Source organism: Pseudomonas sp. PDM31, from assembly GCF_019218965.1.
Lineage (GTDB): Bacteria > Pseudomonadota > Gammaproteobacteria > Pseudomonadales > Pseudomonadaceae > Aquipseudomonas.
The window spans coordinates 1-115,343 of sequence record NZ_JAHUWS010000017.1 but is presented as its reverse complement, the minus strand read 5'-3'; the positions used below and the strand labels follow the sequence as shown (position 1 = coordinate 115,343).

99 protein-coding genes and 1 pseudogene (1 of these 100 running past the window's edge) are annotated in these 115,343 nt (G+C 58.2%); 60 read left to right on the top strand and 40 right to left on the bottom strand.

Going from position 1 to position 115,343, the window contains the following annotated elements; translation table 11 throughout:
* The 4 genes from KW839_RS25990 to KW839_RS25975 all read left to right on the top strand — a co-directional run.
* Positions 1-355, top strand: the 3' portion of a protein-coding gene (locus KW839_RS25990; protein WP_095060306.1) for an ABC transporter ATP-binding protein. 644 nt of this gene lie to the left of the window's left edge; the window shows 355 of its 999 coding nt (coding positions 645-999); its start codon lies beyond the left edge, outside the window; the stop codon is at positions 353-355.
* Positions 356-357: 2 nt separating this feature from the next.
* Positions 358-1,026 (top strand): ABC transporter permease, encoded by a 669-nt coding sequence (locus KW839_RS25985; RefSeq protein WP_218425874.1) that lies wholly within the window; start codon positions 358-360, stop codon positions 1,024-1,026.
* Positions 1,027-1,080: 54 nt separating this feature from the next.
* Positions 1,081-1,962 (top strand): glycine betaine ABC transporter substrate-binding protein, encoded by an 882-nt coding sequence (locus KW839_RS25980; RefSeq protein WP_256352841.1) that lies wholly within the window; start codon positions 1,081-1,083, stop codon positions 1,960-1,962.
* A 157-nt stretch (positions 1,963-2,119) separates the two neighbouring features.
* On the top strand, positions 2,120-3,664 hold the full coding sequence (locus KW839_RS25975) for an amidase family protein (RefSeq protein WP_218425872.1): 1,545 nt from the start codon (positions 2,120-2,122) through the stop codon (positions 3,662-3,664).
* A gap of 3 nt (positions 3,665-3,667) precedes the next feature.
* On the opposite strand, the gene KW839_RS25970 is transcribed toward KW839_RS25975, so the two are convergent.
* Positions 3,668-4,552: a LysR substrate-binding domain-containing protein gene (locus KW839_RS25970; RefSeq protein ID WP_060541258.1), complete on the bottom strand. Its 885-nt coding sequence runs from the start codon at positions 4,550-4,552 to the stop codon at positions 3,668-3,670.
* A 158-nt stretch (positions 4,553-4,710) separates the two neighbouring features.
* Between KW839_RS25970 and KW839_RS25965 the strand changes: the two genes are divergently transcribed.
* A complete protein-coding gene (locus KW839_RS25965) occupies positions 4,711-7,728 on the top strand; it encodes an FAD-binding and (Fe-S)-binding domain-containing protein (RefSeq protein WP_218425871.1) in 3,018 nt (1,005 codons plus the stop codon).
* Here KW839_RS25965 and KW839_RS28195 read toward each other — a convergent pair.
* Complete coding sequence (locus KW839_RS28195) at positions 7,672-7,899, bottom strand: hypothetical protein (protein ID WP_371318115.1); 228 nt, start codon at positions 7,897-7,899, stop codon at positions 7,672-7,674. The two genes, KW839_RS25965 and KW839_RS28195, sit on opposite strands and share 57 nt — an antisense overlap.
* Before the next feature lie 74 nt (positions 7,900-7,973).
* Between KW839_RS28195 and KW839_RS25960 the strand changes: the two genes are divergently transcribed.
* The 8 genes from KW839_RS25960 to KW839_RS25925 all read left to right on the top strand — a co-directional run bounded on the left by KW839_RS25960 (position 7,974) and on the right by KW839_RS25925 (position 16,327).
* Entirely contained in the window at positions 7,974-8,900 is a 927-nt protein-coding gene (locus tag KW839_RS25960; protein ID WP_060541260.1) for a LysR substrate-binding domain-containing protein, read from the top strand.
* Between the two features lie 55 nt (positions 8,901-8,955).
* Positions 8,956-9,321, top strand: coding sequence for a 5-carboxymethyl-2-hydroxymuconate Delta-isomerase (locus KW839_RS25955; protein WP_218425870.1), 366 nt, complete (start codon positions 8,956-8,958; stop codon positions 9,319-9,321).
* A gap of 462 nt (positions 9,322-9,783) precedes the next feature.
* Complete coding sequence (locus KW839_RS25950) at positions 9,784-11,166, top strand: glutamine synthetase family protein (protein ID WP_218425869.1); 1,383 nt, start codon at positions 9,784-9,786, stop codon at positions 11,164-11,166.
* A gap of 176 nt (positions 11,167-11,342) precedes the next feature.
* A complete protein-coding gene (locus KW839_RS25945; protein ID WP_218425868.1) occupies positions 11,343-12,992 on the top strand; it encodes a phosphoethanolamine transferase in 1,650 nt (549 codons plus the stop codon).
* A 71-nt stretch (positions 12,993-13,063) separates the two neighbouring features.
* Positions 13,064-13,726 (top strand): class I SAM-dependent methyltransferase, encoded by a 663-nt coding sequence (locus tag KW839_RS25940; protein ID WP_218425867.1) that lies wholly within the window; start codon positions 13,064-13,066, stop codon positions 13,724-13,726.
* Between the two features lie 123 nt (positions 13,727-13,849).
* Complete coding sequence (rnd, locus tag KW839_RS25935; protein ID WP_060541265.1) at positions 13,850-14,983, top strand: ribonuclease D; 1,134 nt, start codon at positions 13,850-13,852, stop codon at positions 14,981-14,983.
* On the top strand, positions 14,980-15,273 hold the full coding sequence (locus tag KW839_RS25930) for a YcgL domain-containing protein (protein WP_060541266.1): 294 nt from the start codon (positions 14,980-14,982) through the stop codon (positions 15,271-15,273). Before rnd ends, KW839_RS25930 begins: the two co-directional genes overlap by 4 nt.
* Positions 15,274-15,394: 121 nt before the next feature.
* Positions 15,395-16,327 carry a D-2-hydroxyacid dehydrogenase gene (locus tag KW839_RS25925; protein ID WP_060541267.1) on the top strand — a complete coding sequence of 311 codons (933 nt, stop codon included), beginning with the start codon at positions 15,395-15,397 and terminating at the stop codon, positions 16,325-16,327.
* Between the two features lie 125 nt (positions 16,328-16,452).
* Here the strand turns inward: KW839_RS25925 and KW839_RS25920 are convergent, their stop codons facing one another.
* Positions 16,453-17,046: a nitroreductase family protein gene (locus KW839_RS25920; protein ID WP_218425866.1), complete on the bottom strand. Its 594-nt coding sequence runs from the start codon at positions 17,044-17,046 to the stop codon at positions 16,453-16,455.
* 276 nt (positions 17,047-17,322) lie between these two features.
* Between KW839_RS25920 and KW839_RS25915 the strand changes: the two genes are divergently transcribed.
* Complete coding sequence (locus KW839_RS25915) at positions 17,323-17,772, top strand: YcgN family cysteine cluster protein (protein WP_007944020.1); 450 nt, start codon at positions 17,323-17,325, stop codon at positions 17,770-17,772.
* Between the two features lie 36 nt (positions 17,773-17,808).
* On the top strand, positions 17,809-19,038 hold the full coding sequence (locus KW839_RS25910; RefSeq protein WP_218425865.1) for a hypothetical protein: 1,230 nt from the start codon (positions 17,809-17,811) through the stop codon (positions 19,036-19,038).
* An 85-nt stretch (positions 19,039-19,123) separates the two neighbouring features.
* On the opposite strand, the gene KW839_RS25905 is transcribed toward KW839_RS25910, so the two are convergent.
* The 4 genes from KW839_RS25905 to KW839_RS25890 all read right to left on the bottom strand — a co-directional run bounded on the left by KW839_RS25905 (position 19,124) and on the right by KW839_RS25890 (position 21,383).
* Positions 19,124-19,501: a DUF2892 domain-containing protein gene (locus KW839_RS25905; protein ID WP_060541270.1), complete on the bottom strand. Its 378-nt coding sequence runs from the start codon at positions 19,499-19,501 to the stop codon at positions 19,124-19,126.
* Positions 19,502-19,593: 92 nt separating this feature from the next.
* Positions 19,594-20,064 (bottom strand): RNA methyltransferase, encoded by a 471-nt coding sequence (locus KW839_RS25900; RefSeq protein ID WP_060541271.1) that lies wholly within the window; start codon positions 20,062-20,064, stop codon positions 19,594-19,596.
* A gap of 210 nt (positions 20,065-20,274) precedes the next feature.
* Positions 20,275-20,646, bottom strand: coding sequence for a YajD family HNH nuclease (locus KW839_RS25895; protein ID WP_007944009.1), 372 nt, complete (start codon positions 20,644-20,646; stop codon positions 20,275-20,277).
* A 50-nt stretch (positions 20,647-20,696) separates the two neighbouring features.
* A complete protein-coding gene (locus KW839_RS25890) occupies positions 20,697-21,383 on the bottom strand; it encodes a spermidine synthase (protein WP_095171697.1) in 687 nt (228 codons plus the stop codon).
* Between the two features lie 95 nt (positions 21,384-21,478).
* Here KW839_RS25890 and KW839_RS25885 point away from each other — a divergent pair, with 95 nt between their 5' ends.
* On the top strand, positions 21,479-21,769 hold the full coding sequence (locus tag KW839_RS25885; RefSeq protein ID WP_060541273.1) for a hypothetical protein: 291 nt from the start codon (positions 21,479-21,481) through the stop codon (positions 21,767-21,769).
* On the opposite strand, the gene KW839_RS25880 is transcribed toward KW839_RS25885, so the two are convergent.
* Positions 21,766-22,239, bottom strand: a complete 474-nt coding sequence (locus KW839_RS25880) for a cyclic nucleotide-binding domain-containing protein (protein ID WP_060541274.1) — start codon at positions 22,237-22,239, stop codon at positions 21,766-21,768. The genes KW839_RS25885 and KW839_RS25880 overlap by 4 nt on opposite strands.
* Before the next feature lie 214 nt (positions 22,240-22,453).
* Entirely contained in the window at positions 22,454-24,508 is a 2,055-nt protein-coding gene (locus KW839_RS25875; RefSeq protein ID WP_218425864.1) for a S9 family peptidase, read from the bottom strand.
* Between the two features lie 213 nt (positions 24,509-24,721).
* On the opposite strand from KW839_RS25875, the gene KW839_RS25870 reads away from it, so the two are divergent.
* Genes KW839_RS25870 through KW839_RS25860 form a run of 3 tightly spaced genes read left to right on the top strand, consistent with a single transcriptional unit; the run spans position 24,722 to position 26,578 of the window.
* Positions 24,722-25,219, top strand: a complete 498-nt coding sequence (locus KW839_RS25870; protein ID WP_218425863.1) for an MFS transporter — start codon at positions 24,722-24,724, stop codon at positions 25,217-25,219.
* 30 nt (positions 25,220-25,249) lie between these two features.
* Positions 25,250-26,026 (top strand): class II glutamine amidotransferase, encoded by a 777-nt coding sequence (locus KW839_RS25865; protein WP_060541277.1) that lies wholly within the window; start codon positions 25,250-25,252, stop codon positions 26,024-26,026.
* A gap of 9 nt (positions 26,027-26,035) precedes the next feature.
* Entirely contained in the window at positions 26,036-26,578 is a 543-nt protein-coding gene (locus tag KW839_RS25860; RefSeq protein WP_218425862.1) for a DUF2937 family protein, read from the top strand.
* Between the two features lie 102 nt (positions 26,579-26,680).
* On the opposite strand, the gene KW839_RS25855 is transcribed toward KW839_RS25860, so the two are convergent.
* Positions 26,681-27,607 (bottom strand): LysR family transcriptional regulator, encoded by a 927-nt coding sequence (locus KW839_RS25855; protein ID WP_060541279.1) that lies wholly within the window; start codon positions 27,605-27,607, stop codon positions 26,681-26,683.
* A gap of 159 nt (positions 27,608-27,766) precedes the next feature.
* On the opposite strand from KW839_RS25855, the pseudogene KW839_RS25850 reads away from it, so the two are divergent.
* The 4 genes and pseudogenes from KW839_RS25850 (at position 27,767) to KW839_RS25835 (ending at position 31,493) form a co-directional block, all read left to right on the top strand.
* A pseudogene (locus KW839_RS25850) lies at positions 27,767-29,053 on the top strand (MFS transporter).
* Positions 29,054-29,116: 63 nt separating this feature from the next.
* On the top strand, positions 29,117-29,869 hold the full coding sequence (locus KW839_RS25845) for a 5-oxoprolinase subunit PxpA (RefSeq protein WP_218425861.1): 753 nt from the start codon (positions 29,117-29,119) through the stop codon (positions 29,867-29,869).
* On the top strand, positions 29,866-30,570 hold the full coding sequence (locus KW839_RS25840) for an allophanate hydrolase subunit 1 (protein ID WP_060541282.1): 705 nt from the start codon (positions 29,866-29,868) through the stop codon (positions 30,568-30,570). The genes KW839_RS25845 and KW839_RS25840 overlap by 4 nt, the downstream gene beginning before the upstream one ends.
* A complete protein-coding gene (locus tag KW839_RS25835; protein ID WP_218425860.1) occupies positions 30,567-31,493 on the top strand; it encodes a biotin-dependent carboxyltransferase family protein in 927 nt (308 codons plus the stop codon). The genes KW839_RS25840 and KW839_RS25835 overlap by 4 nt, the downstream gene beginning before the upstream one ends.
* A 118-nt stretch (positions 31,494-31,611) precedes the next feature.
* Here KW839_RS25835 and KW839_RS25830 read toward each other — a convergent pair whose 3' ends face one another.
* The 3 genes from KW839_RS25830 to KW839_RS25820 all read right to left on the bottom strand — a co-directional run bounded on the left by KW839_RS25830 (position 31,612) and on the right by KW839_RS25820 (position 34,874).
* Complete coding sequence (locus KW839_RS25830) at positions 31,612-32,790, bottom strand: VWA domain-containing protein (RefSeq protein WP_060541284.1); 1,179 nt, start codon at positions 32,788-32,790, stop codon at positions 31,612-31,614.
* A gap of 18 nt (positions 32,791-32,808) precedes the next feature.
* Positions 32,809-33,654 carry a MoxR family ATPase gene (locus tag KW839_RS25825; RefSeq protein WP_060541285.1) on the bottom strand — a complete coding sequence of 282 codons (846 nt, stop codon included), beginning with the start codon at positions 33,652-33,654 and terminating at the stop codon, positions 32,809-32,811.
* Positions 33,655-33,797: 143 nt separating this feature from the next.
* The gene (locus KW839_RS25820) at positions 33,798-34,874 is read right to left on the bottom strand and encodes a DUF748 domain-containing protein (protein ID WP_218425859.1); all 1,077 of its coding nucleotides are present in this window, start codon (positions 34,872-34,874) and stop codon (positions 33,798-33,800) included.
* A gap of 128 nt (positions 34,875-35,002) precedes the next feature.
* Here KW839_RS25820 and cysK point away from each other — a divergent pair, with 128 nt between their 5' ends.
* The 12 genes from cysK (at position 35,003) to KW839_RS25760 (ending at position 50,135) form a co-directional block, all read left to right on the top strand.
* Positions 35,003-35,977 carry a cysteine synthase A gene (gene cysK / locus KW839_RS25815; RefSeq protein WP_218425858.1) on the top strand — a complete coding sequence of 325 codons (975 nt, stop codon included), beginning with the start codon at positions 35,003-35,005 and terminating at the stop codon, positions 35,975-35,977.
* Positions 35,978-36,610: 633 nt separating this feature from the next.
* Entirely contained in the window at positions 36,611-38,281 is a 1,671-nt protein-coding gene (hutU, locus tag KW839_RS25810; RefSeq protein ID WP_218425857.1) for a urocanate hydratase, read from the top strand.
* 142 nt (positions 38,282-38,423) lie between these two features.
* A complete protein-coding gene (locus KW839_RS25805; protein WP_218425856.1) occupies positions 38,424-39,215 on the top strand; it encodes an ABC transporter ATP-binding protein in 792 nt (263 codons plus the stop codon).
* A 388-nt stretch (positions 39,216-39,603) separates the two neighbouring features.
* Positions 39,604-41,694 carry a hydantoinase/oxoprolinase family protein gene (locus tag KW839_RS25800; protein ID WP_218425855.1) on the top strand — a complete coding sequence of 697 codons (2,091 nt, stop codon included), beginning with the start codon at positions 39,604-39,606 and terminating at the stop codon, positions 41,692-41,694.
* The gene (locus KW839_RS25795) at positions 41,691-43,370 is read left to right on the top strand and encodes a hydantoinase B/oxoprolinase family protein (protein WP_218425854.1); all 1,680 of its coding nucleotides are present in this window, start codon (positions 41,691-41,693) and stop codon (positions 43,368-43,370) included. The genes KW839_RS25800 and KW839_RS25795 overlap by 4 nt, the downstream gene beginning before the upstream one ends.
* Before the next feature lie 81 nt (positions 43,371-43,451).
* Positions 43,452-44,174, top strand: coding sequence for an ABC transporter permease (locus KW839_RS25790; protein WP_218425853.1), 723 nt, complete (start codon positions 43,452-43,454; stop codon positions 44,172-44,174).
* Positions 44,174-44,899: an ABC transporter permease gene (locus KW839_RS25785; RefSeq protein WP_218425852.1), complete on the top strand. Its 726-nt coding sequence runs from the start codon at positions 44,174-44,176 to the stop codon at positions 44,897-44,899. Before KW839_RS25790 ends, KW839_RS25785 begins: the two co-directional genes overlap by 1 nt.
* Entirely contained in the window at positions 44,896-45,678 is a 783-nt protein-coding gene (locus KW839_RS25780) for an ABC transporter ATP-binding protein (RefSeq protein ID WP_218425851.1), read from the top strand. The genes KW839_RS25785 and KW839_RS25780 overlap by 4 nt, the downstream gene beginning before the upstream one ends.
* A 50-nt stretch (positions 45,679-45,728) precedes the next feature.
* Positions 45,729-46,601 carry a transporter substrate-binding domain-containing protein gene (locus KW839_RS25775; RefSeq protein WP_218425850.1) on the top strand — a complete coding sequence of 291 codons (873 nt, stop codon included), beginning with the start codon at positions 45,729-45,731 and terminating at the stop codon, positions 46,599-46,601.
* 494 nt (positions 46,602-47,095) lie between these two features.
* Positions 47,096-48,589, top strand: a complete 1,494-nt coding sequence (locus KW839_RS25770; RefSeq protein WP_218425849.1) for a formimidoylglutamate deiminase — start codon at positions 47,096-47,098, stop codon at positions 48,587-48,589.
* Entirely contained in the window at positions 48,586-49,389 is an 804-nt protein-coding gene (hutG, locus tag KW839_RS25765; RefSeq protein WP_218425848.1) for an N-formylglutamate deformylase, read from the top strand. The genes KW839_RS25770 and hutG overlap by 4 nt, the downstream gene beginning before the upstream one ends.
* A gap of 173 nt (positions 49,390-49,562) precedes the next feature.
* A complete protein-coding gene (locus KW839_RS25760; protein ID WP_218425847.1) occupies positions 49,563-50,135 on the top strand; it encodes a HutD family protein in 573 nt (190 codons plus the stop codon).
* Positions 50,136-50,456: 321 nt separating this feature from the next.
* Here the strand turns inward: KW839_RS25760 and KW839_RS25755 are convergent, their stop codons facing one another.
* The 3 genes from KW839_RS25755 to KW839_RS25745 all read right to left on the bottom strand — a co-directional run bounded on the left by KW839_RS25755 (position 50,457) and on the right by KW839_RS25745 (position 52,549).
* Positions 50,457-51,365 carry a MurR/RpiR family transcriptional regulator gene (locus KW839_RS25755; protein WP_218425846.1) on the bottom strand — a complete coding sequence of 303 codons (909 nt, stop codon included), beginning with the start codon at positions 51,363-51,365 and terminating at the stop codon, positions 50,457-50,459.
* A 219-nt stretch (positions 51,366-51,584) separates the two neighbouring features.
* A complete protein-coding gene (locus KW839_RS25750; protein WP_218425845.1) occupies positions 51,585-52,130 on the bottom strand; it encodes a hypothetical protein in 546 nt (181 codons plus the stop codon).
* Complete coding sequence (locus tag KW839_RS25745) at positions 52,130-52,549, bottom strand: hypothetical protein (protein WP_218425844.1); 420 nt, start codon at positions 52,547-52,549, stop codon at positions 52,130-52,132. Before KW839_RS25745 ends, KW839_RS25750 begins: the two co-directional genes overlap by 1 nt.
* A 255-nt stretch (positions 52,550-52,804) precedes the next feature.
* On the opposite strand from KW839_RS25745, the gene hutH reads away from it, so the two are divergent.
* The 4 genes from hutH to KW839_RS25725 all read left to right on the top strand — a co-directional run bounded on the left by hutH (position 52,805) and on the right by KW839_RS25725 (position 59,000).
* Positions 52,805-54,328 (top strand): histidine ammonia-lyase, encoded by a 1,524-nt coding sequence (gene hutH / locus KW839_RS25740; RefSeq protein WP_218425843.1) that lies wholly within the window; start codon positions 52,805-52,807, stop codon positions 54,326-54,328.
* 515 nt (positions 54,329-54,843) lie between these two features.
* Positions 54,844-56,091, top strand: coding sequence for an OprD family outer membrane porin (locus KW839_RS25735; RefSeq protein ID WP_256352840.1), 1,248 nt, complete (start codon positions 54,844-54,846; stop codon positions 56,089-56,091).
* Between the two features lie 243 nt (positions 56,092-56,334).
* The gene (locus KW839_RS25730) at positions 56,335-57,978 is read left to right on the top strand and encodes an acetolactate synthase large subunit (RefSeq protein ID WP_218425842.1); all 1,644 of its coding nucleotides are present in this window, start codon (positions 56,335-56,337) and stop codon (positions 57,976-57,978) included.
* Positions 57,979-58,178: 200 nt separating this feature from the next.
* Positions 58,179-59,000 carry a MinD/ParA family protein gene (locus KW839_RS25725; protein ID WP_218425841.1) on the top strand — a complete coding sequence of 274 codons (822 nt, stop codon included), beginning with the start codon at positions 58,179-58,181 and terminating at the stop codon, positions 58,998-59,000.
* Between the two features lie 75 nt (positions 59,001-59,075).
* Here the strand turns inward: KW839_RS25725 and KW839_RS25720 are convergent, their stop codons facing one another.
* The 4 genes from KW839_RS25720 to KW839_RS25705 form a co-directional block, all read right to left on the bottom strand.
* Positions 59,076-60,017 (bottom strand): LysR family transcriptional regulator, encoded by a 942-nt coding sequence (locus KW839_RS25720; protein WP_060541289.1) that lies wholly within the window; start codon positions 60,015-60,017, stop codon positions 59,076-59,078.
* A 69-nt stretch (positions 60,018-60,086) separates the two neighbouring features.
* Positions 60,087-61,616, bottom strand: coding sequence for a tripartite tricarboxylate transporter permease (locus KW839_RS25715; protein WP_218425840.1), 1,530 nt, complete (start codon positions 61,614-61,616; stop codon positions 60,087-60,089).
* The gene (locus KW839_RS25710; RefSeq protein ID WP_060541291.1) at positions 61,613-62,146 is read right to left on the bottom strand and encodes a tripartite tricarboxylate transporter TctB family protein; all 534 of its coding nucleotides are present in this window, start codon (positions 62,144-62,146) and stop codon (positions 61,613-61,615) included. The genes KW839_RS25715 and KW839_RS25710 overlap by 4 nt, the downstream gene beginning before the upstream one ends.
* 53 nt (positions 62,147-62,199) lie before the next feature.
* On the bottom strand, positions 62,200-63,213 hold the full coding sequence (locus KW839_RS25705; RefSeq protein WP_218425839.1) for a tripartite tricarboxylate transporter substrate binding protein: 1,014 nt from the start codon (positions 63,211-63,213) through the stop codon (positions 62,200-62,202).
* A 441-nt stretch (positions 63,214-63,654) separates the two neighbouring features.
* On the opposite strand from KW839_RS25705, the gene KW839_RS25700 reads away from it, so the two are divergent.
* The 6 genes from KW839_RS25700 to KW839_RS25675 all read left to right on the top strand — a co-directional run bounded on the left by KW839_RS25700 (position 63,655) and on the right by KW839_RS25675 (position 71,229).
* On the top strand, positions 63,655-64,995 hold the full coding sequence (locus tag KW839_RS25700; protein WP_218425838.1) for an MFS transporter: 1,341 nt from the start codon (positions 63,655-63,657) through the stop codon (positions 64,993-64,995).
* On the top strand, positions 64,988-65,959 hold the full coding sequence (locus KW839_RS25695) for an amidohydrolase (protein ID WP_218425837.1): 972 nt from the start codon (positions 64,988-64,990) through the stop codon (positions 65,957-65,959). The genes KW839_RS25700 and KW839_RS25695 overlap by 8 nt, the downstream gene beginning before the upstream one ends.
* Positions 65,956-66,960, top strand: coding sequence for a 4-hydroxythreonine-4-phosphate dehydrogenase PdxA (locus KW839_RS25690; protein ID WP_060541295.1), 1,005 nt, complete (start codon positions 65,956-65,958; stop codon positions 66,958-66,960). Before KW839_RS25695 ends, KW839_RS25690 begins: the two co-directional genes overlap by 4 nt.
* A 330-nt stretch (positions 66,961-67,290) precedes the next feature.
* The gene (locus KW839_RS25685) at positions 67,291-68,466 is read left to right on the top strand and encodes an L-rhamnonate dehydratase (RefSeq protein WP_060541296.1); all 1,176 of its coding nucleotides are present in this window, start codon (positions 67,291-67,293) and stop codon (positions 68,464-68,466) included.
* 39 nt (positions 68,467-68,505) lie between these two features.
* Positions 68,506-69,501, top strand: a complete 996-nt coding sequence (gene araD1, locus KW839_RS25680) for an AraD1 family protein (RefSeq protein WP_218425836.1) — start codon at positions 68,506-68,508, stop codon at positions 69,499-69,501.
* A 147-nt stretch (positions 69,502-69,648) separates the two neighbouring features.
* Entirely contained in the window at positions 69,649-71,229 is a 1,581-nt protein-coding gene (locus tag KW839_RS25675) for an aldehyde dehydrogenase (NADP(+)) (RefSeq protein ID WP_218425835.1), read from the top strand.
* A 132-nt stretch (positions 71,230-71,361) separates the two neighbouring features.
* On the opposite strand, the gene KW839_RS25670 is transcribed toward KW839_RS25675, so the two are convergent.
* Positions 71,362-72,270: a DMT family transporter gene (locus tag KW839_RS25670; protein ID WP_218425834.1), complete on the bottom strand. Its 909-nt coding sequence runs from the start codon at positions 72,268-72,270 to the stop codon at positions 71,362-71,364.
* A gap of 181 nt (positions 72,271-72,451) precedes the next feature.
* Between KW839_RS25670 and aceK the strand changes: the two genes are divergently transcribed.
* From aceK to KW839_RS25655, 3 genes are all read left to right on the top strand, one after another.
* Positions 72,452-74,170 carry a bifunctional isocitrate dehydrogenase kinase/phosphatase gene (gene aceK / locus KW839_RS25665; protein WP_060541300.1) on the top strand — a complete coding sequence of 573 codons (1,719 nt, stop codon included), beginning with the start codon at positions 72,452-72,454 and terminating at the stop codon, positions 74,168-74,170.
* A gap of 617 nt (positions 74,171-74,787) precedes the next feature.
* Positions 74,788-78,699: an ATP-dependent RNA helicase HrpA gene (hrpA, locus tag KW839_RS25660; protein ID WP_218425833.1), complete on the top strand. Its 3,912-nt coding sequence runs from the start codon at positions 74,788-74,790 to the stop codon at positions 78,697-78,699.
* Positions 78,700-79,138: 439 nt separating this feature from the next.
* A complete protein-coding gene (locus tag KW839_RS25655; protein ID WP_218425832.1) occupies positions 79,139-80,260 on the top strand; it encodes a beta-ketoacyl-ACP synthase III in 1,122 nt (373 codons plus the stop codon).
* 263 nt (positions 80,261-80,523) lie between these two features.
* Here KW839_RS25655 and KW839_RS25650 read toward each other — a convergent pair whose 3' ends face one another.
* Complete coding sequence (locus tag KW839_RS25650) at positions 80,524-81,855, bottom strand: putative porin (RefSeq protein WP_218425831.1); 1,332 nt, start codon at positions 81,853-81,855, stop codon at positions 80,524-80,526.
* A 277-nt stretch (positions 81,856-82,132) separates the two neighbouring features.
* Between KW839_RS25650 and KW839_RS25645 the strand changes: the two genes are divergently transcribed.
* Positions 82,133-83,257: a GNAT family N-acetyltransferase gene (locus KW839_RS25645; protein ID WP_218425830.1), complete on the top strand. Its 1,125-nt coding sequence runs from the start codon at positions 82,133-82,135 to the stop codon at positions 83,255-83,257.
* An 18-nt stretch (positions 83,258-83,275) separates the two neighbouring features.
* Here KW839_RS25645 and aqpZ read toward each other — a convergent pair whose 3' ends face one another.
* The 5 genes from aqpZ to KW839_RS25620 form a co-directional block, all read right to left on the bottom strand.
* A complete protein-coding gene (gene aqpZ, locus KW839_RS25640) occupies positions 83,276-83,974 on the bottom strand; it encodes an aquaporin Z (protein WP_218425829.1) in 699 nt (232 codons plus the stop codon).
* A 284-nt stretch (positions 83,975-84,258) separates the two neighbouring features.
* The gene (locus KW839_RS25635; RefSeq protein WP_060541306.1) at positions 84,259-86,091 is read right to left on the bottom strand and encodes an ABC transporter ATP-binding protein; all 1,833 of its coding nucleotides are present in this window, start codon (positions 86,089-86,091) and stop codon (positions 84,259-84,261) included.
* Between the two features lie 93 nt (positions 86,092-86,184).
* On the bottom strand, positions 86,185-86,742 hold the full coding sequence (locus KW839_RS25630; protein WP_060541307.1) for a peptidylprolyl isomerase: 558 nt from the start codon (positions 86,740-86,742) through the stop codon (positions 86,185-86,187).
* 3 nt (positions 86,743-86,745) lie between these two features.
* Entirely contained in the window at positions 86,746-87,549 is an 804-nt protein-coding gene (locus tag KW839_RS25625; RefSeq protein WP_218425828.1) for an alpha/beta fold hydrolase, read from the bottom strand.
* 14 nt (positions 87,550-87,563) lie between these two features.
* A complete protein-coding gene (locus tag KW839_RS25620) occupies positions 87,564-88,487 on the bottom strand; it encodes a LysR family transcriptional regulator (RefSeq protein WP_060541309.1) in 924 nt (307 codons plus the stop codon).
* A 49-nt stretch (positions 88,488-88,536) separates the two neighbouring features.
* Here KW839_RS25620 and KW839_RS25615 point away from each other — a divergent pair, with 49 nt between their 5' ends.
* The 3 genes from KW839_RS25615 (at position 88,537) to KW839_RS25605 (ending at position 91,557) form a co-directional block, all read left to right on the top strand.
* Positions 88,537-88,851 carry a 3-phosphoglycerate kinase gene (locus KW839_RS25615; RefSeq protein WP_218425827.1) on the top strand — a complete coding sequence of 105 codons (315 nt, stop codon included), beginning with the start codon at positions 88,537-88,539 and terminating at the stop codon, positions 88,849-88,851.
* A 906-nt stretch (positions 88,852-89,757) separates the two neighbouring features.
* On the top strand, positions 89,758-90,357 hold the full coding sequence (locus KW839_RS25610; RefSeq protein WP_218425826.1) for an FMN-dependent NADH-azoreductase: 600 nt from the start codon (positions 89,758-89,760) through the stop codon (positions 90,355-90,357).
* A 333-nt stretch (positions 90,358-90,690) separates the two neighbouring features.
* Positions 90,691-91,557: a carboxylate/amino acid/amine transporter gene (locus KW839_RS25605; RefSeq protein WP_060541313.1), complete on the top strand. Its 867-nt coding sequence runs from the start codon at positions 90,691-90,693 to the stop codon at positions 91,555-91,557.
* A 115-nt stretch (positions 91,558-91,672) separates the two neighbouring features.
* On the opposite strand, the gene KW839_RS25600 is transcribed toward KW839_RS25605, so the two are convergent.
* On the bottom strand, positions 91,673-92,971 hold the full coding sequence (locus KW839_RS25600; RefSeq protein ID WP_218425825.1) for a mechanosensitive ion channel family protein: 1,299 nt from the start codon (positions 92,969-92,971) through the stop codon (positions 91,673-91,675).
* Positions 92,972-93,163: 192 nt separating this feature from the next.
* Between KW839_RS25600 and KW839_RS25595 the strand changes: the two genes are divergently transcribed.
* Positions 93,164-94,504 carry a DEAD/DEAH box helicase gene (locus KW839_RS25595; RefSeq protein WP_060541315.1) on the top strand — a complete coding sequence of 447 codons (1,341 nt, stop codon included), beginning with the start codon at positions 93,164-93,166 and terminating at the stop codon, positions 94,502-94,504.
* A 104-nt stretch (positions 94,505-94,608) separates the two neighbouring features.
* Here the strand turns inward: KW839_RS25595 and KW839_RS25590 are convergent, their stop codons facing one another.
* Together KW839_RS25590 and KW839_RS25585 are read right to left on the bottom strand one after the other, a co-directional pair.
* The gene (locus KW839_RS25590) at positions 94,609-94,884 is read right to left on the bottom strand and encodes a hypothetical protein (protein ID WP_218425824.1); all 276 of its coding nucleotides are present in this window, start codon (positions 94,882-94,884) and stop codon (positions 94,609-94,611) included.
* A 102-nt stretch (positions 94,885-94,986) separates the two neighbouring features.
* Entirely contained in the window at positions 94,987-95,721 is a 735-nt protein-coding gene (locus KW839_RS25585; RefSeq protein ID WP_060541317.1) for a thioredoxin family protein, read from the bottom strand.
* A gap of 181 nt (positions 95,722-95,902) precedes the next feature.
* Here KW839_RS25585 and KW839_RS25580 point away from each other — a divergent pair, with 181 nt between their 5' ends.
* Positions 95,903-96,295 (top strand): hypothetical protein, encoded by a 393-nt coding sequence (locus KW839_RS25580; protein WP_060541318.1) that lies wholly within the window; start codon positions 95,903-95,905, stop codon positions 96,293-96,295.
* 139 nt (positions 96,296-96,434) lie between these two features.
* On the opposite strand, the gene KW839_RS25575 is transcribed toward KW839_RS25580, so the two are convergent.
* The 3 genes from KW839_RS25575 to KW839_RS25565 all read right to left on the bottom strand — a co-directional run bounded on the left by KW839_RS25575 (position 96,435) and on the right by KW839_RS25565 (position 98,496).
* On the bottom strand, positions 96,435-97,304 hold the full coding sequence (locus tag KW839_RS25575) for a DUF6279 family lipoprotein (RefSeq protein WP_218425823.1): 870 nt from the start codon (positions 97,302-97,304) through the stop codon (positions 96,435-96,437).
* Positions 97,305-97,381: 77 nt separating this feature from the next.
* The gene (locus tag KW839_RS25570; RefSeq protein ID WP_060541320.1) at positions 97,382-98,104 is read right to left on the bottom strand and encodes a TorF family putative porin; all 723 of its coding nucleotides are present in this window, start codon (positions 98,102-98,104) and stop codon (positions 97,382-97,384) included.
* 203 nt (positions 98,105-98,307) lie between these two features.
* Positions 98,308-98,496, bottom strand: a complete 189-nt coding sequence (locus tag KW839_RS25565) for a hypothetical protein (protein ID WP_015096330.1) — start codon at positions 98,494-98,496, stop codon at positions 98,308-98,310.
* 353 nt (positions 98,497-98,849) lie between these two features.
* Between KW839_RS25565 and KW839_RS25560 the strand changes: the two genes are divergently transcribed.
* From KW839_RS25560 to KW839_RS27805, 3 genes are all read left to right on the top strand, one after another.
* Positions 98,850-99,686, top strand: a complete 837-nt coding sequence (locus tag KW839_RS25560) for a S1 RNA-binding domain-containing protein (RefSeq protein ID WP_060541321.1) — start codon at positions 98,850-98,852, stop codon at positions 99,684-99,686.
* A gap of 243 nt (positions 99,687-99,929) precedes the next feature.
* Positions 99,930-100,862 carry a DMT family transporter gene (locus KW839_RS25555; protein WP_218425822.1) on the top strand — a complete coding sequence of 311 codons (933 nt, stop codon included), beginning with the start codon at positions 99,930-99,932 and terminating at the stop codon, positions 100,860-100,862.
* A gap of 215 nt (positions 100,863-101,077) precedes the next feature.
* Positions 101,078-101,206 (top strand): PA1414 family protein, encoded by a 129-nt coding sequence (locus KW839_RS27805; RefSeq protein ID WP_007914492.1) that lies wholly within the window; start codon positions 101,078-101,080, stop codon positions 101,204-101,206.
* A gap of 422 nt (positions 101,207-101,628) precedes the next feature.
* Here the strand turns inward: KW839_RS27805 and KW839_RS25550 are convergent, their stop codons facing one another.
* The 4 genes from KW839_RS25550 to speB all read right to left on the bottom strand — a co-directional run bounded on the left by KW839_RS25550 (position 101,629) and on the right by speB (position 105,193).
* Positions 101,629-101,880: a hypothetical protein gene (locus KW839_RS25550; protein ID WP_060541323.1), complete on the bottom strand. Its 252-nt coding sequence runs from the start codon at positions 101,878-101,880 to the stop codon at positions 101,629-101,631.
* Between the two features lie 67 nt (positions 101,881-101,947).
* The gene (locus tag KW839_RS25545) at positions 101,948-102,673 is read right to left on the bottom strand and encodes an MBL fold metallo-hydrolase (RefSeq protein WP_218425821.1); all 726 of its coding nucleotides are present in this window, start codon (positions 102,671-102,673) and stop codon (positions 101,948-101,950) included.
* Positions 102,674-102,759: 86 nt separating this feature from the next.
* Positions 102,760-104,139: a sodium:solute symporter gene (locus tag KW839_RS25540; protein ID WP_218425820.1), complete on the bottom strand. Its 1,380-nt coding sequence runs from the start codon at positions 104,137-104,139 to the stop codon at positions 102,760-102,762.
* Positions 104,140-104,242: 103 nt separating this feature from the next.
* Positions 104,243-105,193 (bottom strand): agmatinase, encoded by a 951-nt coding sequence (gene speB, locus KW839_RS25535; protein ID WP_218425819.1) that lies wholly within the window; start codon positions 105,191-105,193, stop codon positions 104,243-104,245.
* A gap of 329 nt (positions 105,194-105,522) precedes the next feature.
* Here speB and KW839_RS25530 point away from each other — a divergent pair, with 329 nt between their 5' ends.
* On the top strand, positions 105,523-106,416 hold the full coding sequence (locus KW839_RS25530; protein WP_060541327.1) for a LysR family transcriptional regulator: 894 nt from the start codon (positions 105,523-105,525) through the stop codon (positions 106,414-106,416).
* A gap of 2 nt (positions 106,417-106,418) precedes the next feature.
* Complete coding sequence (locus KW839_RS25525; protein ID WP_060541328.1) at positions 106,419-107,015, top strand: tRNA-uridine aminocarboxypropyltransferase; 597 nt, start codon at positions 106,419-106,421, stop codon at positions 107,013-107,015.
* Positions 107,016-107,159: 144 nt separating this feature from the next.
* Here KW839_RS25525 and KW839_RS25520 read toward each other — a convergent pair whose 3' ends face one another.
* Genes KW839_RS25520 through KW839_RS25510 form a run of 3 tightly spaced genes read right to left on the bottom strand, consistent with a single transcriptional unit; the run spans position 107,160 to position 112,072 of the window.
* Complete coding sequence (locus tag KW839_RS25520; protein ID WP_060541329.1) at positions 107,160-108,527, bottom strand: HlyD family type I secretion periplasmic adaptor subunit; 1,368 nt, start codon at positions 108,525-108,527, stop codon at positions 107,160-107,162.
* 9 nt (positions 108,528-108,536) lie between these two features.
* Positions 108,537-110,696, bottom strand: coding sequence for a type I secretion system permease/ATPase (locus KW839_RS25515; protein ID WP_218425818.1), 2,160 nt, complete (start codon positions 110,694-110,696; stop codon positions 108,537-108,539).
* Between the two features lie 17 nt (positions 110,697-110,713).
* A complete protein-coding gene (locus KW839_RS25510) occupies positions 110,714-112,072 on the bottom strand; it encodes a TolC family outer membrane protein (RefSeq protein ID WP_060541331.1) in 1,359 nt (452 codons plus the stop codon).
* Positions 112,073-112,657: 585 nt separating this feature from the next.
* Between KW839_RS25510 and KW839_RS25505 the strand changes: the two genes are divergently transcribed.
* The coding region (locus tag KW839_RS25505) for a retention module-containing protein (RefSeq protein WP_218425817.1) at positions 112,658-115,343 on the top strand (2,686 nt) is incomplete at its 3' end.

Sequence of the window (115,343 nt, the reverse complement as noted above, 5' to 3'; positions counted from 1 at the left end):
GCAATTCGGCAGCTCGGATGATCTGCTGGCCCGGCCCAACAGCGAGTTCGTGGCGAACTTCATGGGCGGCGATCGAATCATGAAGCGTCTGCGTCTGCTGCGCGCGGTTGATGTGGCCAGCAAAGTCCCGCCGCGGGAACACATGCAGATCGTCGGCGGCAACAGCGGTGTTACTTCGCAATCGCACCTGATCGTTAAACCTGGGGATGACCTGCGTCAGGTGCTTTCGCAATTGCTGGGTCGCGGCCAGGACTGGGCACTTTGCAACGACAGCGACGGACGCTTTATCGGCTATGTCCACCAAACCGACATTTTGGCGCGACTTGTTGAAAACATTACTCCGGTGGTGCACTGACAATGTCTGACTTACTGATCGGATTGTGGGAAGGGCTGCAGTTTTACTGGGGCGACATCAGCTACCTGACGGTCCAGCATCTGCAGATCGTGGCAGTCAGTGGGGCACTTGCCCTGATCATCGCGCTGCCGTTGGGCGTCTGGATGAGCCGGCCGGCGAACCAGCGTTATGCCATGGCCAGCATGCAGGTCCTTAACGTAGGGCAGGCAATCCCTAAGCTCGCGTTGCTGGCGCTGGCCATGAGCTTTATTGGCATCGGTAGCGGCGCGGCCATCATCGGGTTGTTTGTCGCGACGTTGTTGCCCGTGGCAGTCAACACCTATGAAGGCTTGCGCGCAGTGCCGCAGCACTTGCTTGAAGCCGCCGAAGCTATGGGTATGACGCCACGGGAAACGCTGTGGAAAGTTGAAATTCCGAACGCGATGAACGTGATTTTCGCGGGCATCCGCACGGCGCTGGCGATCAACGTCGGTACTGCGCCGCTGGCTTTCCTGGTCGGTGGCGGCGGGCTGGGCGAGTTGATCTTTACCGGGATCGACTTGAACGACTTCGGCATGATGCTGGCCGGTGCCGCAGCGACTGCGCTATTGGCGATTGCGGTCGATCTGGGCTGCGGCTTGATTCAAAACATTGCAGTGTCACGGGGCTTGCGGTTGACCGGGCGCGAATGAATCTGAAGACCATAGACAAAAATCAATAATATGAGGTGCACGATGATTTATCGAATGCTAGCCAGTTTGATCTTTACCCTGAGTCTTGTTTCTGGCGTTGTAGGCAGTGCTTCTGCAAATAATACGATTGTGGTCGGCGGCAAGAAGTTTACCGAGCAGCAATTGGTTGCCGAGATGACCACTCAACTCCTGCGCGCCAATGGCTACAATGTCGACAAACGCCCTGACCTGGGTTCTTCCGTTCTGCGCGCAGCACAAGAGAATGGTCAGGTCGATGTGTATTGGGAATACACCGGCACTTCGCTGATTACTTACAATAAAGTTACGGACAAGCTCAGCCCTGACGAAACGTACAAAAAAATCAGCGAGCTTGATGCGCAGAAAGGCATCACCTGGTTGAACTCTTCCAAGGCCAACAACACCTACGCCTTTGCCATGCGCAAGGAAGAGGCACAGAAGGATGGAATCGTTTCGATCAGCGATCTTGCGAAGAATATCGAAACAGGCAAGTCCTATAAGTTTGCCTCCAATGCTGAATTCTTTTCCCGGCCTGATGGCCTGGGTCCTTTGCAAGAGACATACAAGTTTAAATTTGAGCGCAAGAACATCGTCCGCATGGACGGCGGGCTGACCTATCAGGCGCTTAGGGATGGGCAGGTCGATCTGGCCTTGGTCCTGTCGACGGATGGGCGGATTCCGGCCTTCGGCTTTGTGGTGCTCAAAGACGATAAAGGCTTCTTCCCCAGCTATGCGCTGACCCCGGTTATTCGCACTGAGGTGTTTAAAGAAAAACCGAAGATCGGCGAGTTGCTCAACGCCCTGTCGTCCAAGCTGGATGACGACACCATCGCGGGCCTCAATTCCCGGGTCGATGTCGGCCGTGAATCCATCGAAAGCGTGTCCAAGGAATTTCTGCAAAAGAGTCAGTTGCTGTAGTTAATTCGCGGGGACGTTGAAGTCACCCGGTTTGATCATGACTTTGCGGGCCAGCACTCTTTAGCTGGCCTCTTTTTATCCTGCGTAGTTATGACGCTCAGCCCAATCGCTTAGGGCGTGAGCTCATTCCGTTCGTCTGTACTTAGGGGAATTACCCATGCAGTTGAATAAACAGTTCGTGGCGTGCGTGTTTTTGCTTCTGGCGGCAAGTGCTCAGGCAGATGATGGTATCGACCGTATGAGCCTCGCCGACATGCGGAATGCGTTGAATGCCGGGACCCTCAGTTCCGAGCAACTGGTCCAGCATTACCTGAATAACATTCAGGCAAACAATCATCAGGGCCAAAAGATCAATGCGCTGGTGACAATCAATGAACAGGCGATCAATCAGGCCCGCAAGTGGGATGCTGAGCGGGCGAAAAACCCCACTGGCAAATACGCGCCTCTGGCCGGCATTCCGTTCGTGGTGAAGGACAACTTTGACACTGCCGGTATGGTCACCTCCGGTGGCTCCTTCGTGCTACGTTCGTCGGTGCCAAGTCAGGATGCTTTTACCGTCAAGAAGCTGATCGACGGGCAAGCGATCCTGCTCGGCAAAGCCAACCTGTCGGAACTGGCGGCGTCCTTTGGCTGGTTTGGTTACAGTTCGTTCGGTGGCCAGACACTGAATCCGAAAAATACCAAGCGTGATGCTTCTGGCTCCAGCAGCGGTTCTGCGGCTGCCGTGGCGGCAGCGTTTGCACCGTTTGCTTTAGGGTCGGACACCAGCGGCTCTATCCGAGCGCCAGCCAGCGTCACCGGCACAGTGGGTTTGCGACCTTCGCTGGGGTTGATCAGCCGCAGCGGCATCATTCCACTGTCGCTCGCGTTTGATACGGGTGGCGTCATAACCAACAGCGTGCTGGATCAGGCCATCGTGCTGGATGCGATAAAGGGGCAGGACAAAAGCGACCCGGCGACCCTGGATCTGGTCTCCGACAAAATACAGTTCGAGTCAACGCTGAGCCGTTCCTCGTTGCAAGGCAAAACCATTGGCGTGATCACCAATTTCAAAGGCGCCAATCCAGAGGTGGATGCAGTCTTCAAGGCCGCTCAGGAAAGCCTCGGCAAGCGCGGCGCTCGTGTCGTCTCCATCGAACTGCCAAAAGCTTTTGAAACCTTATGGAGCGATGTGCTCGGCCCAGTGGGAGAGGGCGAATTCAAGCCTCAATTCGAACGCTACCTCGCCACCCTCAATCCGGGCCAACCGCGAACGCTTGCGCAGTTTCTCGAGCTGGCCAGGCAAAATCAGGCGCAAAACGCTGCACACGGGATGAACCCGGCACGCCTGGCCGGACTGGAAACGGTCGCGAATGCCACAAGCACCGATTCGCCGCAGTACATCTCCATCCTGTCCCGGAAGATTCCTCAGTTGCGCGCGCAGCTGATGGGCATCATGAAGCAGAACAAAGTCGACAGTCTGTTCTTCGCGACCATCAACTGCCCTGCGTCGGTGGTGCATGGCGTGACCGATGACAGTTACGTCTGCACATCCGGCGATACCTATGCGTCGTCGTATATTGCCTCCGCCACAGGATTTCCCGAGATTACGGTTCCGGCAGGCACCATCAAGGGCAACCTGCCGGTAGGTGTTTCGTTCCTGGGTGGCTATGGTGAAGACGCCAAGGTGGTTGGTTTCGGCTATGCGTTCCTTGGTCGGTAAACGTCAGATCTGTGTTAGCAGCCAGGTACGAAACGCGACGAGTGATGGCAGCATTTCGTTGCGCGGCGGATAAGCCAGGTAATAACTGCGCTGGCTGGCAAAGGGCCGATCGAGGCTGATGAGTTCGCTGTTGGCCAACTCGTCGGCCACCAGAATACGCGGTACCAGACCGATGCCGATGCCGGCCCTGACGGCCTGGATCAAGTGTGAAGTGAGTTCGAAGCTCGGGCCCAGCCGCATCATCCGATGGGGCAGGCCTTGGTGGCTGAACCACTCGCCCCAGACGTTGGCATTGCTCGCGACGTTGAGTAGCGTCTGACCGCCAATCCGTTCCGGGGTCCAGGTGTCGTGGGCTTCGGCCGCTTGTGGGGACATGATAACCATCAGTTCTTCGGTGTGCAGGCGATGGCTGATCAAGCCTGGAAAGTCGGCATTGCCAACGACGATCGCGGCGTCGATGCCGCTGGTTTCAAAGTCAATGGCGTCGATTCGGGAATTGATGTGTACCAGCATGCCTGGGTGGGTTTTGTAGAAGTCATGCAGGCGCGGCAATAACCACTTCGAGCCGAAGGTCGGCAAGGTGGCCAGGCGCAACGTGCCGCTGCCTGACTGATAAGCCATGGCCTGCAACGTGGCGCTGCGGATGCGCCCGAGCGCTTCGCTCATTTCCCGCTGATAAAGACGACCGACATCGGTCAGTTGTACTTGCCGGCCTTCACGGCGGAACAACGTCAGGCCCAGTTGCTGCTCCAGCGCTTGGACTTGCCGGCTCACGGCGCTTTGGGTCAGTGAGAGCTCCATCGCTGCACGGGTATAGCTTTCATGTCGGGCGGCGGCTTCAAAAGCCAGCAGCAACGACATTGAAGGGGTGAGGTGACGGTAATTCATTCGTAAAAGTCATCGATAGCGGCAGGATTATCCGTTTGTCTGGTGCCGGATCCTACAGGATCATTGGTGTAGCTGAAGACCTGAGGCTGACCCATTAATGCTCAGGCGACAAGTGTTTTGAGTTTTCCGTGATTAGACCAACAAGAGACCCGCCTGCGATGATCGCTCAGTTGCCTACCGTTGCACTCGCAGCACAGTACCCGGAATTTCTGCAAGCCCTGCGTGCCAGCGGCTTTCGCGGTCAGCTTAGCGCTGACTACGCCACCCGTACCGTACTGGCGACCGATAACTCGATTTATCAGCGTCTTCCGCAAGCGGCGGTGTTCCCCCTGGATGTGGATGACATCGTACGCATCGCGACCTTGATGGCCGAGCGACGCTTTCGCCAGATCAAGCTGACCCCGCGCGGTGGTGGCACCGGCACTAACGGGCAATCATTGACCGATGGCATCGTGGTCGATCTGTCGCGGCACATGAACACCATCCTTGAAATCAACGTCGCCGAGCGCTGGGTGCGGGTGCAGGCGGGCGTGGTCAAAGACCAGCTCAATGCCGCGCTCAAGCCTCACGGGCTGTTCTTCGCGCCGGAGTTGTCGACGTCCAACCGTGCCACCGTCGGCGGCATGATCAACACCGACGCCAGCGGCCAGGGCAGTTGCACCTATGGCAAGACCCGTGATCACGTTCTGGAATTGCATAGCGTGCTGCTCGGTGGTGAGCGCTTGCACAGCCATCCGCTGTCAGATACGGAACTGGAGGCGGCTTGCACGCAGCCCGGCCGTATCGGCCATGTGTATCGGGTGGCGCGCAGTATTCATGACACCCAGGCCGATCTGATCGAGGCGGTGTTTCCCAAGCTCAACCGTTGTCTGACCGGTTATGACCTGGCGCACTTGCGCAATGAGCAAGGGCGTTTCAACCTCAACAGTGTGCTCTGCGGTGCGGAAGGGTCATTGGGCTACATTGTCGAAGCCAAGCTCAACGTGCTGCCAATTCCAAAATACTCAGTGCTGGTGAACGTGCGTTACGGCAGCTTCATGGATGCGCTGCGCGATGCCAATGCGTTGTTGGTGCACAAGCCGTTGTCCATCGAAACCGTGGACTCCAGGGTGTTGCTGCTGGCGATGAAAGACATCGTCTGGCATAGCGTCGCCGAGTATTTTCCGACGGACGCCGAGCGCCCGACGCTGGGCATCAATCTGGTTGAGTTCAGCGGTGACGACGTGACGCAAGTGAACGCTCACGTAGCGTCTTTCGTGGCGCATCTGAAGGCCGACACGACGATCGAGCGGCTGGGCCACACGTTGGCGGAAGGCGCCGAAGCCGTGTCCCGCGTCTACACCATGCGCAAGCGATCGGTCGGACTGTTGGGCAACGTCGAAGGCGAGGTTCGGCCACAGCCATTTGTCGAAGACACCGCCGTGCCGCCGGAGAAACTGGCCGACTACATCACTGAGTTTCGTGCATTGCTCGATAGTTATGGCCTGAGCTATGGCATGTTCGGTCACGTCGATGCCGGCGTGTTGCATGTGCGCCCGGCGCTGGACATGAAAGACCCGGCCCAGGCCGCACTGGTCAAACCGATTTCCGATGCTGTGGCCGAGCTGACAAAACGTTACGGGGGGCTGCTGTGGGGCGAGCACGGCAAAGGTTTACGTTCGGAATACGTCCCCGGGTTTTTTGGTGAGCTGTACCCGGCGTTGCAATCGCTCAAGGGTGCGTTCGACCCACACAATCAGTTCAACCCCGGGAAGATCTGCACGCCCCCAGATGCTGCCCAAGGTTTGCTCAAGGTTGACGAAGTTTCGCTGCGGGGTGATTTGGATCGGCAGATTGATGAGCGTGTCTGGCAAAGCTTTGGCACCGCGATGCACTGCAACGGTAATGGCGCCTGCTACAACTACGACCCCAACGATGCGATGTGTCCGTCGTGGAAAGCTACACGTGAGCGGCAGCATTCGCCCAAGGGCAGGGCGTCGTTGATTCGCGAGTGGTTGCGCTTGCAAGGCGCGGCCAATATCGATGTATTGCAAGCGGCCCGGGGCAAGTTGTCGTGGTTGAGCGGGTTGCCGACAAGGTTGCGTAATAACCTGGCGCGTTCGCGCGGCGAGGCGGATTTCTCCCATGAAGTCTATGACGCGATGGCGGGCTGCCTGGCCTGCAAATCCTGCGCGGGACAATGCCCGGTCAAAGTCAACGTCCCGGAGTTCCGTTCGCGTTTTCTGGAGCTGTACCACGGTCGCTATCAACGTCCTCTGCGTGACTACCTGATCGGCTCGCTGGAGTTCACGATTCCATACATGGCTTACGCGCCGGGCCTGTACAACGCAGTGATGGGCTCGAAATGGGTGAGCCGCCTTCTTGAGCGACAAGTCGGCATGCTCGACAGCCCACTGATCCATCGGCATGACTTGCAGGGCACTTTGACCCGCTGCAAAGTCGCAGTCGCCAGCGTGCCAGCCCTGCGCGAACTGACCGTGGCACAACGTGAGCGCAGCGTGGTGTTGGTGCAGGACGCCTTCACCCGTTACTTCGAAACGCCGTTGCTGGCGAGCTTCATCCAGTTGGCTCATCAATTGGGTTATCAGGTGTTTCTGGCGCCCTATAGCCCCAACGGCAAGCCTTTGCACGTGCAGGGTTTCCTCGGGGCGTTCGCCAAGGCGGCGATCCGCAACGGCAATCAACTCAAGGCTCTCGCCGACTGCGGTGTAGCACTGGTGGGATTGGACCCGGCGATGACGCTGGTCTACCGCCAGGAATATCAGAAAGTACCAGGACTCGATGATTGCCCGAAAGTCTTGCTCCCGCAGGAGTGGCTGTTCGATGTGTTGCCCGCAAACTCGCCTCCCGCTCCCCAGACATTCCGTTTGTTGGCGCACTGCACCGAGAAGACCAATGTCCCGGCCAGTACTGCGCAATGGGAAGCCGTGTTTACCCGGCTTGGGCTCAAGCTGGTGACGGAGGTGACCGGCTGCTGTGGCATGTCCGGCACCTACGGCCATGAGGCGCGGAATCAGAACACCTCGCGGACCATTTTCGAGCAGTCATGGGCTGGCAAGTTGGATAAAAAGGGCGAAGCGCTGGCGACGGGTTATTCCTGCCGCAGCCAGGTAAAGCGCTTAACCGACAGGCAACTGCGTCATCCGTTGGAAGTGGTGTTGGAGTATGCGCGCTAGCTCACCGATAATGGGGGCGGCGTAAGTAGTCAGTGTATTCGTCCACTGTTGAGCATGTTTGACGTTTTTCCAACCGGCACGATGGGCCTCTATGTAATCGTTGACTACGTCTTGGAACGTTACGGATTTCTGTATGCGATGGCCCACAAAGGGTAGGAAGGTGGCGAGCATTGGCACTTGAGTTGCGTAGACGCCACTTGCCCCAGCTACCTAAACTGTCGGCAGCTAAGGATCGAGGGCAGGGAATGAATCGCAACGAACTACGCAAGGCCGATATCAACCTGATGGTGGTGTTCGAGACCTTGATGCTCGAACGCAATGTCACGCGGGTGGCGGAGAAGTTGTTTCTCGGTCAGCCGACCATCAGTTCTGCGCTCAATCGCTTGCGTGCGATGTTCAATGATCCGTTGTTCATTCGAGTTGGCCATCGCATGGAGCCGACGGCGCGGGCCGAGGAAATCATCAGGCACCTGTCGCCGGCACTGGATTCGTTGTCGGTGGCCTTGAGCCTGACCCATGACTTCGATCCGGCCAGCAGCACCATGACCTTTCGCATCGGGCTGTCCGACGACGTCGAGTTTGGCCTGTTGCCGCCGTTGCTGCGGGCCCTGCGCCAGGAAGCGCCGAAGGTGGTGTTTGTCGTGCAGCACGTCGATTACTGGCGGATTCCCGATCTGCTGGCGTCCGGCGATATCACCGTGGGTATCAGTCAGACACGCGGTTTGCCGGCCAATGCCAAGCGCAAGTTGCTGCGTCATATCCAGCCGAGCATTCTGCGCGCCGATGCCTCTGATGCGCCGCTGACCCTCGATGAATATTGTTCGCGCCCGCATGTGCTGGTGTCGCACACCGCCAATGTCAGCGGTTATGCCGATGAGTGGCTGGCAGAGATAGGTCGCAGCCGTCAGGTGGTGCTTTCGGTGCCGCAGTACAGCGCGTTGCCGGCCTTGCTCGCCGGGACTGACCTGATTGCCAGCCTGCCGGACTACACTGCCGAGGCGATGGCAGCATCAGGGTTGTTGTTCAAGGAACCCTTTCCTTTCGAGACACCGACCCTGGACCTGTCCATGGTCTGGCTCAGTCATGTCGATACCGATCCCGCCGAGCGCTGGTTGCGTTCGCGCCTGGAAGCCTTCATGAGCGAGCGTGACGTGTTGCCGCCGCCCGAGTGAACAGCGTGTTGCCGTGTTATACGTACGACCTTCGGACCCCTTAAGGAGCTACCTCATGCCTCACCTGCACATGGAATACACCGCCAACCTGCCTGAGCTGAATGCCGATGTGGCGTTGATGCGGCTGAACAATACGCTGGTGGGGTCCGGCCAGTTTGCTGCTGAATTCGACATCAAGAGCCGCGCCGTCAAGGTTGAGACTTTCAAGGTCGGAACGGCATTGGCCGAGCGGGCATTCGTGCATGTGAAGCTGGCGTTGTTGAGCGGCCGCTCGGCGCAGATCAAGAAGCAGCTGTCTGAAAGCCTGCTGGCGGTGGTGCAGGATTTGTGTGAGTGGCCGGCCGGGGTGGAGGTTCAGTTGTGTGTGGAGATTCTTGATATTGATCGGGACTCCTACAGCAAGGCGGCTATCAACGGCTGAATTTCAGGTGGTTGCCTGTTTGGCGTTGCGCTAAACGACACAAAATACTGTGGGAGCGAGCAGGTTCGCTCCCACAAAAAGCCCGGGATGTACGGGAGATGTTTAGTCGTTTCACAACCAAAGTTCTTCAAATCCCGATTTAACCCCTCAAGCCGCCGTGTGACGCTGCTGCTCATCTGTTTACTCGGTTCGCTCTATGGACGGTTGGCCAGTCACAATCCACTACAAGGCATGCAACGGCGCTCGAGCGTCGAGCCTTGGTCGTCGATTCACGTGCGCCACCGCCCCCAGTCTCTCTGCACTCCCTTCTGAATTGGCCTTCTGGGCGTTATGGCACTGTCGCCATGCGCGCCCGCCGGATTTCTGCATTTCCCGTTGATCTTCTTACAGGTCCCGCGCTGCGCGCCGGATCAAAGCGGCAGCGCCTGCGCGTTTGCCCGACGCGGAAAAAAGAGAATTCTCATGAGTTGTGCCACGACCTCCTTCGCCACGAAGCAAGAAGCCCTGACGTTCCTGGACCAGAACCCGGATATCGAGATGTTCGAGTTGTTCATCCTCGACAACAACGGTGTGCCCCGGGGCAAGTTGCTGCATCGGGATGAATTGCTGGCGGTGTATGAAAGTGGTCGGCCACTGCCGAGCACCATCCTGGGCCTGACCATCAACGGCGATGATGTGGAAAATTCCGGGCTGGTCTGGGATGTCGGTGATATCGATTGCCGGGCTTACCCGATCAGCGGCAGTCTGACGCGCATGCCCTGGCGTCTGATTCCAACAGCGGCGGTGCAAGTCAGCATGCACCCCACTGAAGGCATGCCGGCGACCATCGCCGATCCCCGGCACTTGCTGGCGAAAGTCATTGAAGGCCTGCAAGCCGATGGCTATTACCCGGTCATGGCCGCCGAACTGGAGTTTTACCTGCTCGATCAGCAACGCGACAGTCATGGCCGGCCGCAACCGGCGCGGGATGTCGACGGCGGTCGCCCGCGCGGGACGCAGGTCTACGGCTTGCGTGAGCTGGAGCAGATAGAACCGTTTCTGGCCGACCTCTACAACGCCTGCAAACTCCAGGGGATTCCCGCGCGCACGGCGATTTCCGAGTACGCACCGGGACAAGTGGAAATCACCCTGGAGCACCGCACCGATGCATTGCAGGCGATGGATGAAGCGGTGCGTTACAAACGCCTGGTCAAGGGCGTCGCCCACAAGCACGGCATGACGGCCTGCTTCATGGCCAAGCCGTTTGATGATCTGGCCGGCACCGGCATGCACATGCACGTCAGTCTGGCGGACGAGGAGGGGAACAATCTGTTCGCCAGCGAAGCCGCGGACGGCACACCCCTGCTCAGGCAGGCGGTGGGTGGCATGCTCGCTACCTTGCTCGATTCCCTGCTGCTGTTCTGCCCCAACGCCAATTCCTACCGCCGGTTCCAGACCAACAGCTATGCGCCGCTGGCAGCCACCTGGGGTGTGGACAACCGCACCGTCAGCTTGCGCGTGCCCGGTGGTCCGGCGTTCTCCCGACATATCGAACACCGCATCTGTGGCGCCGACGCCAACCCGTATCTGGCGGCGGCGGCGATTCTGGCCGGGATTCATCGGGGTATCCGTGAGCAACTTGATCCTGGTGCACCGGTCGAGGGCAATGGCTACGCCCAGGCCAGCAAGCTGTTGCCGACCGACTGGCTGACTACGTTGCGTTCACTGGAAGCGTCGAGTTGGGCAAAGGATGCGTTCGGCAGTGAATTCCTTGGTGTGTATCTGGCCGTGAAACGCGCCGAGTATCGCCAGTTCATGGGGGAGGTCGGGGAACAGGATTGGCGGTGGTATTTGCATCAGGCTTGAATGAAAGTTAATTATTCTCAAATAGCGTAAACGTTAGAGTCCTATTAAGAGCCAACTAATCGTTGGCTTCTTTTTCACAAAAAATTGATGGTCGGCTTTCTAGCATGAGTACTGTCACGGTAAATGAATTTTTCACATTTGCCGAAGGCACCTATCTTCAGGAATAGCCGAACCTCATGTTTAAGATCAAAGCCGTGCGCCCCGAGTGGGTGACACTGATTGCCAGCGCATTTTTGTTATTTGGCTTCAATTTTGTGCTGTGGCAGCACCTGTTCGAAATCACCGCGTCTGACGGTAAAGGCATTGCCATGCGGGTGGCATTCGGGGTGATGATCTTCGCCGCCTTCAATATTTTCCTGACCTTTCTGGCTTTACGGCCGGTGCTGAAACCGGTGCTGAGCCTGCTGTTCATGATCAGCGCGGGCGTTACTTATTTCATGGGCCAATACGGCGTCTTGATCGACGTTGGCATGTTGCGCAACTTCGCTCAAACCAATGCCACGGAAGTGCGCGACTTACTGTCGATCAAGTTACTTGCTTATATTGTTTTCCTCGGCGTATTGCCAACCTGGTTGTTGTGGAAAACTCCGATAAGCTATCGCCGCTGGCATCGTGAGTTATTAAGCAAGGCACTCGTGATGTTTGCCTCGGCGGCGGTCATTGGTGGTGTCGCGCTGGTTAACTATCAAGGCCTTTCTTCACTGTTTCGCAATCACCATGAACTTCACTTGATGGCAGTTCCGAGCAACTACATCGGTGCCTCCGCCGGTTACTTGAGCGAGCAGGTCGTATCAGCACGCCAGCCTTTTGTCAGAGTCGGTGAAGACGCCCGCCGCGATCCTGCCTGGCGAACCCATGGTCGCAAGTCCTTGACGGTGCTGGTGGTCGGTGAAAGTGCCCGGGCGGAGAACTTTGGCGTCCTCGGCTATAACCGCGATACCACGCCGAAACTGGATAAGGAAGCTGGCCTGATTGCCTTTACCGACGTGAAGTCCTGCGGTACTGAAACAGCAGTGTCGGTGCCTTGCATGTTCTCCAATATGGGACGCAAGAATTACGACGCGAGCAAGGCTAAAAACGAAGAAGGTCTGCTGGATGTACTCAAGCGCGCCGGCCTCGACGTGATCTGGCGTGACAACCAGTCAGGCTGCAAGGGTACCTGCGATCGCGTCACCCTCGACGACGTCAGCAATCTGAAAGATCCGGTGTTGTGCGCCAACAGTGAATGTCGCGACGAAATCCTCCTGCAGGGTTTGCAGCACTTTATCGATACGCTGGATAAGGACACGGTGTTGGTCCTGCACCAGATGGGCAGCCACGGTCCGGAGTACTTCAAGCGCTACCCGAAAGAGTACGAACACTTTACCCCGGTCTGTGAAAGTAACGCGCTGAACAACTGCAGTCGCGAAAGTATCGTCAATGGCTACGACAACACCCTGGTGTATACCGACCATGTGTTGTCGACTCTGATCGACTTGTTGCGCGAGAACCAGGACAAGGTCGATACCGCCATGCTTTATCTGTCGGACCACGGCGAGTCCCTGGGTGAATACAACCTGTTTCTCCATGGCACGCCTTACATGCTGGCGCCAGAACAGCAAAAGCATGTGGCGATGCTGGCCTGGTTCTCCGACAGCTATCAGAAGTCGTTCTCGGTGGACACTCATTGCCTGCAACTGAGCCGGGAAATGCCATTGAGCCAGGACAACCTGTTTCATTCGATGCTCGGCCTGCTGGAGGTCGACAGCAAGGTTTATAACCAGGGTCTGGATATGTTTGCCGGATGTCGCGGCGCGGTGATCGATGGCGTGTTGGCCAAGGATTGATTGCTTCGACCCTGTCTCACGCGACGGCCGCCGACCAGCGGCCTGTAATCCTTCTCCAAGAGCCATTGCACATGTCCTTCCAGCCCCCATCCGCCTTCGAGCTTGAAATTGCCCGGCGTTACGATCAGGAGCACGCGCGCGTCTGCCTGCAGCCGCACGCGCCGGGCTTGGTCGAGCGTCTGCGGTACTGGCGCGAGGCGCGGCTGGTACGCAATGCGCTCAAGGTCGCTGGTGAACCCGGTCTGATCCTCGATGTGGCCTGTGGAGTCGGGCGATACTGGCCGGTACTGGCCGGGCACGCCAATCGAGTGATTCTTGCGACTGATCCGTCCCAGGACATTCTCGATCATGCGCGCACCCACCATCCACAGAGTCTGTTCAAACGGGTCAAGACCTTTCAAAGCTCGGCTTTCGCCATCGGCTTGTCGGAGAATGCGGTTGACTGCATTTTTTGCATGCAAGTGTTTCAACACCTGACCACCCGCGAACTTCGTCTGGCGATGCTTGGCGAGTTCCATCGGGTCAGCCGCGATACAGTGATTGTGGCGGTCCACCTCGATGGTCGCTTCCAGGGACAACATTGTGACGGGGAGGGTGTCGCGACCCGGTCGTTACCGGGTAAGGCCGAAGTGGAAAACGAATTCCGGCAGGCGGGTTTCCGTTTGCTCAACCAACAGGATTTCCTGCCCGGTGGCGCGCGGATGCGCGTTTACGTACTGGGCAAGGCCAGCTAGCGTCGATTTGTCGGACTATTCTTGGTATCAGGCACGAATTTTCGCTAACGCTCTTGTTCAGTGGATGCGCGGAAATCGCCGGGGGCGATATATACTGCGCGCCATTCTTCAAGGGAGAGCCGTGTGGCCATCGATATTCACTGGATTCGCGACAACGATAGCCTCGGTCGGCTTTGTACCGAGTGGCAGCAGCTGCCATTCGTTGCCCTCGATACCGAATTCATGCGGGTCGACACGTTCTACCCCATCGCCGGCCTGCTGCAGATTGGCGATGGCGTTCGCGCTTACCTGATCGACCCGCTGACCATCGACAACTGGCAACCTCTGGCCGCGCTGCTGGAAAACCCGGCGGTGGTCAAAGTGGTGCACGCCTGCAGCGAGGATCTCGAGGTTCTGTTGCGCCTGACCGGCAGCCTGCCGGCCCCGTTGTTCGATACACAACTGGCCGCCGCGTATCTGAACCTGGGTTTCTCCATGGGCTATTCGCGACTGGTGCAGGAAGTGCTCGGCATCGACCTGCCCAAGGGTGAAACCCGTTCCGACTGGCTGCAGCGGCCGTTGTCCGACACCCAGATCAGCTACGCCGCCGAAGATGCCTTGCACCTGGCGGAAGTTTTCGTACAGCTTCGTCCGAAGCTTTCCGATGACAAATACGCCTGGGTGCTCGAGGACGGTGCCGAGCTGGTGGCTAACCTGCGCCGCGAAACCGACCCATACGAGGTCTATCGCGACGCCAAGCTGGCCTGGAAACTGTCCCGCGCCCAGCTCGCCGTACTGCGTGAACTCTGCGCCTGGCGCGAACAGCAAGCCCGGGCCCGTGATTTGCCACGCAATCGTATTATTCGTGAACACTCACTGTGGCCACTGGCGCGCACGCAGCCGGACAACCTCGGTGCCTTGGCGAAAATCGAAGACATGCACCCGCGTACCGTGCGTCAGGACGGCGAGTTTCTGCTTGATCTGATCAAGCGCTCTGGCAGTGTGTCGCCTGATCAGTGGCCGCCAGCCGTGCCGGAGCCGTTGCCGGTGGACGCTGCCGTATTGCTCAAGCAACTGAAAGCCATCGGCCAGGCCGAGGCCGAGCGCCTGAACATCGCGCCGGAACTGATGCTGCGCAAGAAAACCCTGGAAGCGCTGCTCAAGAGCGGTTTCCCCAATGGTCCCTACCAATTGCCTGATTCGCTGCGTGGCTGGCGCCGCGAATTGATGGGCCAGGCGCTGCTCGACAGCCTGGCCACCGCCGGAGAACAGCCTTGAAACGTATTTGCTCCATCTACCGCAGCTCGAAGAGAAACGAAATGTACCTGTATGTGCTCAAGAGCGATGCTCTGGAGCGCGTGCCGGAGACTTTGATGGCCGCCTTCGGCAAAGCCATCCATGCTTTTGACCTGGTGCTGACGCCCGAGCGCAAACTGTCGCGCGAAGACATCGCCGTCGTGCTGGAGAACCTTGAAAAACAGGGTTATCACCTGCAGATGCCTCCGGCCGAAGATGAATATATCGAGCACTTGCCGGAAGAACTGCTGCGCCGCAACGACCCGATGTAAAACCCAAACAGGTTCTGTTCAGAGCCTTTATGAAACACTGGAAGGATTTTCGCGGTGGCCGTGACGACGCTTGTGAAGCGTTGTCGGCGGCCATCTGCACTGTTTTTGAAAGGTTTGAAGCATGCGCGTTCTGATTGCCGAACACGACCACCCCGTCTACGCCCGGTTGTTGCGCGAGGCTGCGCCGGATCTGAAGGTGCTGACCAGCGGTGATTCCGCCGAACTGGCCAGTCAGGCCGCCGATTGCCCGGTCTGGCTTGGTCAACCTGATCTGCTGGCCACGCTGTTGCGTCAGGGCCACCAGCCCCAATGGCTGCAATCGACCTGGGCAGGCATCACTCCGCTGCTGGCCGACGGTTTGCCTCGCCACTATCGGCTGACCCGCGCAGTGGGGATTTTCGGTCAGGTCATGGCCGAATATGTACTGACCTACATGCTCGGTCATGAACGCGAAGTGCTGGCGCGACTGGTCAGCCAGGTCGAGCGCAAGTGGGACAATCGCGCAAGCCGCAGCCTGGCGGGGCGCAAGGTGCTGATTGTGGGCACCGGTGATATCGGCCAGCGTGTGGCGCAGTTCCTCGTGCCGTTTGGCGTTGAACTGTACGGCATCGCCAGCAGCGCTCGTGAGCAGGCCCCCTTTATCGAAGTCGGTGCACTGGCGGATCTGCCGCGACTGGTCGGCGACGCGGACTATGTGGTCAATCTGCTCCCCAATACCCCGGACACCCACGATATTTATGATGCCGCGCTGTTCAGGCAATTCAAGCCGACCGGGCTGTTTATCAACGTCGGACGCGGTGTTGCCGTGGTCGACGCGGACCTGGTCGAGGCCTTGAAAGAAGGGCATCTGGCTGGCGCGATAATCGACGTGTGCCGCCAGGAGCCGTTACCGCAACGACACCCATTCTGGACTGCCTGGGGGTTGCTGCTGACCGGCCACAGCTCGGCACCGACTTCACCTGCGATGATGGTACAGCTGTTCCTCGAGAACCTGCGGGCGTATCAGGCGGGCGAAGGGATGCGCGGGGAAGTGGATTTCGATCGCGGGTATTAAAATCACCCCAATCGACTGTGGGAGCGGGCCTGCTCGTGAAGGCGGTGTGTCAGCCAGCATAAATGTCGACTGGTTCACCGCCTTCGCGAGCAAGCCCGCTCGCACAGGAGGGGATGCTGTGGGAGTTAGAGGGTGAAATCACCCTCGGCCGCCAGCTCGCTCAGCGGCCGCCGCGGGCTTGGCGCTTCGCGGGCCTGCAGGTAGTCCGCCAGGCTTGCCTTGTCACCCAGCTTGCCGACCGCAACGGCGGCGTGCAGGGCGTAGCCTTCAGGAATGTTCAGCTCCTTGCGGGTCAGTTCCTGGTCGAAGCCGGCCATGCCATGGGTGTGCCAGCCGCTGATGCTCGCTTGCAGCGCCAGGTGGCCCCAGGCCGAGCCTGTGTCGAAGGTATGCCACAAGGCCGGGGTTTCTTCGGTGGCACCGGGTGCGGCGAAGGTGGTCTTCGAGATCACAATCACCAGGGCCGAGGCGTGTTGCGCCCAACTGCGGTTGAACTCGTTCAGCAAACCCAGGTAACGCTCCCAGTTCGGTGTATCGCGACGGGCGTAAAGAAAGCGCCAAGGCTGCGAGTTATACGCCGATGGCGCCCAGCGTGCGGCTTCGAAGAAGCTCAGCAGGGTCTCGACGGGAATGGCTTCGCCAGTGAAGGCGCGAGGGGACCAGCGATCAGTGAACTGCGGGTGAATGGCGTATTCGGCAACGCGTGGATTGGCACTCATAAAGAGATTCCTTGCTACGTTTGAAAGAGAGTTGTCTGAAACCTGCGGGCGCAGTTGAGCTGGGCGATGAGGTTTGTCGAGAGCCTGGCAGACTACTGCAATGCAACGCGGTCGAGCGTTTATGGCACGCGGGTATGGCTCCTTGCGATTGGCAAAGCTACTTGGCGGGGCAATAACTGACAAGTGCGATGTACCGACAGTCGCCAATGCTTGGCCCAACGGGCCGGGGGCACTAGACTGGCGGCCTTTTCACCACCTGATGTTGATGCTCGAGCCATGGCCGCCAAAGTCGAACCGTTCTGGATACGCAAAACCCTCGATCAACTCGATCAAGAGGAATGGGAATCGCTGTGTGATGGCTGCGGCCTGTGCTGCCTGCAAAAGCTTGAAGATGAAGACGACAATAGCGTCTATTACACGCGCATCGCCTGCAAACTGCTGGACCTGAAAACCTGCCAGTGCACTGACTACCCTAATCGTCGCGACTTCGTGCCGGACTGCATCCAGCTCACGCCGGGCAAGGCCGACGAGTTCAAGTGGCTGCCACCGACCTGTGGCTATCGCCTGGTCAGCGAAGGCAAGGACCTGCCGCTATGGCATCACCTGGTGTGCGGTGATCGCGATGCCGTGCACCACGAGCGCATCTCCCAGTCCGGGCGCATGCTGGCCGAAGGCAGCGTGCCGGAAGATGATTGGGAAGATCACCTGATTTTCCGGGCGGGCTGATCGCTCGGGGTTTTAGCGTTTCACGAAGGAGTGTGTATGGCTGTGGGATGGCGGCTGGCGTTGGCTTGTGGATTTCTGACCCTGGGTTCGCCCGTGTGGGCGGCGAACAAGGTCGATCTGGATTATCACGTGCGCTTGCTGCCGCAGAGCGACCAGGCCGAAGTGCGCCTTACCCTGGCCCAGGGTTCGGCAGTGCGCAGCCTGGATTTCGACCTTGGTGACGGCAGCCATTACAGTGATTTCAAGGCCGATGGCCAATGGCAGCTGACGCCGGGCAGCCAAGCACGGGGCGTTTGGCAACCAGGCGCCGACAAGGCCAGCCTGACCTATCGCGTGCGCATCAGCCACGGGCGCAAGAATGGCAGCTTCGATAGCCGTATGACCCCGACCTGGGCCTTGATGCGCGGTGACGACCTGGTGCCGCCCGCCCGACTCGATCAGCAGGATGGCGTCGAATTGGTGGCGCGCCTTGAGTTTGAACTGCCCAGTGGCTGGAAAAGCGTCGAAACCGCCTGGCCGCGCATCGGCACGAACAAATTCCGCATCGATAATCCCTCCCGCCTGTTCGACCGGCCCACGGGCTGGATGCTCGCCGGCCACCTCGGCAGCCGGCGCACGCGGCTTGGGGAAACCGAAGTCACCGTCGCCTCTCCCCAAGGGCAGGGCATGCGCCGCATGGATGTGCTGACCATGCTGACCTTCGTCTGGCCCCAGGTACAGGCGGTTTATTCCCGACACCCGACCAAACTGCTGATTGTCGGCGCCAGCGATCCCATGTGGCGCGGCAGCCAGGCGGCACATGAGTCGATCTACCTCAACAGCCGTCTGCCGCTGGTCAGCGAAAGCGGCACCAGCGTCCTGGTGCGTGAACTGGCTCAGCTGTGCGGGAGAATCAACGACACGCAGCGCAGTGACTGGATCAGCGAAGGTCTTGCCGAGTATTACGCCATCGAACTGGTGCGGCGGGCCGGCGGCATGAGCGATGAGCGGTACGAAAGTCTGCACGCCAAGCTGATCAAGACAGGCCAGAAGGTCACGACTTTGCGCGTTGAATCGGCGAGCCCGGCGCAGGTGGCCAGGGCGGTGGTGTTATTGCAGGAGCTGGATCGCGAGATTCGCCTGAAAACCCACAACAAGCGTTCGCTAGATGATGTGCTGCGTGGGGTGATGCGCCTGGAGAACGTTGATACCAAGGCGTTTGTGCAGCTCAGTGAGAGTGTGATCGGGGATTCGTCGAAGGTACTGGATACCGAGTTGCTTCAGTAACTCGGCTATCGCTGGCGAGCCAGCTCCCACAAGTGGAAGCTGGCTTGCCGGCGATGAGGCCATCAGCCTCACCAGAACGCTTGGATCAGACCCCGGCTTTCGGCGATTGCAGCGAATCATTGCCCGTGACAGTCGCCGTTTTGGTCGCCGCCTCGGCATTGGCCTTCAACTGGCTCAACTCTTCCCCGGCCCGCTGGATTTTCGCCCGCACGTTGTTCATGTCCTGACGGCTTTTTTCCAGCAGGCTTTTCGCCGAGCTATGGCCAGTGATGCCACGGGCCAGGGCGACGCCGCCAATGGCCACCTGGATCAAACCGAAAATACCGCCGCGGCGCAGGCCTTTACCGACCATCACAACGCCGCCCGCCAGGGAACCGATGCGCTCCCAGCCCTGCACGTTTTGCTCGGATGGGCTCTGGAAAGGTGTGGATTCGATACGCTCGACGCGCTTGAGTTCGCTCATGATCTGACTCCAGGCAGGAAGGGTTGCTTCAGTAATGGATAGTTAAGCTGACTGCCGAAACGGCCAGCTTGTTCCATCGGATGTGCGGCACTTCAGCGGAATTTCGGCCCGGATCGGGTATTGAGACCCTTGGCCATGCGGTCATAGAGCACGACGTTGACGGTGGCCGCCAGGTTCATGCAGCCGGTGGTCGGGATGTACACCACGTCTTCGCACCAGTCGCGAATCTCTTGATCCAGCGAACCGTCCTCGGGGCCGAAGATGTACAGCGCGCGATCCGGGTGAGTGTATTCAGGCAGCGCCCGGGCGCCGTCGACAAGTTCAACGGCAACGGGCACGCAGCCCAGGGGCAGGATTTTCTTCAGGTCGTCGATGCCGATCAGCGGAATGTCGTAGTGGACTCGCTTGGTATCGGTGACGAAGTCAGCGGCGCGTTCATAGCGCTTGCCGGTATAGAACACCGACGCCACGCCATAACAGCCAGCGGCGCGCATCACCGAACCGACGTTCTCCGGTGATTTTGGGTTGTACAAACCAATGCAGCTGTACCGTTTGTCTGCCACGAGCGAAGCGCCTTTCAGGAAAAAAGCGCGATTATACGGGGAATGGGTGGCAGTGGTCTGTTCGCAGATTAGTGGTGTCTGCGCAATTGCCTTCGCGAGCAAGCCCGCTCCCACACTGGACCTGAAGCGCACATAAATTGAGTGCTCACCTCCAATCCACTGTGGGAGCGGGCTTGCTCGCGAAGGGGCCGGTTCAGGCGCTGAAGATCTTCAGTCTTCCTTTTTCATCAACCCGGCCAAAGCCGCAAACGGATTGTGCGTCGCCTTGGCGATTTTTGGTGTGCTCAGCGAGCCTTCGCCGAAGTACTGCTGGTCGGTATAACGAGAGTGCTCGTTATCGTGGCAATACAGGCACAACAGTTCCCAGTTCGAGCCGTCCTGCGGGTTGTTGTCGTGGTTGTGGTCGCGGTGGTGCACGGTCAGTTCGCTCAGGCGCTTGCCGGAAAACTCACGGGCGCAGCGGCCGCACACGTGCGGGTACATCTTCAGGGCTTTGTCGCGGTAGCCCATTTCCTTGTCGCGCTGGTTGTCGGCAAGGATGCGATCCAGCTTCGAAGTGTTGGTCGGGGTGGACGAACTCATGGGTTCACCTTTGTAGAAAGACTAATGACGGTTATAGGGTGAAGTTTAGCCTAGCCCTTGAGCTTCTCGGCAATCCAGATGGTGTGACGGGTGCCTTTGTTGCCATGGGCGAAGACCTGGACTTCCTCGGCCTTGAAGCCAGCTTTTTTCAGCTTGTCGGAAAATTGCCGATCGGCGCTGGCCGACCACACGGCCAGCACGCCCTTGGGCCGCAAGGCTTTGGCGCAGGCCGCCAGGCCTCCTGCGGAGTACAACCAGCTGTTGGCCTTCTGGGTCAGTCCTTCAGGGCCGTTGTCGACATCGAGCATGATCGCATCAAAACCCTGTGGCTCGGCTTGCAGTACCTTGGCGACGTCTTCCATACGGATTACCGTGCGCGGGTCGAGCAGCGGCTTGCCGGCCTTTTCGCCCAAGGGCCCGCGGTTCCACTCGACCACGCCTGGCACCAGCTCGGCCACCACCACTTCGGCGCTCTTGCCCAGGTGCTTGAGCGCGGAGGCGAGGGTGAAGCCCATGCCCAGTCCGCCGATGAGCACCCGTGAATTCGGTCGGCCAGCGACTTTGCGGCAAGGGATCTCGGCCAGGGCGTCTTCGGAGCCGTGCATACGGGTGTTCATTAATTGCCCGCCGTCACCGCCCTGGATCTTGATGACGAAATCCTCGCCGTACTCGAACAGGCACAGGGCGCCGCCGTTTTCAGGAATAGGGGTGGTGTCGAGCAGAACAAAACGTTTCATGGGGCTCACTTGAAGAAAATTGGCAGAACTCAGGAGGGCAAACCGACGCAGTTGGGAGTAGCCTGTTTATGACGACAAGGCCAACGGAGCCATTGATGAAGCGCACCATTCTAACGGTCATTGCCCTGGCCGCGCTCTCGATAACTGCAGCGCAGGCCCAACAGCTGCAAACCATTCCTGTCAGCCCCGCGTCGACGCTCGGTGCTCCCGGCACTGCGACGCCTACTCCATATCCGCAGATCAGCCCCGCACCTTTGCCCAGGGTTGGCCCAGGCAGCAGCGGTCCGCCGTTGGTGCCGATGGAAATGCCCAGCCCGCCGAGCAAAGACCAGCCGTTGCCAGGGCTTACACCGCAACCACCGAAAGCCAAGTCGCCGGGCGGTTAAACCTGCTGTGAAAGCAGTTGCCCGTCGGCCATGCGCAGGCGCCTGGAGAGGGAAACGGCGAGGGCACGGATGATCTTCGCGGCGATTTTCGGCGCGTCGTTGAGCATTTTTTCCAGTGAGTCCTTACCCAGGTTAAGCAACTGACAGTTGCTCGCCGCCACGCAACTGGCCGAGCGCCGCTCGCCGTCGAGCACAGCCATTTCACCGAACGAGCGACCGCTGCGCAAAGTGGCGATGGTTACCCGTTGGCCGTCGGCGGTGGTTTTCTGCACCGCCACCTGGCCGCTGTGGATGATACACATGAAGCTGCCGGCATCGCCTTCCTGGAAAATTTCTTCGCCCTGGGGGATGGCACTGATGCTGAAGTAGCCTGAGGCGGCGGCAAAGTCCGCTGGCAGCAGCTGGTTGAACAGGCCGCAATCCATCAGCCAGTCGCGGATTTCGTTGTTGAGCAAGGTCGGTTCTGACATGTCGTTGCGGTCTTTTTGTAGTGTCTTTACTGGCTGGATTATGAATACACCGCTGCCCCCGTGTGGGAGCGGGCTTGCTCGCGAAAGCGGTGGGTCAGCCGAAATCAATTTTGACTGACCCACCGCTTTCGCGAGCAAGCCCGCTCCCACAGGGGATAGTGTTGTATCGGCCCGAGGCGTCAGGAATTAAGACCGTTTCGTCGGGCCAGGTTCCTCAGGCAATGCCCAAAACCTTGAACAAAAACCCATATTCGAGCGCTACGTCACGTAATCCCTGATATCGACCGCTCATCCCGCCATGACCGGCGCCCAGTTCGGTCTTGAGCAGCAGTGGATTGTCGTCGGTTTTGTTCGCGCGCAGCTTCGCCACCCACTTGGCCGCTTCCCAGTACTGCACACGGCTGTCGTTGTAGCCGGCGATCACCAGGGTCGCGGGATAGTCCTGAGCGGTGACGTTTTCGTACGGGGCATAGGCCTTGATCCGCTCATAGACATCCGGCTCCTCGGGGTTGCCCCACTCGTCGTATTCGGTCACGGTCAGTGGCAGGTCCGGATCGAGCATGGTGTTGAGCACATCAACGAACGGCACTTCGGCGATAGCGGCAGCGAACAACTCCGGGCGCTGGTTGAGTACCGCACCGATCAGCAGGCCACCGGCGCTGCCGCCGCTGATCGCCAATTGTGCAGAGGAGGTGAAGCCCTCGGCAATCAAGTGTTCGGCGCAGGCGATGAAGTCGCTGAAAGTGTTGTGCTTGTGCTCCTGCTTGCCGGCGCGATACCAGGCTTCCCCCAGCTCGCCGCCGCCACGCACATGGGCAATGGCAAAGGCCATGCCGCGATCGAGCAGGCTCAGGCGCGCGTGGGAAAACCACGGGTCGAGGCTTTCGCCGTAAGCGCCGTAGCCATAGAGGTACAGCGGTACCGGTTTGCCGAGGTCCTCACGCTTGATCACCAGACTGATCGGCACTTGCGTACCGTCCGGCGCGGTCGCCCACAGGCGCTGGCTGACGTAGGCGTCGGCATCGAACGGACCGAGCACCGGCGTTTGCTTGAGGACTTGCTGCTCGCCCGTCACCAGGTCGAGCTGGCGGATCTGCGCCGGACGGTTCAATGCCTCATAGCGCAGGCGGATGCGCTCGCTGAGGAACTCCAGGCTGTTCTGCACGTGCAGGCTGTAGGCAGCGTCGGGCAGTTGCACGCGGTAGCTCGGCAGACCCTGGGGGTGAACCTCGATGATCGGCAGGCCGCCGATGCGCAGGCTCAGGGTCATGGCGCCGGCATTGAGGCTGACGCCATCGATCATCACCGTATCGCTGTGCGTGATCAGGTTCTGCCAGTCGGACTCGCTCGGCGCGCCGCCGTTATCAATGGCTGTGTACAAGGCGAAGTTGATGCCATCGCGGTTGGTGCGGATGAACCAGGTCCATTGACCGTCGAACGTACCGTGGTCGACGTCGTATTCGTGATCTTCGACCCTCGGCGCAATGCAGGTAAAGGCTTGCTGGGGCTGGGAGGCGTCGAGCACCCAGACTTCACTGGTGGTCTTGCTGCCCACGGACAGCAGCAATTGCTGCTCGGAGCTGGAGCGATAGCAATGCATGAAGAAGCGGCCATCGGGCTCATGGAACACTTCTTCGGCCGCAGTGCCATCGAGGCGATAGCGGTACAGCTTGTGCGGGCGATGGGTGTCGTCCAGCTCGCCGAAAAACAGGGTCAGGCTGTCGTTGGCCCAGGTCATGCTGCCGTCGCAGTCCTGGAACTCCAGTTCGCTGACACGCCCGTCGGACAACTCCTTCACGAACAGCGTGTAGATCTCCTCGCCGCTGGAGTCGATGCTGTAGGCCAGGCGCTGGTGATCGGGACTGATGCTGAACGCCCCAAGGGAAAAGAAACCGCCATTGGCCAGTGCGTTCGGGTCGAGCAACAGCTGTTCCCGGCTTTCGTCGAGGGTCAGGCTGTCATCTGCCGGGCGCGGGCAGCGGTAGTGCCGGGCGTATTCGTCGCCCGCGGTGGTGCGCGTGTAATACAGGTACGGCCCCCAAGGCGAGGGCAGGGACAGGTCGGTTTCGAGAATCCGGCCCTTGATCTCTTCGAACAGGGTCTCGCGCAATGCGGCCTGGTCGGCGGTTTGTGCTTCCTGATAGGCGTTTTCGGCCTTGAGGTAGTCGAGCACTGCCTCGGTGTCGCGCTCCTGCAGCCAGGCGTAGGGATCGGAGCCTTCAGCCTTGTGGGCAATCGGAGCGTCGCAAAGGGTGGCGGATAGGGGCATGGAGGACTCTCGGACAGTATACGAAATAAGGGCATCACCCCCTGTGGGAGCGGGCTTGCTCGCGAAGAGGGGTGTCAGTCGAGACTATGTTTTCTGACACACCGCTTTCGCGAGCAAGCCCGCTCCCACAGGGTGAGGCACGTTGCTGGCTGGATTTGGGCAGCCTGAAGGGCGAAAAGCCGTTATCATAAGCGCCTCTTTGCCTGCCTTGCCATGGACACCATGACCGAGAACGACTATCTGATTGCCTGGGGCCTCTACGCCTTCGCCGCCATAGGCTGCCTGTTGGTGTGGATGCGCATCACCCGCTGGATGTGGCGTTGGCTGCGTGAGCCGTTGCGTTTGCTGGTCGCCGTGCTGCTGTTCAGCCCGACCATCATCGACCCGGTCAAGGCCAAGGTCGCTCCATCGATTGCCATCACCGCCCTTGATCTGTTGTTCAAGGTCGGCAACAACGCCTGGCGGGCGATTTCCGATCTGTTCATGTACGGCATGATCGCGTTCGCAATCTACCTGGTGTTTGTCGCGATCCGCTTTCCGATCGAGCGTGCTGCCAATGCCCGCAAGGAACAGGCAGCGGCCGCCAACGCCGCCGCCCGCTCCGAAGACCGGGAAAATGATCAACCGTTCGGCGGTGCCGGCGATGATCGTTACGGTCGTGCGCCTGTGCCGGCCAATCCCCAGCGTATGCGAGTCGAACCGCGTTTGTAACCTTGCCCTGCCTTCATCGAGAATCCGAGCATGTGTGAGTTATTGGGCATGAGCGCCAATGTCCCGACCGATATCGTGTTCAGCTTCACCGGGCTGATGCAGCGCGGTGGCCGCACAGGCCCGCACCGCGATGGTTGGGGCATCGCCTTCTACGAAGGCCGCGGGCTGCGCCTGTTCCAGGACCCGGCCGCGAGCTGCGAGTCGGAAGTCGCCAATCTGGTACAGCGTTATCCGATCAAGAGCGAAGTGGTGATCGGGCATATCCGCCAGGCTAACGTCGGCAAGGTCTGCCTGTCCAACACCCATCCGTTCGTCCGTGAGCTGTGGGGGCGCAACTGGTGTTTCGCCCATAACGGCCAACTGGCGGACTTCCAGCCGGCCGCCAGTTTCTACCGCCCCGTTGGCGATACCGACAGCGAAGCGGCATTCTGCGACTTGCTCAACCGCGTGCGTGCAGCGTTCCCCGAGCCGGTCGAGGTCGAACAATTGCTGCCGGACCTGGTGGCGGCCTGCGCCGAATACCGCAGTAAAGGCGTGTTCAACTGCCTGCTCAGTGACGGTGACTGGCTGTTCTGCTATTGCTCGACCAAGCTGGCGCAGATCACGCGCCGCGCTCCATTCGGCCCGGCACGCTTGAAGGATGTCGACGTGATTGTCGACTTTCAGGCCGAAACCACGCCCAACGACGTGGTCACGGTGATCGCCACCGAACCCCTGACCGAAAACGAAACCTGGACTCGCTACGAACCGGGTCAATGGAGCCTGTGGCGACGCGGCGAATGCGTCAGCCAGGGCCGGACCGAATAAGGATCTCCCATGTTGCTCAGTTATCTACGGCTGGTGTTGTTTGCGGCGGGCCTGTTGATCGGTGTCCAGGTGCCAGGATTCATCAGCGATTACGCCAAGCGGGTCGAAGCGCACCTGATCGAGGCGCAAGCCGGCTTGAGCGGTTTTCAGGGCACGGCCAATCAGTTCTTCAAGGGTGACATGCAGGCCCTGGTCGCCCATTACCGCGCCAGCGACGACCCGATCTTTCGCAGCGATGCCGACAGCCTGAGCAATCTGCTGGCCCGGCAGGTGGCGCTGGACAAGCAGTTCCAGGCGATGCAGGGACCTTGGTACATCCGTGTCCTGCAAGTGGTCCTGGCCGCCGACCCGGATATTCGCAAGGAAACCTGGAACGGCTACAGCTATCAGATTCTGCTGACACCCGAGGCGATGATCTGGGGCATGAGCGGCGCGTTGCTGCTGTCGTTCGGCCTGGAGTGCCTGTTCCGCCTGATCGACTGGGTGGTGCTGGGCGGCAAGCGCCTGCGCCAGAGCCGGCCGATCGAAGAGCGGGATTTGCGCGGGTTGTAAAAAGATCAACAGATCGCAGCCTCGTTGCACTCGATAGCTCCTACAGAAAACGCGATCGCCTGTAGGAGCTGTCGAGTGCAACGAGGCTGCGATCTATAGCTTTCAGCTGGCCGCAGGTTTGCTCAAGGTGACGTAAGCGTCACCCACCTTCTGCGCATAGTCTTCAAGCACCTGCTGACACAACGCCACAATCTCCTCGACCCACTCCACACCCACTCGCCACGACACCACCACTTGCAGGTCCGGCGGTCGCTGGTCGATGTCCAGCAAGGACAATTCCCCCCGTGCCAGCTCCTCGGCGACCAGCACTGGTGGCAATGCGCCAATGCCGAAACCGTCACGCAACAACCGGGTAATCGCCGACACCGAATTGACGCAGTTCAATCGCGGCGCCATGACGCCGTTGGCCTGCATCAGGGCGAGCACTTCCTGATGCGGATGGGAGTTTTTCGAGTAGGTGATGATGCGCTCACCGGCCAGGTCGGCGATGCCTGAGTACTCGCGGTTGTACAGGGAATTGCTGGCGGCGATCCAGCCCATGGGGTGGCTGGCCAGCTCCAGGCTGCGCACGCTTTCCTGGCGCAACAGATCGGTTTGCAGGATCACATCGAGAAAGCCTTTTTGCAGCTGATCGCAGAGGTTGAGCGAGGTATCGGCCACCAGCTCGATTTCCACCAGCGGGTAGTGGTCGGTCATCTGCGCCACCAAAGGGCTGAGCCAGGTGTGGATCACCGTGTCCATGACGCCGATGCGTACCCGTCCGGCCTTGCTCGAACGGGTCTCGATCGACTGTTTGAGCGCCTGCATGGTGTCCAGCATCCGCTCGGCATAATCGAGCACTTTCAAGCCTTCGGGGGTCAGGCTCACGCCCCGGGAATCGCGCAGAAACAGCTTCACTCCAAGCTCGCCCTCGAGCACTGCGATGCGGCTGGAAATCGACGCCTGGGTGGTGAAAAGCTTGTCTGCCGTCAGGCGAAAACTCTTGAGGCGGGCAACCCAGACGAAGGTCTCTAGAAACTTCAGGTTCATGTCATCAGCTCGGGGGATAAAGTTTTCTTATGGCTGGGGCGGGGTTTTATTAGTTGGACGCAAAGGGGCCGGACATCCAAGAATCGACGCATCCGGTTCCCACGATAGGCGTCGTCGGGGCTCAGAACAATACCAATAAAATATGCGCGGAGATTTGCCATGAGTGCGCCCGACACCCTCGACATCCCCAAAGCCACCGCCCGTCCTGGACCCTTCGACTGGTATCGCAACATCAATCAGCAGGAACGCCGAACGTTCTGGAGCTGCAAGATCGGCTATGGCCTGGACGGCATGGACACCCAGATGCTCAGCTTCGTGGTGCCGACCCTGATTGCCATGTGGGGCATCACCACCGGCGAGGCCGGGCTGATTCACACCAGTACGCTGATCGCTTCGGCCATCGGTGGCTGGGTGGCGGGGATTCTCTCCGACCGCATCGGTCGCGTGCGCACCTTGCAACTGACCGTGTTGTGGTTCGCCTTCTTTACCTTCCTCTGCGGCTTCGCCCAGAACTACGAACAGTTACTGATCGCGCGCACCCTGATGGGCTTCGGTTTCGGTGGCGAATGGACGGCCGGTGCGGTGTTGATCGGTGAAGTGATTCGCGCCCAGGATCGCGGCAAGGCGGTTGGCATGGTGCAATCCGGCTGGGCGCTGGGTTGGGGGCTGACGGCGATTCTGTATGCAGTGTTGTTCTCGCTGCTGCCACCGGAAGACGCCTGGCGCGCACTGTTCATTCTCGGGATCGTGCCGGCGATTTTTGTGATTTTCGTTCGCCGCCTGGTCAAGGACCCGGAGATCTATCGCCAGGCCAAGGCCAAGGAAGCACCGAGCAATCCCTCGAAGTTCTACGAGATCTTCGCCCCCGGCATGCTCTTCACCACGTTCCGCGCCTCGTTGTTGACCACGGGTGCTCTGGGTGGCTACTACGCGATCACCTCCTGGTTGCCGACTTTCCTGAAGAACGAACGCGGCTTGAGCGTACTCGGCACCGGCGGTTATCTGGCGATGGTGATCATCGGTTCCTACGTTGGCTATGTCATCAGTGCGTATTTGACTGACATCCTTGGGCGCAAAAAGAACTTCATCCTGTTCGCGGTCGGCTCGTTCACCATCGTCCTGCTGTATACGTAATTGCCCGTGAGCAACGGCGTCATGCTGTGGCTGGGCTTCCCGCTGGGCTTCTTTGCCTCGGGGATCTTCAGCGGCATGGGCGCGTTTCTGACCGAACTGTTTCCTACGCGGATTCGCGGTTCGGGGCAGGGTTTTTGCTACAACATCGGCCGGGCGCTGGCGGCGCTGTTCCCGTTGCTGATTGGCTTGCTCAGCCAGACGGTGCCATTGAGCGTGGGGATCGGCGCGTTCGCGGCGGTTTCCTACGGCGTGGTGATTCTGGCGGCACTCAGCCTGCCGGAAACCCGTGGCAAGCAACTGGACGCTCAGTAACTGATAACCTGCGCGGTAGATGCATTACAGCGAAGAAGAATAAAACCTACAGGAGTGTTCACTGTGAGCCGCCTGCTATTGAACTGTGACATCGGCGAGAGTTTCGGCAGTTGGACCATGGGTCTGGACGCCGAGGTGATGCCCTTCATCGACTGCGCCAACATCGCCTGCGGCTTCCATGCCGGTGACCCGGGCGTCATGCGCAAGACTGTCAGCCTGGCCCTGAGCCACGGCGTGCAAATCGGCGCGCATCCGGCCTATCAGGATCTGGTCGGGTTCGGCCGTCGGTCCATGACCTACAGCGCCCAGGAACTGCAGGACATTCTGCATTACCAGATCGGCGCCCTCGACGGCATTTGCCGGGCCCAGGGCGGTCGGGTGAGCTACGTCAAACCCCACGGCGCGATGTACAACGACATGATGGCCAACCCGGCGCAATTGCGCGCGGTGCTCCAGGCTGTAGCGTCCTATGACCGTAGCCTGCCGTTGATGTTGATGGCCACTGCCGACAATAGCGCCGCCCGGCAGTTGGGCGAGGAGTACGGCGTGACCCTGTGGTTCGAAGCCTTTTCCGATCGCGGCTATGACAGCGCCGGCAGGTTGCTGTCGCGACAATTGCCGGGAGCAGTGCATCATGATCCCGAGCAAGTCGTTGAACAGGCACTGATCATTGCCCGTGGTGATCATCTCACCGCCAGTGACGGCAGCGCTTTGCACTTGCAGGCCAACACCCTTTGCGTGCACGGCGACAACGCCGGTTCGGTCGCCGCCGTGCAACGTATCCGTGCAGCCTTGAATCAGCCGAGCGCCTCATGAAACTGCGGGTTGAAGTGGTAGCGCTCGATTGCCTGATGGTGCGCCTGTTCGATGAAATCGCCGAAGCCAACATGCCGTGGATGCTCGCTGCCAGCGAAAGCCTGCGCAGTGCGTTTGCCGGGCATTTGATCGATCTGGTGCCTTCTTACACCACCTTGATGGTGCACTTTGACTTGAGCGGATTGAGCCCGTCCCAGGCCCGGGAGTTGATCGCCCAGGCATTGATCGATCTTTCGCCCAATGCCAGAAAGCGCGGCGCTTGCCATGTGCTGCCGGTGTGGTACGACCCGAGCGTCGGCCCGGAGCTGAGCCTGTTATCGCAGCGCAGCGGCTTGACGGTGGATGAGGTGATCCGCCGTCATAGCGAGCGTGAGTATCAGGTTTTCGCCCTGGGCTTTGCGCCGGGGTTCGCGTTCATGGGACTGGTGGAGGAGGTCCTCGCCGCGCCGCGTCTAAACACGCCCCGCAAGAAAGTCGCAGCCGGCAGCGTCGGCATCGCCGAACGACAAACGGCGGCCTATCCGGTGGTATCCCCCGGGGGCTGGAACCTGATCGGTCGCACCCCGGCCAGATTGTTCGACCGCCACCGCGATGGCTACAGCCTGATGCAGCCGGGCGACACGGTGCGCTTCGAAGCGGTCGGCCACGCCGAGTTCATCAATCTGGGCGGGGATGACACGCCATTGGAGGCCCAGGCATGAGCCGTCTGAGTATTGAAGCGAGCACGCCACTTTGCCTGTTGCAGGATGCGGGGCGTTTTGGCGTGCGGCATCTGGGGGTGACCCAGGGCGGGGCGGTCGATTGGTGCTCGATGGCCTGGGCCAATTGGCTGCTGGGCAATGCACTGGATGTAGCGGTGATCGAAATCACCCTCGGTGGTCTGACCCTGGTGGCGGAGGACGAATGTCTGCTGGCACTGGCCGGAGCGGATCTGGGCGCGCAGGTCGATGGCGAAGCGTTGGCGCCATGGCGCAGTTTCAGACTGCACAAAGGCCAGCGTTTGCAATTCACTCAACCATTGCTTGGGGCCCGAGCCTATCTGGCCGCGCCGGGTGGTTTTGCCGCACCGAAGGTGTTGGGCAGCAGCGCCACCGTGGTCCGCGAAGAACTGGGGGGGCTGGATGGCATGGGTCGCCCATTGAGCCAAGGTGCTTCGTTGAGCTATTCGGGGAATCCGCTGATGTTGCTGCGCGATGTACCGGCAGATCAGCGACCGGACCTGAACCTGGATACACCGCTGGACCTGGTGCTGGGGGCGCAAATCGGCGAGTTCAGCGGGCAGAGTCTGTTCGATGCGTTCAACAGCACCTGGAGTCTGGACAGCCGTGCCGACCGCATGGGCATTCGCCTCTTGGGCCCTGCGCTGCAGTATCAGGGCAAGCCGATGATTTCCGAAGGCATCCCGCTGGGTGCGGTTCAGGTACCGCCGGACGGGCAACCGATCGTCCTGCTCAATGATCGGCAGACCATTGGTGGCTATCCGCGTCTGGGGGCGTTGACGCCGTTGGCGCTGGCGCGCTTGGCGCAATGCCTGCCGGGTAAGCAGGTGCGGCTGCACCCGGTGGTGCAGGAGGTGGCGTATCGCGAGCAGATTGAATATTTGCGCAGGTTTCAGAACCGCTAAAAGCATCGTCGGAACGCCGCCCGGAGCAAGCCCGGCTCCCACATTGGCGTTGTGCAAGGCACAGAGTAAATGTGGGAGCGGGCTTGCTCGCGAAGAGGCCCTTACCGGCAATACATTCCTATTTGGATAAAAACCGCATCCCTTCCTCCAACCCGCGAAGGGTCAGCGGATACATCTGGTCATCGATCAAGTCCCGCACGATATTGGTCGACGAGGTATAGCCCCAGGTGTCTTTCGGGTACGGGTTGATCCAGATGAGCTTCTTGTACTTCTCCTTGAACCGCTGCATCCACACGTAACCGGCTTCTTCGTTCCAGTGCTCGACGCTGCCGCCTGCCTGGGTGATTTCGTAGGGCGCCATCGCGGCGTCACCGATGAAAATCACTTTGTAGTCGGCACCGTACTTGTGCAGCAGGTCCATGGTCGAGGTGCGCTCGGAGGTGCGACGCATGTTGTTCTTCCACACCGATTCATAAATGAAGTTGTGAAAGTAGAAGTACTCCAGGTGCTTGAACTCGGTCTTGCAGGCCGAGAACAGCTCTTCGCAGATCTTCACGTGAGCGTCCATCGAGCCGCCGATATCGAACAACAGCAACAGCTTGACGGTGTTACGCCGCTCCGGCCGCATCTGGATATTCAGCAAACCGGCATCTTTGGCGGTGTGGTCGATGGTGCCATCGATGTCCAGCTCTTCGGCCGCGCCCTGGCGGGCGAACTTGCGCAGGCGGCGCAGGGCGACCTTGATATTGCGCGTGCCCAGTTCGACGGTGTCATCGAGGTTCTTGTACTCGCGCTGGTCCCAGACCTTGACTGCCTTGCCCTGACGCTTGCCGGCATCGCCGACCCGAATGCCTTCGGGGTTGAAACCGCCGGAACCGAACGGGCTGGTACCACCGGTGCCGATCCACTTGTTGCCACCGGCATGGCGTTCCTTCTGTTCTTCCAGGCGCTTCTTGAACTCTTCGATCAGCTTGTCCAGGCCCCCAAGGGACTGGATCGCCGCGCGCTCTTCGTCGGTCAGTGAACGCTCGAACTCCTTGCGCAGCCAATCCTCGGGGATCAGCGCCTGCAAGTGATCATCGAGTTTTTCCAGGCCGTTGAAATAAGCCCCGAACGCTCGATCGAATTTGTCGAAATGCTTTTCGTCCTTCACCAGGATCGCCCGGGACAGGTAATAGAACTCGTCCATGTCGGCGAAGGTCACGCGCTGTTTCAGCGCGTTGATCAGGTCCAGCAGCTCACGCACCGAGACCGGCACCTTGGCTGCGCGCATTTCATTGAACAGGTTGAGCAGCATGGTCTTTGCCCCGGATGATCAACGACTACCGCGACGGCTCATGAACGCCAGGCGCTCAAGCAATTGCACGTCCTGTTCGTTCTTCACCAAGGCGCCGGCCAGCGGCGGGATGGCCTTGGTCGGATCGCGTTCGCGCAGGACCGCTTCGCCGATGTTGTCGGCCATCAGCAGCTTCAGCCAGTCCACCAGCTCTGAGGTCGATGGTTTTTTCTTAAGGCCCGGCACCTTGCGCACGTCGAAGAACACGTCCAGCGCTTCGCTGACCAGGTCTTTCTTGATGTCCGGGTAATGCACGTCGACGATCCGCTGCATGGTCGTGCGATCCGGGAACGCGATGTAGTGGAAGAAGCAGCGGCGCAGGAATGCGTCCGGCAGCTCTTTCTCGTTGTTGGAGGTAATTATGATGATCGGACGTTTCTTGGCCTTGATGGTCTCGTCGATCTCGTAAACGTAGAACTCCATTTTGTCGAGTTCTTGCAGCAGGTCGTTGGGGAATTCGATGTCGGCCTTGTCGATTTCGTCGATCAGCAGGATCACCCGCTCTTCGGATTCGAAGGCTTCCCAGAGCTTGCCTTTTTTCAGGTAGTTGCGAACGTCGTGGACTTTTTCCGTGCCTAGTTGCGAATCGCGCAGGCGGCTGACCGCGTCGTACTCGTACAGGCCCTGGTGAGCCTTGGTGGTGGACTTGATGTGCCAGGTGATCAGCTTGGCGCCAAAGGATTCGGCCAGTTGCTCGGCGAGCATGGTCTTGCCGGTGCCTGGTTCGCCCTTGACCAGCAATGGCCGCTCCAGGGTGATGGCGGCATTCACCGCCAGCTTCAGGTCATCGGTGGCGACGTAGGCCTGGGTGCCTTCGAACTTCATCTGCTAATCCTCGAACGGTAACGCCGACCTGAAAAGGCAGGGCGGGGCGCAATAAAATGTCAGCCCCGACTATAACGCGCTGCCCGGTCGACTGTGAACGCAGACGGCTTATTCAGTCTCTGAATGGAGCGTCACATCCTGACTCAGCCGGCATCCGGCTTGGGATTCTCATACCGTGCATTGAATGCCTGGATGAAACCATTACGTAAAATCTGCAAAAACGCCTGGAATGCGCTGATATCTTGCCGATGTACGTTGCCTTTCAGTTCGACGCGGGTGGCGAACTGGTTTTTGCCCTGGTTCTTCAGAACGGTTTCAGAGCCCCCGACTATGGCCTCCCAAATGGATCGGAATATCCCTTTGTCTTTGTTTTCCACGTCCTGCTGCCAGTTGAACACATCGACGTCTTTCAACAGCGGCTTGATATAGCCCGTTAACCTGGCTTTTTTCGCCTGCGCTTCGATCACCACGTCGCCGTGGCCGGCGTTGAAGTCGAACTTGCCATAGGCCGCTGCGAAGTCGTTCAACCGTTTGAGTTCGATGTCCCGGGCGCGCAGGCGAAACTCGAAGTCTTCGAAATTGCTCAGCGGGTCGAAAGTGGCGCTTGTTTCAAGTGGTGCGTGCCCCAGCAACAGGGCTTTGCCTTCGAAGCGTGCGTCACGTTTGCCTTCGGTATCGACGACATTGGTCAGGTTGTAAATGCTCGCATCGACCTTGGTGGCGTTCATGTTCACCGCAGGTTTGGAATTGAAATTGCGAAAACTGATCTTGCCGTCATCGATCTTTACTTCGTTCAGGGTGATCGGCAGCAATTTGCCCAACTGGGCGCGCCAGTCGGTGCCTTGGCCGGTTTGAGAGTTCTGTTTGTTGGCGCCACCGTCGACGAAATTCACTTCAGGCCGGACGAATGTCACCTCGGCCACTACCGCATGGTCATGCCAGAGTGAGTGCCAGCTGACCGAGAGGTCGATCAACGGTGCATCGACGAACGGAACCGGCACCTTGCCGTCGACCTTGACGATCTTCAAGCCATTGATTTTGTAGGCGCCGCGCCACAGGGCCAGGTCCACATCGGTGATCTGGCCGCGGTAATCACCCATGTCCGCGAGGCGGTCGTTGAGGTAGTCGCGCACCAGATAGGGCAGCGCGAAATGCAGGGCAATCAGCAGCACAATCAGGCCGGCGAAGGTCCATAGGGGCCAACTGTATCGACGTTTCATGGTGGCAAATCTCTGGCGATCTAAAGGCATTGACTCCTGTAACAACTGGACGTTCGACCTGACTGGACGACTACAGGTAACAGGCATACCTTTGTGCGCTTATCAAATGCTGTAGTAAGGACCCAGCCATGAGCCGCATTTACGCAGACAACGCCCATTCCATCGGCAATACACCGCTGGTGCAGATCAATCGCATCGCCCCGCGCGGCGTGACCATCCTGGCCAAGATCGAAGGGCGTAACCCGGGTTACTCAGTCAAGTGCCGGATCGGCGCGAACATGATCTGGGATGCCGAAAGCACCGGCAAACTCAAGCCTGGCATGACCATTGTCGAACCGACCTCCGGCAACACCGGTATTGGCCTGGCCTTCGTAGCCGCCGCCCGTGGTTACAAGTTGATGCTGACCATGCCGGCGTCCATGAGTATCGAGCGACGCAAAGTGCTCAAGGCCCTGGGCGCCGAACTGGTGCTGACCGAACCGGCCAAGGGCATGAAAGGTGCCATCGAGAAGGCCGGCGAAATTGTCGCTGGGGATCCATCCCGATACTTCATGCCGGCACAGTTCGATAATCCGGCCAACCCGGCCATCCATGAAAAGACCACCGGGCCGGAAATCTGGAACGACACCGACGGTGCGGTCGACGTTTTGGTGGCCGGTGTCGGAACAGGCGGAACCATCACTGGCGTTTCGCGCTACATCAAGAATACCCAGGGCAAACCGATTATCTCGGTGGCCGTGGAGCCTGCCGTCTCGCCGGTGATCACCCAGGCGCTGGCCGGTGAAGAGATCAAGCCGAGCCCGCACAAGATCCAGGGTATTGGTGCCGGTTTTGTGCCGAAAAACCTCGATCTGTCGATCGTGGACCGGGTCGAACTGGTCAGCGACGACGAGTCCAAGGCTATGGCCCTGCGCTTGATGCAGGAAGAAGGGATTTTGTGCGGTATCTCCTGCGGTGCGGCCATGGCTGTCGCGGTGCGCCTGGCGGAGACCCCGGAAATGCAGGGCAAGACCATCGTGGTGATCCTGCCGGATTCCGGTGAGCGTTACCTGTCGAGCATGCTGTTCAGTGACCTGTTCACCGAGAAGGAAAACCAGGCATAAGGCGGCATTCAGGCGATTGGTTGATCCGGGCGCGATGCGCCCGGTGTTGGCGGTAGTGGGGCTGACGTTTCTGGGGTATTGGCTGTTCGGGTGATTATCTGTCCGGGAAGCAGACCTGTAGCTGGCTTGCCAGCGATCGCGGTTTGTCAGTCATCATGGATATGCCGACACCGCGCTATCGTAGCCGGCTCCTTCAGGTCCTCAGTACACCAATGCTGTATGCGATGGCCATCAGAAACCCTCCAAGGGAGAGTCGCATCGCGGACATGTATGAAATTATGTAAAAACGAATCGCTAACGATATCTAAACCTGTCAGATCGATCAGTGTAGTAACCGAGTTACCCATCACTCCGTTTTTTTGTTGTCTTAGACCTGGTAGTGAGTAGTTTGGTTACATATTTCGCCGAGCTTTTGCACGTCAGCTCATCAGAAGCTGGAAAAAGTTAGCCGTTAAAAATTTACTAGAAATCATATCTCATTGATTTATAGGTGTTTATTTCATTTTCTGAAAATAATTATACACGTAGAGTCGCTCTGGCCCTTGGCTTGCATCAGCCTGTATATACAGGATGATGTAAGTGCGCCCTTCACATCACTCCTGTTCAAACAAACAAGCGCACAGGAGTTGAACCGTGTCCAATAGCAAATTCCGCGACGTTGTTATCCGTGCACAACGTGGTAACCAGCTAACCGCTAAATCTTGGCTGACTGAAGCGCCGCTGCGCATGCTGATGAACAACCTCGACCCGGAAGTCGCCGAGAACCCTAAGGAGTTGGTGGTTTACGGTGGCATTGGTCGCGCGGCACGTAACTGGGAATGCTACGACAAGATCGTTGAAAGCCTGACCAACCTGAACGACGACGAGACCCTGCTGGTGCAATCCGGCAAGCCGGTCGGCGTGTTCAAGACCCACACCAACGCCCCGCGCGTACTGATCGCCAACTCCAATCTGGTGCCACACTGGGCGAGTTGGGAGCACTTCAACGAACTCGACGCCAAAGGCCTGGCCATGTACGGCCAGATGACAGCTGGCAGTTGGATCTACATTGGCAGCCAAGGCATCGTCCAGGGAACCTACGAAACCTTCGTTGAAGCCGGTCGCCAACACTACAACAATGACTTGAAAGGTCGCTGGGTCCTGACCGCAGGTCTGGGCGGCATGGGTGGTGCTCAACCTCTGGCGGCAACTCTGGCCGGGGCTTGCTCGCTGAACATCGAATGCCAACAAGTGAGCATCGATTTCCGCCTGAACAGCCGCTATGTCGATGAGCAAGCCACCGACCTCGACGACGCGCTGGCCCGCATTTCAAAATACACCAAAGAAGGCAAAGCGATTTCAATCGCCCTGCTGGGTAACGCCGCTGAAATCCTGCCGGAAATGGTGCGTCGTGGTGTGCGCCCGGATATGGTTACCGACCAGACCAGCGCTCACGACCCTCTGAACGGTTACTTGCCAGCCGGCTGGACCTGGGAAGAATACCGCGCTCGCGCCAAGACCGAGCCGGCTGCGGTGGTCAAGGCGGCCAAGCAATCGATGGTTGTGCACGTTAAAGCGATGCTGGATTTCCAGAAAATGGGCATCCCGACCTTCGACTACGGCAACAACATCCGTCAGATGGCTCAGGAAGAAGGCGTGGAAAACGCATTCGACTTCCCAGGCTTCGTACCGGCCTACATCCGTCCGCTGTTCTGTCGTGGCATCGGCCCGTTCCGCTGGGCTGCGCTGTCGGGCAACGCTGAAGACATCTACAAGACCGACGCCAAGGTCAAGGAACTGATCCCGGACGACGCGCACCTGCACAACTGGCTGGACATGGCCCGCGAGCGCATCAGCTTTCAGGGTCTGCCGGCACGTATCTGCTGGGTTGGCCTGGGTCTGCGCGCCAAGCTCGGCCTGGCGTTCAACGAAATGGTCCGCAGCGGTGAATTGTCCGCGCCCATCGTGATCGGTCGGGATCACCTGGACTCAGGTTCCGTATCGAGCCCGAACCGTGAAACCGAATCGATGCAGGACGGTTCCGACGCCGTATCCGACTGGCCACTGCTCAACGCACTGCTCAACACCGCAAGCGGCGCGACCTGGGTTTCCCTGCACCACGGCGGCGGCGTCGGCATGGGCTTCTCCCAGCACTCGGGCATGGTGATTGTCTGCGACGGTACTGACGAAGCGGCCGAGCGTATCGCTCGTGTCTTGCACAACGACCCGGCGACCGGCGTCATGCGCCATGCCGATGCGGGTTACCAGATCGCGATCGATTGCGCCAAGGAACAGGGGCTGAACCTGCCAATGCTTTCGAGCTGACGGTAATAGATTGCTCTTCAAATACTGCCTTGGGCGTGCATTTGAAGTGTTTCCAACGGTATTGAGAGCATGGGGTATTCCAAGTGGTGCGAAATACACTTGCCCATGCTCCTCTCTTCTCCTGAGTTCAGCGGAGCTAGTCATGATTTCTCAACGCAGCGCAGCCTTGTCAGTATCAAATATTCATAAAGCTTTCGGCGCAAGCAAGGTGCTGAACGGAATATCGATGGATGCTCATAAGGGGGACGTAATCTCCATTCTTGGGGCCAGTGGGTCAGGCAAAAGTACGCTGCTTCGTTGTATTAATTTGCTAGAGACACCCGATGAAGGCTCAATCGTGGTAGATGGTGAAACCATCGAAATGAAGCGACGCGGTGATGGAGGCCAGTCGCCGCGCCATGCTCGGCAGGTCGAAAAGATTCGCAGCAAGTTAGGCATGGTTTTTCAGAGTTTTAATCTCTGGTCGCATATGACCGTTTTGCAGAACGTTATCGAAGGCCCCCTACACGTGCTGAAGCACTCACGTTCGGAATGTATAGAGGAGGCTCACAGATTGTTGCACAAGGTGGGGCTTTATGATCGGCGCGACTCTTATCCAGGACACCTTTCTGGTGGCCAGCAACAGCGGGTGGCGATCGCGCGGGCATTGGCTATGAATCCCCAGGTGATGCTGTTCGACGAACCTACCTCTGCACTCGACCCAGAGCTGGTAGGGGAGGTACTACGGGTAATGCGGTCGTTAGCGGAAGAAGGGCGCACGATGCTGGTGGTGACGCATGAAATGGGTTTCGCACGTAATGTCTCGAATCGTGTGTTGTTTATGCAAGACGGCAAGATCGACTGCCAAGGTACCCCGGCCGAGCTGTTCGAAGGGGTGCCAACGGATCGTTTTCGTCAGTTCATATCCAGTCATCAAGAGCGCAGCGCTGGTTAATCGCTGAGATGGTTCAATTCTGGGCAGTTCCAGCACGATCGAGCTAGGTGAAACCACAGCCAAATCCGTAGGAGCGGCTGTCGTAGATGTAGTAGTGCCTCACGGGTCAGTGGCGACGAGTCCCTTATCAGGAATGCTCGGAGTGGCTATTGCCGAGATTGGTGCGCGCTTCATGCAGAATATTGAGCGGCGTTTGGCGATACCGCCGCTCTGGCCCCCTGCCAGGCGTGAGTATGCGAATTGATACAAGCTGCCAAATCAGGCTGTCCCTTCGTCGTGAATGTATAATTTTATGCTTGCAAAGGTGGTATAGATAGTTACAATTCATTCAAGTGGCTTTCGCTCGTAAAACGCTACACATAAGAATAATTTTTGGAGCGCACGATCTATGCTCGCCTCAACCGCTGACCGTCTACGCCTTCGCATTGGCGTCGATTCTGGAGGCACCTTCACAGACATTTGCCTGTTTGATGAAATCAAAGGCGAAATCTCTGTCTGGAAGGTGAGCAGCACCCCTCAGGACCCCTCCAAGGGCATCGCGATCGCAGTCGAACAAGGGTTGCAAGAAGCATCACTGGTTTCCGGTCACGCTGCGGATGTCCATTACTTTGGTCATGGTACGACAGTCGCGACCAATGCTCTCATCGTGGGAAGAGGCGCGGAAACGGGTCTTATTACGACAGCAGGTTTTCGCGATATTCTTGAGTTGCGGCGTCAGAAACGGGACTCGCTCTACGACTTGCAGACAGAAAAGCCAAAGCCCATTGTTTCACGCGATAAGTGCTTTGAGGTGGGCGAGCGGATCTTGTTTGATGGAGCTGTCTTCCAAGAGTTGGATGAAGATGCTGTTCGTGCTGTTGCGCGGAAGCTGCGCGATAAGGGCGTTCGGTCAATCGCGATCTGCTTTCTGTTCAGCTACGTCAATCCAGAACATGAACTGCGCGCCAGAAGAATCGTCGAAGAAGAGATTCCTGGTGCCTACATCACCCTCTCGCACGAAGTGGCGCGGGAGTTCCGTGAATATGAACGGTTTTCCACTACCGTTGTGAATGCTTACCTTGGGCCGGTCATCAATGACTATCTACAACGCCTGAAGCCGAGACTTGACGAGATCGGCGTCGCATCACCAGTACATCTTACTCAATCCAATGGCGGGATTATTTCATCCGAATCTGCTCAGCGTTTTCCGGCCAGGACTGTGCTTTCAGGTCCAGCCGCGGGCGTGATGGGTACTATTGCCATCGCGGAAACAGCTGGGTTCGATAATCTGATTACGTTCGACATGGGGGGCACCTCAACGGACGTATCGCTTATCAAAGACGGTACTCCGAGCATTTCGAACCTGGCTGTCGTTCATGGCCACTCGCTTAAGCTTCCTATGCTCGATATCAACACCGTTGGTGCTGGTGGAGGCTCAATTGCATATGTGGATGCAGGTGGCCTTTTGCAAGTTGGGCCGCGTAGTGCTGCTGCAGACCCCGGACCTATCTGCTTTGACCGCGGAAACGACGATGAGCCGACTGTGACCGACGCAAACGTCGTCCTCCAAATTCTGAACCCGATTGCTTTGCTCAATGGACGTCTAGGTGTCAATCAGGCGAAAGCCAAAGTGGCTATTGCGAGACTTGGAGAGCGGCTCGGATTGGGCGTAATGGAAACTGCGCAAGGTATTATCAGCGTGGTGATTGCCAACATGGCAAAGGCTATCCGAGTGGTATCTGTTGAGCGCGGACACGACCCTCGCGACTATGCAATGTTTGCCTTCGGTGGTGCCGGCCCCATCCATGCCTCGCGATTGGCACGTGCGCTCGATATGCCGAAAATTGTCATTCCCAAGTATCCAGGGGTTATGTGTGCGCTGGGATTGTTGTTGACCGATCTGCGCACGTCCACATCATTGACGCGCCTGCTTCCTCTCAAAGAAAGCAGCTGCATAAGCCTGGAAGCAGGTTTCGCAGAGTTAGAAGAAAATATTGCCTGCTGGTTTGAAGAAGAGGAGATTGAAGGGGAGCGCCGTAGCCTCGAACGCTCCCTGGACATGCGCTACGGAGGTCAAGGTTTTGAGTTAGCCGTACCTTGCCCGGTAGGTAAATTTGACTGCGACACGATTGAGACGTTACGCCGAGCATTTGAGGATGCCCACCTTCTCGCCTACGGATACATCGCGACGACAGAGCCAGTCCAAGTGACAACACTTCGGGTTGCTGCTGTGGGGCGAGTAGAAAAAGCAAAATTTCAAGCCCAGCCGGTAGCGCTCTCTAGAGTTGAAGATGCTGTCGATGAGGTTCGGGACGTTTGGATTCCTGAATCCGGAGGGTTTACGTTGTGTCCCCTGTACGCCAGAGAGAAGCTGGGACCAGGACATGTCATTGACGGTCCCGCGATTATCAATCAAATGGACTCAACGACGCTGGTTCTTCCCGGCCAGATTGCGAGTGTCGATTCTTACCTCAATCTGATTATCGAGGAGCGTGTATGAACCTCAATAAATCGACATCTGTCTTGCAGTCGGAAAATCAGTACGCTGTGAAGCTTGATCCAGTTACCGTTGCCGTCATTGGGAGTGCGCTTTCAACCATTGCGGAAGAGATGGGTAAGGCAATTATTCGATCTGCATACTCTACGAACATCAAGGAACGTCAGGACTGCTCAGCCGCGCTGTTCGACACAGCCGGGAACACAATTGCCCAAGCTGAGCACATTCCTATTCACCTGGGTTCACTGCTGGGTATCGTCGCATACGTGCTTGAACACCACGATATGTCAACAGTTCGTCCAGGTGATGTATTCATAGGTAATGATGCGTACACGGGGGGTGGGACGCATCTGAATGATATTGTCTTGATGGAGCCGGTGTTCATCGAGGACGAAATGGTTGGATGGGTTGCCAACCTCGCTCACCATTCGGATTTTGTGGATCGCGGTCACGCTCACATCTTTCAGGAGGGGCTTCGTATCCCTCCGGTGCGACTTTACAAAGAAGGGACCCTCCAAGATGACGTGATGGATCTCATTCTGCTCAATTGCCAAGTGCCCCATGAGCGTAAAAGTGACTTCCGCGCTCAGATGGCTGCCAATCGCCTTGGTGTCCAACGCTTACAGGATCTGTGCAAACGCTATGGCAGTAAACTTGTTGCTGAAGTTTCTAAAGAGATTCTGAACTATACGGAACGTCGAACACGTGCTGGTATTGCTCAGATTCCAGATGGCGTATATGAGTTTCAGCATGAGTTTGACACGAATCTGATTGACGAAATATTGGACCTGAAGGTGCGAGCTACTGTCCAGGGAGACGACTTGTTCCTTGAGTTTCCGGATGCTCCGGCCCAAGTCCGTGCACCTATCAACATGGTGTTTACCGCCCTTCAGGCAACGGTCTTTTTTGCAGTCAAAGCATTGATCGATCCTGAAATCCCGGCGAACTCGGGATTTCAAAGGCCAATCCACATTTCGGCTCCTGTGGGAAGTGTGTTGAATTCGACAGCGCCTGCCGCTGTTTATAGTCGAACTGATATCGCCATGCGTCTGGTGGACATGATTTTCGCTGCTTTTTCCCCGGTGTTGCCGGAGCGTATAGCTGCCGCATCTACGGGAGGCATTCTGCTTACAACCAGTGGCCTGCATCCACGAACCGGTAAATTCTATGTATATAACGAAATGCAGGGCGGCGGAATGGGAGCGCGCGCAGGTAAAGATGGGCTTGATGGAGTCCAGGTTAATACAACTAACACTGCGAACTTACCCATTGAAGCACTAGAGACGGAACACCCGGTTATGGTCGAGTGCTATGAGCTTATGCAGGACTCGGGAGGCCCCGGAAAATTTCGCGGCGGAATGACGATGAGACGGCGCGTGAGGGTGCTGGATCATGTTGCGAACATTTCCGCTGGTGGTACGAATACCCAGTTGCCTCCGTACGGTCTTTTCAGTGGACATAGCGGTGCTCCCGCCCGGGTCGAGATGCCAGACGGCGCTCCACCACTCGATCGCCGTAAGAGTGTGCTTCAGGCAGGTCAAGCAGTGGGAATGGTTGCAGCAGGAGGAGGTGGTTTCGGTGATCCGAGACTTCGGTCGCGCGAATTGGTGATCCGCGACCTGAAGGAAGAACGGATTTCAGAGGCTGCTGCCAGAGACATCTATGGGCTAGAAATCTAGCCTCTCAGGTGCGCCGCGTCATCGCGTCCAATGCGCGAAGACAAATTAGCAAATCCGGTCATCTAACAGGACATAACCGCCATGAACGAAGTTAGCTTTTTAGAGGTCGTTGGGTTCGGCCCAAACGGCTGGGGTATGACTCTACTGCACGGCGCAGCAGTGACGCTCGCTGTGGCCATTTGCGGGATGCTGCTTGGCATGGTTGTTGGCACATTCGGGGCTTGGGCCAAAGTGTCCAATCGTAGGCCTTTTTCAGACATTGCGGGAGCCTACACTACTGTAATTCGCGGTCTACCGGACTTGCTGATTATCTATGTAATTTACTTTGGCGGTAGCGCGGTTCTCACTTGGTTCCAACCTCTGTTTGGTTCGTCCGGCTTCGCCAGCTTTCCTGCTTTCTTGGCCGGTACTATTGCGATCGCAGTCACATCGGGTGCGCAAGGGACCGAAGTGTTGAGAGGCGGGTTTAACGCAGTCTATAAAGGCGAAATCGAAGCTGCCGTCGCATGCGGTATGCCGCGGTATTTGCGCTTTCGAAGAATCGTGGCGCCATTAACGTTACGACATGCGCTACCAGGGTTAGGTAACGTCTGGCTCAGCGCTTTGAAGGAGTCCTCTCTGCTATCAGTGACAGGGTTGGCTGAACTGATGCGACAAGCTCAGGTAGGCGCCGGCTCTACTCGGTTACCGTTTGATTTTTACCTGGCAGCTGCGCTGATTTACTTCATCCTGTGTACGGGATCGACATTAGCGATTCAGCGTGTTGAGCGACGCCACTCACTTAACCTGTTAGGGAGAGCGTGATGGACTTCCAGTTTATCTATGAAACATTCATTCAGTTGTTACCTGGGCTACCACTTACGATTGGGCTTGCTGTTATCAGTGTTGTTTTGGGTGGGCTCCTAGGTTTTGTAGTTGCTCTATTAGGTCTCTCCTCTTTTAGGTTGGTGAGAGCTGTTGCATGGTTCTATGTTCAGCTATTTCGAAGCGTTCCCCTACTGGTTCTACTATTTATAATTTACTATGGGGTAAGCCAGTTCGCGGTTGTTCGCGAGAGTGTGTTTTGGCCATTTCTTCGTGAGCCATTTTGGTGCGTTCTTTTGGCTCTGACGATTAATACCTCTCCATATGCTGCGGAAATTATTCGTGGGGGATTGAAATCTGTAAGTCGCGGAGAGCTTGAAGCTGCATCCGCTTGCGGAATGTCTCGGTTAATGAGGATGCGGAGGATCATCGCTCCGCTCGCAATGAGGCAAGCACTTCCTGCTTATGGAAATGAACTCATAGCTATGGTGAAAGCGACAGCCCTTGCGTCCCTGGTGACACTTATGGATGTCACAGGTATAGCTACTACAATTGCTTCGCAGACATATCGGCCGATTGAAGTATATGTATCTGCAGGGATAATTTACTTCGCTATGAGCTACATGATGACGCGCGTAGTTCGTTGGACTGAATATAAGCTGAGCGCTAATTTGCGGCCGCCAGTTTTTGAACATTCTCCAAGTATCAAGGAGAAAATAGCATGAGTAACGTATATGATCTCCTCCCACCTGCTGCGGTGGAGTTGACGGATATTCGTAAGCAATATGGAAGCTTAGAGGTATTAAAAGGCATCTCGCTCCAAGCGCGGGAGGGCGAGGTAGTCTCAATACTTGGTTCCTCCGGGTCGGGAAAGTCGACGCTACTCCGCTGTATAAATTTACTTGAAACTCCGGATGCGGGAAGTATTGTGGTTGCTGGTGAGCGCCTGGATATTTCATTTCGTGGGGGTAGTGCGCCGAGGAAATATAATAATAAACAGGTAGAAAGGATTCGCTCAAAGGTTGGGATGGTATTTCAAAGCTTCAACCTTTGGTCGCACAAAACAGTACTCGAGAATATTATCGAGGCTCCTATGTACGTACAGCGCCGTCCAAAAAAAGAGTGTTTGGAGGAGGCGAGGGAGCTGCTTGATAAAGTCGGCATATCAAACAAAGAAAACGCCTACCCGGCACACCTATCTGGAGGCCAACAGCAACGCGTTGCCATCGCGCGTGCACTGGCAATGCGTCCAGCTTTGATGTTGTTTGACGAACCAACCTCAGCTCTAGATCCAGAGATGGTCGGTGAGGTGCTGAGGGTCATGAAGAGTTTGGCGAAGGAGGGCCGGACGATGCTTGTAGTTACCCATGAAATGGGCTTTGCTCGGGAGGCGTCTAGCCGAGTGGTTTTTATGGATCAAGGTTTAGTGAAGGACGAGGGAACCCCGGATGAAATATTCGGTGGGACGCGTTCTGTTCGACTCAAACAATTTCTTGCTGGATAAGTTTGATAGTTGTAAAACACCCCTGGTACTACTCTAAGAAGGCTAAAATAATGACAAAATCTTTTCCTGGATGTGCACGCCTGGTACTTGCTACGTCGATATTGGCAGCAACGTTGGGCGCAAGTTTCGGAGTTGCTGCGGAAGACGCGCCTCCGAAGGAAATCCGAATCGTGACAGAGGGTGGCTTTGTTCCCTGGAATTACACTAAGCCTGATGGGACACTTGCTGGGTTTGAGATTGATCTCGCGAACGATCTCTGTAATCGCATGAAGGTGAAGTGTACATTTGCAGCTCAATCGTTTGATAGCATGATTTCTGCACTGAATGCCGGTAAATTTGATGCCATTATCAATGATATGGCGATCACTCCTAAGCGCGAACTGGTTATTGATTTTTCCATTCCTTATGCAGCCTTGTGTTATACGTTTGGCACTCTGAAGGGCGGTGATTTGGCAGCTAAGTTGCCAGCGGATGATAGGAAGATATCTCTAATGGATGAGGCCCTTTCTACAAAAGCCCTAGATGAGGTTAAAATTGCGCTAAGCGGGAAAACGGTAGGTACACTCTCCTCTGGTACCTCGGTAGAGTTTGCTAGTCACTACTTGAAGGGTGTATCCGTCAGGCAATACAAAAGCCCAGAAGCGCGAGACTTGGATATGCTAGCGGGTCGGGTGGATGCCGTGATTGGTGCTAAAGACTCTTTGTTGGGCACCGCCGCGAAACCCGGTAACGAGGGCATGGTGCTCGCTGGTCCGTGCTTCCACGGAGGCGTGGTAGGGAAAGGTGCCGGAATTGGGCTGCGTAAAGGTGACACGCAGCTTAAAGCAATGTTTGACAAAGCGATTAAAGAAGCACGAGCGGACGGTACAATCAAAAGACTATCGGAGCAAACGTTCCATATGGACGTGACACCGATCGATTGACTTTTACATCTGCTCTAGCCTGTTGGTGTTGATTGAAAGCTGGGCATTACTGACTTAAAATTTAGAGGTTGATTGCTGATTATTACTTAAATTATGTTGAAGTTAATCAGTGGTGTCCCGCTGATACAGGCACTAAGCCCTGCCGCATGTTGGTATGCGGCAGGGTATTTTTAAAGTAAATCACAACAGCTCTCATTTTTTCAGCTGTAGCCAGATATACCGGTTACTCCACAGTTTTTATGCTTGCCCGACCGTAGTAAAAGTCTCGTCATAACAAGGGCCTTCCGTATAATTGTCCGTTGGAGGGTGCCGAGGCGATTCAAGTCGCGTATGGCATCTCTTACAAGATCTCATTGTAAGTCCTTGAGGCGGTTACCAAACTCGGCGTCGATTCAGGACTAAGGTGCAATCGTCGAGGTGCCTTCGGGCTCAGTTGTTCACCTAACTCAAGGAAGCGCGAACACGCAGCTTTCTGCAAAGTTTATTGGCACGCGATGCTGGTTGAACTGCCCATTTTTGCTTGTCTTTTGCGAGGTTATCGTAAAGTGCGATGCTGTTTGGATACTGCTGTTGATCGCGTTTCAACCCCCGTGCTGGCCCATCGCAGTTTGTTTGCCGAGCGTGCGTTGTTGCCCGATGGTTGGCACGACAATGTTCTGCTGCGCTGGGATGAGACTGGCGATCTGACCGAGATAAATGTTGATGCTGTCCGCAGCCAGGACACGCCCCTTGCAAGGGGGTTAGTAGTCAGCGGCATGCCGAATCTGCATTCTCATGCGTTCCAGCGTGCCATGGCCGGACTGACAGAAACCATGGGCGATCCATCTGACTCGTTCTGGAGTTGGCGCACATTAATGTATCGGTTTGCCCAGCGTCTGCAGCCGCAGCATATGCAGGCCATCGCCCGCCATCTCTACATCGAGATGCTCAAGGCCGGTTACACGTCGGTGTGTGAATTTCACTACGTGCACCACGATGCCGACGGACGACCTTATGATAATCCAGCAGAACTTGCGCAGCGTATCGTCATCGCGGCGCAGGAGGTTGGTATTGGAATTACGTTGTTGCCGGTTCTCTATCAGTACAGCGGTTTTGGTCAGGTCGAGCCCCTGGCCCACCAACGGCGTTTCATCTCTTCTCCAGAGTGGATTCTTGATCTGCGCCAGCGACTGAAAGCATCTATGCCCGAACACGCCAATCTGCGCTATGGCGTGGCACCGCACTCTTTGCGCGCTGTGTCTGAAGTGTCGCTAAAGGCGTTACTCGACGGTCTGAACGACGATGACGCGCAAGCGCCGATCCACATTCATATCGCCGAGCAAACCCAGGAAGTCGATGACTGCATTGTGACCCTCGGTCAGCGTCCGGTTGAATGGTTGCTCGCGCGCCAACCTGTGGACAGCCGCTGGTGCCTGGTGCATGCCACGCACATGATCGACACTGAATACAGCAACCTCGCTCGTAGTGGTGCTACGGCAGGCCTGTGCCCCACGACCGAGGCTAACCTGGGCGACGGTCTATTCGATGCCCCTCGGTACCTAGCCGCTAACGGTCGCTGGGGGATTGGCTCTGATAGCAATATCACCGTTAATCCTTGGTCCGAACTGCGTCTACTTGAATATGGCCAGCGCTTACTGCACCGACGCCGCAACGTACTGGCCGAGGTCAAGGCGCCAGTAATCGCCGACCGGTTGTTCAGTCAGGCGGTGATTGGCGGTGCCGCAGCAACCGGCCGGCGCGTAGCGGGGTTGGCTGTGGGGCAGCGCGCAGACTTTGTTGTGATCGACAGTGATGCGCCTAATGTCGACCAGAACAATCAGCGACAACTGCTCTCTGCGCTGGTGTTTTGTGAGCATGGCGGTAATCCGGTTCGCGACGTTTTCGTCGGCGGAAAAAAAATCATCGATAACGGCCAACACGCTCTGCAGGTTAACGCTCTGTACGACTATCGCGCTGCCCTTGCCGTATTGTTGAAGGAGGCTGTATGAGTGACGACGTGGTATTCACCTTGCAACAGGGTTTCGGTCCACTGTTGATCTCAATGCCGCACGTGGGAATCCATCTACCGGACGATCTGTGTCACCGATTCAGCCCTGTCGGGCTTGCCGTCGACGACACGGACTGGCATATCGACTCGCTATACGACTTTGCTATCGCCTTGGGCGCATCAGTCCTACGGCCGGTGTATTCGCGATATGTAATCGACCTCAATCGGCCGGCCGATGGTGAAAACCTGTACCCCGGCCAGAACACTACCGGCCTGTGTCCGCTCACCACATTCGACGGCGTGCCCCTGTACCTTGAAGGACAGGCACCAAATGAGGCGGAAATAGCACATCGCCTTATTTGTTATTGGCACCCATACCATCAAGCTTTGCAGGCAGAGCTCGATCGTATCAAAGCCGCCTATGGCTATGCATTGCTTTGGGATGCCCATTCGATTCGATCGGTTATCCCCCATCTATTCGACGGAGAACTGCCGGTGTTCAACTTTGGAACGGCAAACTCGACCTCATGCGCGGCTGGCATCGCTGAGGCTCTACTGGCCTCTGCCAAGGATGCTGCGCCGAACATGTCTGCGGTGTTGAACGGCCGCTTCAAGGGGGGGCATATCACTCGCACTTACGGCAAGCCTGAACAACAAGTCCACGCGATTCAACTTGAGTTGGCGCAGCGTAGCTACATGCAGGAGGTAGCACCCTATGCGCTTAACGAGAAGTTGGCTGCTCAGTTGAAACCGGTGCTGGCGGCGCTAGTTGGGCAGTTCATGGGGTTCAAGCCCGGCTAATTCTCACCTGTTGGTGACAAGGCGCGTTGCAATGGTTAGGTATACAGCCGCTGAGCGGGCAATGATTATGCGCCTTGCAGGCGCCCTAAAGTGTCCGGTACAGCGCTCCACCGCTCGGCTGTCGGCTTTCGGTTATCGCCTGGGATAACTGCTTCATAAATAGAGAGAGATACATGAGTCAGTTGAACGTTTTGCGCGCGGCTAATTATCCGCGTATGCCCTGGAAAAACGGCGGTGGCAGCACGAAAGAAATTGCCCGCGATGCCGGTGACGACTTGGACAGCTTCGGCTGGCGCCTGTCGATTGCCGATATTGGTGAGTCAGGCGGGTTTTCTACCTTCGCTGGTTATCAGCGGGTCATCACGGTGCTGCAGGGCCAGGGCATGATGTTGCTGGTCGATGGCCAGGATACGCGGCTACTGTTACCACTGGACTCGTTTACCTTCAGTGGCGAGTGCCTGGTTTATTGCGCATTATTCGGCGGGCCGATTCTTGACTTCAATCTGATCTATGCACCAGAGCGCTTCAGCGCCAGGTTGCAATGGCTTGAGGGTAAGCAGCGTTTTTTCAGTTCGGCGAGTTCGGTGCTGATCTTCAGTGTCGCTGAACAGGTACAGATCAAGTTGGGTGATAGCACGGATGAAGTGCTGGGTCGGCATGATTGTCTACAATTTAGCAGTAATGTCGAATTGCAAGAAATATCTGTCAATGGTCAGTGTTGTGTAATAGAGCTGACCCCACGCTGATTCACTGTTGCTAGGGGATGTCGTGATTGAAATGGTTAATTGGGTGGTAGTGATGAAATGCCGATAAAACCCTCACAATCATCAACAATTATTTGTAGGGAAAAGACCTATCCCCTGCGCCAGGACGCTATCGTCGATGACGCGATTAACCACGCGCCTAACTCGACCAAGAATAAGCATTAATAACGTGCGTCATCGCAATAGACGATAATGGCGTTAGCTGGAGAGTGCCTATACGACTCAGGCCGATCATTGTACCTAATACAATGTCTTATAATAAAGTCAAGAGGCAACGGTTGAGCACGCCGGGAAATATAGGCATCAGCGTATAAACACCTTTCTGCGCATAGATGACCGGTCTCCTGCTTCTAGGCGAGCTTCCCCACCGTCCGGCATAGCATCGCACATCGCTTCCAGCAGAACTGTAACTAGAAAAGCGCTAGATACGCTTGAGTCGAAAACCAACGACGAACAAATCTGGGTTGAAATATTGAAATCTGGAATGAGTCCTTGAGTTGGAAATCCTGGATCGGAAACCACAGCAAGACCAAGGCCGAGCTGCCTAGCAAATTGAAGCGCTTGTATTGTTTCGCGAGGGTACAATGGCATGGCAAAAGCAAGAATACATGTTGCGCCAGCACCTTTTGCCTGCTCAATCAGGTCCTCGGCAAGCGATCCGCCATTAGTAATGAGGCGTACATCCGGGTGGACTTTAGCTGCAAAATAGGCAAACTGAGTTGCAAGCCCCGCTGATGCACGTAGTCCTAAAACCACTAGTGGAGTTGATTCGGCAAGCGCGCTTCCAAACTCCCTTATACGAGTCATATCCTCAAGTTGCTCTGACAACTCCATGATATTGCGCGCTTCTGCTGCCGCGGCGGCCTGATACTTGTTGGCATTACGGGTGTTACTGTCTGCTGTTGGGGTAGGTTCAGTGAGAGAGCGAAGAGCACGGCGCATCTCTTGAAATCCGTCGAACCCCAATGCCACTGCAAAGCGAGACACTGATGGCTGACTTACATTTGCCAGTTGGGCCAACTCCATACTGGTCAGATAACCTATGTCGGTTGCATGCTGCACCAGAATCTGCGTGATTCGGCGGTGAGCAGGAGTTAAGCGCCGACCCTCAAGCCTTCGTTCAAGCTCGTTACGCAGTAACGTAGGATCAGCGGACGCTTGAGGTCCAGGCGCATCAGACTTTTTTTTCGGGTTACGAGCTCTGACGGCCAAGGTTATCTCCAAGTTTGAGAGTAAATATTAGCAAGCTTGGCATGTTACTCGCTGGCAAAGCAAGATCGGTATCGTATGTACAGGGTAACAAGGCAATCAGACTTGGTATGTTGCAAAATTGTGCCCCGACTTCACCATAGCATCATGCGAGGTGAAGGACGGGGCGCTACGTGCGATCAATGGGCAAGGATCGCATCGCCTATTACTGAATGTAAATCTTCACGCTTTAACCAAGATTCCTGCGATCGCTGCAACCTCTTCGGGCTGGCGGTGAGGGAAGGCAACGCCCAAATTCCATGGAAAAATGAAGTGGATCCAGCGGTGCATACGGATCACGTAGGTCATCATCGAGCCGGTGAGCTGGACGTATTCTTCTTTGGTTTCCAAGGTGTCGAGAGCATCGCTAAACATCTGCCCGATCTCGTGCATGTTCGTCAGACCCAAGTCGGTCATGAACTCGAACACGTTAAACGTACCGGTCAGAAACTCACGAGTCATCTTAATGAGCGTCGGAAGCTCTACATCCGGATACTGGGAAACTTTGAGAAAGCGATAGGTTACGTCTGCGCCTACCAACATCAAATAAGCTTCGAGGTGGACCAAGACGCTGAAAGATTGTTGGCCACTGCCGGCGCCGCTATCGATGATGCCCCAGCGGATCTTCTGAATTTCTTCAGGTTCTGACAGCCATACGCGTTCGACTTGGCGATCGATTTCTGCTTTGGCTTCGCGCCAGTTACCTTCAAATTTCTTAATACCGGACATTATGAAGCCCTCCGAACGGTGATGTTGATGACACTCCGGCGCGGCTCGGTGATCGTCTGTGCGAAGACAAACTCGCCGAGTTTCTCCAGTGCTGGCAGGTCACTATCGAGAACTTGCCCGAATTTGTTGACCAACGCGCTTTCAGTGATGGCGCCATAGGTCAGGCAAATTGTTTGGCCTGGAGCGTACAGATACACAGCGCCGGGCGAGCGTTTCACCATATTCGACTTGCCCAAATGAACGATCTTGGTTGGCATCCAAATGGCTTCGCCAGAAATGACGACGTGACCCAGCACGGTATCAAGTGGCAGTTGCTCAAGAACCTGTGCGATGACGTCAGGGTTTTCTTGGTTAAGCAGTTGGACACGGAACTTGATGTCCGGGCCCGGCGCGTGAAACTCGAGCAGGTTGGTTGACATGTGAACTCCATCGTTCTGAAAGTTTTTATTTGTGTTGCGAGACAAAGAATAAAACATTTCATTCATCTGTGCAATGAATCGGACGAATGGAGGTTTTTGCGGGGACTGCTCAGACGTTTTTTCAGGCTGAAACCCTTGTTTTGCTGGCTTCTGTGAGTGGTTTTGACAATTTCTCACTTGATGTTGAATGAAAAAATACATTCATGTATATTTCGTCCATCGTTCATTCGTCATTCATTCATTGGAGAAATCGGCATGATTAAGCTAACGCCTGGCAAACTCACCTTGAGCCAGCTGCGCCGTATTGCGCGTGAAAACGTCTCTCTCGAACTCGACCCGGCCAGCTTCGACGCTATCGAGGCAGGTGCTCGTACCGTTCAAGCAATTGTTGCCAAAGGGGCGCCTGCGTACGGCATCAACACAGGTTTTGGTTTGCTGGCAAGCACGCACATTCCTAGCGACCAGCTTGAGTTGCTCCAGAAAAATCTGGTGCTGTCTCACTCGGTGGGTGTGGGTGAGCCAATGCCGCGACCGGTGGTTCGCCTTTTGATCGCGCTCAAATTGTCTAGCCTTGGTCGTGGCAACTCTGGTATCCGTCTGGAAGTGATGGAAGCCATGGTCAAGCTCTTCAATGCTGACGTGCTTCCTGTAATTCCTGTGAAAGGCTCCGTAGGCGCCTCTGGTGACCTGGCTCCTCTTGCCCACATGTCAGCCACGCTGATCGGATTCGGTGAGGTGCATGTGAAGGGGGAGCGTATGAGCGCTCTCGATGGATTGAAACTCGTAGGGCTTGATCCGCTTATATTGCAAGCTAAGGAAGGGCTCGCGCTGCTTAACGGAACCCAAGCATCCGCTGCTCTCGCGATACAAAATCTGTTTGCGATTGAGGACCTATTCAACACCGCTCTCGTTGCAGGTGCGCTGTCGGTCGATGCTGCGTTGGGTTCAGTTGCACCTTTTGATCACCGTATTCATGCGCTTCGAGGCCATCAAGGTCAGATTGATGCTGCCGCAGCCTACCGGACTCTTCTTAAGGGCTCTGAGATTAACCTGTCACATGCTGATTGCGAGAAAGTGCAAGACCCGTACAGCCTGCGGTGTCAGCCTCAAGTTATGGGGGCTTGCCTCGATCAGATTCGGCATGCCGCCAACATACTGCTGATTGAAGCGAACGCCGTTTCTGACAATCCGCTGATCTTTCCAGAAACTGGAGAGGTTATCTCAGGAGGTAATTTCCACGCTGAGCCAGTGGCTTTTGCTGCGGATAACCTGGCTATCGCTGCCTGTGAAATCGGATCGATTGCTGAGCGTCGTATTGCACTTTTGATTGATGCAACGCTTTCTCGCCTGCCTCCATTCCTGGTCAAAGATGGCGGTATCAATTCTGGGTTCATGATTGCTCATGTTACTGCTGCCGCACTTGCCTCAGAAAACAAGTCACTTGCGCATCCAGCTTCTGTTGATTCAATCCCTACCTCTGCCAACCAGGAGGACCATGTTTCCATGGCGACCTACGCCGCCCGCCGCTTGACCGATATTGCAGATAATGTTGCGCATATTCTGGCTATCGAGTTTTTGGCTGCGGCTCAGGGCGTAGACTTGCGTGCTCCGAATAAGACCAGTCCAACACTCCAATTGACGATGGAAACAATCCGCCAGAAAGTTACTCACTACGATGCTGATAGGTACTTTGCGCCGGATCTTTTGGCTGCTTATACCCTAGTGCGAAGCGGCAATTTTGCGAAGTATTCGCCGTTCGCATTTGCTTCGATGCAGTAAGTATATAGACAATATAAGGCTGTCGTGTGGCGGGCGACAGCTAAATTGTTGTAGTTGTATAGGGTTGATGAATTCTTGAGGAGGCAGAGGTCTTCCGTAACTCGCCATATTAAGTTGATTAATTGATCTGCCGGTCGCCTGGAAAATATGATTTGTTTTGCGGATGTTGGCGTGAAGATTTGACAGCTTCCACATGCTCGTAAGTAGACGTGCGCAATGCACTCAAACGCGTATAAGTTTTAACTGGTTATGGCCTGAGCGTTAAATTTTATCAGTAGGGCTGATATACAGAGCTACTGATAAAAGAGTTTTTTCGTGAAAGTCGGACTGCGTTTTTATGCCAATTGGCGTGGGCGCGCTATCGGGCTTTTCCGGATGGAGTTTACACCCAAGAACCAGGAAGGTTGGCTGTCTACTGTGCGAGATGTCCACAGAGTTTTGTGCTGCACGAATAATAACTACTCAGTAAAAATAAAAACAATTTTGTTTGTGTCGTAACTTAAGAGAGGTAGGTTATGAAAGTGTTAATGGCTATATTTTTGGCGGCAATACTGGTTTTCGGGAGTGCATCCACTTTTGCTTCGGATATTTCGGAGTCTGACTTCGTCAAGAAAAGCACGCTCAGCATACTTAACCGAAATTACTACTATGATCGTGACTTTTCAGGTGAAAATGTCAAGCAGAGCCAGCGCCGTGAGTGGGCACAGGGTGCGATTGCTAAGTTCAGTTCCGGGTATACTCCTGGAACCGTTGGCTTCGGAGTAGACGCAATCGGCATGTTCGGCCTGAAACTTGATAGCAGTTCCGATCGAATCGGTACTGGCCTTCTTGCAAGCTCAGGAAAGGGAATACCTGGGGTTGACGAAGCTCAAGATCAATACTCCAAGGCAGTAGGTGCTGTTAAGGTAAAAGTGTCAAATAGTGTTCTAAAAATAGGTGGTCAGATCGTCAAAAACCCTGTGGTCTCACTCGGAGATTCTCGGTTGCTCCCCGAAACAGTAGACGGTGTGACATTTAGTAGTACAGACATTTCAAAACTTCTCTTCGAAGCGGGTCACTTAACTTCCCTGCGACGTAGGGATCAGACTGATCGGGCATCGGGACCTTTGCAAGAGGCTGATTACGTAGGCGGTAAGTACGATTTTACCAAAGATCTCAGTGCCTCTCTATATTCATCCAGCATACAGAATTACTGGGATAACCGTTTCATCGGTATTAACTGGTTACATAGCTTGGATGCTAAACAGGCAGTGGGCCTGCAATACAATGCGTATCAGCAGAAAAGTATCGGTGATGAGCTCGGCGGAGATTTGGATAACTATGTTTTCAGTCTTCAAGGCAGCTACTCCTATCTTGGTAGTACCTTTACTGTAGCGAATCAGCAGGTCAGTGGTCGAGGCCCGCATCAATACCTTATTGATGGAACAAGTACTTTGTACTTGTCTAACTTTATTCAGGTCATGGATGCCGTCAATGAAGACGAAAATTCTTGGAAGTTACAATATGACCTTAATTTTGCGCAATTAGGTTTGCCGGGTCTTACATTTACCACCGTCTATGCTATGGGTGATAACATAAAAGTAGGCAAAACTGTCAGTGACGGCAAGGAGTGGGAGACTGACTTTATGGTGCGTTATGTTGTGCAGTCCGGTCGTGCTAAGGGGCTGAGTACTCAAGTTAAAGCCGCCAGCTATCGTAGTGATTTCAAGCCAGACGTTCATGAGCTACGGCTTGTTACAGAGTATCCACTTAACATATTTTAATTGCGTGTAAGGCTTCGAGAGCTGCTCCGCTTGTCTCGAAGTATCATTTGCCGCCCTTTTGGGGCGGTTTTTTTTTAATGCTCAGTAGTGGTTAGTCCCTTGGTTTATAAGTGCATGGCTTTCCTAGTTGGTTAGCCTGCGGCTCGTTATATCTGGCTTGTTACCTGGTTGTCTGATGAAGGTAGTGGCTGCGGTAAAACATATTCAATTGCATTTAAATGCTCTCAAAATTCGAGGTGGAAGATGGCTAAGGCTGCAGATGTTGTAGTGCAATGCTTAGAGAATGAAGGAGTTGAATATGTGTTTGGCATTCCAGGTGAGGAAAATCTGGATCTGCTGGAGTCACTAAGATGCTCAACCATCAAATTGGTACTCACACGCCACGAACAGTCCGCCGGATTTATGGCTTCTACATATGGTCGTCTCACGGGTAAGACAGGTGTCAGTCTCGCTACGCTAGGCCCCGGTGCAACGAATTTGGTGACCGCCAGTGCTTACGCCTATCTGGGGGGGATGCCTATGCTCATGATTACCGGGCAGAAGCCCATTAAAAAGTCTAAACAGGGGCGTTTCCAGATCCTCGATGTGGTTGGGATGATGCGGCCGGTTACAAAATACACGCACCAATTAGCTTCTGCGGACAACATCCCTTCTCGAGTACGTGAAGCTTTCCGCCTTGCTGAAGAAGAGAAGCCGGGCGCTGTGCATCTCGAGCTCCCGGAAGATATTGCAGCCGAGCATACGGACAACCGACCAATCCAACCCAGTTTGCATCGCCGTCCGGTTGCCGAGCAAAAAGCTATTGCTGCCGCTGTCTGCAAGCTCAAGGCGGCACACAGCCCAATCTTGGTTATCGGAGCTGGTGCTAACCGTAAGATCACCGCTAAGGTCCTCAGGCAGTTGATCGATAAGACTGGAATACCGTTCGTAACCACTCAAATGGGGAAGGGTGTAGTGGACGAGCGCCATCCCCGTTTCCTTGGGAACGCTGCTCTGTCGGCGGGTGACTTCGTACATCGCGGTCTAGAGGCTGCTGATTTGATCGTCAATATCGGGCACGACGTAATTGAAAAACCACCTTTTTTTATGGTTCGTGGCGGTACGGACGTTATTCATATCAACTTCCGATCTGCCGAAGTTGATCCTGTGTATTTTCCACAAATCGAAGTGGTGGGTGATATCGCCAACGCGATCTGGCAGATCAGCGAAGCACTGGAGCCGCAGTCTCATTGGAATTTCAATCGGCTGATGACTATTCGTGAGGCTAATGAGGTCCAAGTGGCCGAAGGAGCTGATGACGATCGCTTCCCAATTTATCCCCAGCGCCTGGTAGCTGATGTTCGGCGTGCTCTGCCATCTGAGGGTATCGTCGCCTTGGATAACGGGATCTACAAATTGTGGTTCGCGCGCAACTATAAGGCTCATAAACCTAACACGGTTCTGTTGGATAATGCCCTTGCGACTATGGGTGCGGGGCTGCCGTCTGCCATGGCTGCCCACTTGGTCTACCCTGATCGCCCAGTCGTGGCGGTCTGTGGTGATGGTGGTTTCATGATGAATAGCCAAGAGCTTGAAACCGCCGTTCGCTTGAAGATGAATTTGACTATCATCATCCTACGCGATGATGGGTACGGCATGATCCGGTGGAAACAGGCAAATATGGGGTTCACAGATTTTGGTCTGGATTACGGAAATCCTGATTTCGTGATGTATGCCCAAAGCTATGGCGCCAATGGGTATCTGATTCACTCTGCAGAATCGTTTTTACCATTGTTGAAGAAGTGCATTCGCGAGCCAGGAGTTCATGTGATCGATTGCCCGATAGATTATTCCGAGAATGACTTCATTCTTAATGGAGAACTCAAACGTCGTAGTGCGCTTGTGTAATTGAAGTAAGGTGACCTCTTTGTGGTTGCAGTTTTCTTAGCGGAAGTGTCGCCGCCTTGTTATAAAGTTGAGTGGTCGATAGATGTACTGTGCGATTTCTAGTTTTCCTTGTGAGCTAAGTGCCAGGGTCGCGCATTCAGAACTTATACGGATAAATAGCGACTACTTGCATGTGTTGCACATGGAAGGGGGTCTATAAGATGGATGATGTGAATACTGTACAGGTTATCGCCGTAACCGGCGGAAAGGGCGGCGTTGGCAAGACGACTGTGGCTGTGAATCTTTCATTGGCGCTAGCGAAGCTTGGAAGAAGAGTTGTATTGCTTGATGGCGATCTTGGCTTGGGGAATATTGATGTTCTGTTAGGGCTTTCCCTAAAGTACACACTTGCCGATTTAATTGACGGTCGCTGTGAGTTATCCGAAGTGCTTTTGGGTGGTCCGGGTGGCGTGCGAATCGTTCCCGCAGCTTCAGGCTTCCCGAACATGGCGCATTTGTCACCGGCTCAGCACGCAGGCCTGATCCAGGCTTTCAGTGAAATCAGTGATAGTCTCGATGTGCTGGTGATTGACACAGCTGCGGGCATCGGCTCGTCGGTGGTTAGTCTCGTCCGGGCGGCCCAAGAAGCCCTTCTGGTGGTCTGCGACGAACCGACCTCGATCACCGATGCCTATGCACTGATTAAACTGTTGAATCGTGATTACGGAATGGACCGTTTCCGGATCCTAGTCAATATGGCGCATAACTCGCAGGAAGGTCGCGCCCTTTTCGTTAAATTGACCAAGATTACCGATCACTTCCTCGACATAGCACTGCAGTATGCGGGAGCTGTACCGTACGATGAATGTGCGCGTAGGGCAGCGCAGAGTCAGCGAGCAGTTTATGAATACTATCCGCGCTCCAAGTGTGCCCAAGCATTTCATAATATCGCTGTAAAGGTCAGCACTTGGCCTTTGGCAACTATCCCTAGAGGCCATATAGAGTTCTTCGTTGAGCAACTCGTCAAAAAAACGAGAGGATGACATCTCTTTCCGGGCCGTATTCGAATCGTCGCACCGCAGTTCCTACAGGTTTTCGTTGATCCCTGAAGAACCGTTTCATTTGCTCAGCGCATGCTCGGCCCGCACCGAATTCATGAACGCCTGCATCGCCGAGGATTGAATGCGATGGCGCCTGGTGATCAAACCATACGGCGGCAAGCGTGCTTCGAACTTGATCGGCAGCACCGCCAGCAAATCACGGCCAGGATAATCCTCGACCACCGACACCGGCGTGACACCGAGCATGTCGGTCTGCTGGATCAATGAGAGCAGGGTCATGATCGAGGTGGTTTCGACGATGCTGCTGGGAATATCGACCCGCGCATTGTGGAACACCTGATTGATGATCGCGCGCATCGGGCTGGGTTGTTGTTGCAGCACCCAGGTCATGTTTTGCAGTTCGGCCCAACTCAATTGAGTCGCTTTCGCCAGTGGATTGTGCGCGCCGGAAATCACGCACAAGGCTTCTTCGCCGAGGCTGTCGAAGAGCAATTCTTCGGCCCGGGCACCCGCCGGAATCCGCCCCAACACGATATCCAGTTGATCCTGCAGCAATGCTTGTACCAGCACGTCGCTGGTGTCGACCTGAATGCTCATGGACAGACGCGGATGGCTTTGTTTCAAGGTGGCGATGGTACGCGTGAGCAACCCTGAAGCCAGGGCTGGAATTGCCCCGACCGCGACGCGGCCGAGGTTGCCGGACTGCAGGGCGACCAGTTCTTCACGCATGCCGCTGAGTTCGGCGAACACCATGCGTGCGTAGTAAATGACCGTCTCGCCGAATGGGGTGGAGCGCATGCCGCGGGGCAAGCGTTCGAAGAGTTCGACGCCGAGCAAATCCTCGGCTTCGTGCAGCATCTTGGTCGCTGCCGGTTGGGTCATGCCGATGTGGTCGGCGGCGCGGCGCAACGAGCCGAATTCCTGCAGGGCCAGCATCAGCCGCAGTTGGCGCAGACGCAGTCGGCTGTGGATTACGTTGGCATCAGGAATTCGGGTCATGGGCCGCGCTCGCATGAAAGACTGCGGCAAGCCTGACAACAAATGTCAGGCGTTGCCAGCATTGCTGTATCACAGCACGGATTTGGTCTTGGCGACGGGCGGTTTGCGCAGGCCTGACAGGGCGCCCAGTGCCCTGGAAATCAGCGGCCAGAACAGCATCAGCAGTGCCGCTGTGGTCAGGCTGCCCACCAGTGGGTTGGACCAGAAAATCCCCAGGTGACCGTCGGAGAACAGCATTGACTGGCGGAATGCATCTTCAGCCTTGTCACCCAGCACAGCGGCCAGTACCAGCGGCGCAATCGGGTAGCCGAGTTTCTTGAACAGATAACCCAGGGCGCCGAAGCCGAGCATCAACACCACGTCGAAGAACGAGTTGTGGACCGAGTAGGCACCGATGGCACAGACCATGATGATGATCGGCGCGATGATCGAGAACGGAATGCGCAGGATCGAAGCGAACAGCGGCACGGTAGCCAACACCACGATCAGGCTGACCACGTTGCCCAGATACATGCTGGCGATCAGGCCCCAGACAAAATCATGCTGCTCGACGAACAGCGTCGGGCCGGGGTGCAGGCCCCAGATCATCAAGCCGCCAAGCATTACCGCTGCCGTGGCCGAACCAGGAATGCCCAGGGTCAGCATCGGCAATAAGGCACTGGTGCCGGCGGCATGGTCAGCAGTTTCCGGAGCGATCACGCCTTCGAGTTCACCTTTGCCAAAATTGTCGCGGTTTTTCGAAAAGCGCCGCGCCAGGCTGTAGCTCATGAACGATGCGGCGGTCGGTCCGCCTGGTGTAATGCCCATCCAGCAACCGACCAGGGTGCTGCGCACGATGGTCCACCAGTAGCGCGGCAGCTTGGCCCAGGTGCGCAGGATCACCATCGGTGTGATGCGCGCATGTTCGCCACGGAACACCAGGCCTTCTTCGACAGTGCAGAGAATTTCACCGATGCCGAACAGGCCGATCACCGCCACTTCGAAGCTGATGCCGGTCATCAGTGTCGGCTGGTCGAAGGTCAGGCGCAGGTTGCCGGACACAGTGTCCATGCCGACCGCTGCCATGGCGAAACCGATCATCATCGCCACCACGGTTTTCAGTGGCGGGTTCTTGCTCATGCCGATGAAGGTGCAGAACGCCAACAGGTACACCGCAAAGAACTCCGGCGAACTGAAGGACATGGCGAACGCGGCAATCTTCGTCGACAGGAAGGTCAGCAACAACACCCCGGCCAACGCACCGAGCAGTGCCGAACTGAAGGCGGCGGTCAGGGCTTCGGCGGCGCGACCTTCGCGGGCCATCGGGTAGCCGTCGAACGTGGTCGCCACCGATGAGGGCTCGCCGGGGATGTTGAACAGGATCGAGGTGATCGAGCCGCCAAACAGCGCGCCCCAATACATGCACGACAGCAGGATGATCGCCGATACCGGCGACATGGTGAAGGTCAGTGGCAGCAGCAGCGCCACGCCATTGGGGGCGCCGAGGCCGGGCAACACACCCACCAGAATGCCCAGCAGCACGCCGATCACCATCAGGCCGATATGGCCCGGGGTCAGGATCAGGTTCATGCCTTGCAGCAGGGAATCGAACTCGCTCATTTGAAGTTTCTCCCGGCCAGGGCAATCCAGTCGCCCATCGGGCCGGCATCCAGCGGGACCTTGAACCACAGCGCGAAAATCAGGTAGCTGGCGAGCACCGCGCCCAGGGACACGCTGGCGATCATCAACTTGCCATAAGGTTTGGCGCGCACCTTGTCACGCCACATGAACCAGGCAATGAAGCACGCCGAGGCCACATAGATGCCGGTCAAGGGCATGGCGCCGACGAACAGCGCGATAGGGATGAATACCGACATCACTTGCTTGAATGCACTGCCGCTGACGAACGCAACACTGAGCGCCTGCCAGCGCACCAGGGTCAACAGGCCGTTGGCCACGCTGGCGGCACTGAGCATCAGGCCGATATAGAAGGGGAAGTAACCCGGCTCTGGGCCGGCATCGCCCCAGCCAATGCCTTGTTCGAGGCTACCGTACATCACCACCGCGCCGATCAGGGTAGTGAATAACGCCAGGCCGAGTTCGACCCAACGGGTGCCGACCAGTGCCGGTGAATCCGAGGAATGGGACATGAACATATCTCCAGCAGGGCACGGCCGCCCGCAGGCAGGCGGCCGTGGCGACTTCAGTTTTTCAGCCAGCCGGCTTCCTTGAACACTGGCGTGACGCGGGCGGTGTCTTTTTCGATGTAGGCAGTCAGCGGCTCGCCTTCGAGGAAGGTCGGCACCAGGGCGTTCTGCTTCACGTAGGCCTTGAACTCAGGGGTTTCTGTGACTTTGCGCATCAGCTCGACATAGAACGCCCGTTGTTCGGCGGTGACTTCGCCGGGCATGAACACGGTGCGCGGGAAGCGATACTGATCGATGCCCAGGCCTTGTTCGTGGCAGGTCGGCACGTCGGCCCAGGATTTATCGCCGGCGACTTTTTCGGTGTAGCTCATGCGCTCCTTGCTGAATACGCAGAGCGGCTCGACCTGGTCACCACGCCATTGGCTGATGCTTTCGCTGGGGTTGTTGACGTTGGCGGCGATGTGTTTGCCGGCCAGTTGGGTCGCGGCTTCGCTGCCGCTCTTGAACGGGATGTACACCAGTTTGCTGTTGTTGGTCTGGTTGAGCAGCAGGGTCAGGGTCTGGTCGACGTCCTTGGACTGGCTGCCGCCCATGCGCAGGCTCGATGGGTCGGCCTTGACCGCCGCGTAGAAGCCCTTGGCGTCTTTCCAGGGCGCGTCCTTGTAGCTCCAGAGGATGAAGTCATCTTCGGCCACGGCGGCAATCGGTGTTAGCTCCTGCCATTGATAGCCGAGCTTGGACACCAGCGGCAACAGGTAGATGTTATTGGTACCGATCACCAGTTTCTCGGCATCGCCCTTGTTCATCTTCATGTCGAGGAAGGCTTCGGCGCCATTGCCGCCGCCCTTGTTAAGGACGATGGTATTAACGTCGAGCAGCTTGTGGGTGGTGATGATCGACTGGATCAGGCGCCCGAGCTGGTCGGTGCCGCCACCGGGGCCACCGGCGACAATGATTTCGACGTTCTTGTCCGGCTGCCAGGCGTGCGCCAGGGCGGGAAGGGCACCGGCGGCGATCAGAGTGCAGCCAAGAAACAGACGGGAAGTGCGACGGACGAATGCATTTCGCATGGGAAGGGCCTCGTTTCGGTGTTTTTGTAATTGTTATGAGCGACTTGTTTAAGCGTTAAAGCCGCAAGCCTGGCCTGAGTGTGTGAACACGCAGACTCCACGTCTAGTCAAAACAATACATACACCGATAGCCTGGAGTTATAGCTCGGCAAACGAAGCAGGACTTATGTAGGAGCGAGCCTGCTCGCGATGGACTCATGGGCGCTGCGTCTCTTCAAGAAACACGCGTTTTCGTTGAAGACCATCGCGAGCAGGCTCGCTCCTACAGAAAAAAGCGCCAACGTTGAAAGGACGTTGAAAGCAGGGCATGGCATAACCCGAGGCTATCGCCTGATTTCAAGTATTGATTAGACGGTTATCAGCGAGCCTTCGATAGTGCTCACCACGCCGCCAGGAAAGGCGTCGTTACGTTCACAACAATAATAAAACGAGGTACGCACCATGGCTCGTTCCAGTGCTTCCCTGAACCTGCCCGCCGCAGGTATCCAGCCACCGGCCGCGGCGAACGCGCAGGCCGGCACCGCCAAAGCCAGCAGTGTGCGTTGGCGGATCTTCGCCATCATCTTCGCCTTGACCATGATCAACCTGATCGACCGGGTCTCGCTGTCCATCGCGATGCCGACCATTGCCCACGAATTTTCCCTGTCTCCCAGTTTGCAGGGGCTGATTCTCAGCAGCTTCTTCTGGGCCTACGCGCTGTTGCAGATTCCCGGTGGCTGGTTGATTGACCGATATGGCCCGCACCGGGTCATCAGTTGGTCGACCGGCTTGTGGGGCACGTTCCAGGTACTGGCGGCGTTCGCCACCGGTGGCCTGTCATTGTTGTTTGCCAGGGTCGCACTGGGTGCCGCCGAGGCGCCGCTGTTCCCCTCGGGCGGCAAGATGATTTCCCTTTGGCTGGCCCCCAGCGAACGCAGTCGCGGCGCGGTGCTGATGGACAGCGGCAGCCCGTTGGGTGTGGCGCTGGGCGGGTTGATCATTGCTTACCTGATCGCTTCGCTGGATTCCTGGCGCCTGGCCTTTGTGATTGCCGGTATCGCCACCCTGGCGCTGGCCTGGCTGGCGCGGCGTTATCTGCGCGATGACCCGGCCAGCCACCCGCAGGTCAATGAAGCCGAGCTTGAACAGATCAACGCCGGCCGTGCCACACCGGCTGCCGAAGCGGCGCGGGTGCCGGTCAAAGGCCTGGGCATTGCCGCGCGTTCCCTCAGTGGCTTGCTGATCGGTCGTGCCAGTTGGGCGATGGTGTATTTCGGGTTGCTGACCTGGGGCCCGAGTTATCTGTCCCAGGCCCGCGGCTTTGATATCAAGGGCATTGGTGCTGCGACTTTCGTGATCTTCCTCTGTGGTGCGCTGGGCTCGTTGACCGGTGGTTTTCTTTGCGACGGTTTGATTCGCAAGGGTGTCAGCCGCGGTATGGCGGTCAAGAGCCTGCTGGCGTTTTCCGGGTTGGTGGCCCTCGGCGCCTTCCTGCTGCTGCCGACCCTGAGCAATCCTTTTGCAGCAGTGGCGCTGTTGGCGATGACCGCGTTTTTCCTGATGTGGGGCAGCCTCTACTGGAGCTTCCCGGCACTGCTGGCGGCTCCGGCGCGGGTTGGCCTGATCGGCGGCGTGATGAACATGGCGGGCAGTACCGGCGGCATTGCGGTACCGATCCTGGTGGGGGTGATTTTGCAGATGACCGGTGGTTTTGCCCCGGTGCTGGGCTTCTTCGCGGTGTGCTCGGCGGTGTTTGTGCTGGCTACGTTGTTCATCAGTCTGGATGAGGTGCGACATGTCTAAGCTCTTGGCCGGTACCACTTGGGATGGCCCGATCGTCGATGCCCATCATCACTTCTGGGACCCGACCGTCAACGACCACCCCTGGCTCGCTCCTGAGGCCAGCGTCCCGTTTCGTTACGGTGACTACAGTGCAATCAAGCGGCGTTATTTCCCTGAGGACTATTTCGCCGATGCGGCCGCGCATGACGTCGTGCAGACGGTGTACGTCGAGACCGAATGGAACCCCGGGGACCCGATTGGCGAAACCAGGTTCATCGAGCAATTGGCCGCCCGTTACGGCGTGCCGAATGCCATTGTGGCGCAAGCCTGGCTCGATCATCCGGACGCCATCGATGTATTGCACGAACAGGCGCGTTTCAAGCACGTGCGCAGTGTCCGGCACAAACCCGGTGGGCCGGCCACGCCACAGCAAGTCGGGCATCTGCGCAGCCTGATGAGCGATGAGCACTGGCGCCGCAGCTATGCCGCCCTCGAAGGCCTGGGGCTGCATTTCGATTTGCAGACACCCTGGTGGAACCTGCACGAAGCCGAGCGCCTGGCCCGGGACTTTCCCGGAATCACGCTGATTCTCAACCACGCCGGCTTGCCCAGCGATCGCAGTGCCGAAGGCCTGGCGAGCTGGCGCCTGGCAATGGCGCGGCTGGCGCAGTGGCCGAACGTGCAGGTGAAGATTTCCGGCCTGGGGCAGGGTGGCCAGCGCTGGCGTGCCAAAGACAACGCCTGGATCGTGCGCGAGGTGATCGCCATGTTCGGCAGCCAGCGGGCGATGTTTGCCAGCAACTTCCCCGTGGACAGCCTGTGCGGCTCGTTCGACGACATCTACAGCGGTTTCAAATCCATCGTCGCCGATCTGCCACGGGCCGATCAGGAGCGACTTTTCTACAGCAACGCGCAGCGGGTTTATCGCTGCGAGCCTTGCGCCATTGACCGTGCGCAGCCTGAACCCTTGAGGAGTGAAGCATGAACAAGACTACCATCGCGATGGTCCTGGGGGACCCCGCCGGCATCGGCCCGGAACTGATCGCGCGACTGCTCGGCGAGCCGCAGGTGCGCAGCCAGGCCAATGTGATCCTGATCGCCGACGAGGCGGAAATGCGGCGTGGCATGCGCATCGCCGGGGTGGAGTTTCCCTTTCGTCGCGTGGAATCCCTGGCGCAACTGGACTTTGTCGATGACACGCCGCTGTTCTACGATTTTCGCGGCGATGCCATGGGTGAGTTCCCCCGTAGCGAAGCCAGTGTGGTGGGCGGTCGCTACAGCCTCGACACCCTCGAACAGGCCCTGCGCCTGACCGAAGCGGGCACCACTGATGCGGTGCTGTTCGGCCCGTTGAACAAGACCTCGTTGCACATGGCCGGCATGGCCCACAGCGACGAACTGCACTGGTTTGCCGAGCTGCTGGATTTCCACGGACCGTTCTGCGAATTCAACGTGCTCGACAACCTCTGGACCTCGCGGGTGACTTCCCACGTGGCCCTGGCCGATGTGCCGGGCATGCTCAGCCAGGCGCGGGTGGTGGAAGCGATTGAGTTGATCGACACCGCGCTCAAGCGCAACGGTCTGGAAAAACCGCGCATCGGCGTGTGTGGCTTGAACCCGCACAACGGTGACAACGGGTCGTTCGGTCGTGAAGAGCTGGACATCATCGGCCCGGCGGTGCGTGCGGCTCAGGCCAAGGGCATCGCGGCTGAAGGGCCGTACCCGGGAGATACGATTTTCCTCAAGGTCCAGGGCGATGCCAGTGCCTTCGATGCAGTGGTGACCATGTACCACGACCAGGGGCAGATCGCGATCAAGCTGATGGGCTTTTCCCGCGGCGTGACGGTGCAGGGCGGCTTGCCGATCCCGATCACCACACCGGCCCATGGCACGGCCTTCGATATCGCCGGGCAGGGCAAGGCCAATGTCGGGGCGATACGCCAGGCGTTCGAGATTGCCTGCCGGATGGGCGCCAACAGCTACTGATTTCCCGATCCATCGACAACACTTAACCCTGTGGGAGCGGGCTTGCCCGCGATGGCGGTGTGTCAGGCGGCATTTATGTCGATTGACATTGCCTCTTCGCGAGCAAGCCCGCTCCCACATTTTTTTGTGTCATGCCTGATAACTCGATCAGAGCAATAAACGCATTCATCTATCACCCCAGGTTATCGCCGGATACGCATAAGTGATTATCCGCCGCCCCCGGGCGCTGGCTAAAGTCGGCCCATCGAATGCCTTGGAACCCGTCACCGAGCAGCTCCAGGCACGCGACCCGACAACTACAAGAAGCCGGCAGCTCAAGGAACTGTATTCATGAAAATCAAAGCGATCCGTACCCGCGTTTTCGAGTGGAAAGGCAAAGTCGTTCCACCTCAAGCGCACTTCTGCACCAACGCCAGTGACATCCTTTTCGAGCGCGGCGACGCCATGGGATCGTTCCGTTTCCACGGCTGGCTGGTGGTGGAAGTCGAGACCGATACGGGCCTGGTCGGCATCGGCAACTGCGCCCTGGCGCCGCGTGTGGCCAAGGAAATCATCGACACCTACCTGGCACCCATCGCGATGGGTGAAGACCCGTTCGACAACGAATACATCTGGCAGAAAATGTACCGCCAAAGCCACGCCTGGGGCCGCAAAGGCATCGGCATGGCGGCCATTTCGGCGATCGACATCGCGATCTGGGACATCATGGGCAAGGCGGTCAACAAACCGGTGTTCAAACTGCTCGGTGGCCGTACCAAGGAAAAGATCTGGACCTACGCCTCCAAGCTGTACGCCAACGACAACCTCGACCTGTTCCTCGAAGAAGCCCAGGGCTATCTGAACCAGGGTTTCACTGCGCTGAAAATGCGCTTCGGCTACGGCCCGAAAGACGGCCCGGCGGGTATGCGCAAGAACATCGAGCAAGTGCGCGCCCTGCGTAATCTGGCCGGCCCCGATGTCGACATCATGCTCGAATGCTACATGGGCTGGACCCTGGAATATGCCCGTCGCATGTTGCCGAAACTGGCCGAGTTCGAGCCGCGCTGGCTGGAAGAACCGGTGATCGCCGACGACATCGAGGGCTACATCGAGCTGAAAAAAATGGGGATCATGCCGATCTCCGGCGGCGAGCACGAGTTCACCTCCTACGGCTTCAAGGACCTGCTGGAGCGTCGCGCCGTCGACGTGATCCAGTACGACACCAACCGCGTCGGCGGCATCACCGCAGCGCGCAAGATCAACGCCATGGCCGAAGCCTGGTCGGTGCCGGTGATCCCTCACGCCGGGCAGATGCACAACTACCACCTGACCATGTCCACCACCGCCTCGCCGATGGCCGAGTTCTTCCCGGTATTCGACGTCGAAGTCGGCAACGAACTCTTCTACTACGTGTTCAAGGGCGAGCCGCAGCCGGTCAACGGTTACATCCAGCTCGACGACCACAAGCCCGGGCTGGGCCTGGAAATCTCCGATGAGTACCTGAGCGACTTCAACATCATCGAGTGACCCTGTGGCCACCAATTCGCGACTCTATGGAGGGCCGACATGCGCCTGATTCAATTCGAAAATACTGCCGGACAACGTCAGGTCGGGCTCGTCGACGGGGCACAGGTCCAGGTGCTGCGCGACACCCGCAGCACCCGCGAACTGGCACTCGCGGCGATCCGCGGCAAACGCAGCCTGCAAGAAGAAGTCGCGCAGCGCGGCACCGAGCCCGGGCCCGATTACGCGCAGTTATTGCAGCAGCGCTGCGTTTTGCCACCGCTGGATCACGAAGACCCGGCCCATTGCCTGATCAGCGGCACCGGCCTGACCCACCTGGGCAGCGCCTCGGCACGGGACAAAATGCACCAGCAGGACGGCGCCGTAGAAATCGGCATGACCGACACCATGCGCATCTTCAAATGGGGCCTGGAGGGCGGCAAACCGGCGGCGGGGCAGGTAGGCGCGCAACCGGAATGGTTCTACAAGGGCGACGGCAGTATCGTCGTGCGCCCCGGTGAGGATTTTCCGGTGCCGCCGTTTGCCGAAGACGCCGGCGAAGAACCGGAGCTGACCGGGCTCTACGTGATTGGCGATGACGGCCAGCCGTATCGCGTTGGTTATGCGCTGGGCAACGAGTTCTCCGACCATGTGATGGAGCGGCGCAACTACCTGTACCTGGCGCATTCGAAGCTGCGCTATTGCTCCTACGGTCCGGAGTTGCGCATCGGTGAGTTGCCCAGGCACCTGGTCGGCACCAGCCGGATCAAACGCAACGGCGAAACGATCTGGGAAAAGGAGTTTCTCAGCGGCGAAGACAACATGTGCCACAGCCTCGCCAACCTCGAATTCCACCACTTCAAATACTCGCAGTTCTTGCGCCCGGGTGATGTCCACGTGCATTACTTCGGCACTGCCACGCTGTCGTTTGCCGACGGTGTAAAGACCCAGCCGGGGGATCGCTTCCAGATCAGCCTGGATGAGTTCGGTGCACCGCTGATCAACGGCATAGGCGAAAGCGCCCAGCCGCTGCCGATCGGACAAGTTCGCGTGCTCTGAACACAGGTTCTGAGTCGAACGCAATGTTGAACAACACGAAGATCGGCTCCCTTTCCCCCTCTCCCCTTTGGGGAGAGGGTTGGGGTGAGGGGTGGCTCTTGAACACCCCACGAATCTTCGGTCAGTCACCTGACTAAGGATCTCCACATGACCACGCCACTCGGACACAACTACATCGGCGGCCGTCGCAGCGCCAACGGCACCTCGCAACTGCAAAGTATCGACGCTACCACCGGTGAACCACTGCCCGGCACATTCTTCCAGGCATCCGAAGCCGAAGTGGACGCCGCCGCCAAAGCCGCCGCTGCGGCCTACCCGATCTACCGTAACCTCAGCGCAGAAAAACGCGCACGATTCCTCGATGCCATTGCCGATGAAATCGATGCCCTCGGTGATGATTTCGTCGCCACGGTCTGCCGCGAAACCGCGTTGCCTGCCGGACGTATCCAGGGTGAGCGCGGGCGCACCAGCGGCCAATTGCGTTTGTTTGCCAAGGTGCTGCGGCGCGGCGATTTCTACGGCGCGCGCATCGACCGGGCGTTACCGGAGCGTCAGCCGTTGCCGCGTCCGGACCTGCGTCAGTACCGCATCGCCCTGGGGCCGGTGGCGGTGTTCGGCGCCAGCAACTTTCCGCTGGCGTTCTCCACCGCCGGTGGCGATACCGCTTCGGCGCTGGCCGCCGGTTGCCCGGTGGTGTTCAAGGCCCACGGCGGCCACATGGCGACCGCCGAGTGGGTGGCGGACGCAATCATTCGCGCCGCCGAGCGCACGCAGATGCCGGCCGGTGTGTTCAACATGATCTATGGCGGTGGAGTGGGTGAGTGGCTGGTCAAGCATCCGGCGATCCAGGCCGTGGGCTTCACCGGCTCGCTCAAGGGCGGTAATGCCTTGAGCCACATGGCCGCGAACCGGGCGCAACCGATTCCGGTATTCGCCGAGATGTCGAGCATCAACCCGGTATTTTTGTTGCCCGAGGCGCTCAAGGTGCGGGGCGAGCAGATCGCCGCGCAACTGGCCGCTTCGGTGACCCAGGGCTGCGGGCAGTTCTGTACCAATCCTGGCCTGGTCATTGGCCTGCGTTCGCCGCAGTTCAGCACCTTTCTCGAAACCTTTTGCGCCAGCATGAACCAGCAGCCGCCACAAACCATGCTCAACGCCGGCACACTGGCCAGCTACAGCCGGGGGCTGGGTGAATTGCACGAGCATCCGGGCCTGCTGCACCTGGCGGGCAAGCCGCAGCAGGGCAATCAGGCGCAACCGCAGGTGTTCAAGGCCGATGTCAGTCTGTTGCTCAAGGGCGATGATCTGCTGCAGGAGGAAGTGTTCGGGCCGACCACTATCGTTATTGAAGTTGAAGATCGGGCGCAGTTGGCGGCGGCGCTGCACGGCCTGCGCGGGCAACTGACGGCGACGCTGATTGGCGAGGCCGACGAGTTACTGGAGTACCGCTGGTTGGCGGAGGTATTGCAGGAGAAGGTCGGGCGGATTCTGCTCAACGGCTATCCGACCGGGGTCGAGGTGTGCGAGGCGATGGTGCATGGCGGGCCATATCCGGCGACTTCGGACTCGCGGGGCACGTCGGTCGGGACGCTGGCTATCGACAGGTTCCTGCGACCGGTGTGCTTCCAGAATTATCCGGATGCGCTGCTGCCAGAGGCATTGCAGGATGCCAATCCGCTGGGGATTGAGCGGTTGGTGGATGGGGAGATGAGTGCTTCGGCTTTGTAGTGCCTGAGCTGACGCTTTCGCGGGCAAGCCCGCTCCCACAGTTGATCTCAGTGATCACAGATATCGCGTTCACATGAGATCCAACGTGGGAACGGGCTTGCTCGCGAAGACAATGTCGCAAGCACCGCAGCACTACCGGGTCGATACCTTAGCCACTTTCACCACCGTCGGCTTCAACACCATCCACAACGCCAGTGCAATCAACAACCCCCCATAAATATGCGCCATGGACAGTGGCTCATCGAGAAACAGCGCTCCCCACAACACGCCGAACAGCGGAATCAAAAAGGTCGTGGTCATCGATTTCACCGGACCAATCGAGCTCAGGAGCCGGAAGTAAATAATGTACGCAAACGCCGTGCAGCCCAGGCCCAGGCCCAGCAACGACAACCAGACATTCCAGCCGCCCCAGCTCGTCGGTGGCTGGGTGATTACGCTGTAACCGAACAACGGCAGCAGCAACAAGGTTGCCCCGAGCATGCTGCCCAGCGCTGAAAGACGACTGTCGAGCCCACCGGCCTGATCGAGCCAGCGGCGGGCCAGAAACCCCGCAAATCCGTAGCAAGTGGTCGCGAGCAGGCAGGCGACGGCACCCATCAGCAGTTCCATATCGAACGCCACCGGACCGGCACGGGTCAGCACGCCCACGCCGAACAGCCCCAGGAACACACCGCCGAGTTTGGCGCCAGTGAGCCTTTCATGGAAAAACAGGCCGCCGATCAGCACGCCCATCAAGGGGGTCGTGGCATTGAAAATCGACGAGTAACCGGCTGGCAACACCTGCGCGGCCACCGAATAGAGGGTCGCCGGAACCCCGGAGTTGATCACCCCGAGCAGCATCACGGTTTTGAGTTTGCCCTTGAAATCCCAGCTGACACGCATCAGCCCCAGTATCACCAACAGTCCGGCGGCGGCGATCGATACACGGAAAAAAGCGGTAGGAATGCTGCCGATCACCGGGGCGATGATGCGCATGAACAGAAAGCTTGCCCCCCAAATGGCCGCCAGGGACAGTAAACGAAATATATCGACGGGGTTCACTGCGCGGTCCTTCCTGGGGGGAGGGGCGAAAGTGTTGCCGAGTGTGTGATCGATGGCAACCGAAATCCGGGCATTTAACTCTTCAGGGTGTCGACGACGCGAAGGCACAAAAATTACGCTTCTCCTGCACCCGCTTCACTGGCTAAGCTCAGGGCTCCCGAATTCCCGCAGAGGTCTCACCATGGCGCAGCAATGGCCAGCCGCCGACATCGCCCGAATGGTTCTCGATGGCTTTGACGATTACCGCGAGCATTTCCGTCAGATCACCGACGGCGCCCGGGCCCGCTTCGAGCAGGCTCTCTGGCAGGAGACGCAATCGGCGTCGGCGGCACGGATCAACCTGTACGAAGAAAAAGTCGGCGAAACGGTGGAGCGGCTGCGCACCGCGTTTGATGCCGATACGCTGGACGTAAGCTGCTGGCCGCTGGTCAAAAGCGCCTACATCACCCTGATCGACCTGCGCTTCGACGATGAGCTGTCCGAAACCTGGTACAACTCGATTTTCTGCGGCCTGTTCAGCCACGACCTGATCAGCGATGGCTGCATGTTCATCCACACCACCCGGCCGAGCCTGCGTCGCGCCCGTGCTGCGCAAACCCGTACCTATAAACCCCAGGGCCAGCTGTCGGCGATGTTGGCGAGCATCTTCGCCGACTACCGTTTCAGCGAGGCGTACGCCGATTTGTCCGGCGACCTGCGCCGTCTCGAAGCGCAGCTGCGCGAGAACCTGCCGGACTGGGTGTGCAAGGACCCCGAGCTGAGTGTCGAGCTGTTTTCCTCGGTACTCTATCGCAACAAGGGCGCGTACCTGGTGGGGCGCATCTACACCGCCGATGAGCAATGGCCGCTGGTGATTCCGCTGTTGCACCGCGAAGGTCGCGGGATCCAGATCGATGCACTGATCACCGATGAAGCCGATGTGTCGATCATTTTCTCGTTCACCCGCTCGTATTTCATGGTGGACGTGCCGGTGCCGGCGGAATTCATTGGCTTCCTCAAGCGCATCCTGCCGGGCAAGCACATTGCCGAGCTGTACACTTCGATAGGTTTCTACAAACACGGCAAGTCCGAATTCTACCGGGCACTGATCAACCACCTGGCCAACACCGACGACCAGTTCATCATGGCCCCCGGCGTGCGCGGTATGGTCATGAGCGTGTTTACCCTGCCGGGTTTCAACACCGTATTCAAAATCATCAAGGACCGTTTCTCGCCGTCGAAAAACGTCGACCGCGCCACGGTGATCGAGAAGTACCGCCTGGTGAAGAGCGTCGACCGCGTGGGGCGCATGGCCGATACCCAGGAGTTCGCCGACTTCCGTTTCCCGTTGAGCAAGTTCGACCCGGCGTGCCTGGAGGAGCTGCTGGAAGTCGCGCCGTCCACGGTGTCGGTGGAAGGCGACACGGTGCTGATTCGCCACTGCTGGACCGAGCGGCGCATGACCCCGCTGAACCTGTACCTGGAAAACGCCAACGAGGCGCAGGTGCATGAAGCGCTGGAAGACTACGGCCTGGCGATCAAGCAACTGGCGGCGGCGAACATCTTTCCCGGCGACATGTTGCTGAAAAACTTTGGCGTCACCCGCCATGGGCGCGTGGTGTTCTACGACTATGACGAGATCTGCTTCCTGACCGAAGCCAACTTCCGATACATCCCGCAGCCGCGTACACCGGAAGATGAAATGGCTTCTGAGCCTTGGTATTCGATCGGGCCGCTGGATGTGTTCCCGGAGGAATTTCCGCCGTTTTTGTTTGCTGATTCGGGGCAGCGCAAGTTGTTCGATCAGTTGCATGGCGAGTTGTATAACGCCGATTACTGGAAGAGCCTGCAAGAGGCGATTCGGGCAGGGAAGGTGATTGATGTGTTTCCTTATCGGCGCAAGGGGTTGGATAGCGAGTAGGTATTCAAGACCCCCCCCTCACCCCAGCCCTCTCCCGGGGGGAGAGGGGGCCGACCGAGGCGTCTTGCGTCAAACATCGACCTGAAAGACCTTGGCGATTATGGATTCGGTAAAGCACCCGGACAGTCGATGTGCTTCTGAAGTCTTGGCAATAATGGATTCAACAAAGCACTCGCAGGTCGATGCACGTCTAAAGCAACCCACCCCAGCCCTTTCCCGGGGGGAGAGGGGGCCGACCGAGGCGTCTTGTGTCAAACATCGACCTGAAAGACCTTGGCGATTATGGATTCGGTAAAGCACCCGGACAGTCGATGTGCTTCTGAAGTCTTGGCAATAATGGATTCGGCAAAGCACTCAAAGGGCGATGTACTCTGCTGTCTTGGCAATAATGGATTCAACAAAGCACCCAACAGTCGATGTGCTTCTGAAGTCTTGGCAATAATGGATTCAACAAAGCACTCGCAGGTCGATGCACGTCTAAAGCAACCCACAATCGGCCCCCTCTCCCTCCGGGAGAGGGCTGGGGTGAGGGTAGCAATCCCCCTGACACGCCACAAATCCCCCAAATCTGCGACAATCCGCAACCTGCGCCACTAGACGACTGAATTGCGTACCCGATGACCGACGAATCGCCCTCCATCGACAAACTGCTGAAAAACCTCGATCACGCCATGCTCGCCGACCGCCACCGGCTGCGGCGGCAACTGCTTGAGCTGCGCAAGAAACCCGACGACGCCAAGCTGGCCCAGTGGGTTTCGCGCATGCAAGCCTCCTGTGATCAGGTGCTGGCGCGCAAGGCCAGCCTGCCGGTGATTCGTTACGACGACAGCCTGCCAATCGCCGCCAAGCGCGACGAAATCAAGAAGGCACTGGAAAAGCATCAGGTGTTGATCATTGCCGGTGAAACCGGGTCGGGCAAAACCACCCAGTTGCCGAAGATCTGCCTGGAAATCGGTCGCGGCCAGCATGGCCTGATCGGCCACACCCAGCCACGCCGAATTGCCGCGCGCAGCGTCGCCAGCCGGGTTGCCGAGGAACTGGGCACGCCATTGGGAGCGCTGGTTGGCTATCAGGTGCGCTTTGAGGATCAGAGCGACTCCAACACGCTGATCAAACTGATGACCGACGGCATCCTGCTGGCGGAAACCCAGAACGACCGCTACCTCGAGCGTTACGACACGATCATCGTCGACGAAGCCCACGAACGCAGCCTCAACATCGACTTCCTGCTCGGTTACCTGAAAACCCTGCTGCCGCGCCGTCCGGATCTGAAAGTCATCATCACCTCGGCGACCATCGACCTGGAGCGCTTCTCCAAGCACTTCGACGATGCGCCGATTGTCGAAGTCTCCGGGCGTACCTTCCCGGTGGACACCTGGTATCGCCCGCTGACCCTGGAGCAGGACGAAGAGGGCAACCGTGTCGAGGACGATCTGACCGTGGATCAGGCGATCCTTGCCACCCTCGACGAAATCGCCGCTTTCGAGCGCAGCGAACGCCGCAGTCCCGGTGACGTGCTGGTGTTTTTGCCCGGCGAGCGGGAGATTCGCGACGCTGCCGACATGCTGCGCAAGGCCCAGCTCAAGCACACCGAGATTCTGCCGCTGTACGCGCGTTTGTCGCCGGCCGAACAGCAGCGGATTTTCCAGTCGCACCCCGGCCGACGCGTCGTCTTGGCAACCAACGTCGCGGAAACCTCGTTGACCGTGCCGGGTATCCGTTACGTGATCGACAGCGGCACCGCGCGCATCAGCCGCTACAGCTACCGCGCCAAGGTCCAGCGCCTGCCCATCGAAGCGATTTCCCAGGCCAGCGCCAACCAGCGCAAGGGCCGTTGCGGGCGGGTCGAGCCGGGTATCTGCGTGCGCCTGTACAGCGAAGAGGATTTTCTCAGTCGCCCGGAATTCACCGATCCGGAGATCCTGCGCACTAACCTCGCGGCGGTTATTTTGCAGATGCTGCATCTGCGCCTCGGTGAAATCACTGCGTTTCCGTTCATAGAGCCGCCGGATGGCAAGGCCATCAGTGACGGTTTCAACCTGCTGCAAGAACTCTCGGCGGTGGACCGCAACAGCCAACTGACCCCGCTCGGACGGCAACTGGCGCGGCTGCCGGTGGACCCGCGCATGGGCCGCATGCTGCTTGAAGCGGCGAAACTCGGCAGCCTGCAGGAAGTCCTGATCGTCGCCAGCGCCATGTCGATCCAGGACCCGCGCGAGCGTCCGCCGGAGCGTCAGCAGGCGGCCGACCAGGCCCACGCCCAATGGAAAGACGCCGACTCGGACTTCGCCGGGCTGGTCAATCTGTGGCGCGGTTTCGAGGAACAGCGCCAGGCGTTGACCGCCAACCCGCTGCGCAACTGGTGCCGCAAGAACTTCCTCAATTATCTGCGCCTGCGTGAATGGCGTGATTCCCATCGCCAGTTGAGCCTGATCTGTCGTGACATGCAGCTGAGCCTCAACAAGGAACCGGCGGACTACCCGAAACTGCACAAGGCCGTGCTGGTGGGGCTACTCAGCCAGATCGGCCAGAAAACCGAAGACGGCGATTACCTCGGTGCCCGTCAACGACGCTTCTGGATTCACCCGTCGTCAGGAATCGGCAAGAAGCGCCCGCAATGGCTGATGACCGCTGAACTGGTGGAAACCACCAAGCTCTACGCGCGCATGGTGGCCAAGATCGATGCCGACTGGATCGAGCCGCTGGCCGGGCACCTGATCAAGAAAAACCACTTCGAACCCCATTGGGAGAAGAAGCGCGGGCAGGTGGTGGCGTTCGAGCAGATCACCTTGTTCGGGCTGATCGTTGTCGGTCGCCGGCCGGTGCATTACGGCCCGGTCGACCCGGTGGTGTCGCGCGAACTGTTCATCCGCGAAGCCCTGGTACGTGGCGAGATTCAGTCCAAGGCCAAATGCCTGACGGCCAATAAACAGTTGCTGGAGCAACTCGACGAACTGGAAGCCAAGGCCCGCCGTCGCGACATTCTTGCCGACGAAGAAACCCTGTTTGCCTTCTACGACGCACGGCTGCCGGCAGAGATCCACCAGACCGCGACCTTTGACGCCTGGTACCGGATCAACAGCCAGAAAGACCCGCAGTTGCTGATCATGCGCGAGGAAGACGTGCTGGCCCGCGAAGCCAGTGAAGTCACCGCGCTGCATTACCCGGACACCCTGCACATCGGTGATCTGGAATTGGCCTTGAGCTACCACTTCGAACCCAATCATCCGCGCGACGGCGTGACTCTGCGGGTACCGGCGCCGCTGCTGCCGATGCTGCCGCCGGAGCGTCTGGAGTGGCTGGTGCCGGGGGTGATCGAGGCCAAGTGCATCGCCCTGGTGCGCAACCTGCCCAAGGCCTTGCGCAAGAATTTCGTGCCGGTGCCGGACTTCGTCAAGGCGGCCTTGCAACGCATGACCTTCGCCGAGGGTTCGCTGCCCCAGGCGCTGGGACGCGAGTTGCTGCGCATGACCGGGGCACGGGTCAGCGACGAAGCCTGGGCAGAAGCTGAGCAGCAGGTGGAAAACCATCTGCGGATGAACCTGGAAATCGTCGACGCCCAGGGCAAGTTCCTCGGCGAAGGCCGCGACCTCGCCGAACTCACTGCGCGCTTCGCCGAAGCCAGCCAGGCCGCCTTGGCCGTGCCGCAAACCGCGAAAAGCCAGCAGCCGGTCGAGCCGAAAGTGTTTGCCGCCGTGGCGGAAAAAACCCAACAGAAGATTGCCGGGCTGTCGATGACGGTGTATCCGGCACTGGTGGAAGAGGCCGGCACGGTCAAAGAAGGACGCTTCTCGACGCCGGCCGAGGCCGAATTCCAGCATCGCCGCGCCTTGCAGCGCTTGTTGCTGCAGCAGTTGGCTGAACCGGCGAAGTTCCTGCGTAGCAAGTTACCGGGCCTGACTGACCTGGGCCTGCTGTACCGCGACATGGGGCGTGTCGATGCGCTGGTGGAAGACATTCTGCTGGCCAGCCTCGACAGCTGTATTCTCGACGGTGAAGATCCGCTGCCTCGTGACGGTTCCGGACTGGCGTCATTGGCCGAGCGCAAGCGCGGGGCCTGGACCGAGCACGCCGAGCGGCTGGCGAAACTGACCCTGGAAATCCTCAAGCTCTGGCACGGTCTGCAAAAGCGCTTCAAGGGCAAGATCGACCTGGCGCAAGCTGTGGCCCTGAACGACATCAAGCAGCAATTGAGTCATCTGGTGTATCCGGGTTTTGTCCGGGAAACGCCGATGCAGTGGCTCAAGGAGTTGCCGCGTTATCTGAAAGCAGTCGAGCAGCGTTTCGAAAAAATCGGTGCTCAGGTCCAGCGGGACCGGGTCTGGAGCGGTGAGTTGTCCGGTCTCTGGAGCCAATACCAGGCCCGCGCCAGCAAGCACGCCCAGGAAGGCAAGCGCGACCCGCAGCTGGAGCTGTATCGCTGGTGGCTGGAGGAATACCGGGTTTCACTGTTCGCCCAGCAACTGGGGACCAAGGTGCCGATTTCCGACAAGCGTCTGAACAAGCAGTGGGCACAAGTCGAGCCTTAACCCTTGTGGAGTGGGGCCTGTGGCGAGGGGCTTGTCGGACCGCCGCACCGCCCCGCTGGGTGGCGAAGCCGGCCCAAAACCTGTGACGTCGGTGTATCGGTTTCATCGAGTGCGCAGGTTTACGGCTGCTTCGCAGCCGAACGGGGCGGTGTGGCGGTCCGACAAGCCCCCTCGCTACACAAGCCCCTTCACCCTATATCGGCCTTCACCAAATAAGCCCACACAAGTAGGTGTTTGCTCGCGCAAAAGGGGCGAAAACCTGACGTTTATGGCAAACTTCGCGCCTATAAATACCGGCCCCGCGGTTTAGAGCCTTCGCGGCTGCGGGCAGGTCGGATAAAGCGATGCCAGGTTTGCGTCCCCTGGATGGGAATAGACCCCTTGTGTGTTGGTACGTCGGTGCCAATGCTTTCTGCCTGAACAGATTAGAGACACGACCATGCATAACGTCGTCATCAGCGGCACCGGCCTCTACACCCCGGCCAATAGCATCTCCAACGAAGAGCTGGTGCAGTCTTTCAATACTTACGTCGCCCAGTTCAATGCCGACAACGCCGACGCCATCGCGCGTGGCGAAGTCGAGGCCTTGACCGAGTCCAGTGCGGCATTCATCGAAAAAGCTTCCGGCATCAAGAGCCGCTTTGTCATGGACAAGGAAGGCATTCTCGATCCGCAACGCATGGCCCCACGCCTGCCCGAGCGTTCGAACGATGAGTGGTCGGTGCTCTGCCAGATGGCTATCGGCGCTGCCGAACAAGCCTTGCAACGCGCCGGCAAGACTGCCGCGGATATCGACGGCGTCATCGTCGCCTGCTCCAACCTGCAGCGGGCCTACCCGGCCATTGCCATCGAAGTGCAGGAAGCGCTGGGCATCCAGGGTTTCGGTTTCGACATGAACGTGGCGTGCTCCTCGGCGACTTTCGGCATCCAGACCGCCGCCAACAGCGTGCAACTGGGCCAGGCCCGGGCGATCCTGATGGTCAACCCGGAGGTCTGCACCGGCCACCTTAATTTCCGCGATCGCGACAGCCACTTCATCTTCGGCGATGCCGCGACGGCGGTAATCATCGAGCGCGCCGACCTGGCCACGTCCAAGTACCAGTTCGACATCGTCAGCACCAAGCTGCTGACCAAGTTCTCGAACAACATCCGCAACAACTTCGGTTTCCTCAACCGCGCTGCGGAAGAGGGCATTGGTGCCAAGGACAAACTGTTCGTGCAGGAAGGCCGCAAGGTGTTCAAGGAAGTTTGCCCGATGGTGGCCGAATTGATCGGTGCGCACCTGGAAGAGAACCAGCTCAACATCAGCGACGTGAAGCGCTTCTGGCTGCACCAGGCCAACCTCAGCATGAACCACCTGATCGTGAAGAAACTGCTCGGTCGCGACGCCACTGAACAGGAAGCGCCGGTGATTCTCGACACCTACGCCAACACCAGTTCCGCAGGTTCGGTGATTGCGTTCCACAAAAACCAGGACGACCTGGCCGCCGGCTCGCTGGCCGTGCTGAGTTCGTTTGGCGCGGGTTATTCGATTGGCAGCGTGTTGTTGCGTAAACGCTGAGTTGTTGTTGTAGGAGCGAGCATGCTCCGGGCGGCGTTCCGACGATGAACCTGAGATCGCAGCGGGGAACCAGACTCCCCGCGTTATCGTTAACGACCATCGTCGGGACGCCGCCCGGAGCTTGCTCGCTCCTACAGGAGAGGTTTGTCCCAAATAGAAACAGCCCGGCGTTGACCTATCGGAGGATGATGGGGACCGATAGACCAACGTCAGGCTGTGGGGGCGACCCGGGCTTCCTTGACCGGGTCATGTAGCGGGGTGAATCAGAACTTCGCTTCGGCATCCAGTTGCAAGGTATTGATGTCCGAATCTTTCTGGTTGCTGCTGGCGTTGATGTAGTCAGAGTTAGCCAGGAAGTACGTGGCGCCCAGGGTGAAGTTCTTGTCCAACTCGTAGCTCGCTTTCAGCTTGTGGCCGCGCGAGCCGGTGTAACCATAGGCAAAGTCGGAGTCGGTGAAGGCACCGACCACGGCGTTACGCTGTACATCGCGGTAGTTGTAGTCGAGTGCGAAGCCGTAGACCTTGGTCTTGACGCCGGCCAGCCAGGCAGTGTCCTGGTCGTTGCTGGCGTCGTTGTTGTTGACGATCTGACCGTATAGCGAGAGCGGCATTGGCAGGCCGCCGATGTCCAGCTGGCCAAAACCTTCGTACAGTTTGAACTGTTCGCCCGGGCTGTTGCCGTTGACGGCCAGTGCGCACGGCGAAGTTGCGGTGCCGCTGGTAGGGCAGGCGCTGCTGTCATCGTTATCGTAGGCGTAGAGACTGCCGCCCAGGGTCATTTTCAGGTCGTCGGTAAGCGCGAAACGCCCACCCAACTGGCCGGCGTACAGGCGCAAGTCGTGCTTGAACTGCACACCTTCACCGTCGACGTTGTCCTTGAGGGTGTAGTGACCGGCGCTGCCGAACAACTCGGTGCTGCCGCTCAGCGGGTACTTGTAGGTCACTGCCAGACCTTCCGGGTTGATGTCGCTATCCCAGATGATGTCGCCCATGCTCACCCATTGTTGTGGCATCTTGCCGCCCACCAGGTGCAGGTTCTTGATCGCGTCCGGGTGGTAGTCGATGTACCCCAGATCCAGCCAGATCGACTTCTTGTCGAAGTAGTTGTTCAAGTCCTGGTTGGTGGAGCGAGCATCGTCGCTGCTGCCGGTGGCGATACGGATACCGGTGTCGACTTGCGAGTTGATTTCAGTGAAGGCCCCCAGACGGGCGCGAATGCGCTGGCGATCCTGGTCTTTGTTGTTAGACACGCCGTCGTTGTGCACGTTTTCCTGGCGGAAGCGAACATCACCCTTGAACTGGGTCTTGGCCGCCCAGGCCAGCTTCTGGTCGAAGGTGCTCAGTTCATTGGTTTTCTTCGTGGTGGCCGCGATTTGCTCGTTGGTCTCTTGCTGAGCCTGGCGGGCAATTTGCTGGTCCTTCTGATCCCTGGCCAGCTCCGCTTGCAACTCGCTGTACTGCGCGTTGGTGATCGAACCGTTAGCCTTGAGCATGTCGAGCAGTTTGGCGTCGACTGCGGCGCTGGCCGGAATACTCATGGCCAGCAACAGGCTGCCACACACGGCCGCCGCAGTTTTCGTGAAAACAAGACGCATATCAATCTCCGAAGATGAGAAAGGATGACTGGGCCATCCAGGACACAACCGACCAACAAGGGACGGAAAACAGTGGCCGGGTATAACCCGGCGCTCTAAAAACAGGCGCCAGTATCGCGATCGATTATTACAGTGCGGTGGCAATGTGGTGGCAAGTCGATGACGATACAATGACGCTTGAACCCTTGAGCTAGAGCGCTGCAATGCCTTTGCACGTGTGCAATGGATGGCGATGAGCGATACTCGCGGGGCTCCAAGGCATGAAGAGAGGACGGTGATGCCGTTGCAATGCCTGCAAAGTCTTTCCGAAATCGCCCCGGCAACGTGGGACGCCCTGGTGCCGGAAAATCAGCCATTTCTGCGTCATGCCTTTCTGAGCGCATTGGAAGACAGCGGTAGTCTTGGCCCACATTCCGGCTGGCGGGCAGAGCATTTGCTGCACGTCGAAGGCGATCGCCTGATTGCCGCGCTACCCAGTTACCGCAAATGGCATTCCTACGGTGAGTACGTGTTCGATCACGCCTGGGCCGATGCCTGCGAGCGTGCCGGCATCGAGTACTACCCCAAGCTGCTGACCGCAGTCCCGTTCAGCCCGGTCAGCGGGCCGCGCTTGCTGGCCGCCACGCTCGAAGACGGTTTCGAATTATTGAACAGCTTGCCGGGTTATCTGGAGATCGAAGGACTCTCCAGCGCGCACATCAACTTTACCGACCCGTTTACCGACGCTGCATTGAGCGAACAACCGGGCTGGCTGCAGCGCGTTGGCTGCCAGTACCACTGGCAGAATCGCGGCTATCGGGACTTCCAGGATTTCCTCGATGCATTGAGTTCGCGCAAGCGCAAACAGATGCGCAAGGAGCGTGAGCAGGTGGCGGGGCAGGGCATCGAGTTCGAGTGGCTGGAGGGGCGGGAGCTGGACCAGGCGCAGTGGGACTTCGTCTATGCCTGCTACGCCAATACTTACGCGGTGCGTCGGCAAATGCCGTATCTGACGCGGGAGTTTTTCAGCCTGTTGGCCGAGCGCATGCCGCAGGCGATTCGTGTGGTGCTGGCCAGACAAGGCTCACACCCGGTGGCGATGGCGTTCAGTCTGGTGGGGGGCGACAGCTTCTTCGGACGCTATTGGGGCTGCCTGGCGGAATTTGATCGCCTGCACTTCGAGACCTGTTTCTACCAGGGCATGGACTACGCGATTGCCAACGGTTTCCAGCGTTTTGATGCCGGGGCTCAAGGTGAGCACAAACTGATTCGCGGGTTCGAGCCGGTCATTACCCATTCATGGCACTACCTGCGTCATCCGGGTTTGAAGGCTGCCGTGAAGGATTTTTTGCAGCAGGAGCGACTCGGGGTACTGGCCTACGCCGAGGAAGCGAAGACCGCCTTGCCTTACCGGCAAGGCTGATCTTCGCAGTACCCACGGTCAGCTGTCTTCCTTGCCCAGCCAGCGATAGAGCACGCCGCCGACTGCCGCGCCAATCAGGGGGGCGACCCAGAACATCCACAATTGCTGGATGGCCCAGCCGCCGACGATCAGCGCCGGGCCGGTACTGCGAGCAGGGTTGACCGAGGTGTTGGTGACCGGGATCGAGATCAGGTGGATCAGGGTCAATGCCAGGCCAATGGCAATCGGCGCAAGCCCCGCTGGCGCACGTTTATCGGTGGCGCCGAGGATGATCAGGATGAACATGGCGGTCATCACCAGCTCACAGACAAATCCCGCCACCATCGAGTAGCCGCCCGGTGAATGTTCGCCGTAGCCGTTCGACGCCAGCCCCGAGGCCAGTTCGAAACCGGGCTTGCCGCTGGCAATGAAATACAACAGGGCGGCTGCAACCACACCGCCAATCACTTGGGCGATGATATAGGCTGGCAGTTCGCTGGCCGGAAACCGTCCGCCGACCACCAGGCCCAGGGACACCGCCGGATTGAGGTGGCAACCGGAGATGTGGCCGATGGCAAAGGCCATGGTCAGCACCGTCAGGCCAAACGCGAATGAAACCCCCAGCAGACCGATGCCGACATCCGGGAAAGCGGCGGCCAGTACCGCACTGCCGCAACCACCCAACACCAGCCAGAAGGTACCTACCAACTCTGTAGCGGAACGTTTGAGCAAAGACATGAGCGAGTGTCCTTTCGAGATTTTGCTGCCTTGTGCATCCAGCAGATGGACTGCAGAACCATCTCCAGAACCTTGGGTGAGTACAGCACGATTTTTACAAAGTTCCAGTGGGCAGGAAAAACCGTCGATGCCCGTGGTTGATGGGCATGGTGGCTTGTTGTCAGGACAGGGAGTGGGAGCGGGCTTGCTCGCGAAGGCGGTGTGCCAGTCAATACAGATGTTGACGGACACACCGCCTTCGCGAGCAAGCCCGCTCCCACAGGGGACCCGTGTGAGCCCGGGATTTAGTCGATGCCGACAAACCCGCCCGTCTGGTGCTGCCACAAGCGCGCGTACAAGCCGCCATGGGCCAGCAGCTCGGCATGGCTGCCGGTCTCGGCGATCTTGCCGTTTTCCAGCACCACCAGCCGGTCCATCCGTGCAATGGTCGAGAGCCGGTGGGCGATGGCGATCACGGTCTTGCCCTGCATCAGGGTTTCAAGGCTCTCCTGGATTGCCGCTTCCACTTCCGAATCCAGCGCCGACGTGGCTTCATCCATGATCAGGATTGGCGCATCCTTGAGCAGCACCCGGGCAATGGCGATGCGCTGGCGCTGGCCCCCGGAGAGTTTCACTCCGCGCTCACCGACGTGGGCATCGAAACCGTGGCGACCTTCGGCGTCCGACAACGAAGGAATGAACCCGTCGGCGCGGGCCTTGTGCACTGCTTCCCAGAGTTCGGCGTCAGAGGCATCGGGCTTGCCGTACAGCAGGTTGTCGCGGATCGAACGGTGCAGCAGCGAGGTGTCCTGGGTGATCATGCCGATGCGTTCGCGCAGGCTTTCCTGGCTGACGTCGGCGATGTTCTGACCATCGATGAGGATGCGTCCGGCTTCCACGTCATACAGGCGCAGCAGCAGGTTGACCAAAGTCGATTTGCCCGCGCCGGACGGTCCGATCAGGCCGATTTTTTCGCCGGGCTTGATGGTCAGGTTGAGTCCGCCAATGATCCCGCTCTGCTTGCCGTAATGAAAATCCACATTCTCGAAGCGCACTTCGCCCCGGGCCACGGCCAGGGGTTTGGCCTGGTCGCGGTCGGTGACGCTCACCGGTTGCGAGATGCTCTGCAGGCCGTCCTGGACCATGCCGATGTTTTCGAAGATCCCCGTGACCACCCACATGATCCATCCGGACATGTTGACGATACGAATCACCAGGCCGGTGGCCAGGGCAATCGCGCCCACGGTGATCAGCGACTGCGTCCACAACCACAGGGCCAGGCCGGTGGTGCTGACGATCAGCATGCCGTTCATGCTGGTGATGACCACGTCCATACTGGTGACCACGCGGCCGGCCAGTTGGGCCTTTTCGGTTTGTTCCTTGATCGCTTCGCGGGCGTACTGTTGCTCGAAATTGGTGTGGGCGAACAGCTTCAGGGTGGTGATGTTGGTGTAGCCATCGACAATGCGCCCCATGAGTTTGGAGCGTGCGTCAGACGACACGACCGAGCGTTCCTTGACCCGTGGCACGAAGTAATACAGGGCACCGATGAACGCGACTATCCAGGTCAGCAGCGGGATCATCAGGCGCCAGTCGGCTTCGGCGAACAGCACAAGTGAACTGATGGCGTAGATCAGCACGTGCCACAAGGCGTCCACCGCCTGTACGGCGGAGTCGCGCAACGAGTTGCCGGTTTGCATGATGCGCTGGGCGATGCGGCCGGCGAAATCGTTCTGGAAAAAATTCAGGCTCTGTTTGAGCACATAACTGTGGTTCTGCCAGCGAATCATGCTGGTCATGCTGGGGCTGAGGGTCTGGTGCACCAACAGGTCATGCAGGCCGACGAACACCGGGCGCAGGACCAGCGCAACCACCGCCATCCAGGCCAGTTCGATGCCGTGTTCCTTGAAGAAGTCGACGTTCGGCGTGCCTTGGGCCAGGTCGATGATGCGGCTCAGGTAGCTGAACAGTGCCACCTCGATCAACGCACCCACCAGACCGACAAGCAAGAGGGCGGCAAAGCTCGGCCAGACCTGCTTGAGGTAGTAGGTGTAGAAAGGAAAAACCCGGTCCGGCGGAGTCGCCGTCGGCGCGTCACGGAAGATATCGATCAGTTTTTCAAAGCGGCGATAAAGCATCGGTTTTTCGCCCGCGTACGGGCTCTCCTTTTAACGGTTTGAGCGTTGCCGGCAGTGCCGGCAACGGCTCGGACATCCTTGTCCAGCCTGGTTTCAGTCGATTCTCTTGGCGGACTTGATGAACACCGGGTCAGCCGGGACATCTTTCATGCCGGCACGCACGGTGGTTGGTGAATTGACGATGATGTCCACCACGTCCATACCTTTGACCACCTTGCCGAATACGGCATAGCCGTCACCCTGGTCGAGGAAGTCGTTGTCCTTGACGTTGATGAAGAACTGGCTGGTGGCCGAATCCGGTACCGAGGTGCGGGCCATGGACAAGGTGCCACGAACGTTGACCAGGCCGTTGTTGTGCTCGTTCTTGATCGGTGCCTTGGTTTCCTTTTGCTGCATTGCCTGGGTGAAGCCACCACCCTGGACCATGAAGCCCGGGATCACCCGGTGGAAAACCGTGTTGTTGTAGAAGCCGCTGTCGACGTACTCGAGAAAGTTCTTGGTACTGATCGGTGCCTTGACCGGGTCCAGTTCGATTTCGATCTGGCCGTTGGTGGTTTCCAGCAGAACGTGCGGCGCCTTTGCCGGTGTTGCGGCCATCAGGTTGGCGGCAAACAGAACGGAGCCAGCGGCGAGGGCAATTTTTTTCAACATGGGTCAATGATCCTGAGTGGTGGTGTCGACTGCGGTGAGAAACTCTAGCAGTGTCTGGTTGAATTCTTCCGGCTGGTCCAGTGGCGTTGCGTGTCGCGAATCGGCGATCACCGCCAGCCGCGCATCGGGCAGCAGTTTTACATAGTTTTCCTTCAGCGCCACCGGGGTGTAGTCATGGTCGGCAGTGACGATCAGGGTTGGACAGGTAACTTTGGAAAGTCGTTCCTGGACGCCCCAGCCAACGATGGCGTCGAAGCTGGCGAGATAGGCATGCCGGTCGTTTTTTGCCCAGCGTTCGGCCATCTTCTGGCGTAGCGCGGCTTGCTCGGGTTTCGGGAATAATTTGCCGCCCAGAGCCTTGCCGATGGTGCCCAGGCTGAGTACGCGCATCAGGCTCCAGCGCTTGAACCACTGCCAGTAATCGTCGCGGCTGCGCAGTTTGACCTCGGGCGCGCTGTTGACGATGCACAGGCTCTTGAGCAATTGCGGCTGCTCCACTCCCAGTTGAAAGCCGATCATGCCACCCATGGACAAGCCCACGTAATGGGCCGGGGCGAGATGGAGGTGCTCCATAAGCGCGACCAGATCGGCACTGAAACCGGCGATGCTGTAGCGCTCGCGGGGTTTGTCGGAGCGACCGTGGCCGCGAATATCCGGGACGATCACCCGGTAGCGGGTCGACAGAGCGGGGATCTGCTTTTCCCAGTCCAGTGTGCTGGAACCGAGCCCATGGACCAACAGCAGCGGCGTGCCGTGGCCGTATTCTTCATAGTGCAGGTTGCAACCTTCGTGTTCGAAATAGGCCATGCATACACTCCGTGTCAGGCTTGTTCAGGGGCGGCGAACGGTGCGTCCAGCGGCGCGGTGTCGAAGGTCCGCAGCAGTTCGATGAGAATCTGCGTGGCCGGGCCGAGGGGTTTTTCCTTGTTTGAATACAGGTAAAAGTTCGGGTTGCGACTGCCGCCCTGATCCAACGGTAGCAGCTTGAGTGTACCTTCCCTCAGTTCCCGCTCGATCATGTGCCTGGGCAACCAGGCGAAACCCAGGCCGCTGCTGACAAAGGTCGCGGCGGTGGCGAGGCTGCCGACCGTCCAGCGTTGTTCGGCACCGAGCCAGCCGACGTCCCGTGGCTGCTGGCGGCCGGAGTCACGAATCACCACCTGCATGTGGCTTTCCAGGTCCTGGAAGTTCAGCCCGCGGTTCAGGCGATGCAGCGAGTGTTCAGGATGGGCCACGGCGACGAACTCGACATCGCTCAACTCCGCGCCCAAGTAGCCGGGAATACTGAAACCGGTGATGGCCAGGTCCGCTACGCCTTCGAGCAGCACTTCCTCCACACCCGACAACACCTCTTCGCGCAGGCGCACGCGGCAGCCACGGCTTTGCGGCATGAACGCGGTCAGGGCGCGCACGAGGCGGGCGCTCGGATAGGCGGCATCGACCACCAGGCGCACCTCGGCTTCCCAGCCCTGCTCCATATGATGGGCAAGGTCTTCGAGCTGGCTGGCTTGCTTGACCAGTTGCCGGGATCTTCGCAGCAGCACGCCACCGGCCTCGGTCAGCACTGCCTTGCGTCCATCGATGCGCAATAGCGGCACCCCGAGCTGGTCCTGCATGCGCGCCACGGTGTAGCTGACCGATGATTGCGAGCGGTGCAGCGCTTCGGCGGCCTGGGCGAAACCGCCATGGTCGACCACCGCCTGAAGCGTTCGCCATTGATCAAGGGTCACGCGGGGCGCTTTCATGTTGAGCTCCTCTTGTCCTAAGCTAGCAGCCCCTATTGGAGCCTGCTGAATGAAAAAATTCTGTTGTGTGGTGCTGGCGATGCTGCCGCTGACTGCGTTTGCTTACCCGATCGATGTGCAGAAAGACCTCAACGGCATGAAGATCGACTACGTCACCTACGACACGGACAACGACATGGGCTCCATTCAAGTGGCCAACTACGGCGAAGTCGATGCAAGCTGCAAGGCGGTGTTCATCAATGGCCCGGAAGCGCCGCGCACCCGCAAGATCGACGTGCCAGCAGGCAAGCACAAAAACGCCACCGCCAAGTTCACCCGCAATATCATCAAGCTGCGTATCAACCTGACCTGCACCCCCAAGTGACCCCCCCCTGCAGGAGCGAGCAGGCTCGCGATGGTCGTCAACGAAAACGCGGGAAGTCTGGTTCCCCGCGGTGTTCTTGAGTCCATCGCGAGCACGCTCGCTCCTACAGTCGACCGCATTCCCCTGTAGGAGCGAGCAGGCTCGCTCCTACAGTCGACCGAATTCCCCTGTAGGAGCGAGCAGGCTCGCGATGGTCGTCAACGAAAACGCGGGAAGTCTGGCCCTCCACGGTGTTCTTGAGTCCATCGCGAGCACGCTCGCTCCTACAGTCGACCGCATTCCCCTGTAGGAGCGAGCAGGCTCGCGATGGTCGTCATCGAAAACGCGGGAAGTCTGGCCCTCCACGGTGTTCTTGAGTCCATCGCGAGCACGCTCGCTCCTACAGTCGACCGCATTCCCCTGTAGGAGCGAGCAGGCTCGCGATGGTCGTCAACGAAAACGCGGGAAGTCTGGCCCTCCACGGTGTTCTTGAGTCCATCGCGAGCACGCTCGCTCCTACAGTCGACCGCATTCCCCTGCAGGAGCGAGCAGGCTCGCGATGGTCGTCAACGAAAACGCGGGAAGTCTGGTTCCCCGCGGTGTTCTTGAGTCCATCGCGAGCATGCTCGCGATGGTCGTCAACGAAAACGCGGGAAGTCTGGTCCCCCACGGTGTTCTTGAGTCCATCGCGAGCAGGCTCGCGATGGTCGTCAACGAAAACGCGGGAAGTCTGGCCCCCACGGTGTTCTTGAGTCCATCGCGAGCAGGCTCGCTCCTACAGCAACGAGCGAAGCGCATGTAGCTTGCCTAGGTTATAAACGAATTTGTTGATAGGTTGTAGCAGTTATTTGCGCTTTTTCATCGATATGACTCCGTTTAACCTTCACTCCATCGACTGACAACATTCCCAGATGGAGCCTACAAGCCATGTCCCGCGTTCTGATCATCGAAAGCAGTGCCCGTCAGCAAGATTCGGTTTCCCGCCAACTGACCCAGACGTTCATCAGCCAGTGGCAAGCGGCTCATCCGAATGACCAGATCAGCGTCCGTGACCTGGCCGCCAATCCGGTGCCGCACCTGGATATCAACCTGTTGGGCGGCTGGATGAAACCTGCCGAACAGCGCAGCGATATCGAGCAGATCTCCCTGGAACGCTCCAACCAGTTGACTGACGAATTGCTGGCCGCCGACGTGCTGGTCATGGCGGCTCCCATGTACAACTTCGCGATCCCCAGCACCCTGAAAGCCTGGCTCGACCATGTGCTGCGTGCCGGTGTGACCTTCAAGTACACCGAAACCGGCCCGCAAGGCCTGCTCAGCGGCAAACGTGCCTACGTATTGACGGCCCGCGGTGGTATCTACGCCGGCAGCGCGGCGGATCACCAGGAACCTTACCTGTGTCAGGTCATGGGTTTCATAGGTATCCATGACGTGACGTTCATTCACGCCGAAGGCATGAACCTGGGCGGCGACTTCCAGGAAAAAGGCCTGAATCAGGCAAACGCCAGGCTGGCCCAGGTGGCCTGAGCCGTTAATCGCCAGATAATCGACTGATGTTTTAGTGACCTGGCGCAACCCTTCAAGCCTGTACGCGCATCGAACCTCCCTTTGCACTTGTTGCTCCCAAGTGCCCTGGCCCGATTGAACGCTTTAGCGAGATCGGGCTTTTTTTTGCCCGGGATTTGGTTGTTGCACGCATACCTCTGTAGGAGCTGACTTGCCAGCGATGAAGGCATTACCGGCAACATCAAGGTCGCCTGGCGCCGCTATTGCCAGCAAGCCGGCTCCTACAGTGATTTGTGCGTCTCGCGATCACCCGCAAAACCCGCTATCTTCGCCGCCATTCAAAACGAGGCGAACATGGGCTATCTACTTTTTGTCACGCTGATCCAGGCGTTTTCCTTCAGTTTGATCGGCGAGTACCTGGCCGGTCATGTCGACAGTTACTTCGCCGTGCTGGTGCGCGTGCTGCTGGCAGGGCTGGTGTTCATTCCACTGACGCGCTGGCGCTCGGTGGAACCGGCATTCATGCGTGGCATGTTGTTGATCGGGGCGTTGCAGTTCGGTGTGACCTACGTCTGTCTGTACCTGAGCTTTCGCGTACTCACGGTGCCGGAAGTGTTGCTGTTCACCATCCTCACGCCGCTGCACGTGACCCTGATCGAAGACGCGCTCAATCGTCGCTTCAACCCATGGGCATTGATCGCGGCACTGGTGGCCGTGGCGGGGGCGGCGGTGATTCGTTTTGATCGCATCAGCCCGGACTTCCTCTACGGATTTTTGCTGCTGCAACTGGCTAACTTCACCTATGCCGCCGGGCAGGTGATGTACAAGCACCTGGTGGCGCGTCATCCCAGCGACCTGCCGCATTACCGGCGCTTTGGCTACTTCTATCTGGGGGCGCTGGCGGTGGTTTTGCCGGCATTCCTGCTGTTCGGTAAAAGCAATTTCCTGCCCGAAGCACCGCTGCAATGGGGCGTGCTGCTCTTCCTCGGGCTGGTTTCGACCGCGCTGGGTCTGTATTGGTGGAACAAGGGCGCGTGCATGGTCAATGGCGGCACCCTGGCGGTAATGAACAACCTGCATGTGCCGGTCGGGTTGCTGATCAACCTGCTGATCTGGAACCAGCATGAGGAGTTGGGGCGGTTGTTTCTCGGCGGCTCGGTGATTCTGCTGGCAGTATGGATCAGCCGGTTGGGCATACGCCGGCCCGAAATCGCACGCTGAACCCCTGTAGGAGCGAGCGTGCTCGCGATGGACTAAAGGACGCCGCGTTTATCCAGAAAAACGCGTTATCGTTTACGTCCATCGCGAGCGTGCTCGCTCCTACAGGGGGGGGTGGTTACATGACGTGTTTCTCGGGCTCGGCGATGTGGCTCGCGCCGAGCACTGCCGGCAGCAGTCCGGCTCGTAGATCGGTCCCGCTCGGCTGCTGATAAAGGCTCAAGCCAAACTCCGGCAACACCGCCAGCAGATAATCGAAAATATCCCCCTGAATGCGCTCGTAATCGGCCCACGCCGTGGTGCGGGTGAAGCAGTAGATCTCCAGCGGAATGCCCTGGGCCGTGGTCTGCATCTGGCGCACCATGCAGGTCATGTTCGGCTGGATGTCCGGATGACTCTTCAGGTAAGCCAGCGCGTAGGCGCGGAAGGTGCCGATATTGGTCATGCGCCGGCGGTTGGCCGACATCGCCGCCACGTTGCCCTGTGCTTCGTTCCACGCCTTGAGTTCGGCCTGTTTGCGGCTGATGTAGTCGGTCAGCAGATGCACCTGGGACAGCCTCATCTCCTCATCGTCTCGAATGAAACGCACGCCGCTGGCATCGATGAACAGGCTGCGCTTGATCCTGCGCCCACCGGACTGTTGCATGCCGCGCCAGTTCTTGAATGACTCGGACATCAGGCGCCAGGTGGGGATCGATACGATGGTTTTGTCGAAATTCTGCACCTTGACCGTGTGCAGGGTGATGTCCACCACATCACCGTCAGCGCCGACTTGCGGCATCTCGATCCAGTCGCCGACCCGCAGCATGTCATTGCTGGTCAACTGCACGCTGGCGACGAACGACAGCAGTGTGTCCTTGTAGACCAAAAGAATCACCGCCGACATGGCACCCAGGCCCGACAGCAACAGCAGCGGTGAACGGTCTATCAGGGTGGCGACAATGATGATCGCGCCGAATACGAACAACACCAGTTTCGTCAGCTGCACATAGCCTTTGATCGAACGGGTGCGGGCGTGTTCGGTGCGCGCATAGATGTCCAGCAGCGCATTGAGCAAGGCGCTGGCAGCCAACAGCAGGAACAGAATGGTGAACGCCAGCGCCACGTTGCCGAGGAACAACGTCGCGGTTTTGTTCAATTCCGGCACCAGGTACAGGCCGAACTGGATCACCAGCGACGGTATGATCTGCGCCAGTCTCTGGAACACCTTGTTGTGGCGCAGGTCATTGACCCAGTGCAGCGCCGGCTGCCGGCCGAGTATTTTGCTGGCGTGCAGGATCAAGTAGCGCGCCACTCGTCCGAGAGCCAATGCGATGACCAGCAACACCATTAGCCCCAGGGCGGCATGCAGGAGCGGGTGCTGGTCGAGGGTGCCCCAAAGGTCTTGGGCGTTGAGCCAGAGCTGTTTCATATCCATTGGCTAAATCGATTCTTCTGTAAGGCGCGACGGGCAATTAGAGCATTTAAGACGCTTTGTATTACGTTCGTTAACAAATCAGGCAACAAAAAAGTCACTGTTTGCTGCCTTTTGCATAAAGAAACTCGGCCTACGCGCTCGAAACCGGTACCCTATGCAGCTGTTTTTTTGCATTTCTTCGAGGTAGCACCCGTGTTTTCCCAATTCGCCCTGCACGAACGCCTGCTCAAAGCCGTGGCCGAGCTTAAATTTGTCGAGCCAACGCCAGTGCAAGCAGCGGCCATTCCGCTGGCGCTCCAAGGGCGTGACCTGCGGGTGACAGCGCAAACCGGTAGCGGCAAAACCGCTGCATTCGTTTTGCCTATCCTCAATCGCTTGATCGGCCCGGCGAAAATCCGCGTCAGCATCAAGACCCTGATCCTGCTGCCGACCCGTGAGCTGGCCCAGCAAACCTTGAAAGAAGTAGAACGCTTCTCGCAGTTCACCTTCATCAAGTCCGGCCTGATCACCGGCGGTGAAGACTTCAAGGTCCAGGCCGCCATGCTGCGCAAGGTGCCGGACATCCTGATCGGTACGCCGGGGCGGATGATCGAGCAACTGAACGCCGGTAACCTCGACCTCAAGGAAGTCGAAGTGCTGGTGCTCGACGAAGCCGACCGCATGCTCGACATGGGCTTTGCCGAAGACGTACAGCGTCTGGTCGACGAGTGCACCAATCGTCAGCAGACCATGCTGTTCTCCGCCACCACAGGCGGTTCGGGCCTGCGTGAAATGGTTGCCAAGGTCTTGAACAACCCTGAGCACTTGCAGCTAAACGCGGTCAGCCAGCTGAACGAAACCACCCGTCAGCAGATCATCACCGCTGACCACAACCAGCACAAAGAACAGATCGTGAACTGGCTGCTGGCCAACGAGACCTATCAGAAGGCCATCGTGTTCACCAACACCCGGGCCATGGCCGACCGTATCTACGGCCGCCTGGTTGCCCAGGAATACAAGGCATTCGTGCTGCACGGCGACAAGGACCAGAAGGATCGCAAGCTGGCGATCGACCGTCTGAAGCAGGGCGGCGTGAAAATTCTCGTGGCCACCGACGTTGCCGCTCGCGGCCTGGACGTGGACGGCCTGGACCTGGTGATCAACTTCGACATGCCGCGCAGCGGCGACGAATATGTTCACCGCATCGGTCGTACCGGCCGTGCCGGCAACGATGGCCTGGCGATCTCGTTGATCTGCCACGGCGACTGGAACCTGATGTCGAGCATCGAGCGCTACCTCAAGCAGAGCTTCGAGCGCCGCACCATCAAGGAAGTCAAAGGCACCTACGGCGGACCGAAAAAGGTCAAGGCTTCGGGCAAGGCCGTTGGCGTGAAGAAGAAAAAGACCGACGCCAAGGGCGACAAGAAGAAAACTGCCGCCAAGACTCCGACCAAGCGCAAGAGCGCCAACCGGCCAAAAAGCGATTCGCTGGTGAGCAGCGACGGCATGGCGCCGCTCAAGCGCCGCAAGCCGGAAGCACCGGCCGCCGAGTAATTCGGTTTCAAGCGGCAATAAAAAACCCGGACAGCGTCCGGGTTTTTTTACGTCAAAAAATCGCACTGGCCCGTAGCAGTTGCCGAAGGCTGCGTTCTTTGCTGTCAGCTGTCAGCTTTTTTTTCAGCCGACCCCAGCTCCTTCAAGCGCTGATCAATCAACTGGCACTTGTCCGGCAAGTCCTTGGCGGCAGTGCCCAGATCCATCTTCTGCAGTTCGTCGTTGATCTCCTTGGCCTTGGCCGGGTTCTGTTCAGTGAGCCTGGTCACTTCCTGTGCCAGTTGTTCGCGTTTGGCGGTGGCCTCTTCGGGCGTGCAGGCCCAGGCGGGCAGGGCGCAGGTCAGGGCGACGCCGAGGGTAAGTTTGAGCAGTGTTTTCATCGGGGCAGGCCTCAGTTCCGGTTAAGGCGGGTTAACCGGTTGAGCGCTGCCCTTGGGCAAAAGTTCACTAACTGGCGATGACCGCGACTCGGATGCTGCGGGTTACCCACCATGGCAACAGCTGGACTTGGCCTGTTCCTCATAACAATCGTGATGCCGCACCCATTCCATGATTTCTTCTTCATTACGGCCCTTGGGCATCAGGTCGAGGTAGTTGTAGGCACCCACGAGCATGTCCAGGCCTCGGGCATAGGTGGAATAGGTGTGGAAAATTTCCCCGGTTTCGTTGCGATAAAACACACTGAGGCCGGGGAGTTCTTCTTCTGAACCGTCGGTTTTTTCGTAGTTGTAGGTGGCCTTGCCGTTTGCGACATCTTCGGCCCGGGCCGTGACGCCAAAGTCGTAGTTGAAGTCGCAGCCCTCTGACGACACCCAGTCGAACTTCCAGCCCATGCGACGCCTGAACGCCTGGAATTCGGCAAACGGAGCGTGGGAAACGGCCACCACTGCCACGTCATGGTGGGCCAGATGCTGGTTGGCACCGTCAATGTGGTCCGATAGGAATGAACAGCCGGGGCAACCTTCGTCCCAGCCTTGGGCAAACATGAAGTGGTAGATGGCAAGCTGGCTGCGACCGCCGAACAGGTCCGCGAGACTCAATTGACCCTCTGCGCCCTGGAAATGGTAATCCTTGTCGATTTTCACCCAGGGCAGGGCGCGGCGTTCGGCACTGAGCCTGTCCCGTTCTTTGGTAAAGGCTTTTTCATGGGCCAGGTGTTCCTTGCGGGCCGCTAGCCATTCTTCCCGAGACACGACGGGATGATTCTGAATACTCATGGTGGTTTTCTCCTGCGAGGGGCTGGGAGTCGGCTTACACAGGCTAGTCGTTTGGCTGGTGTGGGATTCGACATACCGCCGGTCGATCATCCCTGCACGCCAGGCTGAACGGCTGTCGAGTGCACAGGTCACAACCTTTAAGGCCCCTCTCAATCACACGGGCACCGGAGGTTGAATCAGGATGACGACTTATAACTGGGATTTAATCGAGCGCTTGCTGCATGAAGCGCAGAACAGCGCCGGCCACAGCTTCACCCCCCGGCCTTATGCCGAGCAGCACGCAGCGCAGAAAGCTGCGGAAGGTGAGCCGATCGAGAATCTTGACCACCTGAAAACAGTGGCCAGTGATTATGAAAGGTTACTGCTGCTGCGAGGCTACATTGCTTCACGGCCCGAGGATGAAGGCGGCAACGGCGAGAACTTCGTGTTGACGCCCAGGGGGTCGTGCCTGTTGAGCCTGCTCGACAGCAGTATTCCGGGCAATGATCATCCGCGGCAGGTACTGGACGAGCAGGAAGATGCCCTGGATGAGGCGACGTTCGATGAGGTGGCATCCAAGGCGCAGATTGCCTGAGCCGTTCATGATCACGCCCCTGTAGGAGCGGGCATGCTCGCGAAAAACCATCTGACGCACGGGGCTACCAGACAAAACGCCTCATCGTTGACGTTTTTCGCGAGCATGCTCGCGACTACAGGGAGCGGGCGGCATGGCATCAACCTTGTTTCGCCGCCTTCAGGCATTTTAGATCGCTGAAGTCCTTCCTTACGCCCTCGATCTTCGTCAGCAAGCGCTGGCGTTGCATCGGTGTGCTTTGAGCCATCAGGTCGACGATCAGCGAGCGAGCCTGGGCCTCGGTATTGGCGAAGGCCTGACGGTATTCGGGCGTCCACAAACTCTCGCGATTGACCAGCAGTGTCTCGATGCGCTGCGGGAACTGCGGGCTTTGGCGTTGCGCAACAGCGGCACTGAACTGCTTCTGCCAATGCGCGCGGTTGGCAATCCACTGAGTGTTCTGGTCGCCCAAGGCCGTGGACCACGCAACCACTCGCTGTTGCTGAGCAGGGCTGAGCGGCCCGAGCCAGTCATTGAGACGCTTGCTCATGCGCTCACCACGTTCCTTGATCTGCTGATCGAGGGGCGGCTTGAGGTATTCCTCCTGACGTTTGCGCTGGTCCTTGGCGAAGGCGTCGTTCATCTCGGCCACTTGCTTGTCATCCAGCCCCTGCAACAACTCGATGACCGATGGGGTGATTGCCCGGGCGGTTTCAGCGATTGCCTGTTCAGCTTCCCGGGTACGTTCCTGCAGGGCGGTATCGGTGATCTGGTTGCTTTCGATCATTTCCTGCAAGCGGTCCAGCCAATCAAGATAACCGGGCAATTGTGTGGTGCAGTGCCAGGTCAGGTGTTCCTTCAGCCGTTCGTTCAGCCAGTTTTTCTGCTCGCCGTTCATGTTCAGATAGTCGCTGAGCGTCCAGGGAATTATCACGTCGAGGTTGCGGTAGGCCACGCCCACGCGGCTACATGCGCCAAGGGCGAGGGCAAAGGTGAGCGCAAAGGCTACGGGTTTAAGCCAGCGTGACATAGGCGAATCCTTGCGAAAGTCTGCCTTCGGGATTTGATGGTCGTTTGATCCCAGGATGAGCCCGGCAGTTCAGCCGATCAATAAAACGCGCGCTCGGCCTTGAGGGTAACCAGCCCGTCGCATTGGCTGTTATGCCCGACGTAAGCCGAACAATCGTTGCCGCGCAGGCTGGAATCGCTGTAGATCAAATCCACATCGATGCCCATGAACGGTCGGGACAGTTTCAGCGACCAATCGGTGAAGCTGCCGACATACCCGCCATCCACTGCGACCGGTGCGTTGAACTGGTGGCTGGTGTATTTCATGCTGACGCCGATGCCGAACGGTTGATTACCCGCCAGGTCCGCGAACAGGGTGCTGTTCTGTCTGTCCGGGTCGTTGCTGAAGGCAACGCCGAAACGGCTGCCAAGCAAGGTCAGGCCACCGAAAAGCTCATGGCTGTCGAGGGTATCCACTTCGGGGTAACTGTAGCGGATCATCCCCACTTCGTAGCCCAGCGTTCGGTCGAAGGGTTGTTTGAAGCCCAGGTAGGAGTCGATTTCGAGATTTTTTCCCGGGCTGATGCCCATGCTCGGCGACCATTGGCCAAAATAGAAACCGCTGCCGTGACTCAGGTCCAGACCGCCGTGGAACGAGCCGACCGCCGAGGGTTTGACCAGGCCCTGGGCCATGCTGCGTGTGGGGCTGGTGCCGAGCTTGAGGTCGAAGTCACCCAGTTCGCGCTGGAAAATCTGCGCGTGCACCACCGAACATGCCAGCAGGCTGGCGAGGCATACCGATATGCAGGAAAATTTGAACATGCATCACTCCATGAGCAGCGAAGGCAGCCGTGTCGGGCTGAAACGCTTGATCCAGACGCGTGCAAGGATAACGGCGAATGATCGGCATCGGGGGCCGTTCGTCGATTTTTATCTGATTGCTGGAATGACGGAGGGGATTGCGAGGGTTCCAGTCCAAGCGCTTCGAAGCTCAAAGCGCTTTGGGACCAGGTGTGGCGGGGGTATTACTTTTTGCCCAGGGTGATCTGCTTGGACGGGCCGAACGTCTGGCCGCTGACGCCTTTGGCAATTTGCTGGATTTCACCGCCGGACTTCAAGAATGCAGCGATCTGGCTGTTGATCGATTCGCTGGTTTCGACGGCTGGAGCTGGCTTTGCTTTGCTGGTGGATGCTTTTACGCGCATGGCGGCCATTAACCTGTAGAAAATTAACTTGGCCAGGCATAGTACAGGAAATACCTGCCGATTGCTTGGCAAATATCCCCTCGAAATGTGCAGGGAAAGGATCGGGTCAATGGCCGGAAAATACTCGAAATATGTGCCTAAGCTGCTGTTTTAAATAAGAACATCACTGGCTGAGTTAATGCTTGTTACTGGCCCGGGTCGGGCGCAAATAGCCGGATTGATCTGACGAGCGGCCGGGCGTGGAGCCTGCGGACCCCGCAAATCCATGGTTCCAGGCGGATAATTGCGCGCAGGCGTGCCGGGCCCCCAACGTGACGCATAAAACCGGGTAGAATGTCACCCACGCAATGAGGGTATTGGACATGGCTTTAGTCGGGCGTTACAACAGTTTACAAATAGTTAAACACACTAACTTCGGTTTATATCTGGATGGCGGCGCGGATGGCGAGATCCTTTTGCCGAATCGTTATATTCCAAAAGATATTCCCACTGAAGATGAAGACTGGCTCAACGTTTTTATTTATCTGGATAGCGATGACAAACTCATCGCAACTACTGAAAAACCGAAAGTTCAAGTCGGTGAATTCGCCAGTTTGAAAGTTGTTGAAGTCAACAGCATCGGTGTATTCCTCGATTGGGGGCTGCCAAAAGATCTGTTGCTGCCCTACTCCGAAGAAAAGCGCCAGATGACGGCCGGCGAATACGTGGTGGTGCACGTCTACCTCGACAAGCACACCCGTCGTATCACCGCGACCGCACGCCTGGACCGCTATCTGGACAAGACCCCGGCCAACTACACCCCGGGCCAGGAAGTGGACCTGCTGGTTGCCGAAGCCACCGACATGGGCTTCAAGGCGATCATCAATAACAAGCATTGGGGCCTGATTCACAAGAACGAAATCTTCAAGTTCATGCGCGCCGGTAAAGAAGAGAAGGGCTTCATCAAGGAAGTTCGTGCCGATGGCAAGATCAGCCTGAGTCTGCAGCCGGTCGGTCAGGAAGCGGCCACCAGCCTGAATTCGAAGATCCTCGCCAAATTACGCGACAACAACGGCACGCTGGCAGTCAGCGACAAGAGCGATCCGGCCTTGATCAGCAGCCTGTTCGGCGTCAGCAAAGGCAACTTCAAGAAAGCTATCGGCGCGTTGTACAAGAATGGCCAGATTGTCATTCATGCCGATCGCATTGAACTGAGCTGAGCCCTGCGTAAGCTCGTGCATCGATCAGGTTGGCCGCACGTTATCGCCAATGGCCGGACTTGATTGCAGCACGGTGACGTCGGCGCACTTGGCGCGTCCAGGTATGTCAACGTCATCAACAAGCGGCTTTTTCTGGCCATTTGATCAATAATCGATAGCATCAACTTTGCCCCGGCCTCGAGTCGGGGCTTTGCTTTTTAATCTGTGAGCCACTGCCATGTCTTATGCCATTGAGGTGTTCCGGTGAGTGCCAGCCGGCGTACCGCCGACGGTTTCGCCCTGCAAGTGATGATCGGCTTGTGTCTGATCTGGGGCATTCAGCAAGTCATGATCAAATGGGCAGCGCCGGATATTGCGCCGGTCATGCAGGCGGTCGGGCGTTCGGGCATGTCAGCGTTGCTGGTCGGGCTGCTGATCTGCTGGAAGGGGGGCTGGGATCAGGTCGGCAACACCTGGCGTGGCGGACTGTTGGCTGGCGCGTTGTTTGGCCTGGAGTTTTTTTTCATATCCGAAGGCCTGCAACTGACCACGGCGGCGCACATGTCGGTGTTCCTTTATACCGCGCCGATCTTTACCGCTTTAGGCGTGCACTGGCTGTTGCCCAGTGAGCGTTTGAGGGCGCTGCAGTGGTTGGGCATTGTCCTGGCCTTTATCGGGATCGCCATCGCCTTTGCGGGCGGCCTGTCCTGGGACAACCTTGATCGACGCATGTTGCTGGGCGACGCCTTGGGCGTCCTGGCGGGCGCGGCGTGGGGCGCGACCACGGTGGTGGTGCGTGCCTCGCGGCTCTCGGAAGCGCCGGTGACGCTGACCCTGTTCTATCAACTGATCATCGGCTTCGTCGGTCTGCTGCTGATTGCCCTGCTCAGCGGCCAGATCACTCACGTCAGCCTGACCTCCACGGGGGTGACCAGCGTGCTGTTCCAGGGCGTGGTGGTGTCGTTCTTCAGTTACCTGGTGTGGTTCTGGCTGTTGCGTCGTTACCTGGCGGCCAATCTGGCGGTTTTCTCGTTCATGACGCCGTTGTTTGGCGTCACGTTCGGTGTCGTGCTACTGGGCGAAGAGTTGAGCATCAACTTCATCATCGGTGCGGTGCTGGTGTTGTTGGGCATTACCTTTGTCAGCGCTGAACAGTGGCTGCGTCGTCGTTTGCGCAAAGCCCTCGGGCAGCACTGACAGGGGTGAAGAGGGGGCCACCACTATCACAGCAGGCGATTTTTCCCTCCACGATGGCTCAGGAACGGGCAATTGCCTGAACCCAGGCTGATTGTGATGGATTCAGTAACAGATCGTTGCCACTTTGGGCGAGCATTGCGCAGGACTTCGGACTATTATCAGTGCGAAGGGGCTACTGAATTTTGGCCGCTCGGCACTACCCTGAAGGGGGCACCATGAAAGAGAAAATCCAAAACTGGCTGCATGACCTGGGTGTCGCACTCGGTTTGATCGAACCGCCTCTGCAACCTGTGCCTATCCGCACCGACGACGAGCAACGCCGACGCCAGCAGCGTCGCCGGTAACGTCAGTCCGAAAAGCTTGATCGAAGGCTCGCTGTGGCGAGGGGGCTTCTGTGGCTAAGGGGCTTCTGAGGTGGGGGGGCTTCTGTGGCGAGGGGGCTTGCCCCCGTTCGGCTGCGAAGCAGTCGTATGTACTCCATAAATCGCCTGATGCGTCTGCCAGACATCACCGAATTAAAGCATTTTGGGGCTGCTGCGCAGCCCAACGGGGGCAAGCCCCCTCGCCACAGACCTGGTCAGATCTTCAGAGCCACTCAGAGCTCCAAATCTTCAGACCCACTCAGAGCTTCAGTGCCACTCAGACCTCAAGTCTTCAGAGCCACTCAGAGCTACCCAATCCCCCAATCCCCCAATCCCCCAGTCCCCACAAAAGCAATTCACCTCCATATTCCCGGCAGCCAATACCAGCAGCTTTGTCATAGCCCTCAATCCCGTCCAATCTCCAGCAAGATCTGGCTCAAGTCATTGACCGTCCTCGCGGATTTAAGCAACCGGTCCTCTTCGGCGGTAAAGGCCGTCAGTTTCAGTTCATCCTCCAGATGGAAGATCAGCTCTTCGATATCTTCCCTGTCCAGTCCCAACTGCTCCAGACTGGTGTTGTCGTCGAAGTCACTGCGGCCGTCCAGCAGACGGCTGATGTGACGGTGCACGACGGCGCGAACGGCTTGTCTGTTCATGGCAATTCATCGTGAATGTTATTTTTTAGTCCCTGAGTGTTTTTCCTGAAGATCAGTACAGCAGGCTTCAGCCGTGGCAACGCTGCCATTGGTCAATCATGTGGTGCAGGTGTTCCCCGGAAAAACTACCGAAATGCCCGCCATGCACCGTACGGATCGACAATCCCAGCAGGCGCTGCAGGCTGCGGGTGTAGTCGTCGAGGTTGGAGTGGTAGGCGTCTTCGACCGGCGGACCGTCGTAGATGATGTCGCCACTGAACAGGGTTTGGGTCGAGGCTTCGTACAGGCAGATGCCACCCGGGGAGTGTCCCGGAGTGTGTATCACCTGTAATACCCTGTTGCCCAGATCCAGCACGTCGCCATCCTCGATCATCCCGGTGGCCGGGGCGGCCTTGACCCGGTATTCGGCGTAGCACAACGGGCAGTCCGGGTGCGCCTCGAACATGTCGTCACCGACAAATGCCCTGCTCAAGTCGTTTTCGCCATCTGGCGCAGCAAGAATTTCAGCTTCGGCGGGATGTACCAGGCGTTCGGGAAATTCGTGATGGCCGGCAATGTGATCAAAGTGGCAGTGACTGGCCACCGCCACCAGCGGCCGTTCGGTGATCCAGGGCAGTTGCTCGCGCAAGCTGACCAGGCCCGAGCCACTGTCCAGCAGCAGGTCTTTGTCGCGGCCTTGAACGTGCCACAGGTTGCAGCGGTAGAAGGGGCGGATATAGGGCTCATGAATCAGGCGGATGCCATCGCTGAGCTGTTGCACCTCGAACCACTGATCGCGGCTTACGATTTTCATGAGCGCTTTCCTGCAGGCGAAAAAAAACGAGTGTGGCAACCGACGCCACACTCGTCGAAGAAAAAAGTTAAACCACTTTTTTCAGTTTAGGCAGCGCTTGCCAGTGGCAAGGGGCGGCGGGACAGCAGGCTGACCATCACGAAGCTCAAAAGGCTTACACCAAGGCTGTAGTAGATCGGAGTGTTGGCATCCAGACCGTCCTTGACCATGAACAGCAGAGCAGTGGCGAAGCCCATGCCCATGCTGGCGATGGCGCCGGCGGTGGTCGCGCGTTTCCAGAAGATCGCCCCCATCAGCGGGACCAGCATGCCACCCACCAGCAGGTTGTAGGCCAGGGTCAGGGCGCTGATCACGTCGTTCACGATCAGAGCAATCGCCAGCACCACGCAGCCGGTCAACAGGGTGAACAGGCGGTTGATGGCCAGGCTCGACTGTTTGCCGCCACGCAGTTTCGGCAACAGGTCTTCGGTCAGGGTGGTGGCAGCGGCGAGCAGGCCGGCGCTGGCGGTGGACATCATGGCGGCCAGGGCGGCGGCGATCACCAGGCCACGGATACCGTCCGGCAGGGACAGTTTCACGATAGCGGCGAAGGCGTTGTTGACGTTGTCCAGATCCGGGATCAGCACGTGAGCGGCCATGCCGATCAGGGCGCAGGCCAGGCCGTAAAGGATGCAGTAGATACCGGCTGCGGTACCGGCGACCTGGGCGACTTTGGCGGTCTTGACGGTGAACACCCGTTGCCAGATGTCCTGACCGATCAGGATGCCGAAGAAGTAGATCATGAAGTAGGTGATGATGGTGTCCCAGCCGATGGTGGTGAAGCTGAAGCTCGCCGCCGGCAGTTTCAACACCAACTCATCCCAACCGCCGACGCGGTACAGGCAGATAGGCAACAGGATGAACATCAGGCCGACAGTCTTGATGACGAACTGGACGATGTCGGTCAGGGTCAAGGACCACATGCCGCCAATGGCCGAGTAGATCACCACGACGCCGCCACCGAGCAGTACCGAAATCCAGAATGGCAGGCCGAACAGCACTTGCAGCACGGTGCCGATGGCCAGGATCGAGGTCACGCCGATCATCAGTGCGTACGCCAGCATGATCACCGCGCTCGCGGAGCGGGCCATCGGGTTGTAGCGTTTTTCCAGCACCTGGGTAACGGTGTAGATCTTCAGTTTCAGCAGCGGTTTGGCGAGGAACAGGTTAAGTGCCACGATCCCGCAACCCAGTGCCGCGCACAGCCAGAAACCGGAAATGCCATGGACGAAGCCAAGACGTACGGTGCCCACGGTGGACGCGCCACCCAGAACGGTGGCGGCCATGGTGCCCATGTACAGGCTTGGACCGAGATTGCGACCGGCGACTAAAAAATCTTCGTTGGTCTTGGCCTTGCGCATGCCGTAGTAGCCGAGTATCAGCATCGCAGCGGCGTAGATGAGTACGACGAATAAATCCAAAGCCATGATGGCGTGTCTCCGATTGTCTTTTTTATTGTGAGGCGAAAATCAACCGCTGTGGCGCCACGAACCCACAGGTAATTCGTTGACCACAGGTAATGCGCAGTCCTCAGCGGTGGACCACGCCAGGCAGTACGCAGAGCATTTCGTACAGCAGGTTGGCGGCCAGCAGCGAGGTGTTACCGGTGGTGTCGTAAGCGGGCGAGACTTCTACCAGATCACAGCCGACGAGGTCGAGGCCTTGGCAGCCGCGAACGATCTCGATTGCCTGAATGGTCGTCAGGCCGCCGATTTCCGGGGTGCCGGTACCGGGTGCCCAGGCCGGGTCGATGCCGTCGATATCAAAGCTCAGGTACACCGGACCATTGCCGACTTTCTCGCGAACTTCGGCCATCAATGGCGCCAGGGATTTGTGCCAGCACTCTTCGGCCTGAACCACACGGAAACCCTGATTGCGGCTCCAGTTGAAGTCGTCAGCGGTGTAGCCCTGCGCGCGCAGGCCAATCTGCACCACACGCTCAGGATCCAGAAGACCTTCTTCGACGGCGCGACGGAAGGTGGTGCCGTGGGCGATTTTCTCGCCAAACATGTGATCGTTTACATCGGCGTGGGCATCGATGTGCACCAGACCGACCTTGCCGTGCTTTTTATGGATGGCACGCAGGATCGGCAGGGTGATGGTGTGGTCGCCGCCCAGCGTCAGGGGGATCACATCGTGTTCGAGGATGTTGTCGTAGGATTCTTCGATGATCCGCACGGCATCCAGCAGGTTGAAGGTGTTGATCGCAATGTCACCAATATCGGCAACCGACAGCGAGTCGAACGGGGCAGCGCCGGTGGCCATGTTGTATGGGCGGATCATTACCGATTCAGCGCGGATTTCGCGAGGTCCGAAACGGGTGCCTGGGCGCAGGGAGGTACCGATGTCCAGTGGCACGCCTACGAAGGCAGCGTCCAGACCGGCAGCGGTATTCAAATGGGGGAGTCGCATCATGGTGGCGATGCCGCCGAAGCGCGGCATTTCGTTGCCGCCCAGTGGTTGGTGAAGAATCTTGTCCACGGGTAAGGCCTCATCGTCGTTTGTTTTATTTATGTCGGTTGCGCCGTTCACGGGAGGTACGGGCACCGGTTTGGGCGGATTCTGCGAAATGTAGTGGCCGGGAAGAATCGCTACGGGCAAATACTTAGTTCAGATTTTTCTAAACTAATGGCGGAGGGGGAGATAGACTTCCCGGCTTGAGATATGCGTTGTCCGGGCGGGCCGATCGCCAGCAAGCCGGTTCCTAAAGGGTCAGCGATCATTCTGTAGGAGCCGGCTTGCTGGCGATTGGTTGCGCAGCAACCGCCCATCCGACAACGCCGACTCACTGAACAAGTTACGGAGCCCCCATGGCCAACGCTTTACCCGACCTCAAACTATTGCGCATCTTCGTCAGCGTGGTGCGCCATCAGGGTTTTGCCAACGCCCAGCAGGAGCTCAACCTCTCGACGTCGGCCATCAGCACTTACATGAGTCAGCTCGAAGGCGCGCTGGGCCTGGTCCTGTGCCATCGCGGCCGGGGTGGTTTCAGCCTGACCAGCAAGGGCGAGCTGTTTCATCAGGAAACCTTACGGCTGCTGGGTGAGCTGGAAGGGTTCGAACAGTACGCCGCCGCCCTCAAGGGCGAGTTGCGCGGCACGCTGAACCTGGGGGTGATCGACTCCACCGTAAGCGACAAGGCCTTGCCCTTTGCCGAAGCTATCGGCGCCTACAGCCAGGAGCACCCAGCCGTGCACTTGCACCTGTCGGTGATGAGCCCTTACGAATTGCAGCTGGGCGTGCAGGACAATCGCCTCGACCTGGCCATCGGTGCGTTTTCCACGCGTATGAGTGGTCTGGTGTACATGCCGCTGTACCGCGAACAGCACTGGTTGTATTGCAGCAGCCGTCACCCGCTGTTCAACGAGCGGCGCATTCCCGAGCAGGTCATTACCCAGCAGCGCATGGTCGGGCGCGGCTACTGGAGTCAGGCCGAACTGGCTCGCCACGGCTTCAAGCACAGTGCCGCCACCGTGGAAAGTATGGAGGCGCAGTTGATCCTGGTGTTGTCCGGCGCCTACATCGGCTACCTGCCTGAGCACTATGCCCAGTCTTGGGCGGACAAGGGCGATTTGCGCGTATTGCTGCCGGCGACTTTCGGCTATCAGGCGCCATTTTCGATGATCATGCGCCGTGGTCGCAGCCGTGAGCCGCTGATCCAGACCTTCCGCGATTTGCTCAAAGCCCAACTGAATCAGGCCTGACGATGTCCAGAATTGAATGCCCCCGTTGCCTGCGCCCACAAAGCCATTGCCTGTGCCCGCTGATCCCGAGCCTCGACAGCCGCACCCGGGTGTTGCTGTTGCAACATCCCAGTGAAGTGAGTCATGCCTTGAATACCGCGCGCCTGGCCGCGTGGGGCTTGAACAATGCCGAGCTGATCGTGGGCGAGGTGTTCGAGGATCTGCCGAGGCTGTTGAATCAGCCGGGGTATCAGGCGCGATTGTTGTTTCCCGGTGAGGATGCGCAACCCATGCAGGCCTATGGCGCCACGAGTGAGCCACTGTTGCTGGTGGTTCCTGACGGCACCTGGCGCAAGGCGCGCAAGATGCTGCACCTCAATCCGCTGCTGGCCGCGTTACCCAGGGTGACGCTGGCTGAAGGCGGCGTGTCCCGTTATCGACTGCGCAAGGCACCAGGACCGGGGGCGCTGTCGACGGTGGAGGCGATTGTGCAGGCGCTGGAAAGCCTTGAGGCGCCAGCTTCTTTTGCGCCGTTGCTCAAGCCTTTCGAAGCATTGATCGAGGGGCAGATTGCGGCGATGGGGGAGGAGGTTTTTCAGCGTAATCATGGGCCGAAATAGTCGGCGCTTTTGCTGACCCCTTCGCGGGCAAGCCCGCTCCCACAGGTTTTTCGTGTTCACAGTGTTTGTGTACGACACGGACACTGCGGGAGCGAGGATGCTCGCGATGCCGGTGGAACGATCACAAGAGATCCTGAATAGTGACTAGCGCTCGCGCATCGCCTCGGTCCGCGCTTTCAACACCGGCTTGAGCAGGTAATCCAGCACCGTCTTCTCCCCGGTAATGATGTCCACCGTCGCCACCATCCCTGGAATGATCAGCAGCGGTTTCGCGTCCCCGCCCAAGTGGTTTTTGTCGGTGCGCACCTGAATCAGGTAGAAGCTGTTGCCCTTGTCATCGGTGATGGTGTCGGCGCCGATCAGTTCCAGCTTCGCGCTCAGGCCGCCGTAGATCGTGTAGTCGTAGGCGCTGAATTTGACCATGGCTTTCTGGCCCGGATGCAGGAACGCTACGTCCTGTGGGCGCACCTTGGCTTCGATCAGCAGGTTGTCTTCCAGCGGCACGATCTCCACCATGTCGCTGCCCGGCTGGACCACGCCACCGATGGTATTGACCTTCAGCACCTTGATGATGCCGTGTACCGGTGAAACCACCGTGGTGCGTGTCACGCGGTCATCGATAGCGATGCTCGATGCCGTTATTTTCGACAGGTCGGTGCGTTTCTCATTCAATTCTTTCGCCGCTTCCGAGCGAAAGGTCTGTTCCGACTCATCGATCTTGCTCTTGATCTCGTTGATCGCCGATTCGGCCCGGGGAATGGCCAGGGTCGTGGCGTTCAGCGAGCCGCGAATCTCCACCGCGCTGCGTTTGAGGCGCAGGATCTCCACCGGCGACACCGCCCCGGTGCCCACCAGTGGCGTGGACATGTTCATCTCTTGCTGCAACAACGCGAGGCTGGAACTGAACTGCCCCTGTTTCGACCTGAACTCCGCCAGTTCCTGGGTTTTTTGCCGAAGTTGTTCGCTCAATGTCCTCTGTTCACTGGCCAGTCGACGTTGCCGTTGCTCATACAGCGAGCGCTCGTCTTCGGCCACTTGCGGGGCTTTGGCGATAACTTCTTCTGACAGCTTGAAGGGGCGGCCCTCGGCTTCGGCGGAGAGCCGTTCGACCTGCGCGGTCAGGGCATAACGATCGGCTTCGCTTTCACCCTTGTTCGACAGGTAGCGGGTGTCATCCAGGCGCAGCAAAGTATCGCCCTTGTTCACCATTTGCCCTTCGCGTACGAAGATTTCAGTGACGATGCCGCCCTCCAGGTTCTGGATCACTTGCACCTTGCTCGACGGGATCGCCTTGCCTTCGCCCATGGTGACTTCCTGCAGCACGGCGAATTTGGCCCAGACGAGCGCACTGACAATCAGCCCGGCCGCCAGCCACACGGTGATGCGCGACCCGCGCGGGGAGTCCTGCAACGAAGCGCCGGCGGTTTCCGGCATGAATTCGGTTTCGGCACTTTTGCTGAAACTGTCGAAGTAGCCACGTGCTTTTGACGTGACAGGCGGGGAGTCAGACATGGACCACTCCTAGACAGCCGCAGAGCCGACGCGGCCCTTGCGCAGTGCATCGATGACCGATTCTTTCGGCCCGTCGGCGACGATCCTTCCGTTGTCCAGCACCACCAACCGATCTACCAGGCTGAGCATCGAGGTGCGGTGCGTGACCAGCAGGATGGTTTTGCCCTGCACCCAGCCGTGGAGTTTTTGCCGCAGGACGTCTTCGCTGCTGTTGTCCATGGCGCTGGTGGGTTCATCGAGCAGCATGATCGGCGGGTCGAGCAACAATGCCCGGGCCAGCAATACCGCCTGACGCTGGCCGCCGGACAGCAGTTGTCCGCGCTCGCCCACGGGACGGTCGAAGCCCTGCGGGTGTTGCCGGGCCAGTTCAGTGACGCCGGTGAGTTCCGCGACTTCGAGCATGCGTGCATCGCTGATGTAGCGCGCACCGAGGGTCAGGTTGTCGCGCAGGCTGCCGGCCAGCAGCGGAAGGTCATGGGCGACATAGCCGATCTGATGGCGCAGGTCGGCGACGTCCAGTTGCCGCAGGTCCAGGCCATCGAGCAGCAGTTGGCCTTCATCCGGTTCGTAGAAACCCATTACCAGGCGGGCCAGGGTGCTTTTGCCGGAGCCGCTGCGCCCGATGATGCCGATACGTTCGCCGGGTTTGACGCTGAAACTGACATTGCCCAGCGCCGGAGCGCTCTGGCCGTTGTAGTGGAAGGTCACGCCAACGACATCCAGCCCGCCTTGCAGTTGCGTGCGCTCCAGTGGCCGTTGTCTGGCGTCGCGCTCCTGGGGCAGGCCCATCAACGCGTCGGTGCTCTTCATGGTCAGTTGTGCTTGCTGGTAGCGCGTGATCAGTCCGGCGATCTGTCCCAGGGGCGAAAGTACCCGACTGCCGAGCATGTAGGTCGCCACCAGCGCACCGACGCTGAGGTTGCCGGCGATGATGCTGTAGACCCCGGCGACGATGGTCGCCATGCCGGAGAACTGCTGGATGAACAGCGTGCCGTTGGTCGCCAGGGCCGAGAGATTACGGGCGTGGCTGTCGAGGCGGGTGAGGGCACCGTGGGTGCTTTCCCATTTGTGCTGGCGCTCGCTTTCAGCGCTACAGGCCTTGAGGGTTTCCAGGCCGCTGAGGGTTTCAATCAGTAGCGCCTGGCGTTCGGCGCCGAGGCTGAGGCTTTTCTGTACCGTGTCGCGCAGGCGCGCCTGAATCACCATGGCGAAGATGATGGTGATCGGAAACGCCAGCACCGGGATCACCACCAGCCAGCCGCCGAGCAGGCCGATCACCACCAGCATCAGCAGGGCGAAGGGCAGGTCGATCAGGCTGGTGAGGGTCACGGCGGTGAGAAATTCGCGCAGGCCCTGGAAGTCATGAATGCTCTGGGCGAATCCGCCGATGGTGGCCGGCCGGGCTTTCATCGCCATGCCGGTGATGCGCTCGAACAGGGTCGCCGACAGGATCACGTCGGTTTTCTTGCCGGCAGTGTCGAGCAAATGCGCGCGCACCACCCGCAGCACCAGTTCGAAAGCGGTACCGATCAGCAGACCGATAGCCAATACCCACAAGGTCGAGGTGGCCTGGTTGGGCACCACGCGGTCGTAGGTCTGCATCACGAACAGCGGCACCATCAGGCCCAGCAGGTTGATCAGGAAACTTGCCAGGATCGCGTCACTGTACAGCCATTTCGACAGTTTCAGCGTATCGCGGAACCAGGCCTGGACCCGCGGTACCAGAGGCGAGCGCAGGTCTTCGAGTTCATGGCGTGGCCGGGCGAACAACGCCTGGCCACTGTAGTTTGTGGCGAGTTCCTCGGGGCTTATCCATTGTTCGCCACCGTCGGCCTCGCTGGGCAGGATCAGTACCTGGCCATCTTCGCCGTAACGGCGCAATACCGCGGTACAACCGTTGTTGAGCAACAGGAGCACGGGCAGGTTGAGCGGGGAGATGTCTTTGAGGTCGCGACGCAGTAAACGCGCCTGCAAACCAGCCCGGGCTGCTGCGCGTGGCAGCAGCTCCAGGCTCAGGCGTTGGTGTGCCATTGGCAGCCCGGCACTCAGGCTGGCGCGACTGACCGTCGCGCCGTGGAGTTTGCAGAGGATCAGCAGGCCATCCAGAAGCGGATCATCGAAGCTCAGGCGCGGATCGACACCGGTGTTGCCGGGTTCCATGCTGGTCACATTGATCGCTCCGTGGACTACTTCATTTCAGGCAAACGGGCTTCGTTCTTCACTTCGGTCTGGGCAATCGCATCGGCGGGCAGTACCACCCGTTGCTTGCTCAGCAACTGGCCCATGTTCGCCAGTACACGGTACATCGAATACTCTTCGGTGTAGCGCACTTCTGTGTAGCGACGGTTGGCGTTGTAAAGCTCGTTTTCACTGTCCAGCAGGTCGAGCAGGGTCCGTTGGCCGAGGCCGAACTGATCCTGGTACGCCACGCGCACGCGCTTACTGGTATCGGCGTATTCGCGGGCGGTCGGTGTTTGCTTCTTGGCGTTGACCATGGCGTTCCAGGCCAGGTGAATGTTTTCGTTGAGTTGGCGCAGGGCATTGTTGCGGATGTCCATGGCCTGGTTGATCTTGTGCGCGTCGGAAGCCAGGCGTGCCTTGTCGCTGCCGCCGCGGAACAGGTTGTAGTTCATTACCACGCCGACCCGCCATTCGTTGTCATGGCCTTCTTCGCCCCCGATGTTGTTGTTTGCGCCCACTGCGGCCTCGGCGTCGAAGCGCGGATAGAATGGCGACTTGGCGACTTCGTACTGGCTCTCGGCGGATTGCACGTCGGCCTGGGCGGATTTCAGGTACGGGTTGTTTTCAACCATGCTCTGCTGGGCTTCCGGCAGGGAGCCTGGCAGCTCGCCGCGGATCGAGGGCGGGACTTCGAGTTCATCCGGCAAGCGTCCCACGACGCTGTAGAAATTCGACTCGGCGTCGGCCAGATCGACCTGAGCGGTGTCGAGGTTGTTTTCCGCCAACGCCCGACGGGCGGTGGACTGGTCGGCGTCGGCGTTGCTGCCCACACCGCGCTGGGTACGCAGGCCGATCTGATCGTTGACCCGCAAATGCGCCTGCAGGTTGTTCGTGGCCAGGGTCACCAGTTCACGACGCTTGAGCACTTCCAGATAGACCTCGGTGGTGCGCAGCGCCAGATCCTGGGCGGTACCCTGAGCGTAATAGGCCCGGGAGTTGACCACGCCTTTGGTGCGCTCGACTTCGTTGGCGGTATTGAACCCGTCGAAGAGCATTTGCCGCAGGCGCAGTTCCGACTGGGTGTAATTGAGAATTTCGGTGTGGTGATTGCCAAGTGCCCGGGTATTGGTGTTATCGCTGTAGCCGCGCCCGTAGCCGGCATTCAGGTCTACTGACGGATAAAAGCCCCCCTTGGCGACTTTCACGTCTTCGTCGGCCGACAGACGGCCGTCGACCCGTGAGGCGAGTTCCGGATGGGTCGCGATGGTGCTCTGGATCGCGTCGGTCAACGACATGGCGTGAGCCTGGTTCGTGCAGGCCATGGCCAAAAGAACCGCGCTGCAGAGGGGGGTTAAAAGGCGCATGGGTGCATCTCCCTGATAACTGATGGCGCTTTCTGAGTCGCCAAATATTTGACGACATTTATAGGTAAAACCGTTTCATGCTTGTAACAACACAGCTAAGAACATTCTAGAGCATAGCTAAGAAATATTTTTCATAAGGCTTATGCCAAAAAAAACTTATGCGCTCCGTAAAATCCAGCACATTGTTCAATACGAAAGCCTTTGATTTATGAGCTTTAGGGCGCTCATCGAGGGTTTAAGGAAAGTTCCAATCCACTTATCGACAGAGGGCGGAGAACTGCTAGAGGGGAGGGACGCGTCGATCTATTGGTGACGGTTTTTTGTCACTGGAGTGGTTCAAGATCGTTACGCTTTGCTCGCAGACGAACTGTCGCGGACTGGATCAGATCCCATTGATTGCATGGGATTTTTCCCGAACCGCAGACGTCATCGGTGAGTGACCGGCTGGGCGCGATTGTCGCCAGGGCCCCGGTTTACGTCAGGTAACCGGCACCCTGGAGAATCCACCAGTCTCCCGTTTGAGCCATGAGCACGTTTTTCGCACAAACAGGATGCCGACAGCGGTTGGCAGCGGAGGAAGTGCACATGGCTACGCTCATCGGAATCGTCAGTAAGGTCATTGGTCAGGTATTCGCCGTGGCGAGCGATGGCACGCGGCGCGCTTTGGTCGAGGGCGACCGATTGTTCGCTGGTGATCAACTGAACACTGGCGCTGAAGGCGCGGTGGCAGTGCATCTGCAAAATGGCCAGGAGCTGACGCTCGGGCGTGGCAGTAGCCTGCAGATGACGCCCCAGTTGCTCGCGAACCAGACGCCACATGTGCAGACGCCGGAAGCAGTGACGCCCAGCGAGGCGCAACTGACTGATGTCGAGCAACTGCAAAAAGCCATTGCGGCCGGTGATGACCCGACCCAAACTGCTGAAGCCACTGCAGCCGGGCCAACCGGAACACCGAGCGGGACACCGGGTGGTGCACAGGGCGGTGGTCATAATTTTGTGATGCTCGAAGAAGTGGGTGGCAGGGTTGATCCGACTCTCGGTTTTCCTACCGCCGGTTTCAATGGCATTCCGCAGATAACCCTGGAGCGCCTGGCCGGGGACCCGGATAACGACCTCCTGGCGGATGACACGACACTGCTGCCGCCAGTGGTTGAGGATAACCCGGTAACCCTCGACGGGCTCACGGTGCAGAACATCGAGCGCAACGCCATTGTCAATGAAGCCAACCTGGACGGTGGTTCGGCGAGGAATCTCGGGGCGCTGACCAAAAGCGACACCTTCACCATCACCGCCCCAGACGGGCTGAGCAGTCTGAACATTAGTGGGATCAACGTGATCAGTGGTGGCGTACCCGCCGGCTTCCCGCAGTCGATCACCACGCCATTGGGCAGCACGCTGACCATCACCGGTTACGACCCGGCCACCGGTGTGGTCAGTTACAGCTACACCCTCAACGGCAGAGAAAGTCATGCCAACGGTGATGGCTCCAACACCGTCAGCGAACATTTCACCGCAGTAGCCGTCGACAGCGATGGCGATACGGCCACAGGATCGCTGGACGTCATCATCACCGACGACGTGCCCCAGGCGATCGACGACAGCAATGGTATCGCCACTGAAACCCTGCTGACCCTCAACGGCAACGTGCTGACCAACGACGTACAGGGCGCCGACCGCGTACCGACTGGCGAAAACGCCGGCCCGATCACCCCCGGCACCTTCGCCGGCACCTACGGCACCCTGGTGCTCAACGCCAACGGCACGTACACCTACACCCTGAACACCACTGACGCTGATTTCAAAGCCTTGCACGGCGGCGGTGACGGCACCGAGACCTTCAGCTACACCCTGACCGACGCGGACGGGGATACCAGCACCGCCAATCTGGTGCTGCAGATCCACAACAACGACGACACCGTGACTATCGGTGGTCTGGACGTCGCCGGTGGCGAGTTGACTGTTTTCGAGAAAAACCTCGGTGACGGCAGTGCTGCGGATAGTAATGCCCTGACCCAGAACGGCACCTTTACCATCACCGCGCTGGACGGTGTGACGACCCTGACGGTGGGCGGTATTGCCGTTGTCACCAACGGCGTGGCGGCGGGCTTCCCGCAATCAGCGGTCACTCCGTTGGGCAGCACCCTGACCATCACCGGGTTCAATGCCACTACCGGCGTGGTCAGCTACAGCTACACCCTCACCGATAACGAAGCGCACCCAACCGCCAACGGCGCCAACACGCTGTCCGAGCAGTTCGCCGTGACCGTGGTCGATGACAACGGCACCATCGCCAACGCCAGCCTCGATGTCAACGTTGTCGACGACCTGCCTGCCGGGGTGAACGACAGCAATGCGAGTACCGCCTCGGAGACCTTGCTGACCCTCAATGGCAATGTGCTGAGCAACGACGTGCAGGGCGCTGACCGCGTATCTGTCGGTGAGAACACTGGACCGATTACCCCCGGCACCTTTAACGGTACTTATGGCACCCTGGTGTTGAATGCCAACGGCACTTACACCTACACCCTGAACACCACTGACGCCGACTTCAAAGCACTGCACGGCGGCGGTGACGGCAGCGAAAGCTTCCAGTACACCATCACCGACGCGGACGGCGACACCAGCACCGCCAACCTGGTGCTGCAGATCCACAACAACGACGACACCGTGACCATCGGCGGCCTGGACGTTGCCGGTGCCGAACTCACCGTCTTCGAGAAAAACCTTGGTGACGGCAGTGCATCGGATACCAATGCCCTGACCCAGAACGGCACGTTCACTATCACCGCACTGGACGGTGTAACGACCCTCACGGTAGGCGGCATTGCCGTGGTCACCAATGGCGTGGCGGCGGGCTTCCCGCAATCAGCGGTCACTCCATTGGGCAGCACCCTGACCATCACCGGGTTCAATGCCACTACCGGCGTGGTCAGCTACAGCTACACCCTCACCGATAACGAAGCGCATCCAACGGCCAACGGCGCCAACACGCTGTCCGAGCAATTCGCCGTGACCGTGGTCGATGACAACGGCACCACCGCCAATGCCAGTCTCGACGTCAACGTTGTGGACGACCTGCCTGCCGGGGTGAATGACAGTAACGCGAGTACTGCCTCGGAAACCCTGCTGACCCTCAACGGCAACGTGCTGACCAACGATGTGCAGGGCGCTGACCGCGTACCTGTCGGTGAAAACTCCGGACCGATCACTCCCGGCACTTTCAATGGTACCTACGGCACCCTGGTGCTCAACGCCAACGGCACGTACACCT

What these genes read in the sequence shown, in the direction of transcription:
- KW839_RS25880 (WP_060541274.1), bottom strand. Translation starts at nt 22,239, where the DNA reads ATGTCAGAACCGACCTTGCTCAACAACGAAATCCGCGACTGGCTGATG.
- KW839_RS25635 (WP_060541306.1), bottom strand. Translation starts at nt 86,091, where the DNA reads ATGCTTTATCGCCGCTTTGAAAAACTGATCGATATCTTCCGTGACGCG.
- KW839_RS25550 (WP_060541323.1), bottom strand. Translation starts at nt 101,880, where the DNA reads ATGAACAGACAAGCCGTTCGCGCCGTCGTGCACCGTCACATCAGCCGT.
- KW839_RS25720 (WP_060541289.1), bottom strand. Translation starts at nt 60,017, where the DNA reads ATGACCCGAATTCCTGATGCCAACGTAATCCACAGCCGACTGCGTCTG.
- KW839_RS25925 (WP_060541267.1), top strand. Translation starts at nt 15,395, where the DNA reads ATGCGCGTTCTGATTGCCGAACACGACCACCCCGTCTACGCCCGGTTG.
- KW839_RS25580 (WP_060541318.1), top strand. Translation starts at nt 95,903, where the DNA reads ATGACGACTTATAACTGGGATTTAATCGAGCGCTTGCTGCATGAAGCG.
- KW839_RS25645 (WP_218425830.1), top strand. Translation starts at nt 82,133, where the DNA reads ATGCCGTTGCAATGCCTGCAAAGTCTTTCCGAAATCGCCCCGGCAACG.
- KW839_RS25630 (WP_060541307.1), bottom strand. Translation starts at nt 86,742, where the DNA reads ATGTTGAAAAAAATTGCCCTCGCCGCTGGCTCCGTTCTGTTTGCCGCC.
- KW839_RS25570 (WP_060541320.1), bottom strand. Translation starts at nt 98,104, where the DNA reads ATGTTCAAATTTTCCTGCATATCGGTATGCCTCGCCAGCCTGCTGGCA.
- KW839_RS25975 (WP_218425872.1), top strand. Translation starts at nt 2,120, where the DNA reads ATGCAGTTGAATAAACAGTTCGTGGCGTGCGTGTTTTTGCTTCTGGCG.
- KW839_RS25980 (WP_256352841.1), top strand. Translation starts at nt 1,081, where the DNA reads ATGCTAGCCAGTTTGATCTTTACCCTGAGTCTTGTTTCTGGCGTTGTA.
- KW839_RS25610 (WP_218425826.1), top strand. Translation starts at nt 89,758, where the DNA reads ATGTCCCGCGTTCTGATCATCGAAAGCAGTGCCCGTCAGCAAGATTCG.
- KW839_RS25860 (WP_218425862.1), top strand. Translation starts at nt 26,036, where the DNA reads ATGTTGCTCAGTTATCTACGGCTGGTGTTGTTTGCGGCGGGCCTGTTG.
- hutG (WP_218425848.1), top strand. Translation starts at nt 48,586, where the DNA reads ATGAGTGACGACGTGGTATTCACCTTGCAACAGGGTTTCGGTCCACTG.
- KW839_RS25605 (WP_060541313.1), top strand. Translation starts at nt 90,691, where the DNA reads ATGGGCTATCTACTTTTTGTCACGCTGATCCAGGCGTTTTCCTTCAGT.
- KW839_RS25780 (WP_218425851.1), top strand. Translation starts at nt 44,896, where the DNA reads ATGAGTAACGTATATGATCTCCTCCCACCTGCTGCGGTGGAGTTGACG.
- KW839_RS25915 (WP_007944020.1), top strand. Translation starts at nt 17,323, where the DNA reads ATGGCCGCCAAAGTCGAACCGTTCTGGATACGCAAAACCCTCGATCAA.
- KW839_RS25950 (WP_218425869.1), top strand. Translation starts at nt 9,784, where the DNA reads ATGAGTTGTGCCACGACCTCCTTCGCCACGAAGCAAGAAGCCCTGACG.
- KW839_RS25790 (WP_218425853.1), top strand. Translation starts at nt 43,452, where the DNA reads ATGAACGAAGTTAGCTTTTTAGAGGTCGTTGGGTTCGGCCCAAACGGC.
- KW839_RS25715 (WP_218425840.1), bottom strand. Translation starts at nt 61,616, where the DNA reads ATGAGCGAGTTCGATTCCCTGCTGCAAGGCATGAACCTGATCCTGACC.
- KW839_RS25970 (WP_060541258.1), bottom strand. Translation starts at nt 4,552, where the DNA reads ATGAATTACCGTCACCTCACCCCTTCAATGTCGTTGCTGCTGGCTTTT.
- KW839_RS25985 (WP_218425874.1), top strand. Translation starts at nt 358, where the DNA reads ATGTCTGACTTACTGATCGGATTGTGGGAAGGGCTGCAGTTTTACTGG.
- KW839_RS25870 (WP_218425863.1), top strand. Translation starts at nt 24,722, where the DNA reads ATGGACACCATGACCGAGAACGACTATCTGATTGCCTGGGGCCTCTAC.
- KW839_RS25575 (WP_218425823.1), bottom strand. Translation starts at nt 97,304, where the DNA reads ATGTCACGCTGGCTTAAACCCGTAGCCTTTGCGCTCACCTTTGCCCTC.
- KW839_RS25910 (WP_218425865.1), top strand. Translation starts at nt 17,809, where the DNA reads ATGGCTGTGGGATGGCGGCTGGCGTTGGCTTGTGGATTTCTGACCCTG.
- KW839_RS25775 (WP_218425850.1), top strand. Translation starts at nt 45,729, where the DNA reads ATGACAAAATCTTTTCCTGGATGTGCACGCCTGGTACTTGCTACGTCG.
- KW839_RS25655 (WP_218425832.1), top strand. Translation starts at nt 79,139, where the DNA reads ATGCATAACGTCGTCATCAGCGGCACCGGCCTCTACACCCCGGCCAAT.
- araD1 (WP_218425836.1), top strand. Translation starts at nt 68,506, where the DNA reads ATGCGCCTGATTCAATTCGAAAATACTGCCGGACAACGTCAGGTCGGG.
- KW839_RS25905 (WP_060541270.1), bottom strand. Translation starts at nt 19,501, where the DNA reads ATGAGCGAACTCAAGCGCGTCGAGCGTATCGAATCCACACCTTTCCAG.
- KW839_RS25710 (WP_060541291.1), bottom strand. Translation starts at nt 62,146, where the DNA reads ATGTCCCATTCCTCGGATTCACCGGCACTGGTCGGCACCCGTTGGGTC.
- KW839_RS25685 (WP_060541296.1), top strand. Translation starts at nt 67,291, where the DNA reads ATGAAAATCAAAGCGATCCGTACCCGCGTTTTCGAGTGGAAAGGCAAA.
- KW839_RS25650 (WP_218425831.1), bottom strand. Translation starts at nt 81,855, where the DNA reads ATGCGTCTTGTTTTCACGAAAACTGCGGCGGCCGTGTGTGGCAGCCTG.
- KW839_RS25830 (WP_060541284.1), bottom strand. Translation starts at nt 32,790, where the DNA reads ATGCTGCTCAACCTGTTCAATGAAATGCGCGCAGCCAAGGTGCCGGTC.
- KW839_RS25920 (WP_218425866.1), bottom strand. Translation starts at nt 17,046, where the DNA reads ATGAGTGCCAATCCACGCGTTGCCGAATACGCCATTCACCCGCAGTTC.
- KW839_RS25585 (WP_060541317.1), bottom strand. Translation starts at nt 95,721, where the DNA reads ATGAGTATTCAGAATCATCCCGTCGTGTCTCGGGAAGAATGGCTAGCG.
- KW839_RS25510 (WP_060541331.1), bottom strand. Translation starts at nt 112,072, where the DNA reads ATGCGCCTTTTAACCCCCCTCTGCAGCGCGGTTCTTTTGGCCATGGCC.
- KW839_RS25770 (WP_218425849.1), top strand. Translation starts at nt 47,096, where the DNA reads ATGCTGGTTGAACTGCCCATTTTTGCTTGTCTTTTGCGAGGTTATCGT.
- KW839_RS25820 (WP_218425859.1), bottom strand. Translation starts at nt 34,874, where the DNA reads ATGAAACGTCGATACAGTTGGCCCCTATGGACCTTCGCCGGCCTGATT.
- KW839_RS25745 (WP_218425844.1), bottom strand. Translation starts at nt 52,549, where the DNA reads ATGTCAACCAACCTGCTCGAGTTTCACGCGCCGGGCCCGGACATCAAG.
- KW839_RS25600 (WP_218425825.1), bottom strand. Translation starts at nt 92,971, where the DNA reads ATGGATATGAAACAGCTCTGGCTCAACGCCCAAGACCTTTGGGGCACC.
- KW839_RS25940 (WP_218425867.1), top strand. Translation starts at nt 13,064, where the DNA reads ATGTCCTTCCAGCCCCCATCCGCCTTCGAGCTTGAAATTGCCCGGCGT.
- KW839_RS25965 (WP_218425871.1), top strand. Translation starts at nt 4,711, where the DNA reads ATGATCGCTCAGTTGCCTACCGTTGCACTCGCAGCACAGTACCCGGAA.
- KW839_RS27805 (WP_007914492.1), top strand. Translation starts at nt 101,078, where the DNA reads ATGAAAGAGAAAATCCAAAACTGGCTGCATGACCTGGGTGTCGCACTC.
- KW839_RS25785 (WP_218425852.1), top strand. Translation starts at nt 44,174, where the DNA reads ATGGACTTCCAGTTTATCTATGAAACATTCATTCAGTTGTTACCTGGG.
- KW839_RS25705 (WP_218425839.1), bottom strand. Translation starts at nt 63,213, where the DNA reads ATGCGAAATGCATTCGTCCGTCGCACTTCCCGTCTGTTTCTTGGCTGC.
- KW839_RS25520 (WP_060541329.1), bottom strand. Translation starts at nt 108,527, where the DNA reads ATGTCTGACTCCCCGCCTGTCACGTCAAAAGCACGTGGCTACTTCGAC.
- hutH (WP_218425843.1), top strand. Translation starts at nt 52,805, where the DNA reads ATGATTAAGCTAACGCCTGGCAAACTCACCTTGAGCCAGCTGCGCCGT.
- KW839_RS25865 (WP_060541277.1), top strand. Translation starts at nt 25,250, where the DNA reads ATGTGTGAGTTATTGGGCATGAGCGCCAATGTCCCGACCGATATCGTG.
- KW839_RS25840 (WP_060541282.1), top strand. Translation starts at nt 29,866, where the DNA reads ATGAAACTGCGGGTTGAAGTGGTAGCGCTCGATTGCCTGATGGTGCGC.
- KW839_RS28195 (WP_371318115.1), bottom strand. Translation starts at nt 7,899, where the DNA reads ATGCTCGCCACCTTCCTACCCTTTGTGGGCCATCGCATACAGAAATCC.
- KW839_RS25620 (WP_060541309.1), bottom strand. Translation starts at nt 88,487, where the DNA reads ATGAAAGCGCCCCGCGTGACCCTTGATCAATGGCGAACGCTTCAGGCG.
- KW839_RS25695 (WP_218425837.1), top strand. Translation starts at nt 64,988, where the DNA reads ATGTCTAAGCTCTTGGCCGGTACCACTTGGGATGGCCCGATCGTCGAT.
- KW839_RS25730 (WP_218425842.1), top strand. Translation starts at nt 56,335, where the DNA reads ATGGCTAAGGCTGCAGATGTTGTAGTGCAATGCTTAGAGAATGAAGGA.
- aqpZ (WP_218425829.1), bottom strand. Translation starts at nt 83,974, where the DNA reads ATGTCTTTGCTCAAACGTTCCGCTACAGAGTTGGTAGGTACCTTCTGG.
- KW839_RS25725 (WP_218425841.1), top strand. Translation starts at nt 58,179, where the DNA reads ATGGATGATGTGAATACTGTACAGGTTATCGCCGTAACCGGCGGAAAG.
- KW839_RS25825 (WP_060541285.1), bottom strand. Translation starts at nt 33,654, where the DNA reads ATGAAGTTCGAAGGCACCCAGGCCTACGTCGCCACCGATGACCTGAAG.
- hrpA (WP_218425833.1), top strand. Translation starts at nt 74,788, where the DNA reads ATGACCGACGAATCGCCCTCCATCGACAAACTGCTGAAAAACCTCGAT.
- KW839_RS25890 (WP_095171697.1), bottom strand. Translation starts at nt 21,383, where the DNA reads ATGAAACGTTTTGTTCTGCTCGACACCACCCCTATTCCTGAAAACGGC.
- KW839_RS25690 (WP_060541295.1), top strand. Translation starts at nt 65,956, where the DNA reads ATGAACAAGACTACCATCGCGATGGTCCTGGGGGACCCCGCCGGCATC.
- cysK (WP_218425858.1), top strand. Translation starts at nt 35,003, where the DNA reads ATGAGCCGCATTTACGCAGACAACGCCCATTCCATCGGCAATACACCG.
- KW839_RS25525 (WP_060541328.1), top strand. Translation starts at nt 106,419, where the DNA reads ATGTCCAGAATTGAATGCCCCCGTTGCCTGCGCCCACAAAGCCATTGC.
- KW839_RS25885 (WP_060541273.1), top strand. Translation starts at nt 21,479, where the DNA reads ATGAAGCGCACCATTCTAACGGTCATTGCCCTGGCCGCGCTCTCGATA.
- KW839_RS25750 (WP_218425845.1), bottom strand. Translation starts at nt 52,130, where the DNA reads ATGTCCGGTATTAAGAAATTTGAAGGTAACTGGCGCGAAGCCAAAGCA.
- KW839_RS25855 (WP_060541279.1), bottom strand. Translation starts at nt 27,607, where the DNA reads ATGAACCTGAAGTTTCTAGAGACCTTCGTCTGGGTTGCCCGCCTCAAG.
- KW839_RS25835 (WP_218425860.1), top strand. Translation starts at nt 30,567, where the DNA reads ATGAGCCGTCTGAGTATTGAAGCGAGCACGCCACTTTGCCTGTTGCAG.
- KW839_RS25795 (WP_218425854.1), top strand. Translation starts at nt 41,691, where the DNA reads ATGAACCTCAATAAATCGACATCTGTCTTGCAGTCGGAAAATCAGTAC.
- KW839_RS25615 (WP_218425827.1), top strand. Translation starts at nt 88,537, where the DNA reads ATGAAAAAATTCTGTTGTGTGGTGCTGGCGATGCTGCCGCTGACTGCG.
- KW839_RS25700 (WP_218425838.1), top strand. Translation starts at nt 63,655, where the DNA reads ATGGCTCGTTCCAGTGCTTCCCTGAACCTGCCCGCCGCAGGTATCCAG.
- KW839_RS25545 (WP_218425821.1), bottom strand. Translation starts at nt 102,673, where the DNA reads ATGAAAATCGTAAGCCGCGATCAGTGGTTCGAGGTGCAACAGCTCAGC.
- KW839_RS25625 (WP_218425828.1), bottom strand. Translation starts at nt 87,549, where the DNA reads ATGGCCTATTTCGAACACGAAGGTTGCAACCTGCACTATGAAGAATAC.
- KW839_RS25560 (WP_060541321.1), top strand. Translation starts at nt 98,850, where the DNA reads ATGGCTTTAGTCGGGCGTTACAACAGTTTACAAATAGTTAAACACACT.
- KW839_RS25800 (WP_218425855.1), top strand. Translation starts at nt 39,604, where the DNA reads ATGCTCGCCTCAACCGCTGACCGTCTACGCCTTCGCATTGGCGTCGAT.
- KW839_RS25540 (WP_218425820.1), bottom strand. Translation starts at nt 104,139, where the DNA reads ATGGCTTTGGATTTATTCGTCGTACTCATCTACGCCGCTGCGATGCTG.
- KW839_RS25530 (WP_060541327.1), top strand. Translation starts at nt 105,523, where the DNA reads ATGGCCAACGCTTTACCCGACCTCAAACTATTGCGCATCTTCGTCAGC.
- KW839_RS25875 (WP_218425864.1), bottom strand. Translation starts at nt 24,508, where the DNA reads ATGCCCCTATCCGCCACCCTTTGCGACGCTCCGATTGCCCACAAGGCT.
- KW839_RS25760 (WP_218425847.1), top strand. Translation starts at nt 49,563, where the DNA reads ATGAGTCAGTTGAACGTTTTGCGCGCGGCTAATTATCCGCGTATGCCC.
- KW839_RS25805 (WP_218425856.1), top strand. Translation starts at nt 38,424, where the DNA reads ATGATTTCTCAACGCAGCGCAGCCTTGTCAGTATCAAATATTCATAAA.
- KW839_RS25945 (WP_218425868.1), top strand. Translation starts at nt 11,343, where the DNA reads ATGTTTAAGATCAAAGCCGTGCGCCCCGAGTGGGTGACACTGATTGCC.
- KW839_RS25735 (WP_256352840.1), top strand. Translation starts at nt 54,844, where the DNA reads ATGAAAGTGTTAATGGCTATATTTTTGGCGGCAATACTGGTTTTCGGG.
- KW839_RS25960 (WP_060541260.1), top strand. Translation starts at nt 7,974, where the DNA reads ATGAATCGCAACGAACTACGCAAGGCCGATATCAACCTGATGGTGGTG.
- KW839_RS25895 (WP_007944009.1), bottom strand. Translation starts at nt 20,646, where the DNA reads ATGAGTTCGTCCACCCCGACCAACACTTCGAAGCTGGATCGCATCCTT.
- KW839_RS25590 (WP_218425824.1), bottom strand. Translation starts at nt 94,884, where the DNA reads ATGAAAACACTGCTCAAACTTACCCTCGGCGTCGCCCTGACCTGCGCC.
- aceK (WP_060541300.1), top strand. Translation starts at nt 72,452, where the DNA reads ATGGCGCAGCAATGGCCAGCCGCCGACATCGCCCGAATGGTTCTCGAT.
- KW839_RS25955 (WP_218425870.1), top strand. Translation starts at nt 8,956, where the DNA reads ATGCCTCACCTGCACATGGAATACACCGCCAACCTGCCTGAGCTGAAT.
- KW839_RS25675 (WP_218425835.1), top strand. Translation starts at nt 69,649, where the DNA reads ATGACCACGCCACTCGGACACAACTACATCGGCGGCCGTCGCAGCGCC.
- KW839_RS25565 (WP_015096330.1), bottom strand. Translation starts at nt 98,496, where the DNA reads ATGGCCGCCATGCGCGTAAAAGCATCCACCAGCAAAGCAAAGCCAGCT.